The organism is Flavobacterium sp. 1 (assembly GCF_002797935.1).
Lineage (GTDB): Bacteria > Bacteroidota > Bacteroidia > Flavobacteriales > Flavobacteriaceae > Flavobacterium.
In genome coordinates, this window is the sequence record NZ_PGER01000001.1 from 2,422,196 (window position 1) to 2,537,538 (window position 115,343).

Annotated in this window: 108 protein-coding genes (1 of these 108 cut by a window edge); 80 read left to right on the forward strand and 28 right to left on the reverse strand. The window is 33.3% G+C overall.

The features are described 5' to 3' along the window. From can to CLU83_RS09620, 4 genes are all read right to left on the reverse strand, one after another. Window positions 1–151, reverse strand: partial view of a carbonate dehydratase gene (can, locus tag CLU83_RS09605; protein WP_100431401.1) — the beginning only. Its footprint begins 494 nt before the window's first position; only the first 151 of its 645 coding nucleotides appear in the window; its start codon is at window positions 149–151; the stop codon falls past the left edge of the window. A 66-nt stretch (window positions 152–217) separates the two neighbouring features. Further along, complete coding sequence (locus tag CLU83_RS09610; RefSeq protein WP_100431402.1) at window positions 218–1,873, reverse strand: SulP family inorganic anion transporter; 1,656 nt, start codon at window positions 1,871–1,873, stop codon at window positions 218–220. A gap of 311 nt (window positions 1,874–2,184) precedes the next feature. Further along, entirely contained in the window at window positions 2,185–2,475 is a 291-nt protein-coding gene (locus CLU83_RS09615) for a hypothetical protein (RefSeq protein WP_100431403.1), read from the reverse strand. 135 nt (window positions 2,476–2,610) lie between these two features. Next, the gene (locus tag CLU83_RS09620; RefSeq protein WP_100431404.1) at window positions 2,611–3,090 is read right to left on the reverse strand and encodes a Dps family protein; all 480 of its coding nucleotides are present in this window, start codon (window positions 3,088–3,090) and stop codon (window positions 2,611–2,613) included. A 156-nt stretch (window positions 3,091–3,246) separates the two neighbouring features. Here CLU83_RS09620 and CLU83_RS09625 point away from each other — a divergent pair, with 156 nt between their 5' ends. Beyond that, window positions 3,247–4,188 (forward strand): hydrogen peroxide-inducible genes activator, encoded by a 942-nt coding sequence (locus CLU83_RS09625; RefSeq protein ID WP_100431405.1) that lies wholly within the window; start codon window positions 3,247–3,249, stop codon window positions 4,186–4,188. Window positions 4,189–4,582: 394 nt separating this feature from the next. Here CLU83_RS09625 and CLU83_RS09630 read toward each other — a convergent pair whose 3' ends face one another. Then, on the reverse strand, window positions 4,583–4,780 hold the full coding sequence (locus CLU83_RS09630; protein ID WP_100431406.1) for a hypothetical protein: 198 nt from the start codon (window positions 4,778–4,780) through the stop codon (window positions 4,583–4,585). Between the two features lie 150 nt (window positions 4,781–4,930). Further along, the gene (mnmD, locus tag CLU83_RS09635; protein WP_100431407.1) at window positions 4,931–5,590 is read right to left on the reverse strand and encodes a tRNA (5-methylaminomethyl-2-thiouridine)(34)-methyltransferase MnmD; all 660 of its coding nucleotides are present in this window, start codon (window positions 5,588–5,590) and stop codon (window positions 4,931–4,933) included. 306 nt (window positions 5,591–5,896) lie between these two features. Between mnmD and CLU83_RS09640 the strand changes: the two genes are divergently transcribed. Continuing rightward, window positions 5,897–6,964 carry a branched-chain amino acid aminotransferase gene (locus tag CLU83_RS09640; protein WP_100431408.1) on the forward strand — a complete coding sequence of 356 codons (1,068 nt, stop codon included), beginning with the start codon at window positions 5,897–5,899 and terminating at the stop codon, window positions 6,962–6,964. Window positions 6,965–7,051: 87 nt separating this feature from the next. On the opposite strand, the gene CLU83_RS09645 is transcribed toward CLU83_RS09640, so the two are convergent. Both CLU83_RS09645 and CLU83_RS09655 read right to left on the reverse strand, forming a co-directional pair. Next, on the reverse strand, window positions 7,052–7,432 hold the full coding sequence (locus CLU83_RS09645) for a nucleoside triphosphate pyrophosphohydrolase family protein (protein ID WP_100431409.1): 381 nt from the start codon (window positions 7,430–7,432) through the stop codon (window positions 7,052–7,054). A 395-nt stretch (window positions 7,433–7,827) separates the two neighbouring features. Continuing rightward, a complete protein-coding gene (locus CLU83_RS09655) occupies window positions 7,828–9,864 on the reverse strand; it encodes a dihydrofolate reductase (protein ID WP_100431411.1) in 2,037 nt (678 codons plus the stop codon). Between the two features lie 301 nt (window positions 9,865–10,165). Here CLU83_RS09655 and CLU83_RS09660 point away from each other — a divergent pair, with 301 nt between their 5' ends. The 4 genes from CLU83_RS09660 to CLU83_RS09675 all read left to right on the forward strand — a co-directional run bounded on the left by CLU83_RS09660 (window position 10,166) and on the right by CLU83_RS09675 (window position 12,931). Then, complete coding sequence (locus CLU83_RS09660; protein ID WP_100431412.1) at window positions 10,166–11,278, forward strand: SRPBCC family protein; 1,113 nt, start codon at window positions 10,166–10,168, stop codon at window positions 11,276–11,278. 58 nt (window positions 11,279–11,336) lie between these two features. Continuing rightward, complete coding sequence (locus CLU83_RS09665) at window positions 11,337–11,879, forward strand: RNA polymerase sigma factor (RefSeq protein WP_100431413.1); 543 nt, start codon at window positions 11,337–11,339, stop codon at window positions 11,877–11,879. Window positions 11,880–11,999: 120 nt separating this feature from the next. Then, window positions 12,000–12,428 (forward strand): hypothetical protein, encoded by a 429-nt coding sequence (locus tag CLU83_RS09670; protein WP_100431414.1) that lies wholly within the window; start codon window positions 12,000–12,002, stop codon window positions 12,426–12,428. A gap of 44 nt (window positions 12,429–12,472) precedes the next feature. After that, on the forward strand, window positions 12,473–12,931 hold the full coding sequence (locus tag CLU83_RS09675) for a sensor of ECF-type sigma factor (protein ID WP_100431415.1): 459 nt from the start codon (window positions 12,473–12,475) through the stop codon (window positions 12,929–12,931). A gap of 56 nt (window positions 12,932–12,987) precedes the next feature. Here CLU83_RS09675 and CLU83_RS09680 read toward each other — a convergent pair whose 3' ends face one another. Beyond that, complete coding sequence (locus CLU83_RS09680; protein ID WP_100431416.1) at window positions 12,988–14,052, reverse strand: oxidoreductase; 1,065 nt, start codon at window positions 14,050–14,052, stop codon at window positions 12,988–12,990. A 115-nt stretch (window positions 14,053–14,167) separates the two neighbouring features. Here CLU83_RS09680 and CLU83_RS09685 point away from each other — a divergent pair, with 115 nt between their 5' ends. The 3 genes from CLU83_RS09685 to CLU83_RS09695 all read left to right on the forward strand — a co-directional run bounded on the left by CLU83_RS09685 (window position 14,168) and on the right by CLU83_RS09695 (window position 18,860). Then, window positions 14,168–15,439, forward strand: a complete 1,272-nt coding sequence (locus CLU83_RS09685; RefSeq protein ID WP_100431417.1) for a hypothetical protein — start codon at window positions 14,168–14,170, stop codon at window positions 15,437–15,439. Between the two features lie 127 nt (window positions 15,440–15,566). Then, entirely contained in the window at window positions 15,567–17,537 is a 1,971-nt protein-coding gene (locus CLU83_RS09690) for a KUP/HAK/KT family potassium transporter (protein WP_100431418.1), read from the forward strand. Window positions 17,538–17,642: 105 nt separating this feature from the next. Next, entirely contained in the window at window positions 17,643–18,860 is a 1,218-nt protein-coding gene (locus CLU83_RS09695) for an RsmB/NOP family class I SAM-dependent RNA methyltransferase (RefSeq protein ID WP_100431419.1), read from the forward strand. A 96-nt stretch (window positions 18,861–18,956) separates the two neighbouring features. On the opposite strand, the gene rho is transcribed toward CLU83_RS09695, so the two are convergent. Next, window positions 18,957–20,789, reverse strand: coding sequence for a transcription termination factor Rho (gene rho, locus CLU83_RS09700; protein WP_100431420.1), 1,833 nt, complete (start codon window positions 20,787–20,789; stop codon window positions 18,957–18,959). Between the two features lie 183 nt (window positions 20,790–20,972). Here rho and CLU83_RS09705 point away from each other — a divergent pair, with 183 nt between their 5' ends. The 3 genes from CLU83_RS09705 to CLU83_RS09715 all read left to right on the forward strand — a co-directional run bounded on the left by CLU83_RS09705 (window position 20,973) and on the right by CLU83_RS09715 (window position 23,940). After that, window positions 20,973–21,386 carry a DUF4293 domain-containing protein gene (locus CLU83_RS09705; RefSeq protein ID WP_100431421.1) on the forward strand — a complete coding sequence of 138 codons (414 nt, stop codon included), beginning with the start codon at window positions 20,973–20,975 and terminating at the stop codon, window positions 21,384–21,386. A gap of 145 nt (window positions 21,387–21,531) precedes the next feature. Further along, entirely contained in the window at window positions 21,532–22,194 is a 663-nt protein-coding gene (locus tag CLU83_RS09710) for a response regulator transcription factor (protein WP_100433690.1), read from the forward strand. 51 nt (window positions 22,195–22,245) lie between these two features. Continuing rightward, window positions 22,246–23,940, forward strand: a complete 1,695-nt coding sequence (locus CLU83_RS09715; RefSeq protein WP_100431422.1) for a tetratricopeptide repeat-containing sensor histidine kinase — start codon at window positions 22,246–22,248, stop codon at window positions 23,938–23,940. 5 nt (window positions 23,941–23,945) lie between these two features. Here the strand turns inward: CLU83_RS09715 and CLU83_RS09720 are convergent, their stop codons facing one another. After that, window positions 23,946–24,443 (reverse strand): metallophosphoesterase, encoded by a 498-nt coding sequence (locus tag CLU83_RS09720; protein ID WP_100431423.1) that lies wholly within the window; start codon window positions 24,441–24,443, stop codon window positions 23,946–23,948. A gap of 244 nt (window positions 24,444–24,687) precedes the next feature. Here CLU83_RS09720 and truA point away from each other — a divergent pair, with 244 nt between their 5' ends. From truA to CLU83_RS09755, 7 genes are all read left to right on the forward strand, one after another. Then, entirely contained in the window at window positions 24,688–25,440 is a 753-nt protein-coding gene (truA, locus tag CLU83_RS09725; protein ID WP_100431424.1) for a tRNA pseudouridine(38-40) synthase TruA, read from the forward strand. A 49-nt stretch (window positions 25,441–25,489) separates the two neighbouring features. After that, window positions 25,490–27,259, forward strand: a complete 1,770-nt coding sequence (locus CLU83_RS09730; RefSeq protein WP_100431425.1) for an ABC transporter ATP-binding protein — start codon at window positions 25,490–25,492, stop codon at window positions 27,257–27,259. Between the two features lie 463 nt (window positions 27,260–27,722). Further along, entirely contained in the window at window positions 27,723–29,111 is a 1,389-nt protein-coding gene (gene lpdA, locus CLU83_RS09735) for a dihydrolipoyl dehydrogenase (RefSeq protein WP_100431426.1), read from the forward strand. A 206-nt stretch (window positions 29,112–29,317) separates the two neighbouring features. Next, window positions 29,318–30,232 (forward strand): cysteine synthase A, encoded by a 915-nt coding sequence (gene cysK, locus CLU83_RS09740; protein ID WP_100431427.1) that lies wholly within the window; start codon window positions 29,318–29,320, stop codon window positions 30,230–30,232. 167 nt (window positions 30,233–30,399) lie between these two features. Beyond that, the gene (locus tag CLU83_RS09745; protein WP_100429927.1) at window positions 30,400–30,921 is read left to right on the forward strand and encodes a helix-turn-helix domain-containing protein; all 522 of its coding nucleotides are present in this window, start codon (window positions 30,400–30,402) and stop codon (window positions 30,919–30,921) included. Beyond that, the gene (locus CLU83_RS09750; RefSeq protein WP_100431428.1) at window positions 30,900–31,466 is read left to right on the forward strand and encodes an IS630 family transposase; all 567 of its coding nucleotides are present in this window, start codon (window positions 30,900–30,902) and stop codon (window positions 31,464–31,466) included. The genes CLU83_RS09745 and CLU83_RS09750 overlap by 22 nt, the downstream gene beginning before the upstream one ends. Before the next feature lie 385 nt (window positions 31,467–31,851). Continuing rightward, window positions 31,852–32,211: a cupin domain-containing protein gene (locus CLU83_RS09755; protein WP_157802056.1), complete on the forward strand. Its 360-nt coding sequence runs from the start codon at window positions 31,852–31,854 to the stop codon at window positions 32,209–32,211. A gap of 281 nt (window positions 32,212–32,492) precedes the next feature. Here CLU83_RS09755 and CLU83_RS09760 read toward each other — a convergent pair whose 3' ends face one another. Further along, window positions 32,493–32,945, reverse strand: coding sequence for an Lrp/AsnC family transcriptional regulator (locus CLU83_RS09760; protein WP_100431430.1), 453 nt, complete (start codon window positions 32,943–32,945; stop codon window positions 32,493–32,495). Window positions 32,946–33,098: 153 nt separating this feature from the next. Between CLU83_RS09760 and CLU83_RS09765 the strand changes: the two genes are divergently transcribed. The 6 genes from CLU83_RS09765 to CLU83_RS09790 all read left to right on the forward strand — a co-directional run bounded on the left by CLU83_RS09765 (window position 33,099) and on the right by CLU83_RS09790 (window position 38,438). After that, window positions 33,099–34,259 (forward strand): histidine decarboxylase, encoded by a 1,161-nt coding sequence (locus CLU83_RS09765; RefSeq protein WP_100431431.1) that lies wholly within the window; start codon window positions 33,099–33,101, stop codon window positions 34,257–34,259. A 154-nt stretch (window positions 34,260–34,413) separates the two neighbouring features. After that, the gene (locus tag CLU83_RS09770; protein WP_100431432.1) at window positions 34,414–35,055 is read left to right on the forward strand and encodes an SGNH/GDSL hydrolase family protein; all 642 of its coding nucleotides are present in this window, start codon (window positions 34,414–34,416) and stop codon (window positions 35,053–35,055) included. A 151-nt stretch (window positions 35,056–35,206) separates the two neighbouring features. After that, window positions 35,207–35,998, forward strand: a complete 792-nt coding sequence (gene epsC, locus CLU83_RS09775) for a serine O-acetyltransferase EpsC (RefSeq protein ID WP_100431433.1) — start codon at window positions 35,207–35,209, stop codon at window positions 35,996–35,998. A 1-nt stretch (window position 35,999) separates the two neighbouring features. Beyond that, on the forward strand, window positions 36,000–36,887 hold the full coding sequence (cysM, locus tag CLU83_RS09780; RefSeq protein ID WP_100431434.1) for a cysteine synthase CysM: 888 nt from the start codon (window positions 36,000–36,002) through the stop codon (window positions 36,885–36,887). A 107-nt stretch (window positions 36,888–36,994) separates the two neighbouring features. Beyond that, window positions 36,995–37,981, forward strand: a complete 987-nt coding sequence (locus tag CLU83_RS09785) for an aldo/keto reductase (protein ID WP_100431435.1) — start codon at window positions 36,995–36,997, stop codon at window positions 37,979–37,981. A gap of 13 nt (window positions 37,982–37,994) precedes the next feature. Beyond that, the gene (locus tag CLU83_RS09790; protein WP_100431436.1) at window positions 37,995–38,438 is read left to right on the forward strand and encodes a hypothetical protein; all 444 of its coding nucleotides are present in this window, start codon (window positions 37,995–37,997) and stop codon (window positions 38,436–38,438) included. Between the two features lie 82 nt (window positions 38,439–38,520). Here the strand turns inward: CLU83_RS09790 and CLU83_RS09795 are convergent, their stop codons facing one another. Next, window positions 38,521–38,931, reverse strand: coding sequence for an OsmC family peroxiredoxin (locus CLU83_RS09795; protein ID WP_100431437.1), 411 nt, complete (start codon window positions 38,929–38,931; stop codon window positions 38,521–38,523). Between the two features lie 401 nt (window positions 38,932–39,332). Here CLU83_RS09795 and CLU83_RS09800 point away from each other — a divergent pair, with 401 nt between their 5' ends. From CLU83_RS09800 to CLU83_RS09825, 6 genes are all read left to right on the forward strand, one after another. Further along, on the forward strand, window positions 39,333–39,911 hold the full coding sequence (locus CLU83_RS09800) for a hypothetical protein (protein ID WP_100431438.1): 579 nt from the start codon (window positions 39,333–39,335) through the stop codon (window positions 39,909–39,911). A gap of 270 nt (window positions 39,912–40,181) precedes the next feature. Continuing rightward, entirely contained in the window at window positions 40,182–40,646 is a 465-nt protein-coding gene (locus tag CLU83_RS09805) for a hypothetical protein (RefSeq protein WP_100431439.1), read from the forward strand. 164 nt (window positions 40,647–40,810) lie between these two features. Continuing rightward, window positions 40,811–42,223, forward strand: coding sequence for a 23S rRNA (uracil(1939)-C(5))-methyltransferase RlmD (rlmD, locus tag CLU83_RS09810; RefSeq protein WP_100431440.1), 1,413 nt, complete (start codon window positions 40,811–40,813; stop codon window positions 42,221–42,223). An 11-nt stretch (window positions 42,224–42,234) separates the two neighbouring features. Further along, on the forward strand, window positions 42,235–42,774 hold the full coding sequence (locus tag CLU83_RS09815; RefSeq protein ID WP_100431441.1) for a DUF6452 family protein: 540 nt from the start codon (window positions 42,235–42,237) through the stop codon (window positions 42,772–42,774). Continuing rightward, complete coding sequence (locus tag CLU83_RS09820) at window positions 42,746–43,570, forward strand: DUF6048 family protein (RefSeq protein WP_100431442.1); 825 nt, start codon at window positions 42,746–42,748, stop codon at window positions 43,568–43,570. The genes CLU83_RS09815 and CLU83_RS09820 overlap by 29 nt, the downstream gene beginning before the upstream one ends. Window positions 43,571–43,654: 84 nt before the next feature. After that, a complete protein-coding gene (locus CLU83_RS09825; protein ID WP_100431443.1) occupies window positions 43,655–44,416 on the forward strand; it encodes an IS5 family transposase in 762 nt (253 codons plus the stop codon). Between the two features lie 94 nt (window positions 44,417–44,510). On the opposite strand, the gene CLU83_RS09830 is transcribed toward CLU83_RS09825, so the two are convergent. Then, the gene (locus tag CLU83_RS09830) at window positions 44,511–44,747 is read right to left on the reverse strand and encodes a hypothetical protein (protein WP_100431444.1); all 237 of its coding nucleotides are present in this window, start codon (window positions 44,745–44,747) and stop codon (window positions 44,511–44,513) included. A gap of 320 nt (window positions 44,748–45,067) precedes the next feature. Between CLU83_RS09830 and CLU83_RS09835 the strand changes: the two genes are divergently transcribed. The 5 genes from CLU83_RS09835 to CLU83_RS09855 all read left to right on the forward strand — a co-directional run bounded on the left by CLU83_RS09835 (window position 45,068) and on the right by CLU83_RS09855 (window position 49,969). Continuing rightward, window positions 45,068–45,970: a hypothetical protein gene (locus CLU83_RS09835; RefSeq protein ID WP_100431445.1), complete on the forward strand. Its 903-nt coding sequence runs from the start codon at window positions 45,068–45,070 to the stop codon at window positions 45,968–45,970. A 99-nt stretch (window positions 45,971–46,069) separates the two neighbouring features. Then, complete coding sequence (locus tag CLU83_RS09840; protein ID WP_100431446.1) at window positions 46,070–46,390, forward strand: hypothetical protein; 321 nt, start codon at window positions 46,070–46,072, stop codon at window positions 46,388–46,390. A gap of 8 nt (window positions 46,391–46,398) precedes the next feature. Next, the gene (locus tag CLU83_RS09845; RefSeq protein WP_100431447.1) at window positions 46,399–47,343 is read left to right on the forward strand and encodes a hypothetical protein; all 945 of its coding nucleotides are present in this window, start codon (window positions 46,399–46,401) and stop codon (window positions 47,341–47,343) included. Between the two features lie 126 nt (window positions 47,344–47,469). Further along, window positions 47,470–48,705, forward strand: coding sequence for a hypothetical protein (locus CLU83_RS09850; RefSeq protein ID WP_100431448.1), 1,236 nt, complete (start codon window positions 47,470–47,472; stop codon window positions 48,703–48,705). Between the two features lie 58 nt (window positions 48,706–48,763). After that, window positions 48,764–49,969 carry an alpha/beta hydrolase gene (locus tag CLU83_RS09855; RefSeq protein WP_100431449.1) on the forward strand — a complete coding sequence of 402 codons (1,206 nt, stop codon included), beginning with the start codon at window positions 48,764–48,766 and terminating at the stop codon, window positions 49,967–49,969. A 71-nt stretch (window positions 49,970–50,040) separates the two neighbouring features. On the opposite strand, the gene CLU83_RS09860 is transcribed toward CLU83_RS09855, so the two are convergent. Then, the gene (locus tag CLU83_RS09860) at window positions 50,041–51,210 is read right to left on the reverse strand and encodes a class I SAM-dependent RNA methyltransferase (protein WP_100431450.1); all 1,170 of its coding nucleotides are present in this window, start codon (window positions 51,208–51,210) and stop codon (window positions 50,041–50,043) included. Window positions 51,211–51,322: 112 nt separating this feature from the next. Here CLU83_RS09860 and CLU83_RS09865 point away from each other — a divergent pair, with 112 nt between their 5' ends. The 3 genes from CLU83_RS09865 (at window position 51,323) to CLU83_RS09875 (ending at window position 53,608) form a co-directional block, all read left to right on the forward strand. After that, window positions 51,323–52,087: a bifunctional 2-polyprenyl-6-hydroxyphenol methylase/3-demethylubiquinol 3-O-methyltransferase UbiG gene (locus CLU83_RS09865; protein WP_100431451.1), complete on the forward strand. Its 765-nt coding sequence runs from the start codon at window positions 51,323–51,325 to the stop codon at window positions 52,085–52,087. 168 nt (window positions 52,088–52,255) lie between these two features. Beyond that, window positions 52,256–52,924 (forward strand): ZIP family metal transporter, encoded by a 669-nt coding sequence (locus tag CLU83_RS09870; RefSeq protein WP_100431452.1) that lies wholly within the window; start codon window positions 52,256–52,258, stop codon window positions 52,922–52,924. 213 nt (window positions 52,925–53,137) lie between these two features. Next, the gene (locus tag CLU83_RS09875; protein WP_100431453.1) at window positions 53,138–53,608 is read left to right on the forward strand and encodes an OsmC family protein; all 471 of its coding nucleotides are present in this window, start codon (window positions 53,138–53,140) and stop codon (window positions 53,606–53,608) included. Window positions 53,609–53,679: 71 nt separating this feature from the next. Here CLU83_RS09875 and CLU83_RS09880 read toward each other — a convergent pair whose 3' ends face one another. After that, window positions 53,680–54,552 (reverse strand): alpha/beta fold hydrolase, encoded by an 873-nt coding sequence (locus tag CLU83_RS09880; RefSeq protein WP_100433691.1) that lies wholly within the window; start codon window positions 54,550–54,552, stop codon window positions 53,680–53,682. Window positions 54,553–54,890: 338 nt separating this feature from the next. Here CLU83_RS09880 and murQ point away from each other — a divergent pair, with 338 nt between their 5' ends. From murQ to CLU83_RS09970, 19 genes are all read left to right on the forward strand, one after another. Beyond that, a complete protein-coding gene (gene murQ, locus CLU83_RS09885) occupies window positions 54,891–55,706 on the forward strand; it encodes an N-acetylmuramic acid 6-phosphate etherase (protein ID WP_100431454.1) in 816 nt (271 codons plus the stop codon). A 69-nt stretch (window positions 55,707–55,775) separates the two neighbouring features. Beyond that, complete coding sequence (locus tag CLU83_RS09890; protein ID WP_100431455.1) at window positions 55,776–55,994, forward strand: DUF6095 family protein; 219 nt, start codon at window positions 55,776–55,778, stop codon at window positions 55,992–55,994. Then, entirely contained in the window at window positions 55,994–56,566 is a 573-nt protein-coding gene (locus tag CLU83_RS09895; protein WP_100431456.1) for a pentapeptide repeat-containing protein, read from the forward strand. The genes CLU83_RS09890 and CLU83_RS09895 overlap by 1 nt, the downstream gene beginning before the upstream one ends. A 290-nt stretch (window positions 56,567–56,856) precedes the next feature. Next, the gene (tnpA, locus tag CLU83_RS09900; RefSeq protein WP_100431457.1) at window positions 56,857–57,321 is read left to right on the forward strand and encodes an IS200/IS605 family transposase; all 465 of its coding nucleotides are present in this window, start codon (window positions 56,857–56,859) and stop codon (window positions 57,319–57,321) included. Between the two features lie 28 nt (window positions 57,322–57,349). Continuing rightward, the gene (locus tag CLU83_RS09905) at window positions 57,350–57,925 is read left to right on the forward strand and encodes a DUF1572 family protein (protein WP_100431458.1); all 576 of its coding nucleotides are present in this window, start codon (window positions 57,350–57,352) and stop codon (window positions 57,923–57,925) included. 69 nt (window positions 57,926–57,994) lie between these two features. Further along, window positions 57,995–58,132, forward strand: a complete 138-nt coding sequence (locus tag CLU83_RS22085; RefSeq protein WP_157802058.1) for a hypothetical protein — start codon at window positions 57,995–57,997, stop codon at window positions 58,130–58,132. A gap of 21 nt (window positions 58,133–58,153) precedes the next feature. After that, window positions 58,154–58,528, forward strand: a complete 375-nt coding sequence (locus tag CLU83_RS09910; protein ID WP_100431459.1) for a DNA topoisomerase IV — start codon at window positions 58,154–58,156, stop codon at window positions 58,526–58,528. Between the two features lie 49 nt (window positions 58,529–58,577). Continuing rightward, window positions 58,578–59,348, forward strand: a complete 771-nt coding sequence (locus tag CLU83_RS09915; RefSeq protein WP_100431460.1) for a TerC family protein — start codon at window positions 58,578–58,580, stop codon at window positions 59,346–59,348. Window position 59,349: 1 nt separating this feature from the next. Beyond that, window positions 59,350–59,580: a nitrate/nitrite transporter NrtS gene (nrtS, locus tag CLU83_RS09920; protein ID WP_100431461.1), complete on the forward strand. Its 231-nt coding sequence runs from the start codon at window positions 59,350–59,352 to the stop codon at window positions 59,578–59,580. A 52-nt stretch (window positions 59,581–59,632) separates the two neighbouring features. Beyond that, complete coding sequence (locus CLU83_RS09925) at window positions 59,633–61,552, forward strand: DUF294 nucleotidyltransferase-like domain-containing protein (protein ID WP_100431462.1); 1,920 nt, start codon at window positions 59,633–59,635, stop codon at window positions 61,550–61,552. Then, on the forward strand, window positions 61,552–62,223 hold the full coding sequence (locus CLU83_RS09930) for a PolC-type DNA polymerase III (RefSeq protein WP_100431463.1): 672 nt from the start codon (window positions 61,552–61,554) through the stop codon (window positions 62,221–62,223). The genes CLU83_RS09925 and CLU83_RS09930 overlap by 1 nt, the downstream gene beginning before the upstream one ends. A gap of 388 nt (window positions 62,224–62,611) precedes the next feature. Continuing rightward, window positions 62,612–64,036 (forward strand): MFS transporter, encoded by a 1,425-nt coding sequence (locus tag CLU83_RS09935; RefSeq protein WP_100431464.1) that lies wholly within the window; start codon window positions 62,612–62,614, stop codon window positions 64,034–64,036. Window positions 64,037–64,306: 270 nt separating this feature from the next. Then, window positions 64,307–65,143: a 5-dehydro-4-deoxy-D-glucuronate isomerase gene (gene kduI, locus CLU83_RS09940; RefSeq protein WP_100431465.1), complete on the forward strand. Its 837-nt coding sequence runs from the start codon at window positions 64,307–64,309 to the stop codon at window positions 65,141–65,143. A 26-nt stretch (window positions 65,144–65,169) separates the two neighbouring features. Further along, window positions 65,170–65,964: a gluconate 5-dehydrogenase gene (locus CLU83_RS09945; protein ID WP_100431466.1), complete on the forward strand. Its 795-nt coding sequence runs from the start codon at window positions 65,170–65,172 to the stop codon at window positions 65,962–65,964. Between the two features lie 21 nt (window positions 65,965–65,985). After that, complete coding sequence (uxaC, locus tag CLU83_RS09950; protein ID WP_100431467.1) at window positions 65,986–67,386, forward strand: glucuronate isomerase; 1,401 nt, start codon at window positions 65,986–65,988, stop codon at window positions 67,384–67,386. A 4-nt stretch (window positions 67,387–67,390) separates the two neighbouring features. Then, window positions 67,391–68,413, forward strand: coding sequence for a sugar kinase (locus CLU83_RS09955; protein WP_100433692.1), 1,023 nt, complete (start codon window positions 67,391–67,393; stop codon window positions 68,411–68,413). Window positions 68,414–68,427: 14 nt separating this feature from the next. Then, window positions 68,428–69,099, forward strand: a complete 672-nt coding sequence (locus tag CLU83_RS09960) for a bifunctional 4-hydroxy-2-oxoglutarate aldolase/2-dehydro-3-deoxy-phosphogluconate aldolase (protein WP_100431468.1) — start codon at window positions 68,428–68,430, stop codon at window positions 69,097–69,099. Window positions 69,100–69,283: 184 nt separating this feature from the next. Beyond that, complete coding sequence (locus tag CLU83_RS09965) at window positions 69,284–70,726, forward strand: tagaturonate reductase (protein ID WP_100431469.1); 1,443 nt, start codon at window positions 69,284–69,286, stop codon at window positions 70,724–70,726. A 27-nt stretch (window positions 70,727–70,753) separates the two neighbouring features. Further along, window positions 70,754–72,370: a UxaA family hydrolase gene (locus CLU83_RS09970; RefSeq protein ID WP_100431470.1), complete on the forward strand. Its 1,617-nt coding sequence runs from the start codon at window positions 70,754–70,756 to the stop codon at window positions 72,368–72,370. A 114-nt stretch (window positions 72,371–72,484) separates the two neighbouring features. On the opposite strand, the gene CLU83_RS09975 is transcribed toward CLU83_RS09970, so the two are convergent. Beyond that, window positions 72,485–73,510, reverse strand: coding sequence for a LacI family DNA-binding transcriptional regulator (locus CLU83_RS09975; RefSeq protein ID WP_100431471.1), 1,026 nt, complete (start codon window positions 73,508–73,510; stop codon window positions 72,485–72,487). A 296-nt stretch (window positions 73,511–73,806) separates the two neighbouring features. Between CLU83_RS09975 and CLU83_RS09980 the strand changes: the two genes are divergently transcribed. From CLU83_RS09980 to fbp, 11 genes are all read left to right on the forward strand, one after another. Continuing rightward, complete coding sequence (locus tag CLU83_RS09980; RefSeq protein WP_232727042.1) at window positions 73,807–75,258, forward strand: glycoside hydrolase family 28 protein; 1,452 nt, start codon at window positions 73,807–73,809, stop codon at window positions 75,256–75,258. A 56-nt stretch (window positions 75,259–75,314) separates the two neighbouring features. After that, the gene (locus tag CLU83_RS09985) at window positions 75,315–78,524 is read left to right on the forward strand and encodes a TonB-dependent receptor (RefSeq protein ID WP_100431473.1); all 3,210 of its coding nucleotides are present in this window, start codon (window positions 75,315–75,317) and stop codon (window positions 78,522–78,524) included. 16 nt (window positions 78,525–78,540) lie between these two features. Further along, window positions 78,541–80,325 (forward strand): RagB/SusD family nutrient uptake outer membrane protein, encoded by a 1,785-nt coding sequence (locus tag CLU83_RS09990; protein ID WP_100431474.1) that lies wholly within the window; start codon window positions 78,541–78,543, stop codon window positions 80,323–80,325. Between the two features lie 46 nt (window positions 80,326–80,371). Then, a complete protein-coding gene (locus CLU83_RS09995; RefSeq protein ID WP_232727045.1) occupies window positions 80,372–81,949 on the forward strand; it encodes a DUF5123 domain-containing protein in 1,578 nt (525 codons plus the stop codon). A 245-nt stretch (window positions 81,950–82,194) separates the two neighbouring features. After that, on the forward strand, window positions 82,195–82,335 hold the full coding sequence (locus CLU83_RS22840; RefSeq protein ID WP_369828803.1) for a hypothetical protein: 141 nt from the start codon (window positions 82,195–82,197) through the stop codon (window positions 82,333–82,335). 140 nt (window positions 82,336–82,475) lie between these two features. Beyond that, window positions 82,476–83,711, forward strand: a complete 1,236-nt coding sequence (locus CLU83_RS10000; RefSeq protein WP_100431476.1) for a glycoside hydrolase family 105 protein — start codon at window positions 82,476–82,478, stop codon at window positions 83,709–83,711. 22 nt (window positions 83,712–83,733) lie between these two features. Beyond that, the gene (locus CLU83_RS10005) at window positions 83,734–85,365 is read left to right on the forward strand and encodes a glycoside hydrolase 43 family protein (RefSeq protein ID WP_100431477.1); all 1,632 of its coding nucleotides are present in this window, start codon (window positions 83,734–83,736) and stop codon (window positions 85,363–85,365) included. Between the two features lie 12 nt (window positions 85,366–85,377). Beyond that, complete coding sequence (gene pelA / locus CLU83_RS10010) at window positions 85,378–87,411, forward strand: pectate lyase (RefSeq protein WP_100431478.1); 2,034 nt, start codon at window positions 85,378–85,380, stop codon at window positions 87,409–87,411. Window positions 87,412–87,422: 11 nt separating this feature from the next. Beyond that, window positions 87,423–88,772: a glycoside hydrolase family 28 protein gene (locus tag CLU83_RS10015; protein WP_100431479.1), complete on the forward strand. Its 1,350-nt coding sequence runs from the start codon at window positions 87,423–87,425 to the stop codon at window positions 88,770–88,772. Window positions 88,773–88,791: 19 nt separating this feature from the next. Then, window positions 88,792–89,523, forward strand: coding sequence for a rhamnogalacturonan acetylesterase (locus CLU83_RS10020; RefSeq protein ID WP_100431480.1), 732 nt, complete (start codon window positions 88,792–88,794; stop codon window positions 89,521–89,523). Window positions 89,524–89,757: 234 nt separating this feature from the next. Further along, a complete protein-coding gene (gene fbp / locus CLU83_RS10025; protein ID WP_100431481.1) occupies window positions 89,758–90,777 on the forward strand; it encodes a class 1 fructose-bisphosphatase in 1,020 nt (339 codons plus the stop codon). 201 nt (window positions 90,778–90,978) lie between these two features. Here fbp and CLU83_RS10030 read toward each other — a convergent pair whose 3' ends face one another. The 8 genes from CLU83_RS10030 to ychF form a co-directional block, all read right to left on the reverse strand. Beyond that, complete coding sequence (locus CLU83_RS10030) at window positions 90,979–93,702, reverse strand: DNA gyrase/topoisomerase IV subunit A (RefSeq protein WP_100431482.1); 2,724 nt, start codon at window positions 93,700–93,702, stop codon at window positions 90,979–90,981. A 77-nt stretch (window positions 93,703–93,779) separates the two neighbouring features. Beyond that, window positions 93,780–95,441 (reverse strand): DUF262 domain-containing protein, encoded by a 1,662-nt coding sequence (locus CLU83_RS10035; RefSeq protein WP_100431483.1) that lies wholly within the window; start codon window positions 95,439–95,441, stop codon window positions 93,780–93,782. Then, window positions 95,438–96,457 (reverse strand): hypothetical protein, encoded by a 1,020-nt coding sequence (locus CLU83_RS10040; protein ID WP_100431484.1) that lies wholly within the window; start codon window positions 96,455–96,457, stop codon window positions 95,438–95,440. The genes CLU83_RS10035 and CLU83_RS10040 overlap by 4 nt, the downstream gene beginning before the upstream one ends. A 5-nt stretch (window positions 96,458–96,462) precedes the next feature. Then, window positions 96,463–97,686 carry a DUF3696 domain-containing protein gene (locus CLU83_RS10045; protein ID WP_100431485.1) on the reverse strand — a complete coding sequence of 408 codons (1,224 nt, stop codon included), beginning with the start codon at window positions 97,684–97,686 and terminating at the stop codon, window positions 96,463–96,465. Window positions 97,687–97,891: 205 nt separating this feature from the next. Next, window positions 97,892–99,763, reverse strand: coding sequence for a DNA topoisomerase IV subunit B (locus CLU83_RS10050; protein ID WP_100431486.1), 1,872 nt, complete (start codon window positions 99,761–99,763; stop codon window positions 97,892–97,894). A gap of 179 nt (window positions 99,764–99,942) precedes the next feature. Next, window positions 99,943–100,914 (reverse strand): transglutaminase domain-containing protein, encoded by a 972-nt coding sequence (locus CLU83_RS10055; RefSeq protein WP_100431487.1) that lies wholly within the window; start codon window positions 100,912–100,914, stop codon window positions 99,943–99,945. Continuing rightward, a complete protein-coding gene (locus tag CLU83_RS10060) occupies window positions 100,915–101,436 on the reverse strand; it encodes an NADPH-dependent FMN reductase (protein ID WP_100431488.1) in 522 nt (173 codons plus the stop codon). A 170-nt stretch (window positions 101,437–101,606) separates the two neighbouring features. Continuing rightward, complete coding sequence (ychF, locus tag CLU83_RS10065) at window positions 101,607–102,701, reverse strand: redox-regulated ATPase YchF (RefSeq protein WP_100433693.1); 1,095 nt, start codon at window positions 102,699–102,701, stop codon at window positions 101,607–101,609. A gap of 222 nt (window positions 102,702–102,923) precedes the next feature. Here ychF and CLU83_RS10070 point away from each other — a divergent pair, with 222 nt between their 5' ends. Further along, complete coding sequence (locus tag CLU83_RS10070; RefSeq protein WP_100431489.1) at window positions 102,924–105,626, forward strand: TonB-dependent receptor; 2,703 nt, start codon at window positions 102,924–102,926, stop codon at window positions 105,624–105,626. Between the two features lie 82 nt (window positions 105,627–105,708). Further along, window positions 105,709–106,455 carry a class I SAM-dependent methyltransferase gene (locus tag CLU83_RS10075; RefSeq protein WP_100431490.1) on the forward strand — a complete coding sequence of 249 codons (747 nt, stop codon included), beginning with the start codon at window positions 105,709–105,711 and terminating at the stop codon, window positions 106,453–106,455. A 1-nt stretch (window position 106,456) separates the two neighbouring features. Here CLU83_RS10075 and CLU83_RS10080 read toward each other — a convergent pair whose 3' ends face one another. Continuing rightward, window positions 106,457–107,620: a hypothetical protein gene (locus CLU83_RS10080; RefSeq protein ID WP_100431491.1), complete on the reverse strand. Its 1,164-nt coding sequence runs from the start codon at window positions 107,618–107,620 to the stop codon at window positions 106,457–106,459. Between the two features lie 169 nt (window positions 107,621–107,789). Next, window positions 107,790–108,140, reverse strand: a complete 351-nt coding sequence (locus tag CLU83_RS10085; RefSeq protein ID WP_100431492.1) for a 4Fe-4S dicluster domain-containing protein — start codon at window positions 108,138–108,140, stop codon at window positions 107,790–107,792. Between the two features lie 145 nt (window positions 108,141–108,285). On the opposite strand from CLU83_RS10085, the gene CLU83_RS10090 reads away from it, so the two are divergent. From CLU83_RS10090 to CLU83_RS10115, 7 genes are all read left to right on the forward strand, one after another. Then, window positions 108,286–109,344, forward strand: a complete 1,059-nt coding sequence (locus CLU83_RS10090) for an acyl-CoA reductase (protein ID WP_100431493.1) — start codon at window positions 108,286–108,288, stop codon at window positions 109,342–109,344. 193 nt (window positions 109,345–109,537) lie between these two features. Further along, complete coding sequence (serC, locus tag CLU83_RS10095) at window positions 109,538–110,608, forward strand: 3-phosphoserine/phosphohydroxythreonine transaminase (protein ID WP_100431494.1); 1,071 nt, start codon at window positions 109,538–109,540, stop codon at window positions 110,606–110,608. Between the two features lie 113 nt (window positions 110,609–110,721). Further along, a complete protein-coding gene (locus CLU83_RS10100) occupies window positions 110,722–111,672 on the forward strand; it encodes a D-2-hydroxyacid dehydrogenase (protein ID WP_100431495.1) in 951 nt (316 codons plus the stop codon). A gap of 106 nt (window positions 111,673–111,778) precedes the next feature. Further along, window positions 111,779–112,048 (forward strand): hypothetical protein, encoded by a 270-nt coding sequence (locus tag CLU83_RS22455; protein WP_232727047.1) that lies wholly within the window; start codon window positions 111,779–111,781, stop codon window positions 112,046–112,048. A gap of 32 nt (window positions 112,049–112,080) precedes the next feature. Continuing rightward, window positions 112,081–112,299: a hypothetical protein gene (locus CLU83_RS22460; RefSeq protein ID WP_232727048.1), complete on the forward strand. Its 219-nt coding sequence runs from the start codon at window positions 112,081–112,083 to the stop codon at window positions 112,297–112,299. 214 nt (window positions 112,300–112,513) lie between these two features. Then, complete coding sequence (locus CLU83_RS10110) at window positions 112,514–112,945, forward strand: DUF6146 family protein (protein ID WP_100431496.1); 432 nt, start codon at window positions 112,514–112,516, stop codon at window positions 112,943–112,945. A 132-nt stretch (window positions 112,946–113,077) separates the two neighbouring features. Beyond that, window positions 113,078–113,380: a DUF6787 family protein gene (locus CLU83_RS10115; protein WP_100431497.1), complete on the forward strand. Its 303-nt coding sequence runs from the start codon at window positions 113,078–113,080 to the stop codon at window positions 113,378–113,380. A gap of 17 nt (window positions 113,381–113,397) precedes the next feature. On the opposite strand, the gene CLU83_RS10120 is transcribed toward CLU83_RS10115, so the two are convergent. After that, window positions 113,398–113,709: a hypothetical protein gene (locus CLU83_RS10120; protein ID WP_100431498.1), complete on the reverse strand. Its 312-nt coding sequence runs from the start codon at window positions 113,707–113,709 to the stop codon at window positions 113,398–113,400. Window positions 113,710–113,845: 136 nt separating this feature from the next. Between CLU83_RS10120 and CLU83_RS10125 the strand changes: the two genes are divergently transcribed. Beyond that, window positions 113,846–114,538, forward strand: a complete 693-nt coding sequence (locus CLU83_RS10125; protein WP_100431499.1) for an ABC transporter ATP-binding protein — start codon at window positions 113,846–113,848, stop codon at window positions 114,536–114,538. 5 nt (window positions 114,539–114,543) lie between these two features. Further along, window positions 114,544–115,308 carry a TIGR02757 family protein gene (locus CLU83_RS10130; RefSeq protein ID WP_100431500.1) on the forward strand — a complete coding sequence of 255 codons (765 nt, stop codon included), beginning with the start codon at window positions 114,544–114,546 and terminating at the stop codon, window positions 115,306–115,308. Window positions 115,309–115,343: the final 35 nt, after the last annotated feature.

Genomic DNA, 115,343 nt, shown 5'->3' on the forward strand with positions numbered 1-115,343 from the left:
TTGCAGGAACACGGCTATCAGAACATCCGATCCACAACAATGGCGGTTTTTGCCCCATGGCTAAATCTTTAAAATATTCTGGATCTAAATTCAATTGTTCTTCAACCCATTTTTTATTATTGTCTAATATTTTTTTATAAAAATCACTCATTTTAGTTTTTTTTAAAAGTTTTATTTGGTTTAAATTGTCTATTCTATATTATTGTAAAATTACAAATTATTGCAAAAAATCTTCGTTTACGACCTTTTTTTCGACCATTTCTCTTTTTACAAAATCATAATGATGCTCGATCGATACATGATTTTGAGATTCATTACTATTCTCTAAATCATACTCCTTTTTAAATCCAATTAATTTTACATTAATGTTATCATCTATCGCTCTTATTGTCTTAAATTCATGAATCAGATCCAAAATATCGTGAGCAATGTATACAGTATCCTTAGCATCAATAACTACTGTGCTGTTCTTTGGTATTTTGGCCAAAGTCATTTTAATAGCCGCTTTATTCAAGAAAGATACTTCTTGAGCTAAATCGATATGAATAATATCACCGTCGACGTATTCATTCTTTCTAAAACTGTATGCTCTTTTAAGATTCCCTCTCAATATAAAGATAATACAGATTACGATTCCTAAAACTACGCCTTTTAACAAATCTGTAAATACAACTCCTAAAAAGGTAGCAATAAAAGGCAAAAATTGGTATTTCCCATAACTCCAAAAATGCTTGAATGTTGCTGGTTTTGCTAATTTATATCCAACTAAAATCAAAACCGCAGCAAGAGTAGCCAGAGGGATTTTATTCAGAATAAAAGGAATGGACAGCGCACATACTAATAATAAAACACCATGAATTATTGCTGATAATTTTGATTTGGCACCTGCTTCATTATTTGCAGATGTACGAACCACAACTGATGTCAATGGCAATCCGCCTATCAATGAACATACAATATTTCCAATTCCTTGTGCTCTTAATTCTACATTCGTATTAGTATATCGTTTGTGTACATCCATTCTGTCGGCTGCTTCAATACACAAAAGAGTTTCTATAGAAGCAACAACCGCAATTGTTACACCTACTACCCAAACTTGCGGATTTAAAAAACCAGAAAAATTTGGCGTTACAATGATTGCTTTAAATTCATCAAATGAAGTTGGTACAGGCAATGAAACTAAATGTTCCTTCTCAATAGCCAATGAACTTCCTGACGAAGTAAAAAATTCATTCAATACTATTCCAACAATTACAGCAACCAATGCACCAGGCACTAATTTCAATTTCTTTAAAGCCGGAACTTTATCCCATGCAATCAAAATGGCTATGGAAACTAATGTTATCAATATCGCTCCCAACTGCAGGTGATTCAAAACATTAAAGAAAGCAGAAAAAGTATTATCCCCGGTAGTTTGAACAAAGGATTGATCTCCCTCAAAATCGGCATCATAACCAAAAGCATGCGGTAATTGTTTCATAATGATTATAACTCCAATACCAGCTAACATTCCCTCAATAACATTAGTTGGAAAATAATTTGAAATACTTCCTGCTTTTAGCAAACCTAAAGTCAATTGAATGATTCCTGCAATAAAAACAGCGGTTAAAAAGACATCAAACCCTCCCAAAGTGGTTATCGCCGTAAGTATTATAGCAGTTAAACCCGCTGCCGGTCCTGAAACACTTATTTGGGACTGACTTAAAAATCCAACAACAATACCGCCAATTATTCCTGTAATAATTCCAGAAAATAATGGAGCACCTGAGGCCATTGCAATTCCCAAACAGAGTGGTAAGGCTACCAAAAAAACTACTAAACCAGAAGCAAAGTCTGATTTAAAATGAGCAAAAATATTTGTATTCTTTGACATATATAAAGTTATTACGAGATTGATTATTTAGGTTTTCACTACAATATAAATATTGCGATGGAAGACACTTATTCTGTAAAAAGAAGGTGTCTAAAAATGAGTCATCATTTTTATTTGCATTAACACGGCAGTAATAAAAGTCAATTAATCAGATCTGCAAATCCAGAATGGCATGCACTAATAACATTTGCACGCAAATGTTAGTTCCTATCAAAAAAATGGAAAACAATTACATAACCCTATAACCTGCAACTTATTTACAATTTGCAATACAATAGCAATCGGCTATAAATGATGATAAAAATGGAAAACTACAACCTGTTTGGAGGCGGAATAAATATGGAGGCATAGTTTAAATCATGCTTCGATAAATTTTCAAAAATGATAAGACCTGAACCTTTTTTTAAGATTAAAAAAGGAATTTCCAAAAAAGTATTGAATGTATAATACTTTATGTCATGTTTTAATTCTTCAAAAGAAGAGTTATTAGAATTTCCGCAAAGACTAGTATCCTCCTTGTCATTTTCCAGACACACCACAATTGTGGGAGCCACCAGAAAAAAAACAAAAAACAATAATACTATGCTTGCAAAAATCTTCATGTGGGCAAAAATAGGAGATAGAAGCTGAATTAAAAAATTAGTTTCATAAAATTAATTTATTTTTAACATGAAAAAAAGCCTGAAAAAATCACAAAAATTAATTAGGCTTTCTATTTCAAAAATATAAACTGGCTTTTATAAACTCTCTTCCAGCCAAGCGTTCATCATCCAGATGGTTTTTTCCTGTTCTACAATAAAATCACTCATCATAGAATTAGTTCCTTCATCATTTATTTCTGAAGCTTTATTTAGAATTTCCCTTTCGATTTTTAATAACATAGAAAGCGAAGTTACAATCAGCTCAATACCAACCACATCATTTGAAATATTTTTTCCAATTGGCAGCTGATTGAATTTTATATAATCTTCAAAAGTATGCAATGGTCTTCCTCCAAGAGTTAAAACTCTTTCAGCTATCAAATCAATTTTCAATTGTGAATCATTATATAATTCTTCAAATTTAAGATGCAGATCAAAGAAACGTCTTCCTCTAATATTCCAATGCAAACCTCTCAAACTTTGATAATAAATTTGATAATTAGCCAACAGCACATTCAATTCTACAATTATAACTTCTGACTCTTCTACTGGTAATCCTATAGTATTTAGTTTCATGTTCTTTATTTTAAATTCTGTTTTTATTTTGATAGTACCTTAAAATTCCGGAAACAAATCGTTTCTTTTATTTCTACCAAAATTATCTATTAAAACAAAAAAATAGCTATAAATTAAATTGATTGTTTTTATATTTGCATAAAAATATACTATTTTATGACTATCACACAACTTAAATATGTACTGGCTGTAGCCGAACACAAAAATTTTACACTTGCCGCCGAAAAATGTTTTGTAACGCAGCCCACATTGAGTATGCAGATTCAAAAAATTGAAGAAGAGTTAAATATTCAAATTTTCGACCGAACCAAAAAACCAATTCAGCTTACAGACATTGGCCAAAAAATTGTAAACCAAGCCAAAAACATTGTTAATGAAGCAGATAGAATACAAGATATCGTAGAACAGCAAAAAGGATTTATTGGAGGTGAATTCAGACTTGGAATTATCCCAACCATTATGCCTACTTTATTGCCTATGTTTTTGAATAATTTCATCAAAAAATATCCAAAAGTGAAATTAATTATTGAGGAGCTCAATACTGAGGAAATAATCACAAAACTGAAGAACGGCAATCTCGACGCAGCTATTGCGGCAACACCATTGGAAGACGAAAAAATAAAAGAAATCGTTCTTTACTTTGAACCATTTGTAGCTTACATACCTGAAAATAATGCAGTATTTCAAAAAGAAGAAATTGAAATAGACGATCTCAATATCAATGAAATTTTATTGCTGCAGGACGGACATTGTTTTAGAGACGGGATTTTAAATTTATGTAAAAACAGAAACGAAACAGGACTTAAGTCTTTCCAAATAGAAAGCGGCAGTTTTGAAACACTAATAAAACTGGCGGATGAAGGATTGGGAACTACATTACTTCCTTATCTCCACACATTGGATCTGAAAGAATCTGATAAATCAAAGCTTAGACAGTTTAAAGAACCGAAACCTGCTCGTGAGGTAAGTTTAATATACCCTAAAAGTGAATTAAAAATACAAATTATTGATGCCTTAAGAAGCACAATTGCCGGGGTTGTAAAAGGAGCAATTGTTTTTCAAAATGTCCAAATTGTGAGTCCACTCTTAAAAAAATAATATAAAAACAAAAAAAGGAACCAAATTGGTTCCTTTTTTATTACTCTACCTTAAAATGCGTCAAAACATATAAGGCAATAAGTGCTTTATTGCTTTTTTCAACTATTTTCAAAATGTATAGGATTAAAGCTCACTCTTTCGAGAACCTTTTGCATAATTATAATTAATTATAGATATAACAAAAAGGCTTAAATAAATTGAATTAGTAAACAGTTGCAAAATTATTGAAAAAATTCTTTAACTCAAATAAAAACAATCCGTAAAAAACAAAATAAACCGACGAATAGCATATTTTATAATTTTATTGTAAGTTATTTATTCTTTTAACTAAGAATTATCTAATAAAAAACAAATTCACAAAAAAAGAGAAACCATTTATCGGTTTCTCTTTTCTTTATGGATTTACAATTAGCAGACATTGTTTCAATTCTGGTTTCTCGATGGTGAAATCAAACAACCACTCTCTTAGTTGATCCAATTCAAAAGGCAACAGTGTTCGAATCGCTTTTTCTAATTCTTTACAGAAAAGTACTGGGTCAAAACTCACTCTTTCTAACACAGATTTTGTGTAATCAAACATTATTTTAGACATAATAAATTAAGATTTTGGGGTTATATCTTGATTTTAACGTGATGTAAAAATACATTTTTTTTCAAATACAATTACCTTTTTTAACACATAAATATGCAAATTATAACGATTTCGCCACAAACCCCAATAACCATAAGGCTTTAAGAAAAATCATTTTCTAGCCCTGAACATTTCTCTTTTCCCAGGAGGCCCAGCTAGCTTTTCGACAGTAAACCCAACTTCAATCATATTTCTTTTAATGATACCTCTTGCTGCATAAGTCACTAATACAGAGTTATTTTTTAGTGACTTAAACATTCTTTCAAATACTGATACGCTCCATAATTCAGGCTGAACACGATAACCGAAAGCATCAAAATAAATTAAATCAAACTTTTCAATATCATCAATATCCTCAAAAAACTGCTTTCTTTTGGTCAAAGAAAAATTTTCGGACAAATCATTTTTCTCTTCCCAATTTAGAGCATGCATTTTATCAAAAACCATTTTATGCTCTAATGCATCCAGTTCTTTTGGATAATTCATAGATTGCAGCTCTTCCTCTGAAATTGGATATGCCTCCACTCCTACATAATCAATTGTCTGCCCTAATTCTTCAGCTTCCAAATAAGTAATGAAAGCATTTAAGCCTGTTCCAAAACCAATTTCCAAAACAGAAACTTTTTGATTAGGAAATAAAGCCAGCCCATTTTTAATAAATACATGTTTCGCTTCCTGTATCGCTCCGTGCTTAGAATGGTAACATTCATCCCATTCTTTTATATGAATCGTTGTAGAACCATCGGATGTGTGGATAATTTCTCTTTCCAAAGTATTGTTTTTGAGTTATTATAGCATTTCAGCTTACTATATTGTTTTCAAAATTAAATAAAAGAATTTCTTATCGTTATCTAAAAACCATATTTTTTATATATTCCATAGAATTTAACACCAATTTTTAAATAAAATTATACAATAAATAAATCACAGATAAAGACCATAATTAATGATTTTTTGACAACTATTTATCTGATTTTTATTTAATTTTGCAATCAACAATAAAGGTTGCAGAAATTTTCTTTACTGTAGTCATTTTATTAAATAAACATTTTTTTTTTAATAATATAAGCAATAATTATGAGTACCACTCAAACCAACAAAATTGAAACAATAAAAGCTGCTACTACAAAAATAAATGATGTTGATTTTGATCATTTAAGTTTTGGAGCTGTATTTACAGATCATTTATTAGAATGCGATTACGTCAATGGAGAATGGCAGCAACCTGTCATTAAGCCCTATGCACCGCTTTTACTTGATCCGTCTGCAAAAGTGTTTCATTATGGTCAAGCCATTTTTGAAGGTATGAAAGCTTACAAAGATAACAACAATGACATTTGGCTTTTTAGACCAGATGAAAATTACAAACGTTTTAATTCATCAGCAGTACGCATGGCTATGCCAGAAGTTCCTGAATTTGTTTTTATTGAAGGCTTAAAACAATTATTAAAATTAGACGAAGCTTGGGTAAAAAATGGAAATGGAAGCACTATGTACATTAGACCTTTCATGATTGCTACTGGAGCTGGAGTTGTTGCTAATCCATCCGAAGATTATAAATTCATGATATTATTATCTCCTGCAAAAGCATATTATTCTGGAGAAGTAAAAGTATTAATAGCTGAGCATTACAGCAGAGCCGCAAATGGAGGTATTGGTGCTGCAAAAGCCGCCGGTAACTATGCTGCGCAATTCTATCCAACTACTTTGGCTAACAAAGAAGGTTTTCAACAAGTAATTTGGACTGATGATGCCACACACACCAAACTAGAAGAAGCTGGTACGATGAATGTGTTTTTTAGAATAAATGACACTTTATTGACTGCGCCTGTGAGCGAAAGAATTCTAGATGGTATCACTAGAAAAAGTCTTATCGATATGGCCAAAAAAGAAGGAATTAATGTAGAAGTTCGTCCTGTATTGGTTTCTGAATTGGTAGAAGCCTCTCAAAATGGAACTTTGAAAGAAATTTTTGGAGCTGGAACTGCTGCTGTAGTAAATCCTATTGCTGGCTATTCATACAAAGAGATTTATTATGAATTGCCAAAAATCGAAAACTCTTATGCTTCTTTGTTGAAAGAGAAACTAACAAGCCTTCAAAACAAACTAACCGAAGATACATTTGGTTGGACTGTTAAGGTATAAATTGCAGTTTGCAGGAATAAAAAAAGCGATTTTCATAAGAAATCGCTTTTTTTATTTACAGTCAATACTGTGACTGAAAACAGAAAACTAAATCAATTTTGAGAAATCTGGTTTAAAATAATTTGGTCCTTTCATTACTTTTCCATCTTCACGGTAAATAGGATTTCCGTCTTCGCCTAACTTACTCATATTGGAGCGTTGTATTTCGTCAAAAACAGCTTCAATTTTATCCTGCAGTCCATGTTCAATAATAGTGCCGCAAAGAATATACATCATATCGCCCAAAGCATCGGCAATTTCAACTAAGTCATTATTCTTGACAGCCTCAAGATATTCTTCGTTCTCTTCTTTCATTAAGTTATAGCGAAGTTCTTTTTTACTGTCACCCAAGTCTGCTATTGGAGTTTCGCTATGTCCTATTCTAAATGCTGTATGAAATTCCTTAACAGCGTTGATTTGTTTTTGCATCCTTTATAATTATTGATTTGAAATGGAAAATTAGCAACTATTTCTAAACTATTGTCTAAATTTGCATAAAATTTTTCAACATGTTCAGTCAAGGTCAACTACTATTTGCACTCTGTTTTTTTATCGCTTTTGTCATAACAATGATATTTGCTTATCGAAAAGATGCCAACTTACATAAAGTATTTTACAAAGGAAATTATAAAATCTTAATTGGTTTCTTGATGTTTATTGGACTTTTATTCGTCATCAAGATTTATTTTAAGCATTAATTTTGAAAAGATGCTAAGATTTCTTAGACACTAAGTTTCTAAGTTTTTAAAATGAAGTTTTATGCTTCGCGAAAAAAAACGCCCGACATCACTGTGGGCGTTTCTGGTTTTATAAAATCAATCTTTTTAATTTTCTAAAGGCAGAAAACCATATTTTTTAGAATACTGAAGCATTTGTTCTACAAATGTTTTTGGCTGTTCTATCGCTATCGAAATGATTTCTCCTTTAGCATTTAACTTAGGAACCAAAACAGGATTCACAAAACCGCTGTATGGAGCGTCTGGAAACTGTTTGTTACGTTCTAAAATTTCGGCATGCAGTTTTTGATCCACTTTTACACCATAGTTTTCTACCAATGCTTTTCCGGCTTCAAAATCACCTTCTGATTTAATTCGCTGCACTTCTTTCAATAATTGACCAAACAAATCATGCAGTTTATCATAATCGGTAATATTAAAATAAGTTTTTCCGTCGCGGGTAATCTTTTCGATAACATTATCTTGTTTGCCTTTTTCAAAAACCCAGGCACTTACCCATTGACGGTTTCTCATGTGAGCTTCCTCTATATTGGCACCTAATTCTAAACGAATTAATTGTGTCATTAATCCATTTCGAATGTAACTGTCATAGCTTTGCATTCCTAATTCTTTCCAATTGTCCACCAAACCAATTTCTTGAATTTTTGGGCTGTATAAATAGTACAATCCTACTAAGTCTGCTCTTCCTTCTTCCAATGTTGAAGCATAGTTTTTTAAAGTTTCTTTTGGAGTCCCAACACCTGGATTGATTTGTCCCGATGCGTGACCAACTACTTCATGCAAAGAAGTGTGCAGTTTACTTCCCAGTTCACCATACTTTTCTGCCAGTCTAATTTCCTCAGCATCATTAGCAAATTCCTGCAGTCTCCCTTTTCCGCCAGCTTTTGAGTAAGCATCAATAATATTTCCAAGAGAAACTGATTTAGAACCATGCTCTGCGCGAATCCAATCTGCATTTGGCAAATTCACACCAATTGGCGTACTCGGTGATGAATCACCTGATTCACCGGCAACAACAACCGTTTTATATGAAACACCAACTACTTTTTTCTTTTTATGTTCTGGCGCCAATGGAGAATTGTCCTCAAACCATTGTGCATTATTAGAAACTACTTCCATTTTTTTGGACATATCAAAATCCTTAATTTGAACGATACCTTCATAAGAACCTCTGTATCCTAATGGATCATTATACACTTCAATAAAACTGTTGATATAATCTATATTTCCTTCGGTAGCCTGCAACCAAGCAATGTTATAATCGTCCCAAGTTTTTAGATCTCCCGTTTTATAATATTTAATCAAAAGACCAATTGCATCACCTTGCTTCTTATTTTCGGCTACTTCTTGAGCTTTTTCTAACCAAAAAATAATTTTATCTATAGCTATTCCATACATACCGCCACTTTTCCAAACTTTTTCTTCCAATTGACCATTTGCATTCCGAACCAATTTAGAATTCAAGCCAAAGGAATACGGTTTTTTAGGGTCTGGACTCTTTTTATTGGCATAAAATACTTCAACTTCTTTTTGAGTGATTCCCTTATCATAAAAATTAATTGCTGAACCTTCGAGCAAACCTTTTGTGGCATCAAGATTTACTTTTTTAGAATCGGCATCATTAAATAAAAGGGCAACAATATCAGAAGACAATGCAGTTTTGGTATCTGCTAACAAAGTATTTAAATATGTCATCGAAAAATCGGGCTTAATTTTATCATTTGAATAATGATGATGAATGCCATTAGAGAACCAAACTCTTTTTAAATAAATTTCAAAGTTCTTCCAATCGGCATTATTTTTATCGCCTTTATAATTTTGATATATATTTTCTAATGCTTTTCTGATTTTTAAATTATATTTATAATGCTGATCCCACATTATATCTCGCCCTGAATTCCCTGCTTGAGTCAGATAATAGACCAGCTCCTGCTCTTTCAAACTAAGATTTTCCCAACCTGGAATTTGATACCGCAAAACTTTAATATCCGAGAACTGTTCTACGAAAAAATCGAAAGGAACATTTTCATCCAGTTTTGCTGTCGTTTTTTTATCATTTTGCGCATTACTAACAGCTGAAACCGCAAAAGCCATGAAAAGAACTATAATTTTAACTAATTTCATTTTTATTTTTTTTAGATGTTAAACAAATAAATACATAACAAATATACATATTCTTTAAACAAACGATAAAAACAAAGCCTGTAATAATTATTAATTTACACATTTCTCAACTTCCAACAACATAATTCTGAAATGCAGTCACAATATTGCAAACCCATTTGAGGTTTTAAATTATTACAATGGCATTTTTCCATACACTAAGCAACAATTCCACTGAATCACTTTAACATTTTATGAATTGATGTTGTAGTATAATTAATTTAATTTCTAACTTTACAGCAGTAAAAACATTGAATCCATTATGAGAATTATTAAATATCTTTTTCTTTTATTTCTATTAAGCCTTGTTGCGCTTACAATATATATTGCAACACAAAAAGGGAATTTTACAGTAGAAAGCAGTAAAGTAATTAATTCTCCAAAGGCTGCCGTTTTTAACTATGTCAATGATTATAAAAACTGGCCAAAATTTAGCTCTTGGATTTCCGAAGATGCATCTGTAAAACCCTCATTTTCTCCTTCAACTATAGGCCGGGGAAGTTCACTTACTTGGGAAGGAAGCAAAGATATCGGTACCATACAAACTTTATATACTAAGGGAAATGACAGCATTGTGCAGAAAATGGAATTCAACGAAACTTTCTCGAATGTATATTGGAGTTTCAAAGACACTGTAGGCGGAACAAAAGTAATCTGGAAATCAGTTGGCAAAATGAATTTTATGCTGAAAGTGAGTTCCTTTTTTAACGTAGGCACAAAAAATACTTTATCTAAAATCTATGATAAGTCTTTAGCTAATCTTGATAAAACTCTTGATTTTGAAAACTCTGCTTTTAGCGTAAAAATAAATGGAATCGTAAAAAAACTGGAAACCTACTACTTAAGACAATCATTCACTAGTAAAATATCTGATATTACTAAAAATGCAAATGCTGTTTTTCCAAAAATTATTACTTTTTGCAAACAAAATAATATTAGCCAAAATGGAAAGCCTTTTATCATTTACCATACTTACGATACTATCAACGATTTGACCAGAGTTTCTTTTTGTATCCCTATAAAAGAACAAATTTTCACTAGTGAAGGAAGCGAAATATTATCAGGAAAACTGGTTGCTTTTGAAGCATTAAAAACAAGCTTAACTGGAAATTATACTTATAAAAATAAAGCACTCGCCGAAACTGCAGCATATACAACGGCTAAAAACATACTGACTGGCAGTACATTTTCACATTTAGAAATTTTTACCAAAGGCAAAAATGAAAATCTTAGCCCTTCAAAATGGCTGACAGAAATATATTTCCCAATAACACCAAAAGTTATAGCACCGCCCAAGGTATATCAAAAAGAAGTAAAAGACAGTCTTACTCCTCAGCATAACACAAAAAAACAGGATAACGAATTTGATTTTTAATTAAATTCAGATTAAACCTTTTCTGTTTATTCGCATCAAAGTTTAAAAATAAAGCAAATTGCAGGACGAAAAGGAATTTATTTTTAGTCTATTGAATCTTCAAACGCAGAATCAAGCGTTTCAAAGACTCATGCAGGATTATCAAAAACCGTTATATAATCATGTTCGAAATATTGTTTTAAGTCATGATGATGCCGATGATGTTCTGCAAAACACTTTTGTAAAAGTATTTCAAAATTTAAAAAACTTTAAAGGTGAAAGCAAATTATTTACTTGGATGTATCGCATTGCAACTAATGAAGCTTTGACTTTTTTAAATCAAAAAGCTAAAAAAAGCGGTATATCATCTGTAGAATTACAAAATAAAGCAATTGATAATCTGAAAGCTGATGTTTATTTTGACGGAAATGAAATCCAAATCAAATTACAAAAAGCAATTGCCAAATTACCCGAAAAACAGCAGTTAGTTTTTAAAATGAAATATTTTGAAGATTTAAAATACGAAGAAATATCTGAAATATTAGGAACATCGGTAGGCGCATTAAAAGCATCATATCATCATGCCGTAAAAAAAATAGAAGCTTTTGTAACAACTAATTAAACCTTTGTTAAAATAACAAGTCAAATACACATTATGAAATGACAACAACAAATATTTGATAGCATCAAAAAAACAAAAACTGTTATCAATTATCAATTTCATTAAAAAAAATATTGCCACATGACACCATTTAAATTAGATAACACACCAAAAATAGAATCAGGATTTAAAACTCCTGACAGCTACTTTGAAAATTTCCAAGCAGTGCTAATTGAAAAATTGGCGAACGAACCAATAGTTAAGGAAACAAAAGTTATATCTATTTTTAGAAAAAGAAAAACAGTTCTTTTAGCTATAGCCGCGGTTTTTACAATTGCCTTAATGATTCCTATATTATATCAATCATACTCAAAGAGCAAAGATCTTGACGAAGCAACTATCGAAAATTATTTAACTGAAGAAGGACATATAAATCAGGACGAAATAATAAGTGAAATTGAACCTGAAAGCAATATTATTATTCTGGACACAAAAGAAATAGAAACTCAAACATTAGAAGACATGCTGGCTTCAAACCCTAACATTGAAAATCTTGTAATTGAAAATTAAACACAAAATTCTGTACAAATAAATATACTCAAAACATAAAAATCATGGACTTAAAAAAAATATTCCCTATACTTTTTCTGTTTTTATCCTTTAATTTTTATGCCCAAAGCGAAAATTTTAAAGATAAAAAAGAACAAATCAGAGCAATGAAAGTTGCCTTTTTTACTACTGAACTTGATCTAACTCCAAGCGAAGCTGAAAAATTCTGGCCTCTCTACAATACTTTTGATGACAAACAATTTGAGTTAAGACATCAAAAAATGAAAAATTATTTTAAAAGAATGCAAGGTGACAATCTTGCTAAATTATCAGAGAAAGATGCTAGTGCACTTTTAGATCAAATTCAAGATAATGAGGAAGATTTATACAACTTACGAAAAAAATTCATGACAAATCTGAAAGATGTACTTCCTTCTATTAAAATTTTAAAATTAAAAAAAGCAGAAGAAGATTTCAACAGAAAACTTTTGCAACAATATAAAGACAAAGGTCCTAACAAATAATTTAGTTATTAATTCAGACATTCCCGTTTTATAAATCTATTATAAAGCGGGAATTTTTATTTAAAATGAATACGGATCATTTTGTTTCGACCGGCAGCAATAGCAGTAGTATCATTCACAAACCTGATTGTATACAAACTTGGGTCTTTACTAAACTGTATCCAATTCAAACCACTATCCGAAGAATAATATAATCCAGATGCTCCAACAGCAACGATCCCCATACCTTTACTTTTAGGAACATACTGAACACAAGAAGCATAACCAAATCCTTTATTATTAGCTATAAGTTCCCAAGTCTTCCCTCCGTTATCTGTTACTGCCTTATTATCAAAATTCTGATTCGGGATTTCATAATTACCTCCCGCTACAAAACCATTTTTTTCATCATAAAAATCAGCTGTAAAGATTCCAGTCATTTGTTTACCTTGCACAATAGGAGTTTCATGACTGCTCCAGGAATTTCCTTTATCGGGGGAATAAAAAACTCTGGCTTTTTTCCCTCCCGAAACAATCCAAGTCTCTTTCCCTTTAATAACAATATTTGTATTACTAGCGGCAAAATGGGCTTCACCGTCAAAAGCTTCAGGAAGTTTGCTTTCTGAAATTTTATTCCAAGTAAAACCTCCGTTAATTGTTTTAAGAATACAAAGATGATTAGTAATTGGGTCACCAACTGCAATTCCTTCATTATTATTCCAAAACTGCATACTGTCATAAAAAACTTTTTCATTTCGTTCCTGATAAACTAATTTAATGCTTTTTCCATCTTTACCTACTTGATATAACAAAGCAGGATTAGCTATACTAAGTAAGTACACATATTTATCAGTTTTGGCAATACTTCTAAATTCTATTTTTAGAGTATCCTCGGTTACAGTATTTTCAAATTTTTCATTGATTTTTAAATCATAAAAACCAAACCGATTTTTGTCACCTGCATACCAAACTTTACCGTTATCCACTACAATTGCTCTAATACTGATTTTATCTTGGAAAAGAGTATCTATTTGAACCGCATGAAAATCTGTTGCATCAATTTTATTTTTATTTAAATCCTGAGCAGAAATAAAATACAATCCACTAATAAACAAGAAACTAACAAATATTTTAATCCTCATAACTTACTGTTTTTAATAAAATATATAAATTTATTTAAAATCCACTGTCAATGAAACATATTTCTGGCACAGTTGTTGTTTACATAATTACACAAATCAATTAATTTAAAAAGCCATGAAAACCAAAATACAATTAGCCGCAATTATTGCTACTTTTTTTACCTTTCAAATGAACGCACAAAATAGAACTACAATAAACGCCATGAACTCAGATATTAGTGACAATCTTGATTTAACAGCGGTATCTTCTATTTTTGGAGAATCTCAAAACTTAAATGACTTTGAGAGACGCTTAAATGATCCTAAACTTCAAATTTCAAATTTAGATTTAAATAACGATAATCAAGTAGACTATTTAAGAGTAATAGAATCTGTAGAGAACAATACTCATATAATCATAATCCAGTCAATACTTGGGCGTGATTTATACCAAGATGTTGCTACAATAGAAGTTGAAAGAGACCGAAGCAATAAAATTTCAATTCAAATTGTAGGAAACTCATTCATTTATGGACAAAACTATATTTACGAGCCTCAATATTGCTTAACTCCACAAATTTACGCATCATTTTGGACAAGTTATTACCGTCCATATTATTCATCTTGGACATGGAATTTTTACCCAAATTTCTATGTTGCGTGGAATCCGTATTCAGTTTTCAGATACAGAAAAAATGTTTATGGCTGTGTAAATTATCGTAACACTTATAATTATGTAAATTACAGAAGATGCTACCGTGCTCCGGCAATTTATACATCATATAGCTGTAACAGTTATGAAAGAAGACATCCTGATTATGCCTTTTCAAAAAGAAACAATAACTATTCAAACCATTATGAATTAAATCAAAGAAGATACAGCAATGGCAACAGAAATGAAGTTGCTTATTCAAGAAATAATCCTGGTTACAATAACTCTCAAAGAGAATATTCTCAAAACAGAGCAAGCTATTCAAGAGCTACAAATAAACCAATGATTGAATATCAAAAGGATTACTCACAAAACAGAACTAATTCTCCAGGAGCTGCAGGCATTCAAAGAACTGAACCTCAAAGAAATTATAGCCAAAACAGAGAGAATACTTCTAGAGAAAATTATAATCAAAAAGATTATTCTCAAAATACGGCCAGTTCAACAATAGAAAACAATACACAAATAACACAGCCCCAAAGAGACTATTCTTCTCAAAACAGAAACAATATTTCAAGAGAAAACAATTCTCAAAACACGAATAACTCTTCAAGAGAAAACAATACGCAAAGAGTACAGCCTCAAAGAGACTATTCCCAAAACAGAAACAGTACTCCTAGAGAAAATAACACCCAAAGATCTGAACCACAAAGAAGTAACGAAAACACTTCCAGAGGTGGCGGTAGAAGAATCTAAAATAAACAGAAAAACTGCAAAAGAGGCTTAATATTAACATATTAGGCCTCTTTTATTATTTTAATAGATAAGTCCTTTTTTTCTATTGAAAAATAGTAAATTTGACCAGTTTTTATAAAAATATTAGATGAGCGCAACGCACAAAGACCTCCATAGTAAATTAACTCTGGGAGGTTTATTAATTTCTTTAGGAATTATTTATGGAGATATTGGTACTTCTCCATTATATGTAATGAAAGCCATCCTTGGCGAATATATTATTAATGCCGATGTAGTTTTAGGAGGTGTATCCTGTGTGTTTTGGACACTAACACTGCAAACAACAATCAAGTACGTACTCATTACATTAAGTGCTGATAATCATGGAGAAGGCGGAATCTTTGCCTTATATGCTTTGGTTAAAAAAACAAAAATTAAATGGCTCATTGTCCCAGCAATTATAGGAGGAAGTGCCTTGCTTGCAGACGGAATCATTACCCCTCCCATCTCGGTTTCTTCAGCTGTAGAGGGTATGAGGAGTTATTTTCCACATATTAATACTGTACCAATAGTTATTGGAATTTTAGTCGTATTATTTACTATCCAACAATTTGGAACCAAATTAGTTGGAAAGTTTTTCGCTCCAATGATGCTAATTTGGTTTGGAATGCTTGCAATACTAGGCATCAGTCAAATCACATTGCACCCAGAGGTTTTTAAAGCTATAAATCCATACTATGCCTACCATTTATTATCAATTCACCCGGAAGGCTTTTTTGTATTAGGATTTGTTTTCCTATGTACCACTGGAGCCGAAGCGTTATATTCTGATATGGGGCATTGTGGGAGAAAAAATATTAGAATAAGCTGGATTTTTGTAAAATCGGCATTGGTTTTAAATTATTTTGGGCAAGCAGCATATCTGATACACCATGAAGGCGTAACTCTGCAGGCATTAGGCGGTGATTTTGCCAATCCATTTTATTTAATAATGCCATCGTGGTTCAAGCCTGTTGGAATCGTGATTGCAACTGTTGCCACTGTCATTGCTTCTCAAGCACTTATTTCTGGTTCTTTTACTTTAATCAATGAAGCAATGCGATTGAGTTTTTGGCCAAAAGTTAAAATCAAATATCCTACAGAATTGAAAGGTCAATTATATATTCCTTCTATAAACTGGCTGCTTCTTATTGGCTGTATTGGAATTGTACTCCATTTTGAAGAGTCCAGCAATATGGAACATGCTTATGGCTTAGCTATTATTTTATGCATGATAATGACTACCATATTATTGAACTATTATTTAATAATGAAACGAGTAAAATGGTACTTTTTTGTTCCATTAATTACCATTTACATGAGTATTGAGCTGAGTTTCCTTGCTGCAAATATTACAAAATTTGCAGAAGGCGGTTACGTAACTCTTTTTATAGCCACGATGCTCATTGGGGTAATGACAATTTGGTACAGAGCCAAACAAATTAATAAAAGCTATACTAAATTTGTAAAATTTGATGATTATAAAAAAGTGCTAAGCGAACTAAGTGCCGATTTATCAATCCCAAAATATGCTACTCATTTGGTTTATATGACTAATGCCAACCGCAGTGATGAAATAGAAGAAAAAGTAATGTATTCTATTCTGCAAAAAAGACCAAAAAGAGCAGATATATATTGGTTTGTTCACGTAAATATTTTATCTGAACCATATAAAACAGAATACAAAGTAAGAGAAATTCTTAAAGACGATTTATACAGAGTAGATTTTAACCTAGGATTTAGAGAGCCTACCAAAATAAACCTAATGTTTAGAGAAGTTATCAAAGACATGGTTAAAAATGGTGAAGTAGATATTACCAGCAGATATGAATCCCTAAACAAAAACAACATTATTGGAGATTTTAAATTCGTATTATCTGAGAAATTCTTATCCAACGACAGTGATTTATTGTGGCATGAAAAACTGATAATGAACTCCTATTTCTTCATCAAAAAATTAAGCTTATCAGAAGAAAGTGCTTTTGGTCTGGACAGCAGTTCAGTAAAAATAGAAAAATTCCCAATGGTGCTTCATCCGCCAGAAAAAATCGAACTAACGAGAATTTTCGTTAAAAACTAAAAACATTCTAAAAAACACTGTCTCAAAACAGTGTTTTTTTTTGATTACAATATAAAATATAGTTTTTGACCAATAAATAGTACCTTTGCGTTTCAATTATTTAAAATGAGATTACACAGAAATTTAGTTTACACCACTATTGACGCCCTTAATGCCATTTTTAACGAAGGGGAATATGCCGATAAAGTAGTAGCAAGATCCTTAAAAAAAGACAAACGCTGGGGAAGTTCCGACAGAAAATTTGTTGCCGAAACCATCTATGAAATAGTACGCTGGAAAAGATTATATGCTGAAATTGCCGAGGTAAAAGAGCCTTATGACAGAGACAATCTTTGGAGAATGTTTTCTGTTTGGGCAGTGTTGAGAGGTTATCCAATTCCAGATTGGAGACAATTAGAAGGAACCCCGGAAAGAAAGATAAAAGGACGTTTTGACGAACTGTCCAAAGTAAGAGCGCTTAAAGAATCCATCCCGGACTGGATGGATGAATTAGGAGTAAAAGAATTAGGCGAAAAAGTTTGGGCTACTGAAATTGCAGCTCAAAACCAGCCAGCTAAAGTAATTTTGAGAGTAAACACCCTTAAAACTACTAAAGAAAAATTAAGAGCCATTCTGATGGATCTTAACATCGAAACCGAATTCTTAAAAGATCAGCCTGATGCATTAGTCCTAAAAGAAAGAGCCAATGTTTTCTTAACAGACGCTTTCAAACAAGGATTCTTTGAAGTTCAGGATGCCAATTCACAGTTAGTCGCTCACTTTTTGGATGTAAAACCAGGTATGCGAGTAGTTGACACTTGTGCTGGTGCAGGAGGAAAAACATTGCATATCGCTTCTTTGATGGAAAACAAAGGACAATTAATTGCAATGGATTTATACGAAAGTAAATTAAAACAGCTGAAGCTTAGAGCAAAACGTGACGGTGCTTTCAACATTGAATACCGCATTATTGATTCAACTAAAGTAATCAAGAAGCTTCACGAAAGAGCTGACAGAGTATTAATTGATGCTCCCTGCAGCGGATTGGGCGTTCTTAAAAGAAATCCTGACTCTAAATGGAAATTAAAACCCGAATTCATCGATAACATCCGAAAAGTACAATCGGAAGTACTGGAAAGCTATTCAAAAATTGTAAAGCCAGGCGGAAAATTAGTATATGCCACCTGCTCCATTCTGCCTTCTGAAAATCAGGAACAGATCCAAAAATTTCTAGCAACTGATATTGGAAAACAATTTAATTTCATAAAAGACCAAAAAATATTAGCCTCAGAATCAGGTTTTGACGGTTTTTATATGGCATTAATGGAACGTAAGGAAAATTAGATCGCAGTTTTCAGGTTTGCAGATTACACAAAAAAGTCCTCGAAAATTAAATTCGAGGACTTTTTTTTATGTATGCTCTTTCTTCTCTTTAATCTCCTAATCATTCATCGATATTAAAAACTCATCGTTAGTTCTTGTTTGTTTGAAACGGTCATTTATCAAAGTCATCGCTTCAACAGGATTCATATCCGAAAGCATTTTTCGCATAATCCACATTCTTTGCAATGTTTTTGGATCTAATAATAAATCATCACGTCTAGTGCTTGAAGATGTTAAATCAATCGCAGGGAATATACGTTTATTGGCAATTTTTCTATCTAACTGAAGTTCCATATTACCGGTTCCTTTAAATTCTTCAAAAATAACCTCATCCATTTTAGAACCTGTTTCTGTCAAAGCTGTTGCAATAATACTCAACGATCCGCCATTTTCAACATTACGCGCGGCACCAAAGAAACGCTTTGGTTTTTGCAGAGCATTAGCATCAACCCCACCGCTCAACACTTTACCAGAAGCTGGCTGAACAGTATTATAAGCTCTGGCTAAACGAGTAATAGAATCCAATAGTATAACAACATCATGGCCGCATTCTACCAAACGTTTTGCTTTTTCAAGGACGATATTAGCGATTTTAACATGCTCTTGCGGTTCTCTGTCAAACGTAGATGCAATTACTTCTCCACGAACGCTTCTTTGCATATCCGTAACCTCTTCCGGGCGTTCGTCAATTAATAAAACTATTAAATAAATCTCAGGATGATTCGCTGCAATTGCATTGGCAATTTCTTTCAACAGCATTGTTTTACCAGTTTTTGGCTGTGCCACAATCATACCGCGCTGTCCTTTTCCTATTGGAGAAAACAAATCAATAATTCTGGTTGAAATAGTGCTTTGCTTTTCGGCCAACTTAAATTTTTCAGAAGGAAAAACCGGAGTCAAATGTTCAAAGGAAACCCTATCACGAACCACTTGCGGGTCATGACCATTAATTTTTAAAACACGTACAAGAGGAAAAAATTTCTCTCCTTCTTTTGGAGGACGGACTACGCCTTTTACGGTATCTCCAGTTTTCAAACCAAACAAACGAACTTGTGAAGTTGATAAATAAATATCATCTGGTGAGGCTAAATAATTATAATCCGAAGAACGTAAAAAGCCATAACCATCAGGCATCATTTCCAGAACGCCTTCACTCTCTATAATTCCGTCAAATTCAAAATCAGCATCTTTGAAATTGCTTTTTTTGTTTTTAAAATTAGGATTTTGGTTTTGATTGGAATTCTGATTTTGGTTTCCATTTGGATTGGAATTGCCGTTCTGATTTGGGTTAATCTTATTAGTTGGATTTAGCCCTTTTTTATTTAACTGATTCGGATTTACTTTTTTTTCCGAAACAGTATCATTATTTTCAGTTTTTTCGGCTACAGCTTCTGGATTAGAATCTGATGCTGTTTCTTCTACAGTAGCATTTTCTTCTACAGGAGCCAATTCTTTTAAAGCTTCTTTTTCTCTTTGCAAAGCCATCTTTTTCTCATAAGCTGACTTACTGAATTTTACAACTTTAACTTCTTTTACATTATTATCCGAAACTACTGTATCAGCAATAGCTACATCTTTTGCAATAGTTTTCCCTTTTTTCTCTGGTGCATCAACTATTTCAGGATTTTCCTTTACTTCTTCACTTTCAAATAAAACTGGAGCATCATTTTTTTCTATTGCTCCTTTTTTTTCAGCAACAATACGGACTCTTTTGGGCTTCTGTTCATCCGCTGATTTCTCTTGGGAAGATTCAGCAACAGCCTGATGTTCTAAGATAAGACTAATTAAAGTGTCTTTTTTTACACCGTTGAATTTTATGGTTTTAGCCGTTTTAGCTATCTCTTGAAGCTCTGCAAGCTTCAATTCTTTTAATACAGAAATATCAAACATGAATGTTCTATTTGTTTAATTAATTTGGAAAATAACACAAAAGATTTTTTAGGGTAGTATCTTGTTTTAATGAACCGCAGTATGAAGTGCTTACGGTAATGTTATGCAATAATACAAATAAAATTTATCATACAATAGTATTTATTAAAAAGAAAATATATTTTTGTACAACAATACAGAGACATGATACAACGAATTCAAACCGTATATTTAATAATCACCTTTTTGCTGATTGGTGTTTTGCCATTCCTATTTCCTCTTTGGAAATTAAGTGATGGTAAAGATTATTTTTTTATGCAAAATCAAATTTATGCCATATTACTTGGCTTAAGCACAGCAATAACTATTTACAGCATTATATCATTTAAAAAAAGACAAACTCAATTTGTTGCCAACAGATTGAATATCGTATTAAATTTGATTTTATTAGGATTGTTTGTATATCATTCACTAAATTTATCTGGAGAAACAGTTGCTGTTTCTGAGAAAGGTATTGGGATGTTTCTGCCTGTCTTGGCTGTCATTTTTTTAGTTTTAGCTAATAAAGCCATCAAGAAGGACGAAGATCTTGTAAAATCTGTGGATCGGTTGAGATAAACCTATAAAATTTAATTTATTAATGTGCGAAGAAATCCCGAATGTAACAGTTCGGGTTTTTTTATAAAAAAAACTGATTAAATTATAGCAATAAAGCATGATTGAGAGTGTTTTTTTTATAAATTTGGATACATCTATAATACGTATGACAAAGAATATTAGAATTCATCTTGCAGATGATCATCAAATAATTATTCACGGAATTCAGACCCTGCTCAATACAGTCCCAAATTTTGAGGTGGTTGGATTTTCACTGAACGGAACTACGGTTTTTGAAGATGTTACCAACAATCATGCGGATGTTCTTGTCCTTGACATCAGCATGCCTGAAAAAGACGGTATTGAAGTTGTTAAAGAATTTAAACTAAAAGGATTTCCATGCAAAGTAATAATCCTTTCCAGCTATGATGATTTAAAATTAATAAAAGAAATCATGGATATGGGAGTGACTGGCTACCTTACTAAACAATGTGCCGGTGACAGTATTATCGAAGCTGTGCAGGCTGTTGCCAATGGTGAAGAATATTTTTGTGAAACTATCAGAGAAAAAATATTTAGCCATGCTACCAAAAACAATCCAAAACTCAGTACCTACAAGCCAAATGTAAATCCATTATTAACAGAGCGTGAAATTGAAATCGTCATTTTGATTGCTCTTGAATATAGCGGTAAAGAAATAAGCGAACAGCTTTTTATCAGCACAAACACTGTAGAAACCCACCGCAAGAATATCATGAAAAAACTAAAAGCCAAAAATACTATTGGTATAGTAAAATACGCCATGAATAATCATTTGGTTATATCTTAATTCAGCCATTTAAGCATTATAAGCCTTAATTATTTATCGATACTGCAAAATATGTTTCAAGTTAGATTCCGGCTATTAATTCCAATTTTATTTCTAATCAATTTTAGTCTAACCTCACTTGCTCAAAACAAAACACTTTCCTGCACAGAAATAACTTCTCTATTAAAAGACGCCAAACTCAATAGAATAAATGGCTATTACGAAGAATCATTATTAAAGTCAAGAGTAGCATTAGAACAGTCAATCAAAATCAAAAAAAATGATTTAATTGCCAACTCTTATCTAATAATAGCCTCCAACTTTGATGAACTGACAGAACCCTTTAAAGCTTTGCATTATTACAATCTAGGGCTTCACTATGTTAACAAAACCAAAAATTACACCCTAAAGAATCAGTTTTACAATAATCTGGGAAACATTTATTGTTTTGACAAAAAACAATATGATAAAGGGATTTATTACTATCAAAAATCACTGCAACAAAGTCAAAAAATTTTAGATAAAAAACAAATTTTCTTTACAAAACTGAATATCACTTGGGCATATTTTGATATTGGAAAATTTAAGGAAGGGCTTCCCTATTTAAAATACATCAATAAATACCAATCTATTTTTAGCAGCGAATCCACCATCGTTGCTTTAAACATGCTCAATGGCATGTATTACAATTTTACAGACGAAAATGAAAAAGCGAATTCATATTTCCAAAAAGCTATAGAATTAGGCACAAAAGGAAATGAAAAATCAGATCTGTCTTTCTCACATTTAGAATATTCAAAATTTTTAAATAAGATTCATCAACCCCAAAAAGCCTATGAAAACCTTTGTTTATTTAATAAAATCACTGAAGAGCTTCATATCGAAGAAAAATTAAACAAAGCCAATATTGTAGGCATTAATCTCGAAATCGATCACTACAAAAGAGAAATTGATAAGATTGAAGCCTCTTATAAAAGCAAGCAGGACATTCTAATTGAAGAGCAGTCCAAAAATAAAAAAATCGTAATTATTGTTCTTCTTATTTTAATCTGCACTATCATATCTTTCTATTATTTTTTCCAAAATACCCATTTAAAACAAAAAAACAAGCTCATAGATATTCAGAGCAAAATACAGGGAAGGATAATCAACGCCTCAATTGACGGTCAGGAATTGGAACGAAAAAAGATTTCGACATTTTTACACGACAATATCAGTGCATTGCTTTCGTCAGCAGGTCTGCATCTGAATGTTTTTACTTCACAGCAAAAATCACAAGCCGAAGAAATTAACAAAACCAAAGAAATTCTTGAAGAAGCCCACAAACAAATCCGAAACTTATCCCACGAATTAATGCCTGCCCTATTAGTCCGGTTTGGGCTTTTATATGCATTGGAAGATTTATGTGAAAAAACATCCAATTCAAGAATTAAGATAGCCTTTAATTCATTGATTAAAATTAAAAAAAGATATAATGAAGATTTCGAAATGAAATTATATTTTATCATTGCCGAATTAATCAACAATATCATAAAACACAGTAACGCCACTCACGCCTCGATTAATGCTGAAGAAACTGCCTCTTCCTTAATCATTCATATCACCGATGACGGAACCGGCTTTAAAACAAATCAATTTGAAACTCTCGAAGGATTTGGAATTAACCAAATTCGGGCACGGGTAAACAATATGAAAGGTGAATTTGTCATTAATTCAGCACCCAATAAAGGCACGGCGATTTATCTAAAAGTTCCCCTTGACAGTTAAGAATATCATGCTTTCTTACCTATTTCTACAATTTCCAAATCTTTAATAGCATCACCGTCAATCACAAAACGAAGCATCGTTCGTACCTGATGGAATCCGCTCTTTCCAGCAGCTCCCGGATTCATGTGCAGCAGATTATTCTTCTTGTCAAAAATCACTTTTAGAATGTGCGAATGCCCGCAGATAAACAATTTTGGTGGATTCGATGTTATTTCTGCCTTCAGCGCTGGATTGTATTTCCCAGGATAACCGCCAATATGCGTTATCCAAACATCGACCCCCTCGCAAAAAAAACGGTTGTGCAGCGGAAATTCCAAACGCGCCTGAGCATCATCAATATTACCGTAAACACAGCGCAAAGGTTTCAGCTTTTTTATAGTATCTGTAACCGTCAAATCTCCAATATCACCCGCATGCCAAACCTCATCGGCCTGAACTACATATTTTAAAATAACATCGTCAATGTGGCTGTGCGTATCCGAAAGAAGGAGAATTTTTTTCATATTTATGGAAGCTGTTTCCCGCTATTCGTTGCAATCTTTTCTATTTTTAAAGGAAAAATAGAAAAGGATTTTCACTGCTATCGGGGCTAAGGCATTTCTGCAAAAGTAGGCATTCTAGTTTTAACTGAAATAAATTTTCAATCCAAAAACTTTGCTTCAAAGCCTATTCAACACAAAAAAATTAATAAGTATCTTTGCCTCTATAAATATTTAATTTCAATCCAATAGAATCTAAAATCTAACCTTGAGGTATTTTATAAAACTAGCTTACAACGGAACGAATTATCACGGTTGGCAATTCCAGCCGAACGCTTCCTCTGTACAGGAAACAATGAACAAAGCTTTTTCGGTTATTCTCAACTCGGAAATCAATCTTATGGGAGCAGGAAGAACCGATACTGGTGTACATGCCAAAGAAATGTATGCCCACTTTGATTTGGAAAAACCTTTTGACATTTCAAACACAATACATAAACTGAATTCTTTTTTACCAAAAGATATTGTCATATATGATATTTTTCCTGTTGACAATGAGGCGCACACCCGTTTTGATGCCACCAAAAGAACTTACGAATACCATATAAATACTTTTAAAGATGTGTTTCTTCAGGAGCAAAGCTGGTACTTTCATCAAAAACTGGATTTAGATTTAATGAATCAAGCATCAAAATTATTATTTAGCCATACCGATTTTCAATGTTTTTCTAAGGTAAATACCGATGTAAATACCTTTGACTGCACTATATTTGAGGCGTATTGGAAACAGGAAGGCGGAAAATTAATTTTTACCATTTCAGCCAATCGTTTTTTACGGAACATGGTTCGTTCCATAGTGGGTACTTTAATTAATATTGGCCTGCACAAAATCACTTTGAAGGATTTTGAATCGATTATAGAAAGTAAAAGAAGAGACAAAGCTGGTTTTTCGGTTCCGGCGCATGGATTATATTTAACAAAAATAGAATACGATTCTGAGAAAATAGAGAAGAGAAAATAGATTTTAGATTAATTCCAAATTGCATAACAACTAACGCACAACTTCAATTTTGAAAGCAAAAGCATTTGATACCCGATTATTCAAGAGAATATTAAAATACACCAAACCCTATCAATGGCGTTTTAACGGTGTGATTATTTTTGCCGTTTCACTATCAGTTTTTGCGGCGCTTCGACCGTATCTGCTGAAACAAACAGTTGACAGTTATATCCAGCCTAAAGATCAAACCGGTTTATTGATTTACATCTCCTTAATGGGCATTGTGCTTTTGTTTGAGGTTTTGGCGCAATTTTTCTTTGTTTACTGGGCGAACTGGCTTGGGCAGGACATTGTAAAAGATATTCGGGTAAAATTATTCAAACACATTTTGAGTTTTAGAATGAAATATTTTGATTTAGTACCTGTGGGTCAGCTCGTAACCCGTTCCGTATCTGACATCGAGGCGATTGCCCGTATTTTTAGTCAAGGCTTATTCATGATTATCAGTGACATGATGAAAATGCTGGTGGTTCTTATTTTTATGTTTTACATGAATTGGAAACTGACGTGGATTGTGATTGTTGCGATGCCTATTTTGGTTTTTATCACTAGAATTTTTCAAAAAAAAATGCAGGTTGCTTTTGAAGAAGTGCGAACACAAATTGCCAACATGAATTCTTTTGTCCAAGAAAGAGTTACAGGTATGAAAATTGTTCAGCTGTTTCACCGCGAAGATATTGAAGCCGAAAAATTCAGGGTTATCAATGACAAACACAACAGAGCTTGGATAAAAACGATTTTGTACAACTCGATTTTCTTCCCTATTGCCGATATTATTTCTTCATTAACACTTGGTTTTATTGTATTATATGGAGGTTTTCATATTTTAGATGGAGACAGTTCGACCACATTTGGGGATTTATTTTCGTACACTATGTTTATTGGGATGCTGTTTAATCCTTTGCGTCAAATTGCTGATAAATTCAATGAGATGCAATTGGGAATGATAGCCGCCAACCGTGTTTTTGACATATTGGACACCCAAGATCAAATTCAAGATACTGGAACAATTGAAGCTCCTTTATTTGACGGAGACATTCGTTTTGAAGAAGTCCGTTTTGGGTATATTCCAAACGAAGAAGTGATAAAAGGAATCAATCTGGAGGTAAAAGCAAGCCAGACTATTGCCATCGTGGGATCTACTGGAGCAGGAAAATCAACTATTATTAATTTGCTGAACCGTTTTTATGAAATCAACAGCGGTTCGATATTTATAGACAATCACAATATTGAAAACTACAGTTTAAATTCTTTGCGTAAACAAATTGCGGTAGTTTTACAGGACGTTTTTCTTTTTGCCGATACCATCTACAACAACATAACGCTCAATAATCCTGAAATCACTCGAGAGCAGGTTTTGGGTGCGGCCAAAAAAATCGGGGTTCACGATTTCATAATGAGCTTGCCGGACAATTATGATTTTGATGTAAAAGAACGTGGCGTAATGCTATCCTCCGGTCAACGTCAATTGATTGCATTTTTGCGTGCGTATGTCAGTAATCCGAGTATTCTCATTCTGGATGAAGCAACTTCGTCTATCGATACGTATTCTGAAGAATTAATACAGCGCGCTACCGAAACCATTACCAAAGGCAGAACATCGATTGTTATTGCGCACCGTTTGGCAACCATTATCAATGCCGATAAAATTATGGTTATGGATAAAGGCCTTATCGTAGAACAGGGAACGCATCAAGAATTAATAAACCAAGAAAAAGGGTATTACAAAAACTTATATGATTCTCAGTTTAGCACTTCGAATTTCGACAGCACTTTGTAAATATATAATTTAAAAAGCTGATTTTATTAAATATAGACCTAACAGGTTTTAAAAACCTGTTAGGTCTTACTTCAATTTTTCATTGGAAATAATTCCAAAAATGACCAATTTCTCCCGCTAGCCCTGATCGAAGTGGAAATCCTTGTTGCCAGGGGTTCGGGCAACAAGATTGTAATGTAGATCAGGAATCCTATTTCCGAAAATGCCTCATCTCTCTGCTCCAAAAAATCAATAATTAAACTTTAAGATTATAACAAAATAGCCCAAAACTTTGTAGCTTCTAAATTTCCCAATAATCAAATAAATCATTAAATTCGCAATCTCAATTAATTATTACACTAAACTTTAAAATGAAATGGGTTTTTACGAATTCATTTTTACATTAATTTAAATAAAAACTTTGAAATGACACGAGCGATAGCGACTGCATTTCACCATTAAAAAACAAATAAAAAAATTTGAAATGAAATACGATATTATAGTTTTAGGAAGTGGACCTGGAGGATATGTAACAGCAATTAGAGCCTCGCAATTAGGATTTAAAGTAGCTGTAGTAGAAAAAGAAAACCTTGGTGGTATATGTTTAAATTGGGGTTGTATTCCAACTAAAGCGTTACTAAAATCAGCACAGGTTTTTGATTATTTGAAACACGCTTCAGATTACGGACTGACTGTAAATGAATTCGATAAAGATTTTTCGGCTGTTGTACAACGCAGCCGCAGTGTTGCTGAAGGGATGAGCAAAGGAGTTCAGTTCCTGATGAAAAAAAATAAAATTGACGTTATTGATGGTTTTGGAAAGCTAAAAGCTGGTAAAAAATTAGACGTTACTGATAAAGACGGAAAAGTTACTGAATACAGTGCAGACCATATTATTATTGCTACTGGAGCTCGTTCTCGCGAGTTACCAAACTTACCACAAGATGGCGTAAAAGTAATTGGATACCGTCAGGCAATGACCTTGCCAACGCAGCCAAAATCTATGATTGTCGTGGGTTCTGGAGCAATTGGAGTTGAATTCGCACATTTTTACAACTCAATGGGAACTGATGTAACTATTGTTGAATTTATGCCAAACGTAGTTCCTGTAGAAGATGAAGATATCTCAAAACAATTTGAGCGTTCTTTGAAAAAAGCGGGTATCAAAATTATGACTAACTCTTCTGTAGAGCGCATTGATACTACTGGAGCCGGAGTTAAAGCATTTGTTAAAACTTCAAAAGGAGAAGAAGTTCTTGAAGCCGACATTTTATTGTCTGCTGTTGGAATTAAAACTAACATCGAAAATATCGGACTGGAAGAAGTTGGAATCGCTGTTGACAGAGACAAAATCTTGGTAAACGCTTACAACCAAACTAACATCCCAGGATACTACGCAATTGGAGACGTTACTCCAGGGCAAGCATTAGCTCACGTTGCTTCTGCTGAAGGAATTAACTGTGTGGAGAAAATTGCAGGTTTACACGTTGAACCAATCGATTACGGAAACGTTCCTGGATGTACGTATGCTACTCCAGAAATTGCATCTGTAGGTTTGACCGAAAAGCAAGCTAAAGAAAAAGGATACGAATTGAAAATTGGCAAATTCCCATTCTCTGCTTCAGGAAAAGCTAAAGCTGCCGGAACTCCTGATGGTTTTGTAAAAGTAATTTTTGATGCCAAATACGGCGAATGGTTAGGATGCCACATGATTGGTGCTGGTGTTACTGATATGATTGCTGAAGCAGTTGTAGCCCGTAAACTAGAAACTACTGGACATGAAATCCTTAAATCAATCCACCCTCACCCAACAATGAGCGAAGCGGTTATGGAAGCTGTTGCTGATGCGTATGGTGAAGTGATTCACTTGTAAAAAGTAGCCATTGTAGAGATGTACTGCAGTGCATCTCAACGATATAAATATCATTACAATCTATAAAACAAACCCCGATTTGAACATTTCAAATCGGGGTTTTTATATAAATCATACCTCTATAATTTTCATAGAATTAATAAATATATAATTTTGAAAATAGCATTTTCTATCTTATATTTACTCGAATAAAATCTACAACTACCATGATACACAATAACATATTAGAAACTATTGGCAATACGCCACACGTAAAAATCAATAAACTATTTGGCGCAGATGCCAATGTTTGGGTAAAACTTGAAAAAACAAACCCAGGCGCCAGCATCAAAGACAGAATTGCTTTGTCAATGATTGAAGATGCAGAGCAAAAAGGAATATTACAAAAAGGAAGCACCATAATCGAAGCAACTTCTGGAAACACAGGTATTGGACTTGCCATGGTTGCTGCCGTAAAAGGATATAAATTAATTTTAGTAATGCCGGATTCCATGTCTATTGAAAGACGCCGATTAATGAGTATCTATGGCGCAGAATTTGTTCTTACTCCTCGCGAAAAAGGAATGAAAGGTTCATTAGAAAAAGCTCAAGAATTGGTCGCAGAAATCCCAAACTCTTGGTCACCACTACAGTTTGAAAACCAATCTAATATTGACATTCACAAAACCACCACTGCGCAGGAAATCATCAAAGCTTTCCCAAATGGATTAGATTATCTAATTACTGGAGTTGGAACTGGAGGTCACATTACAGGCTGTGCTGAAGTATTGAAACAAAGTTTTCCAAACCTGAAAGTATTTGCTGTAGAACCTGAAGCCTCACCGGTTATTAGTGGCGGAGCACCTTCGCCCCACCCTATTCAAGGTATTGGAGCAGGATTTATTCCAACCAATTTGCATACCGAAATCCTTGATGGAACTATACAAATAAGTAAAGACGAAGCTTATGAATATACGCAGAGAGCAGCCAAAGAAGAAGGTATTCTTCTTGGAGTTTCATCAGGAGCTTCATTAGCAGCTGTTGCCAAAAAACTCAAAGAAATCCCAGCAGGCTCTAAAGTGCTTACTTTTTGCTATGACACAGGAGAACGCTATTTAAGCATCGAAGGCTTATTTGAATAAAAAATAAGCTTTAAAACATAACTAACCGATTTGTGAAAACAGATCGGTTTTTTTTGACCTACATTATTTAGCATTTGACGAAATAATACCAAACAAAAATATAATAAATACCAATTTTGATAATTGTTTTTTTTAGATTACATTTGGACTATATTATAACAGTGATCATGGCACATCCAAAAATTTTGGTAATTAAGGAAACTGAAAAAGAGATTAAAAATCTACTTAAGCAATCTATTCCATTTATTGGACAACGCTTGAGAGTACTTTTAATTTTGAAGCAAAATGAAGAAACAGGGATTTCTAGACGTGAAGTTGCTAAATTAGCAGGGGTTGCCCCAAACAGTGTTCAGAAATGGCGGACATTATACCTCAATTCTGGAATTGATGGTTTGATTAAACATGGAAAAACAGGCTTCAAGCCATCTGTTTTTAATGCTGCTGAACACACGATGTTGGAAACAAAACTCAATAACCCTCAAAATGGGCTTCAAGGTTATGTAGAATTAAAAGATTGGATTGAAAAAGAAACTGGAAAAAGCTTTAATTACAACACCTTGCTTTATTACTGCATCAGAAATTTTAAATCAAGTGTAAAAGTTGCCCGCAAAAGTCATGTCAAAAAAGATGAAGACCTAGGAAGCTCTTTTAAAAAGACTTCGGAAGAATCTGTCAAGAAACAGCACTAAATGCTGTAGGCGATTTTAGCTCTGTAAATTTATATTTTCAAGATGAGTCACGTTTTGGCTTATTTACTCGAAATGGAAAATCAGTTACTGCAATTAGGGTTAAACCAATTTGCACTTTCCAACAAGTTTTTAAATCAACATGGCTTTCTGGGGCTTTTTCGCCCATAACAGGGGATCATTTTCAATTAATACTTCCACATTGCAACACTGATAATTTTCAAATTTTTCTAAATAATTTTTCAAAAGAAAACCCCAAAGAACTCAAAATAATGGTATTGGATAATGGGCGATTCCATAAGGATAAAAGATTGATCGTTCCAGAAAATATTGTTTTGGTTTTCCTGCCACCATATAGCCCGGAACTTAATCCAGCCGAAAAAATGTGGGCAAAATACAAAAGAGAATTTTCTAATAAATTTTATAATTCAATCGAAGATGTAGAAGATTTCATTATTACTGCAGTTAAAAACACAAGTAAAAAAGAGGTAATGAGTATCTGTGGTTATGCCTACGTCTTTTTAGATCAAATTTGGTCTAAAAATTAAATGCGTTTGGTATAAAAACACCTCAACCAATTACAAAACAACATCTTAACCAATAAAAAACAGAGTAGTTTCTAAATCATGCAAGATATTTTTTGTAAATTAGCATACCCAAAAAAGAGATAAATTACTTCTCAAAAATACAATCCAATGAATTGCTGGCTAAAAGTATTTGTTGTTTTTAAATATGGACTAAGCATGTTTAAAAGACCTCGAACAAAAACGAACTGCTGGAACTGGTCCTAACCTAACTAGACTGTTCTTGTCAATGTCGACAGATAAAATATAAAAACCATCGTCTGCTCAAAAAACAATAAGAGTAGGCAAATTAGAATCAAAAAAATTCAACTTAAATTTTAATGAGATGAAAACAATTAAAATATTTTTAATGAATATCCTCTTCTTCGGGCTATTCCTGATCCAAAGTACAAGTTTGTATGCACAAGACCCCATGAAGGCGGCCCCAAATGTGTATAAAAAAATATTACTTAACAATGATAAAGTGAGAATTATGGAAGTTGTATTTGCTCCAGGTGCAACAGCCGCTTGGCACAGTCATCCTAACCATTCGGTCTATGCGCTGACCAGTGGCAAAATACAGATTACCGACAAAGGAAAACCTGCTGCAACTATAGATATAAAAATGGGTACTGCCATGTATATGCCTGCCGTGACCCACATGGCAAAAAACGTTGGAACCACAACTATAAAATTAATAGTAACGGAAATGAAGCCGGCAAAAAAATAAAAACAATTATTTTCAATCCAAACAATTTATTATTTTCTTTTTAAGAAGCAATTTAAACATCCTAAAATCTGATTCATTTTCTCGAATCAGATTTTTTTTATGGTGTGTCCTTGTTGCCAAATATTTTCTGCCAATGGGATAATTTGTATAGCAACAAGGTCAGGCTATCCACTGTATTCCCGATTAACAAAAACTACGGCAAAAAAGCCTTGTTTTTATAAATCGGGAGATGCCGTTCCTATCCTTCACACAAAAAACACAATATCCTTGAATCATCATTTTTACAAATTATAGGCAAAATCATTTTTAATTTCTTCCATTACAAAAGAACTCTGCACATTAGAAATCCCCTTAATAACCGACAATTTTTCAATAATAAACTTTTGATATTCATTCATATCATTAACAGCCACTTTCAACAAAAAATCATAATTCCCCGATACGTGAAAACAGCCTGTAACTTCTGGCAACACAAGAATATGCTGTTTAAAATCATCAATCAATTCTCTGGAATGCACCGCCAAAGTCACTTGACAATAGACACTGATTGATTTGCCTATTTTGGAAGCATCCAGCAAAGCCACATAATTTTTTATATATTTTTTTTGTTCCAGTTTTTTAATCCGTTCAAAAGTGGGAGAAACAGAAAGCCCAACTTTTTCAGCAATTTCTTTAGTATTTTGTTTTGCATCCTGCTGCAAAAGCATCAATATTTTTTTGTCTATAGCATCCATTTCAGAATAATTATATGGTTTTTAAAAAATCTAATATTAAAATCAATATTTAAAAACTGAATTTAATTTCAAAATTAGAATTATATTCTGAATACTATCACATATAAAGAATATTAAATCATTAAAAGTACATTTACAGTAAAACAAAACGCCATGGTAATCATCTCAAAATCATTATCCGAACAAGACAATCAAAGATTATTGGAATTGGAACAATACTTAGAAAATGCCAGAGATAATTTTTTGGGATATCCAGTATCCAAAGATTTTGACTATTCTGAAATCAATCATTTTTTAAAATATCCAATCAATAACCTCGGCGATCCTTTTGAGGACTGTACCTACAAAGTACAGACTCATGAACTCGAAAGAGAAGTAGTTGGCTTTTTTGCCAAATTATTCCGTGCAAATCCAAAAGACCATTGGGGCTATGTAACCAACGGCGGTTCCGAAAGCAATTTATATGGATTGTATCTAGCCCGTGAATTATATCCAAAAGCAATGGTCTATTACTCTGAATCGACTCATTACAGCGTACGCAAAAACATTCATTTGCTTAATATTCCAAGCATTGTTATCCGTTCACAGGAAAATGGCGAGATCGATTATGCCGATTTTGAAAATACAGTAAAAATGAACCGTCACAAACCTGCTATTGTACTGACCACTTTTGGTACAACCATGAAAGAAGCCAAAGACGATGTTTCAAAAATCAGGAATATTCTAAGAGGATTGGCTATACAAGACAGCTATATTCACTGCGATGCCGCTTTGTCAGGCAGCTACGGTGCTTTTATGGAACCAAGATTGCCATTCGATTTTAAAGATGGTGCAGATAGTATTTCAATCAGCGGACATAAATTTATTGGCTCACCTATTCCTTCGGGAGTCATTATTACCAAGCGCTCCAATAGAGATCGAATTTCAAAAGGCATTTCCTATATTGGGTCTTTAGACACTACAATTACAGGTTCCAGAAACGGTCATTGTCCTTTATTTTTATGGTATGCTATAAAAAAACTGGGCGTTGAAGGTTTAAAAAAACGCTATTTACACAGCTTGGAAGTAGCCGCATATTGTGAACAAAAACTAAAAAACATAGGAATAGCTGCTTGGAGAAATCCAAATTCCATTACAGTAGTTTTCCCAAAAACAGCTGAAGAAGTAAAATCCAAGTGGCAATTGGCCACAGAAGGTGACATCTCGCATATTATTTGCATGCCCAATGTAACGAAAGATCAGATTGATGCATTCATCAGCGATATAGAAAATTGTAATGAAAATCCAGAAGAAATAGCAGAATTTGGTTTCTAATTAAAAAATTTAAGCTGCCATAAATTAAATCCTTGAAATCATTTTAATCTGTGGCATTCTTTTTTAAAAACTGCAAAAACCAGCAACATAACTGCAAATAAGTTTTATTTTTGAAAAGACAAATCAAAAACACTATCTTTTTTTTGCACTAATTATGAATGGAAAAAACAAAGTTCCCGATTGGGCTTATCTAAATAAATACAAAGACGAAAACAAACAGATTTTAGCCCCAGCCATAGGAGAAAAGTGGATTGTGTTTTTTGGAGATTCCATTATAGCGGGTTGGAAAACTATTCACCCTGATTTTTTTATTGGCAAAACATACATCAATCGGGGAATTAACGGACAAACGACTTCACAAATGCTCATCCGTTTTAGACCCGATGTTATTGAACTGAAACCCAAAATTGTGATTATATTGGCTGGAACCAATGATATTGCAGGAAATACAGGCTCAATTGCACTCGAAACCATTCTGGGAAATCTTATATCGATGTGCGAATTGGCCAAAGCAAATAACATCGAAGTCATTTTATGTTCGATACTTCCTGCTTATGATTACCCATGGAGACGCGGAATACTGCCCGCTGAAAAGATTGAAGCATTGAACGTAATGATTCATAAATATGCTGCAGCAAATGATATTCCGTATGCAGATTACCATACGGCTATGAAAGACAACCAAAAAGGATTGAAATCAATTTATTCCGAAGATGGTGTTCATCCTAATAAAAAAGGGTATCACGTTATGGAGCCAATCCTTGTAACAATCCTTGAAAACCTACAATTTATGTGATATAATTTCAAAAAAAAAGTGATTATGTTATATCTTTTTGAAGCAATAACTTTCAACAGCAATTAACCTAATTCTTTGACCAAACCTTGTTATTTTCTCTAAAAAACGCCTTACTTTTACCTCTTCAAAAATAACATTCAATTTCATAATCATGACCAAGAATCTGATTGTTCAAAATATTAGTGCTTCAAAAAGTCATTTTTCTATAAATTATAGTATAAAAACCAAGACAGAAGCCTTTACCGAAAAACTGTTTTACACTTTATTTGATTCTAATGCCCCGCTCGACGAAAGTATTGATGAGCTGGAAAAACAATTTAAGGAAATAGCTTCTATTGCCTGTAAAAAGGGACATGCTTCCTGTGAGTCTGCTTGGGATAATTTTTTAGAAAAACTCCCTACAGTACTCGAAAACTTAAACAAAGATGCTTCATACATCTTAGAAAATGACCCTGCATCCAATGGAATCGAAGAAATTTATCTTGCTTATCCGGGATTTTACGCCATTGCTATTTACAGATTGAGCCACGAACTTTATTCATTAGATTTGATGCTTTTTTCAAGATTAATGAGCGAATATGCCCACCGCATTACAGGCACCGACATTCATGCAGGCGCTACTATCGCTTCGCCGTTCTTCATTGATCACGCTACCGGAATCGTAATTGGGGAAACTACTGTTATTGAAAAAAATGTAAAAATATACCAAGGTGTAACTTTGGGAGCCTTAAGCGTGAGCAAAGACATGAAAAACTCAAAAAGGCATCCTACAGTAGAAAAAAATGTATGTATTTATGCCAATGCAACCATTTTGGGAGGCAATACAATTATAGGCAAAAATAGTATCGTTGGAGGAAATTCATGGGTCACCAAATCGATTCCAGCCGATTCAATTGTATTAAACACCACCACAACCGAAGTCAAAGTAAAAGAAAAGAAATAAAATGAAGACCTATAAATTAGTAGAATTAATTGGGAACACTCCATTAGTAGAAACTACCCGTTTAGTTACAAACAAAAATGTAAAACTTTTATTAAAACTTGAAGGAGATAATCCAGGAGGAAGTGTAAAAGACCGTGCCGCTTATAACATGATTGCATCCGCCATTGAAAGAGGCGACATCAAAAAAGGAGATAAATTAATTGAAGCAACCAGTGGTAACACCGGAATTGCATTGGCTATGATTGCTCAATTATTCAATATAGAAATCGAATTAGTACTCCCCGAAGATTCCACTATTGAGCGTACCCAAACCATGCAGGCTTATGGAGCAACAGTTATTCAGACTCCTGCAAGTGAAGGAATAATTGGATCAAGAGATTATGCAGATAAAAAAGTAGCCGAAGGCGGTTATGTGATGCTCAACCAGTTTGCCAATGATGACAACTGGAAAGCACACTACAAAACAACAGGTCCCGAAATCTGGAATGATACTGACGGAACCGTAACACATTTTGTATCGGCTATGGGGACAACCGGAACTATTGTAGGAACATCAGCTTACCTGAAAGAGAAAAATCCAAATATCCAAATCATTGGAGCGCAGCCTAGCGAAGGGTCACAAATTCCAGGGATTAGAAAATGGCCTCAAGAATATCTTCCTAAAATTTTTGATGCCTCAAAAGTTGATGTAACCATTGATATTAGCGAGAAAGAAGCACGAGAAATGACTAAAAGATTAGCCAAAGAAGAAGGTATATTTGCCGGAATGAGCAGTGGAGGATCTGTGGCTGTGGCAGTAAAAATTGCTAACGAACTCGAATCGGGTGTCGTGGTTGCAATTATCTGCGATCGTGGTGACCGTTATTTGTCTTCGGATTTATTTGATTAATAAAAGATGTTAAAATTCTGAGATACTAAGTTTCTAAGATTTTGAAAACTTTAAAAAACTTTGCATCTTAGAGTCTTAGAAACTCAGAAACTTAAAAAATAAAAAAAATGAACTATCGTAAACTCGGAAAAACCAATTTTAATATTTCAGAAATAGCACTTGGGACTTGGCAAGTGGGCGGAAAATGGGGATCTCCCTTTAATGACAAAACCGCAGACGAATTAATCAATACTGCCATTGATAATGGCGTAAATTTTATTGACACTGCTGATGTCTACGAAAATGGATTGAGCGAAACTGCCGTGGGAAGAGTAGTTCGCTCCCGCAGCGAACGCATTTATGTAGCTACAAAATGTGGCAGACACATCAATCCGCATGTAAATGAAGGCTATCAGCCAAAGGTTTTACAGCAATATGTAGAAGACAGTTTAAAAAGAATGAAATTGGAAACAATCGATCTTATTCAGTTGCATTGTCCTCCAAACCAAGTATTTTACCGTCCGGAAATTTTTGAAATGTTTGACCGATTGAAAGACCAAGGGAAGATTTTGAACTTAGGTGTAAGTGTTGAAAAAGTTGAAGAAGCCTTAAAAGCTATTGAATATTCTAATGTAACTACAATCCAAATTATATTCAATCTTTTCCGTCAGCGTCCATCAGAATTATTCTTCCAAGAAGCGCAAAAAAAAGACATCGGAATTATTGCAAGAGTACCACTGGCCAGTGGGTTATTAACAGGTAAATTTGATGCTAATACTACTTTTGACACACAAGATCATAGAAACTTCAATCGTGATGGAGCTGCTTTTGACAAAGGAGAAACATTCTCTGGTATTAATTATGAATTGGGACTAAAAGCTGTTGAAGCCTTAAAAGCGCTTTTCCCAGAAGCTACAAATCTGGCTCCTATCGCTTTGCAATGGATTTTGAGTTTTAACGAAATTAGCTGTATTATTCCTGGAGCTTCAAAAGAAAGCCACGTTTTATCCAACCTGTCATTGTATGATTCACCAAAACTTTCTCCAGAAAAAATCACAGCCATGAACGCCATTTACGAGCAATACATTAAACCGCAAGTACATCAGCTTTGGTAAAATAAAAACATTAATGTTCAATAAAGCGAATTTAAAAGAGTGGTTTGACCGTTATAAATATTCGGAATTAGCAGCTACAAGCGCCGCTTTACTAGCTTCGCAATTCAGCAGAATTTTTAGCGGATTGACCACGGCTTATTTGATTACGATTGCCGAATATTTTGCTTTTTATAGTGTCATGTTTTTGAGGTCTTATAAAGCATTGTCAGCTGAGGAAAAACAGAAGAACCAAGCCATTACTTTTGGAATAATTGCAGTCTTAATTCGGAATTTAGTTATCGAATTTGGTTATCCCACAGTTTTGGATTTCTTTTTTATCCGTCCGTTTTGCATGTATTGGATGCCAATAGTAACAGGGAATTACTTCGTTGGGATTATTTTAGGAAAAATTACTGCCGATTGCTTTTTTTATTTTTTCTCTATTGTTAATTACGAATGGATTAAAAAGAAAGAATAATTTTTACTAAAATAAATTGAAAAAAATACAAAAGGTTCGGTGAATATTAAACCGAACCTTTTTGTATTTTTTCTCTGCATTATTAGGTCAGAGTAGCTGTTGTTGTGATCTCGGTATTGAATAATTTTGAAATCGGACAGTTTTTTTCGGCTTTAGTAACTAATTCCTGAAAAACCTCATTTGTAATTCCTTCAATTTTAGCATTGACCGTTAAATGAGAACTATTAATTGTGCCTTCTAATAAACTGATATCACATTTTGTTTCTATACTTTCAATTACAGCACTTGTTTCGCTAATAAAAGCCGTAAGCTGCATGGTAAAACATCCAGCATGCGCTGCAGCGGCAAGTTCTTCAGGATTGGTACCTACACCCTCATCAAATCGGGATTTGAATGAATATTGCGTATTTTCTAATGTCTTGCTTTGTGTTGTTAATTTTCCAGCTCCTTCTTTCAGGGAACCATTCCAAACTGCAGTTGCATTTCTTTTCATAGTAATAGTATTTATTGATTTTAATCAAATTTAAGTTTTTTAGTAAAAAAAAATGTAAGAAACCAATTTATTTAACTAAAATATAATACATCTTTAAAACATTTTAAGAATATTTTAAAAATAAATTGTACATTGTAACACAGTCGTTTACAAAATAAAAGCGATTTTATTTTTATAATAAAATAATATGATCGTTAAAAAAAGCTGATTATTACAATCTCTAATTCAAACTGTAACAATTATTCAACAATTTCTGCTCCAAAAATTTTGCGCACCAGTTTCATTCACATTTTTGTACTTTGAAAGAAAACTATTATTAGATAAATTTAAAAATAAGCAACTAAAATTTAAAAAATAAAGCGGTCTTTTATCAAAAAATCCTCTAATTAATAAAACTACGTATGAGAAAAAAATATCTGCTTACGATGATCTTTGGCATCATTTTGATGAGCTGCAGTTCTAATGATGATGAACCAAATCCAGAAACTGCTGAACCTTTTTCTAGAGCAAATCAATTGCAATTTTATTTTAGCAATCCAACAAATGCCGATTTACTAGACTTAAACAATAATATAGTTTTACCTATTGCTTATGAAGAAATATATACTCCTACAACTCTTCCTCCTAAAAATGATAATGATCCAAAGAAATACTTTTATAATGGAGGGAGTATAGAATATGATTCGGCTCTACAAAAATACTACTGGAATACTGTCATAACTGGCAAAAAGGGAATTAAACAAAATAAAATTTTTGTGAGAATTTCAGAGACTGATACAGATACTCTAGACGTAAAATTTAAATTTACAAAAGATGCTATTGGAACATCTGATGGTTTTTATGCTTATATGGAGAAGCTCTATTATAATGGCACCTTAATACATGAAGAAAATTCAAATAAAAAGTCATTAATAGATTCTGTCAAGAGAGTTTTCATTCAAAAGAACGGTAAAAAAACGGTAATATCTTTTATGAATTAACTGAATCGGATTACTTTATATTAACAAATCCCTGCCCCCGATTACTTCAATCGGAGTTCAGTGAACTTCGTTTAAAGCGAAAAACCCGGAGTTATGGAAGCAAATGAAACTTGCCAGTAAAGAGCGACCAGCGGAAGCTCCTTTACAGGTTTTGTGGAATTGTTTCCATAACGAGGATTTGCAGCGGAAAGCGGGATTTGGCCCTAACTACACTATTGCTTTTATACTTTAATTCTAAATATTTCGTTTCAATAAAAAACCCATCAGATTATGAAAAAAGCAATTATAATAATTTGTATCCTAGTATTATACAGCTGTAAAACTAAAAACATAAATGGTAAATTAATTGGACGAAGTGTTGCTGTTACAGAAATGAATGCTGAAGAAGCAAGTCAGAAAAACAAAGCTTACGAACTGGGAAAAAGAATTTTGATGACCTGTAATACCTCTGAATTCAAACCTTTTACGAAAAGTGAAGCTACAGACAAAGTTATTGCCAACTCCAGTGTAAAAAAAGTCAAAGAAATTGGAGCAAAATATAGTCTGAAGTATGGTGCATTCAAAGATCTTGAATTTGTGGAAATGGTTCCAAACAAGACAGACAATACTACCGTTTTCAGATTCAAAGCGCTTTTTAATTATGCCAAAGCCAATAAAGAACTTCGGGTGACGATGAACTCAGAAAATAAAGCTTCGGCGATTACCACCAAAGACTGGAAAGATGAATTTGAGTGATTTTTCAGTTTATAGGCTTTAAAATGAGTAAAAAAATTCACAAGCGCAGTTTGAAATATAAATTTATTTCCGAAAACTGAAAACTGCGACTGAAAACTTGACTTTATTTTTAAAAAAATTAAAATTAAAAACTATAAATAAATCCAAAGCCTTATTTTTGCGCTATGGCAAAGAAAAATACAGACAAAGTTGTCTTTCATCAAATAAAAGTCCTTGATGCAGGTGCAAAAGGCGTTTCGGTGGCAAAAGCTCCCGATGGAAAAGTGGTTTTTATCCCCAATGTAGTTCCCGGAGATGTAGTGGATGTACAGACTTTCAAGAAGCGTAAAGCTTACTATGAAGGTAAAGCAGTTCATTTTCATGAATTATCTGAGCATCGCGTAGAGCCAATCTGTGAGCACTTTGGTGTTTGCGGTGGATGCAAATGGCAAAATATGAATTATGGCCAACAGCTCTTCTTTAAACAAAATGAGGTGAAAAATCATTTGCAGCGCATTGGCAAAATTGAACTTCCTGAATTTGAATCAATTTTGGGTTCTGAAAAACAGTTTTTTTATAGAAATAAAATGGAATTTTCGTTTTCGAACAGCCGTTGGTTAACTGAAACTGAAATAGGAAGCGAAGAAGATTTAGGAAACAGAAATGCACTTGGTTTCCATATTCCAAAAATGTGGGACAAAATCCTAGACATCAACAAGTGCCATTTACAGGAAGATCCTTCGAATGCCATCCGTAATGAAGTCCGCGCTTTTGCCAATGAACATGGTTTGACATTCTTTAATCCAAGAGCACACGAAGGTTTGCTAAGAACTTTGATGCTGAGAACGTCTTCAACTGGTGAAATTATGGTTTTGATTCAGTTTTTTGAAAACGATAAAAAAAATCGAGAATTGATTCTGGATCACCTTTACGAGAAATTTCTTCAAATTACTTCTTTGCAATATGTCGTTAACAATAAAGCAAACGACACTTTATATGATACTGACATAAGATTATATAAAGGGAGAGACTATATTCTTGAAGAAATGGAAGGCTTAAAATTTAGCATTAACGCTAAATCTTTTTACCAGACCAATTCGGATCAGGCTTATGAATTATACAAAATAACCAGAGACTTTGCTGGACTTACCGGTAATGAAATCGTTTATGATTTATACACAGGAACAGGAACAATTGCTCAATTTGTGTCTAAAAAAGCGAAAAAAGTAATTGGTGTAGAAAGTGTTCCAGATGCTATAAAAGATGCAAAAGCTAATGCGGAACGCAATAACATTGATAACTGCGAATTTTTTGTTGGAGATATGAAAGTGGTTTTTAATGATGCTTTTATTGCACAGCACGGACACCCAGACGTCATTATCACTGACCCTCCCCGTGACGGAATGCACAAAGATGTTGTAGAGCAAATCATGAAAATAGGACCTCAAAAAGTGGTTTATGTGAGCTGTAACTCGGCTACACAAGCTAGAGATTTAGCTTTAATGGACGAAAAATACAAGGTAACCAGAGTACGTCCGGTGGATATGTTTCCGCAAACGCATCATGTTGAAAATGTTGTACTTTTAGAAAGACGATAAGCCCTTACTACATGAAAAAAATACTTGCTTTTTTGATGATTCTTGGTTTCGCATCTTCCAGTTGTGAACCAGATGATATTTGCGATCCAACTACTCCCACTACACCACGAATGTTAATTCAGTTTTTTGATTTTAACAATGCTAATGTAGCGAAAAGTGTCACTAGTTTAAAAGTAATTGGTGATGGCATGAATGAGGGCGTTGTATTGTCTCCATCAGCAACAGGCAATTTAAAATACGTAACAAACGAAAACAGTATACTACTTCCGTTGAATACCGAAGCTGATCTTGTGAAATACACATTTATCATCAATTACGACAACAAAAATCCGTTGCTTGTAAATAAAGATAATTTGGAGTTTAAATATACTCGACAAAATATATATGTTTCAAGAGCTTGTGGGTTTAAAACCATTTTCGATTTGGACGAACAAAATCCTTTCACATTAACAGATGCAGCGCCTGCAGATCAAATGTGGATTAAATATGTGATAGTAAAGAAAAAAAACATACAATTCGAAAATGAAACAATCATTCAAATATATTTTTAGTTTTTTCTTTTTGCTGTCATTGTTATTTGTTCAGGCACAAGAAAAAAAAACTGCCATAACAGATCGTGCTCCAAAAGTAATTGTTAAGGGAGCAAATGGAACAACAACAGAAAAGGCTCCAGAAAAAAAACTACAGGCGCAAACCGATACTATAAAACCAAAAACAGACCGATATGGTTTGATTCTTGGTGTCGATATATTTAAAGTGGCTAGATCTTTTTATGATTCCAATTATAAAGGGATAGCTTTTGTTGGCAACTACCGATTAACAAAAAAATATTACGCATATGGCGAGGTAGGCACTGAAGACGTTACTGTGGACGATCCCTTGTTGAACACTACAACGACTGGAGCTTATCTCAAGGTGGGATTCAATTACAATACTTATACTAATTGGCTGGATATGGAAAACCTAATCACTATAGGTGTCCGATACGGATTTAGTACTTTTAATGAAAAATTAAATACCTACTCTATCTATAATCCGCATCCTTATTATGGACAGACATCTGGAATTGAATCAGGAAAATCGTATGATGGCTTAACTGCCAGCTGGCTGGAAGTTTCACCAGGCATCAATGTTAAAGTTTTTAATAATGTATACATTGGATTTTCTTTCCAATTGAAAGTTTTGGTTACCAATACTGAGCCAAAAGGCTTTGAAAGTCTTTATATTCCAGGATTTAACAGAACATATGACGGTAATTTTGGAGCCGGTTTTAATTATACCGTTTCATATTTCATTCCAATTTACAAGAAAAAAGTAATCCCTGTAAAACCAGCACCTAAGAAATAGCCCTAAGAGTATGTTTTGGAATATTAAATAATTTGTAAAAAAGAAGAATCGGTTTATCTTGTAATTGCGAAAAAACACAGATAAATGAAAACCCACTTTAGTGAATTAACCGATTCTCAATGGCAATTTATAGCTAAAATAATTAACGACCAAAGGAAACGAAAACATAATTTACAAGTTATTGTAAATGCCTTTTTTTGGATAAATACCACAGGTTGTCAGTGGCGTAATTTAGATAGTAAATATCCACCTTGGCAAACTGTATTTTATCATTTTACGCAATTTAAACTACGTGGAATTTGGGAAGAATTACTAGATGCACTAGTAGTTTTTGAGAGAAAACGCCAAGATAGAGAAGCAACGCCTAGTTTGCTAGCAATTGATAGTCAATCTGTTAAAACTGTTCAATTCGTGAGCGAAGAAATAGGAATTGATGGTGGTAAAAAGATTAATGGCAGAAAGCGGACTATTTTGGTAGACAAGCTAGGATTACCTTTGGCAATCAAGGTTACAGGGGCAAATATTTCGGATAATCAAAGCGGAATTTTAGCTATTGATTTATTAAAAGGTAAAGTATCTAGGTTGAAAAAAATAGCAGCAGACAATGGGTATAAAAACACCTTTTGCCAATATGCAGAAGATACTTATAAATGGGAAGTTGAAATAGCACAAAGACCAGAATCAAGTGCAGGATTTATTCCTGAAAAGAATCGCTGGCAGGTAGAAAGAAGCTTTGGATGGCTCAATTTTAGACGAAGATTGTTCCGAGAAGTCGAAAAAACTATACTTTCAGCCGAAGCAATGTTGCAAATTGCTTTTATATCATTTATTATCAATAAAATATGATTCCAAAACATACTCTAAAATGAAATCCATAAAAAAGAGCAAAATTGAATATATAAATTCAATTTTGCTCTTTTTGTTTTTTAAACTAAATCAATTATCCTATCTCCTTAATCCCTTTTACAAATAACCAAGACATGAATAGTTTTTCACCGTCTTTGGTTTTGGCTGCTTGAAATTTTGGAGCTAAAAAAGTTCCTGCAATAAAGGCTGTCATTGGTATCCAAAAACCAGACAAATTGGTGTATTGTGCTACCAAATAACGAAATGCAATAAACAATATAGCAAAACAGCCTAGATTGTATAAAAATGCTCTTACTTGTAATTTTGACATTTTATTGTATTTTAATATGAATTCCACAAAATTAATTGAAAATCCACAAAATTATCAAAAAAAACTACTTTATATTTTTAATTATAGTTTTATCGCAAAAAATACGCTCAGTACTTAAATATTTAACAAAAATTAACTTAAGTCTTTTTCTTGTTATTTTTTGAGTTAAATTTATACTCCCAAAACGACAAAACACACAAATAACTAATTTACAATATAATACAAATTAGTTTTCCAGATTTACAATTACATTTAAATTCCCTCCTGCAGTAGATTAAAATTAGTAAAAAAACATAATAATAATTTTAAAACACAATATTATGACAATTGATTTTTCTATTACAAGTACTGTAACTCCAAATGGAAGGACAGTTTTTAATGCGCAACGCATTAATTCAGCTGAAGCAAAATTTAATATTGGCGGTAAAACCAGATATGAAGGGAATGTTGGATTATTCAACACCTCTGTCACAGATGGAATAACATACAAACCAGAAGATTATGCTGCAGAATATGGCTTTTGGGCTTATTTTATTTATCCTACAGCTTTGGCAGAAAGTTCAGGTTCTTTCAAATGTTTAAATACTTATGACAGAGCACAATTTACTTTTAGTTTTATGCAATATGCAGCACATGTCCCAAATGGTGATTTTGTGAATTTTTTCAAAAAACTTTTAAAATTGCCCAATGCATCCGAATATTTTCCAAAACTAGTTTTGTCCAATAACAGGATTTTATATAAAACTGCTAATGGATCTCTTTCCCCTTTAGAGGATGACTCAAGTTCACAAGCTTTGATGGATTATCTTAACCCTACACTAAATGATGTAGAAAATCAAGAATTAATATGCGCTTCACGATTTGTTCACTGGGCTACAAATGATGCCAGTCACAGAAAAACTCAAGTGGCAACAGCAATAGATATGTACAAAGAAAACATGAAATCTTATCATAAACGATATGGATTAAATAATGTCCCAGCAAATGTTTGCCAAATGATTTGTGATATTCGACACCAAGGAAGAGCCAAAAGTGATCGTATTGCTCTAGCAATTAACACCAATGGCAATTACGACAAAGCCTTTTCTAACTTGTGTACAATAGGCAATACCAATTATCAAACCAGAATAAATACGGTGCGAAGTACAATAAAAAAACTAACCGATCTAGGGAAGTTCTCTATGAAGTATGATGCTGATAGTGGTGAATTTGTAAAAATTTAAAATTAATAAACCCTCGGTAAGCCGAAAAGAGGATATAGAGTAGGCAACAAAAAATAAAAAAATGAAAATAAAAACAAAAAAGAAACCATCAACAGTTATGTGACAGACCAAGAAAAAGATATTTATCTAACTATTACAATTGGCAATGCGCAAATTGGTGGAAATGTAATTAAGTGGAAAGGTAGTACGGATATTATAGGGAAGGGTGAAATTTCGAACCTAAATTTAGGGAAAGGGATAACCATTAAAGAGAAAATTTTAGAAATAACCACTAATATCCTTGATGTCAATCAATCAAACAATGGGGTCGTTGCAACATACTACTTTCACAATGCTACAGCTCCATCAGTTACATTTGATGAAGCAGTTAATAGTCATGGAGACGTTTTTTCATTAGAACTAGATGTAAATTTTAAATAATAAAAAAGATGAAAAAATTCACTATACTATTAGTGCTGTCTTTAGTTGGTTACACTGCAACATGTCAGACTCAACCACCAAAATTAGATGAACTAAATATTCCGAGTTCTCCAGCTTTTGTTATGCTTGATGAATCTCCAGCAAATATTGAAAAACCAACAAACCCGAAAGCATTTGCTATAAGCTTACTTAATGTTGGAAAAAATGGAGGAGCCATTGAAACTACTCCATATTGGTTAATTAATCATGCTAATTACACTTTTGTTAATGATGTCGAAAATCATTTTCCAATTCTACAAACTTTTGCAATTTCATTAGCATCAGTAAAAAATGCTGATACTACAATAGTATCATTAGGTTTTAGAGTTCAATTATTTCGACAATATTTTAACGAAAAAGCAATTCTTATTTCCAAAAACAAAATAGTAGATCTTTTGTCAGTAAATCCGAAGGATATCGATACTACCGCACTTCAAGTAGAAAAAAACAAATTAGATGCTGATCGTGGACGCACAAAATATAATTTGGAACTCGCTGGTGCTTATTCTGGTCAAGGTACAAATTATGAAAATTTATCAGGAACTAAATTAGGTATTTGGGCAAACTTCAGATATACTCCAATGGTAAATTCATTCCTTGATATAGTTGCCTTAGCTAGATATAGTAAAGTAATTGGTGGTTTAGAAAACCAAATACCTGATTCTTCTTTTTTAGATTTTGGGGGAGGTCTTTCTAGACAAGGTTCAAACTATGATATTCAACTCGAATATATTTACAGGAGAGACACAACAATTGATATCAATTATGATAGATTAGCTTTCATTGTCAATTATCAAATAATTCCAGGCATGGTAGCAGTCGCTTCATTTGGGAAAAATTTCGACGATGAAAATAACATTTTTACAGCATTTGGCATAAAATTCGGAATATCCAACAGAAAAAATAATGAATAAATCTAAATAATATATTTCCAGAAAAAAATCAACTAACAAAAAGGAATCAGCCGAAATCCTGTTAAGGCTAGGTGAAATTAAAACTTCCAAAACCATTACAAGTATACATTTATAACTACAACTATTATGGCAGCTAAAATAGGAATATACATTACAGGACTCGGACAATCTATAGTTAATGAATCAGTAGAAAAATATACCGAAAGACTTAAAAACGAATTAAGTTTTAAGACAACTGGTTTTGAATATTTTACCAAGACAAAAAAAATATTATATCAGCCGGAAAAAGAAAGTACTGTAGTTAGTATCATTAAAAAAGATAAAAAGACAAACACAGAGGAAACCATTTATAAAATATTTGATTTTCAGTATCATAAAATACTAACAGATAAATTTAATCAATATAATATTCTTTTTAAAACTCTAATTCTTTCTGTATTGGTAATAAAAAAAATACCGCAGATTATACTAAGAATGGTTAATAGTAATGGATTTGACAGGCCTTATCAAACTTTTTATGCATTCTTTATTATTTTAACAATCTCGCTTTGTATTCTTTTTCTAATTCCTACATGTATTTCGCTAATGACAAGTGAAGAGATCATAAAGGCTATTAACCATTCACTTAAAAAAATTCCATTTATGCCCATACAGTATGAATTGGATAATGTTATAATAGAGAAGATACGAGAAAATGGAAAATTTCTACTTTCATTTACAGCATTAATATTACTTCTTCTACCTCAATCCAAAACTATAATTACTTCTTTATCAACTGAATTTGCTTGCGTTGATGGTTATATTAATAATGGGGAACAAAGTCAAATTTTATTAGGAAATCTCGATCTTTTAATAGAACATATTGCTGAAAACGAGCCTAATCCGGAAATTCATTTTCACACTTATAGTTTTGGAAGTATTCTGGCAATAGATGCTCTATTTCCGATAGCTGAAATACCTCCTTCTGATAATATCCAAAACTTAACTAAACTACTCATAACTACAGGAAATCCTTTTGAATTTATTAATGCTTATTATCCATCTTTTTATAATAGAAGATGTGAAATAATGAAAGACTCTCTAAAATGGATAAATATATATTCCGTATCCGATGTTTTTGCAACAAACTATAGATGTGATGATAACCGAGGTGAAGCAGAATTTGGTATCAAAAATGTTTATCTCTTGCCTGAAAACATCAATTATGAAATTACATCCGACAAAGCAATGAATCCCATTACTTTTTTATCGTTAAGTATCGTAAAAATGCACAAATGTTATTGGGATCCAACTACAATAGGACAAAGTTGTATGAAAGTATTACTACCTCCAATGATAAAAAACAAATATATATCTGTGTAATTATCCTTTTTAAGTTTAAAACAATAGCATTATCTTTTTTCAAAAAAATAACCATCCTATGAAACCAATAATTTTTATTCCCGGAATTCAAGCAACCAGTCTTGTCAATAGCAATACCTTTGATTTTAATTATATATGGAACGCCTATGATACTTTAGGCTCATCAATCAGTTCTTCCGTTTTTGGGACATACATTAATGAAAACCTACAGATCAATCCATTATATGATCAAGGAATTGAAACGATAATAGAGCGTAATCATATTGCTAGATTACCTTATGAAAGTGCAATATTAAAATTAAAAACCAAACTTAATTGTACAAAAGCTTATAAAGACACTCCTATTTATTTATTTGGTTACGACTGGCGTATGTCAAATATGGAAAGCGCAAAGCGTTTAAAAGCATATATTGAATATCTCAAACACAAACTGCAAGATAAAAATATTGAAGGATTTAGATTTATCACTCACAGTATGGGTGGTTTAGTACTAACTTGTTATTTAAATCTATTAAAAGACGACTTTTCAAGAATAGATAAAATCGTAATGACTGCACCTCCCTTTTTAGGATCCCCCTATTCTTTAATCCATATGGTCAAAGGTGATGGTGGTTTACGAAGTATCTTAAACTGGGCTATTGGAAGAAATGAGGATATGCGAAAAGTTATTCGAACTTATCCAGGAGTTTATGAATTATTACCTGTATATCCTGACGCATTAAAATATATCGACACTGATGAACCCTTAGATTTGTTAAAGAAAATCTATTGGCAAAAAAACATTTATGATGATATTAAAGATCTTTTTGATTCCAGATTAGCACTTTTAAACGAATTTCGCTCTCCATCTGGATTAAAGAACTTATCAGATTTACCTAAAGCGATAAAAAACAAAATCGTTATTGTAATTGGAGAAGGAGACGAAACATTTACAAAAATAAAAGTTAAGAAAAAAGGAGATACAAATAATATTACCAATCTTATTGATTTAAATTCACTTAACGATGGAAAAGAATCGGGTGACGGAACCGTTCCATTTAAAAGTTCATCAATATATGCTAATGAAATCAAAACATTGGCAGTTAAAAAACAGAATATATTTGATGAAATAAGCAATAATCTAGATTTTCATGGACTGTTTTTAAATGATAGTAGAGTTCGAAATATTATTGAGCGTTATCTAACGGTAGAAGAAACAAACCCTGTAATCAAAAAACTTGAAAATTGGTGGGATACACCAGATGGTAGCGTTAGGAAAGTATAATTTATAAAAAAATCCGATAATTTCTCTTTAATTGAGAAATCATCGGAATATATTTTTATCATTTAAACTACTTATTCACCATCAGGCACTGTCTGAAACTTCGTTCTCTTGCTTCCTTCATACATTTCGTATTTCACCAATCTAGCTTCAATACTCGCATTAAAAAGTTTAATTTTTCTGGAAGGTTTCAAACCTACAAATTTCAAGGCTTCGAGATTTCCTGTAATAAACCAAGCATTGGTACCTGGGTAATTTTTCTTCAAGGTATCTCCAATATTTTTATAGAATTCTTCCATGTGGATATCCAAACGCTCATCATAAGGCGGGTTGAAAACGATATGTAATTTCCCTTCCGATGTTTTCTCAGTATCGAAGAAATTCTTTTCTTCAATCTTAATATATTCATCCAGATTGGCATTCTTCACGTTATCTTTGGCTTTTTGAACCGCAGATGGCGCTTTATCATATCCTTTTATCGTGTAATGAAATTCACGAACACGCTTCAATAAACTATCCTGAATATTATCAAACAAATCATTATCCCAATCATTCCATTTTTCAAAAGCAAACTCTTTACGGTTAATATTCGCAGGAATATTACAGGCGATCATAGCCGCTTCTGCCAAGAAAGTTCCTGAACCGCACATTGGATCCAAGAAATCTGTTTGACCATCCCAACCTGAAAGCAACAAAATTCCCGCTGCCAAAACCTCATTTATAGGAGCAATATTCGTTGCCGTTCTGTATCCACGTTGGTGTAAAGAATTCCCCGAAGTATCTAATGCTACCGAAACTTGATCTTTGTCAATGTGAATATTAATTCTCAAATCCGGAAAAACTTTATCAATACTTGGGCGTTGTCCCGTTCTTTCACGAAATTGATCCACAATAGCATCTTTACATTTTTGAGATACAAACTCAGAGTGGTTAAAGTATTCCGAATGCACCGTTGCATCAATCACAAAAGTCTGATTGGCATTGATATATTTCGACCAATTTGTTCCGCGAATTCCTTTATATAAAGATTGTTCGTCTCTTGCTTTAAAAAAATAAATCGGCTTTAAAATTTTCAAAGCTGTACGCAAAGCCAAATTCGCTTTGTACATAAATCCTTTATCTCCCTTAAAACTCACCATTCTCACCCCCTGCTCCACATCCTGAGCTCCCAGCATTGTTAACTCTTTCGCCAATATTTCTTCAAAACCAAAAAAGGTTTTAGCAATCATCTTAAAATTCTCCATCTTCTATATAAATTCCATCATTTAAATTCCAAATTCCAAACGGTTTGAAATAGTATATTTTCTGCAAAAATACACTAAATTTGCGGGACTTAAATTAATTGAAAAAGAATAAATGTCCGATTCCACAAATAACAAAACACAAATTAACGATTCCAATCCCGAAAATTGGTTCGCTTCTTGGTTTGACAGTCCATATTATCATATCCTTTACAAAGAAAGAAATTATAGAGAAGCCCAATTGTTTATGGATAATCTAACCCATTACCTCAATCTTCCAGAAAAGGCCAAAGTGCTGGATTTGGCTTGTGGAAAGGGACGCCATTCTATTTATTTAAATCAATTAGGCTTTGATGTTATTGGTGCCGATTTATCAGAAAACAGCATAAAAGAAGCTCAAAGAAACAGCAACAAAACTTTGCATTTTCAGGTACATGACATGCGCGAAGTATTTGAAGACAAGTTTGATGCTATTTTCAATTTGTTTACGAGCTTTGGTTATTTCGAAAACGATGAGGATAACCTAACGACTTTAAAAGCCATTAAAGAAAGCTTAACTGAATATGGTTTTGCTGTAATAGATTTCATGAACGTAACCAATGTTCTCAATACTTTGGTCCCGGAAGAAGTAAAAACCGTAGATGCAATTGACTTTCACATAAAACGTTATTTAAAAGACGGACATATTTATAAAGAAATTGATTTTGATGACCAAGGCCAGCATTATCATTTCACCGAAAAAGTAAAAGCACTTACACTTAAGGATTTCGAACAAATGATGGAAGAATCCGGCATCTTTCTATTAGATATTTTTGGAGATTATAAATTAAAAAAATTCCACAAAACCGAAAGCGAAAGATTAATTATGATTTTTAAGTAAGTTTTTGGGTCGTTTAAAAAAAGTTTAAAATTGTTTAAGCGTTTAATACAGTTTTATTTTGGATAACCAATTGTTCAAATCAAGAATAGCTTTTTAAACATATTTAAATTTTTAAACAATTTTAAACCTTTAAACTTTTTCAAACAGTTAAACGATTAAACAAAAAACATGAATTACCTTTTACCCTTACTTTCTGTACTTCTTGGTTATTTCATAGCTTTATTTTTAAAGCCTAAAAGCAAAACCAATCTAAAACTATTGCTTGCTTTTAGCGGTTCATTCCTGCTATCCCTTACTGTGATGCATTTATTACCGGAAGTGTACGAAAGCCACAATCATAATATTGGAGTTTTTATAATGTTGGGTATTTTGTTCCAAATAATATTAGAATTTTTTTCCAAAGGAGCAGAACATGGTCATGTGCATGGTCACGATAAAATGTACCAAATCCCGTGGTTGCTATTCATCAGCCTTTGTATTCATGCCTTCTTAGAAGGATTTCCAGTAAGCCATCATCACGATTTAGCCATAGGAATAGCCATTCATCACTTTCCTATTGCTATTATTTTGACAACCTTTTTCATCAATGCAGCTCTCAACAGAAATGCAATCTTTTTCTTCATGATTACTTTTGCTGTCATGACACCGCTAGGCACTGTTGTCTCAGATTTCATACCTCAATTGAATGATTATTATACTGAGATAACAGCTGTAGTTATTGGTATTTTATTCCATATTTCATCTACCATCATTTTTGAAAGCAGTGAAGGACACAAATTCAATATCGCCAAAGTATCTATGATTGTAATCGGGATTGTTTTAGCTTGTTTTTTATAGTTATTTTACTGAATTACAAATAAATAGTTATTAATTTAGCTATCATTATTTGGGCGTGTCCCTCCGTAAAAACTACGGGTCGGGCTTTCCGTTCCCGCTTTTTTTCTTTTTCTTGCCTCGGGTTTAAACCCGAGGCAAGAAAAAGAAAAAGAGCTCCACTACAATCCCTCACGCAGAATAGTGCTTAAAAACAACTTTATATAACATCAAAAAATGGGATTTAAACATTTATTTAAAGCGAAATTGAATTGGAATTCTATCCCAAAAGAAGATATTTCTTCTTCAAAACAATACCATAAAACTCATCAAATTGCTATTGAAGGAAAAGAAATTTTAAATGTTTCGGCTGCCAAAGCATTCAAAGGTGATCCTAGTTTATACAATCCAGAAGATTTATTGTTGAGCAGTGTGGCTTCCTGCCACATGATGTCCTATTTGTATGTTTGTTCCCTAAAAGGAATTGATGTAATCTCCTATCAGGATGATGCAGAAGCGACTCTAGAAGTTTTGGAAAATGGCTCTGGACGTTTTATCGAAATACGATTATATCCAAAAATTGTAATCAAGCAACAAGAAAAAATAGCAGAAGCCTTAAGTCTGCACGCCAAAGCAAACGAACTTTGTTTTATCGCTAATTCCTGTAATTTCAAAATCGTTCATTTTCCTAGTTGCGAAAGTCACTAAAAACCACTAAATAAATTTTAAAAAAAAGCCTTACTATCTTTTCATAGCAAGGCTATTCTGCAAAATATATTTTATCTAAAACTTCTCTGGTTTTCCAGCCAGTTTTCCGTATGAAATTCACCCTGATTCATTAAAAACTCGTTAAGATATTCATTGAATTCTTTAGGCTGTTCCAGATTAGAAACGTGACCTGCATTATCAATAACTTTAAGAATTGAACCTTCTATATGGCTTTTCATATATTCAGATTGTGTCAATGGCGTTACAGCATCTTCTCTGCCGCAAATAATCAATGTTGGGATTTTTATTTTACTCAAAGTAGAACAAGTCTCTGTACGTACAGCTAACGCTAATAATCCTTGAGAAATAACATGTTTAGAATTAGCAAAGACGATGTCTTGTAAATTTTCTACCAATTCCTTTTTGTTCACAAAAGAATCTTCATGAAAAACTTTTTTTATAAATCTTTCATTAAAATTAGTCACCCCATCGTTATCAATCTCTACAATATCCCTAAGTCGTTGTTCTTTTACTTCAGCAGTATCAGCAATACATTGAGTGTCACATAAAATTAAGCCTTCAAAGCGTTCTGGAAATCTTTTAACAGCATTTAACGCTATAAAACCTCCCATAGATAATCCACAAATTATAGTTTTATCAATAGCTAATTTATCCATAAACAGAATCAAATCATCAGCAAACAAACTCATACTCAAAGGTGTTGTTTCATCGGTTGATTTTCCAAAACCCCTTATGTCACAAGCGATCAAGCGATAACTGTTTTTTAAGAATTCGCATTGTTCCTTCCACATTGATTTATCAAAAGGAAATCCATGCAAAAAAATAATAGGATAACGTCCTTCCCCAAGATCGTCATACGATAAATTAAAATCATTTACTTCCATTGTTAAATCATAACCCTTAGTTTTATTTTCTGTTTCCATAATAATATATTTTTTGTTTATAGCTATCCATTTGAGCGAACACAAAGATATTTTTTGAATTACCGAAAACGTTATAGAATTTGTGTTGAGAATTATAGAATTTACTGATTTGGATGTCGATATCATATTTCAAATTACAGCATAGGCTAGCCATTTAAACTTTTCAATTGAATGTCTGTTTTTTTAAATCAGAAGATTTCATTAGTATTTTATCAAAGAAAAAGATTAGATTCATTTCTTAAATTTTATACTTTACCAACTTTGCTACTATTAATTTTTTTAAGTTTGCAATAACAAATAAACCGTGTCTATTTTACACGTTTGAACCATAAAGAGCAATGACTTTCACCAAAACCACCGAACAATCTTCTAAATACGAACATCTCGAAAAAATGTCAGTTAAAGAACTGATAACTAATATAAATCAAGAAGATCAAACCGTGCCTCTTGCTGTAGAAAAAGCTTTACCACAAATAGAAATAGTAGTAACCGAGATTGTCTCCAAAATGAAATTGGGCGGACGATTATTCTACATTGGAGCTGGAACATCGGGACGTTTGGGAATCCTGGATGCTTCTGAATGTCCTCCTACTTTTGGAGTACCATTTGATTTGGTTGTTGGTATCATTGCCGGCGGGGACACTGCTATCCGCAAAGCTGTAGAAAATGCCGAAGATAATGCAACACAAGCTTGGCTAGATTTACAGGCTTTTAATGTAAACGAAAATGATGTTGTGGTGGGTATTGCAGCTTCGGGAACAACGCCTTATGTCATTGGAGGTTTACAAACCTGCAACGAAAATAATATTAGCACCGGAAGTATTTCCTGCAACGCTGGAAGTCCGCTTTCGCAGACAGCAAAATTCCCAATCGAAGTCATTGTAGGGCCAGAATTTGTAACTGGAAGCTCAAGAATGAAAGCCGGAACTGCCCAGAAATTAGTTCTAAATATGATTACCACTGCCACGATGATTCAGCTTGGAAAAGTGAAAGGAAACAAAATGGTGGATATGCAGTTAAGCAACAGCAAACTAGTCGACCGCGGTGTAAAAATGATCATGGGAGAAATTCCTGTAACTTATAAAGAAGGTGCTGAACTGCTGGCAAAATATGGCAGTGTTCGAAAAGCTGTTGATTATTATAATGCTCAGTAAGCAGAATACAGTTTTCAGATGGCAGACTGCAAAATTACTATTACACACATAATGATAAACTAGCAAAAAATGGCTAACAAAGAACACTTAGCAAAAGGAATTAAATATTTAACGGGTGCTTTACCGCTCATGTTTATTGGCCCAACCGTTATTTATAATGCTTTTATGAACCAGCATACCAATTGGCATTATTTGGTTTTAGCCATAGGAATCATTGCTTGTTTAGCTTCTATGTATTTAATGTTTGTGGGATTAAAAATAATAATGAAAGGCATATTTAACGACTAATGGAAGACCTAATACACATTCAAAAGACATTTGAAAAAATCACCTATATAGGAAAGAAGATTAACAATCGTGAATTTGAAGATTGCGTTTTTAAGAACTGTGATTTTTCGAATAGTGATTTTTCGAATAATAGTTTTATGGATTGTGAATTCATAGAATGTAATCTATCGATGACCCAATTGGGAGGCTCTAGCTTGAAGACTGTAAACTTCAAGAACTGTAAACTAATGGGGATTCAATTTCAATCGTGTCTGGATTTTTTGTTTAATGTACAATTTCAAGATTGCATGTTGGACTATAGTTCTTTTGCGAATAAAAAAATGCCCAAAACCAAATTTAATTCCTGTTCCTTGAAAGAAGTCACTTTTATCGGGACCAATTTAACCCAATCGATTTTTGGGAATTGTAATTTGGACAATGCCATTTTTAACGATACTATTTTGGCTGGCGCTGATTTTACCACAGCATATAATTATAAAATAGACCCCGAATTCAACCCAATGAAAAAAGCTAAATTTTCCAGTCAGGGAATTGCTGGTCTTTTGGATAAATACGATATAAAAATTGAGTAAAAACCAAGCGAGGAGCTTACATAGAAATCCAATAGATTTGCAGAAAACATGCGACCCCGCTGGGGTCGAGAACAAAAAATATAATTCGTTTTCTATAAACATATAACCGCTCTGCGGTTAAAAAAATTGACATAATTAAAATAAATTTTTAATCCACGAAAGTTTTTCAAACCGCAGAGCGGTTATATGTCTATAGAAATAACAAATCACGTTACAACAACTCCGGAGGGGTTGAATGTTTATCTATCAACAAAAAACATAAATTTGATTAATTCTAAGAATAAACAAATATGGCAAATACCTATTCCCAAATTTATATTCAAATTGTTTTTGCAGTTCAAAATCGAAAATCTCTTATTGGTCATTCATGGGAAGAAGAATTATATAAATACATAACGGGAATAATAACAAATAAAGACCAAAAATTATTAACAATAAATGGAATGCCTGATCATATTCATATCTTTATTGGAATGAGGCCAACGTGCTGTTTGTCGGATTTGGTTAGAGAAATCAAAAAAGCATCAAATAGTTTTATAAAAGACAATAATTTTTGTCCATTAGGTTTTAATTGGCAGGATGGTTTTGGAGCATTTTCATACAGTCATAGTCAATTGAGCAATGTTATCGAATATATCCAAAACCAGAAAACACATCATCAGAAGAAAACTTTCAAAGAAGAATATTTAGATTTTTTAGAAAAATTCAATATAGAATTTAAAAATGAATATTTATTCGAATGGTTTGAAAATTAAACAATAACAAACATAATAATCAGACATTATGAATGCAACAACTTCCTATCTTGAAAGCGTAAAAAAGCAATTTCTCTACTATAAAATGTTGGGAGAAAAAGCAATGGAGCAACTGGAACCAGAACAGCTTTTTGTATCTGTAAATGAAGATACAAATAGCATTGCCGTGATTATAAAACACCTTTCAGGAAATATGCTGTCGCGCTGGACAGATTTCTTGACCACCGATGGAGAAAAAGAAACGAGAAATCGGGATGGTGAATTTGAAAATGATTTGCAGACAAAAGGCCAAGTATTAACTACTTGGAATGCCGGCTGGGACTGCTTTTTAGGAACTTTGGAGAGTTTACAGCCAGAACAGCTTTCGGAAATTATTTATATTAGGAATGAGGGACATACTGTTATTGAAGCCATCAACAGACAATTGGCGCATTATCCGTATCATATTGGACAAATTGTTTTTTATGCCAAACAACTTAAAAATAGCGAATGGGAAAGTTTATCGATTCCTAAGAATAAATCGAACAGTTATAATGCTGATAAATTTGCACAAGAGAAATCAATTAAAAATTTTACAGAAGAAGAATTTAGAAGATTGAAATAAAAGCAAAATTCAATGGCATTTGCAATGACAAAAAGCAATGTCAATGTCAATGACTAATACTTGCCCCAGATGGAAGTGAAAACCCCGCAGAGCTATACCCTATTTTTTCCTGTTCCAAAAGAGCGACCAACGGAAGCTCCTTTTGGGACATTGGAAAAAAAGGGTATAGACCGAAGAGTTGTAACGGACAGCTGGATTAGGCTCTAATAAAAATATAAAACCCAAGAAATGAAAAAAATAATACTGCTCCTCCCATTACTGCTACTAATGTCCTGCTATGATATGGAGCGTAATTGTGCCGACTTTAAAACCGGAAAATTTAAATTTGAATATGAAATTAATGGTGTAAAAAAGACGACTGTATTTGAGCGCAATGATAGTATTGAAATTGAGACTTTTGAAGGCAAAACAGATACTTCAACAGTACGTTGGGTAAATGACTGCGAATACGTTTTACAGAAAAAACACCCGAAAAATAAGGCTGAAGAGAAAGCAATTGATATGAAAATCTTGACAACTACCAAAAATTCTTATACCTTTGAATTTGGAATGGTAGGTGTTGACCAAAAACAAAAAGGAACGGTTATCAAGATTGCAGATTAAAAAATTCAGATTGCAGAAACTCATAATTTTAAAACCATAAGTATATTAAATGGAAGTATTTTTGAACCCCGATGCTTGGATTGCCTTGCTGACATTGACTTTTCTCGAAATTGTTTTAGGTATTGACAACATCATTTTTATCTCAATTGCAACTGGAAAATTAGCCATAGAAGACCGCAAAAAAGCAACCAAAGTAGGTATGTTTTTGGCTATGTTTATGCGGATTGCGCTTTTGTTTGGAATTAATTTTTTAACCCAAATGAAAAAACCTTGGTTTAGCATTGACTGGAGCTGGCTGCATGCCGGAGTTACGGGTCAAAGTCTTATTTTATTATTTGGCGGTTTGTTCCTGATATATAAAAGCACTAATGAGATTCGTGAAAAAGTAGACGAAAAAGGTCATGAAGAAAAAGAACTGGGTAAAGCGGCCGCAAAATCTTTCCAGAGTGTGATTCTGCAGATTATAATGATTGACTTGGTTTTTTCTTTTGACAGTATTTTGACTGCTGTAGGAATGACTAACGGTGTTGAAGGCGCTTTGGTTATCATGATTACAGCTGTTGTTATTTCGGTTATGATTATGATGCAATTTGCGGTTCCTGTTGGGAATTTTGTAAATAAGCATCCATCGATACAAATATTAGGTTTATCCTTTTTGATTTTAATTGGGTTCATGTTATTGACCGAAAGTGCTCATTTATCTAATGCTCTTATTTTTGGGAGTCATGTAACTCCAGTGCCAAAAGGGTATTTGTATTTTGCCATTTCGTTCTCTTTATTTGTAGAAATAATAAATATGAGAGTGACTAAAAAGAAATAATATGCTTTCTAAAAACATAAAAAATGCTTTGATTATTGCCGTTGTAGTGGGTACTATATTGAACACGATTAACAGTTATGATGTGATTTGGCAAAGCAATTTCACGTTTAAAAATGTTTTAAGAATTGTATTAACATACATAACTCCTTTTTGTGTTTCCTTATATTCTTCTACATTAGCATCAAAATCATTCGAAAAAACAAATACTAAAAACACAGTTGCCGAAAAGTAGCTGTGTTTTTTTTTACAATTTATCTTAATCTTAAAAACATTATTCAAATTCCATGAAAAATACTATTTCGCAGAGAGTTGCCGATTTCCTAAAGAACTTCCCTCCTTTTACTTTTTTAAATCAAAATGATATTGAAGTTCTTTCGGAACAGATTTCAATTATTTATAAAGAAAAAGACAGCGTTATTTTTGCCGAAAACGACGAAACCCACGATTCCTTTTATGTTGTCCATAAAGGCGCAGTGGCACTTAGAAAAGGACTGACAAACGACACCATTGATATGTGTGATGAAGGAGATATCTTTGGACTAAGACCTCTCATTGCAAATGAAAACTACCAAATGGAAGCGAGAGCTTATGAAGAAACCATTCTTTATGCTATTCCAATAGACATTTTCAGACCCTATGCTTTAGTAAATAAAAATGTTGGGGATTTTTTAATTCAAAGTTTTGCTTCTAATACACATAACCCCTATTCTGAAAGCTACAGAGGAAAACTGTATGGCGAAACCTTAGCAGGAGATCTTTTGGATACTAATCACAAAATACTGGATATTCAGCCCGTAAAATATTCAAAAAGAATAGTAACCTGTTCGTCAATAACCACTGCCAAAGAGATTGCTCAAATAATGACCAAAAAAAATGTAGGCGCTATACTTGTCGTTGAAGATAAGCTTCCTATTGGCATTATTACAGATAAAGATTTAAGAAATAAAATTGTTACCGGCGAGTATCCCATTACATCGGCTGCCTCAATAATAATGACTAGTCCCGTTATTACATATCCTAAAAAACTGACCACTACACAAGCGCAAATGGCCATGATGAAAAGTAACATCAGCCATATATGCCTAACTAAAGATGGTACGCCAAATACTAAAGCCATTGGTATTCTTTCCAAACACGACGTGATGGTATCATTAGGAAATAATCCAGCTGTATTAATAAAAGCTGTGAAAAGAGCCAAAAAATACAAGGAAATAAAACCCATACGAGCTAGTATCATGCAATTGCTGCAAGGCTATTTAGATCAAAACATACCAATAACATTGACATCAAAAATCATCACCGAATTAAATGATGTTTGTATTCAGCAGGTTATTACTATAGCTTTAAAAAAAATGAGTACACCGCCGCCAGTAAAATTTGGATGGCTGGCCATGGGAAGCCAAGGGCGAAGTGAACAATTATTGCAAACCGATCAGGATAATGCCTTGGTCTATGAAGATGTTGCCGAAGAATTAAAAGAGAAAACTAAAAAATACTTTTTAGAATTGGCATCTCATGTCAACAAAGGATTATTTGAAATTGGATACGAATATTGTCCTGCCGAAATGATGGCATCTAACCCAAAATGGTGTTTAAGTCTAGAAGAATGGAAAAAACTAGTACACCATTGGATCACAAATACTGGAAAAGATGAAGTTCTCCTGTCCTTTATATTTTTTGATTACAGCCTCTCTTATGGTGATAGCGAACTTGTGAACAAACTCTCCGACTATATTTTAGAAGACATCAAAGCAAACCCCGTATTTTATCTTCATTTAGTAAGCGGCGCTTTGCAAAGTCCATCTCCTACTGGATTTTTTAGACAGTTTCTATTAGAACAAGATGGAGCTAACAAAGATTTCTTCGATATAAAAAGAAGAGCATTAATGCCGTTGAGTGATGCTGCGAGAGTATTGATTTTATCCCATGCGGTAAAGTCAATCAGCAATACTCCGGAACGTTTTGAGAAATTGGCAGAATTGGAACCACAAAACAGAGAATTATACTTATCCTGCGCCTATTCGTATAAAGCGCTTTTAAAATTCAGAACCAAACAAGGGCTTCTTCACAACGATTCCGGGCAATATATTGCCTTAGAACATCTTACCAAATTAGAAAAAATCAAACTGAAAAGCACCTTTAAAACCATTAAAGAACTGCAGGAAATTATCTCCATTCGTTTTAATCCATCAAATATATTGTAATGAAAAACATTTTTGAAGAATGGAAAACAGACCTGCTTGATTTTTTAAAAATATCAAAAAAACCAATTGATGAAGCACTCTTACACAGCGTTGAAAGTACACGCTTTGTAGTCTTAGACACTGAAACCACTGGTTTTGATTATGATAATGACCGAATGCTCTGCATAGGTGCGATTACTTTGCACAATGGAGTCATTGCTATTTCTGAAAGTTTTGAAAAGTACATACACCAAGATCATTATGATAAAAAGAGTGTTCAAATACATGGTATTTTGAAGGATCTTGTCATGGATAAACCCAGCGAATTAGAAGTATTGCAAGAGTTTTTGATTTTCTTGGGAGATTCAATTATTATTGCCCATCATACCATATTTGACATAACGATGATCAATCGTGCATTGGAACGAAATGGTATGCCGCTGCTAACGAACAAAACTTTGGATACGGCATTTCTCTACAAAAAAACACTTATCAAGTCAAATCTATTAGAATATAAAGACCATTACGCTCTTGATGACCTCGCTGATAAATTTGATATTTCCAAAAAAGACCGCCATACCGCAATGGGCGATGCTTATATTACTGCTATTGCCTTCTTGAAAATTGTAAAAAAATTAAAAGAAAAAAAAGGAAAAGGCGAATTTCTTCTTAATGATTTGTTCAAATACTAACAAAACAATACATATCAAATTCCAAATTTAAACCACACATATTAGACTTTAGACAACAAATTTTGATTAATGAATTGTTAAAAAACACAGAAACCCCTTAAAGCGAATATTATTTTAAAATAAAAAGTGTGAAAAACACAATTATCAGCTGTTTTTACGCAATTAACTTATTGTTAATATCATCAAAAATGGGCAATCATTACTTATTAAGTAATAATTTATAGCTAAAATTCCAGTAGTCAAAAAAAAAATAGTCAAAAAATAGGAATTTAAAAAAAATATATTATTTTTGTGTAATCGATTACATTGCTTATTTCAAGTTTGAAAGATATGTTCATCTTTCATTTATCTAAAAAAATAGTCAACATAAACATTTAAATACAAAATTATGAACAACCAAACCATTGGTAAATACAGGTGGACCATTTGTGCCTTACTTTTTTTTGCAACTACAATCAATTATATGGATCGTCAAGTAATTGGATATCTGAAACCCCTATTTTCAGAGCCAATAGAAAAAGGCGGACTAAATTGGAGTAATACAGATTATGCACTTGTACTTTCACTATTTACTGGATTTTATGCTTTGATGACATTTTTTGCAGGATTCGTTATTGATAAAATTGGCACAAAAAAAGGTCTTTCTTATTCATTAATTATTTGGTCCGTTTTTGGGATTTTAAATGCATTTGTGGGAAGTTTGGCAATAGTCCATGCAATTGTGCGATCATTATTTGGAATTGGCGAAGCGGGAAACTTCCCTGCTTCAAATAAAACTATTGCCGAATGGTTTCCTAAAAAAGAACGAGCATTAGCAATTGGTATTTTCAACTCAGGTTCCAATGTTGGCGCCATGATTGCATCCTTGGCCGTACCAGCTATTGCCTATGCAGTTTGGTTTGACGGAGCTATACAAGGTTGGCAAATGGCTTACATCATAACTGGAGCCGTTGGACTTATATGGTTGTTTTTTTGGTATATGCTTTACGATACTCCCTCAAGACAAGAACGTCTCTCAAAAGCCGAATATGATTACATCCACAGTGACGATGAAGTTGTTGCAATAACCGAAGATGATGAAATTCCCACTAAAGCCCCATGGCATCGTTTATTTGCTTACAAACAAACATGGGCTTTTGTATTAGGTAAATTTTTAACCGACGGTATCTGGTGGTTTTTATTATTCTGGCTACCTGACTTTATGAAACAACAATTTAATATGGAAGGCCACGAAATCATGGTTCCTCTGTTTGTAGTTTATGCTGTTGCTATTATAGGCAGTGTTTCAGGAGGTAGTTTACCAATGTTCTTAATGAATAAAGGTATGGAAGCATACAAAGCGCGTATGACTGCAATGCTAATAATTGCAGTTCTTCCTTTGGCGTTGATTCTTACTCCCTACTTTGGAAATGTGGCGCATTTTGAAGGTAGAGCCTATATCTACGCATTAATTGTAATTTGTATTGGTGCTGCCGCACACCAAGCATGGTCGGCAAACTTGTTTACAACAGTTTCTGATATGTTCCCTAAGAAAACGGTTGGGGCTGTAACTGGTATTGGAGGACTAGCTGGTGGCATTGGAGGTGTTTTAGTTCAACAATTTGCTGGACGTTTAACAGATCATTATAAAGCTATTGGCGAAACAGCAGCAACTGCACAAAACCTTGTTGGTGATGCCGCAGAGGCCTTGGTTCAGAGTCACGTTCAAACAGCTTATGCAATAATGTTTGCATTATGCGCTAGCGCTTATTTGATTGCATGGGTAGTAATGAAAATATTAGTGCCTAAACACAGTCCAATTACAGATTTATAATAATATTTTAAGTAATCAATAAAAAATGAAATCAACAACATAGATAACTATCACATTACAAGGTTTTTAGTTTTAAAATTCAAAAATGGAATTATCTTTTTTTATTGATTACTATTAATTATTTTAAACTCTATTAAATCATTTTAAATCAAATTTGGTTGCTCATTGAAATCGTAAGATTGTCTAGTTTTGAAAAAAATATCATATAATTATTGATATTTAAATTATAAAAATTACTTTTGTGCAATCGATTACATTAAACTTTATACCATGACAAAATATAGTTCAAGATACGCTTCTAGCCCTGATGCGGTAAAACAATATGATACAAAACAGTTAAGAGACGAATTCCTGATTGATGATTTAATGAAGGAAGATGAGATTACATTAACTTATTCTCATTATGACCGTTATATTGCGGGTTCGGCAGTACCAGTTAAAGATTTAACATTGGAAACAATAGATCCATTGAAAGCTGGTTACTTCTTAGAGCGCAGAGAAATGGGAATTATAAATGTTGGCGGGAATGGCTCTGTTGTTGTTGAAGGAACAACTTATGAATTAGGTTTTAAAGATGCCTTATATATTGGAAGCGGTAACAAAGAAGTAATTTTCAAAAGTGCCGATTCAAAAAATCCTGCTAAATTTTATATCAACTCTGCTCCTGCCCATACTAATTATCCAACTAAAAAAGTAAGCTTAGCTGAAGCTAAAAAACTGGAACTGGGCACAATGGAAACAGCCAATCACCGTACAGTAAATCAAATGATTATTGGTGGTGTAGTTACTACTTGTCAATTGCAGATGGGTATGACTGAATTAAGACCTGGAAGTGTTTGGAACACTATGCCTGCTCACGTTCATGATCGCAGAATGGAAGTTTATTTCTATTTGGACATTCCAGAAAACCAGGCAGTTTGCCACTTTATGGGACAACCGCAGGAAACAAGACATATTTGGATGAACAATCATCAGGCTGTTATTTCTCCGCCATGGTCAATTCACTCTGGTTCAGGCACAAGCAACTATACGTTTATTTGGGGAATGGCTGGCGAAAACTTAGACTATGGAGATATGGATGTCTGCAAAATAACAGAATTAAGATAAATTAGTAACTATTAAATAAAAAATTTATGTCAATCAACCTTTTTGATTTAACTGGAAAAACAGCACTCGTAACTGGGGCAGTTCATGGACTTGGAATGGCAATGGCAAAAGGACTTGGTCATGCTGGTGCAAAAATTGTAATAAATGACCGTTCTTCACAAGAAATAGTTGATAATGCTGTTGCTGAATACAAATCAGTAGGAATTGATGCTTACGGATATATATTTGATGTAACGGATGAAGTTGCCGTAATCGAAAATATAAAAAAAATAGAAGCTGAAGTTGGTCCAATCGATATTTTAATCAATAACGCAGGAATCATCAAAAGAACTCCAATTATTGAAATGGAAGTTAAAGATTTTTCAGAGGTAATCAATGTAGATTTAATTAGTCCTTTTATCATGTCAAAAGCAGTTGCTAAAGGAATGATTGCTCGTGGAACCGGAGGAAAAATCATCAACATCTGTTCAATGATGAGCGAATTAGGTAGAGATACTGTAAGTGCTTATGCTTCTGCAAAAGGCGGTTTAAAAATGCTGACTAAAAGTATGGCAACTGAGTGGGCTAAATTTAACATTCAAACTAATGGAATTGGACCTGGATACTTTGCAACTACCCAGACAGCACCAATTAGAGTAGACGGACACCCATTTAACGATTTCATTATTAGCAGAACACCAGCTAACCGTTGGGGAGATCCAGAAGATTTACAAGGTGCTGCTGTATTCTTGTCTTCAAAAGCAAGTGATTTTGTAAACGGTCATATCCTTTATGTTGATGGTGGAATACTAGCAACTATTGGAAAACCATCAAACGAGTAATAATATTTCAATAAAATTATAATGAGTACAACATTTATACACGATAATTTTTTACTAGAAAATAAATACGCTGAAGAATTATACCACAACTATTCTAAAAATCAGCCTATTATTGATTATCACAATCACTTAAGTCCACAGTTTATTGCCGAAGATAAAATTTTTGACAATATTACTAATGTATGGATAAACGGAGATCACTACAAGTGGCGCGCTATGCGCACTTTGGGAATCAATGAACAATTCATAACTGGAAATGGTTCTGACAAAGATAAATTTATCAATTGGGCAAAAACAGTTCCATATACAATGCGTAATCCTTTGTATCACTGGACGCATTTAGAATTAGCCCGCTATTTTGATATTACAGAATTATTAAATGAGAAATCAGCGGAATCAATTTACGAACAAGCTTCTGCAAAAATAAATTCTCCGGAATACAGCACACGTAACTTGCTTAAAAAAGTAAATGCAGAATTTGTATGTACTACTGAAGATCCAATTGACAACTTAGAATACCATCAACAATTGACAAAAAGCGACTTTACTACAAAAGTAAGCACTGCTTTTAGACCTGATAAAGCGATCTTAATTTCAAATGACGGCTACAACGATTATATTGACACATTAGGTCAAGTGGCTGGCGTTACTATAAATACTTATTCAGATTTATGTACGGCTTTAAGAAATAGAATTGACTATTTTGACAAAAACGGATGCAAATTATGTGACCATGGTTTAGATCAAGTTTACTTTGAAAACTATACTGAAAGCGAAGTAAATGCCATCTTCAAAAAGAAAAGAGAAAATGCAGCATTGAGTAACGAAGAAGCATTGAAATTTCAAAGCGCCATATTGTTCTTTTTATTTGAAACGTACCACGAATTTGGATGGGTACAGCAACTTCACTTAGGTGCATTGAGAAACAACAATGCCCGTATGCACCGTATCCTTGGACCTGATACGGGATGGGATTCTATCGGAGATTATCCGCAGGCTCAAAAACTATCTGGTTTCTTGAATGCTTTGGACAGTAAAGATAAATTGGCAAAAACAATCATTTACAACTTAAATCCTGCCGACAACGAAGTGATGGCTACCATGATTGGGAATTTTAATGATGGAAGCGTTAGAGGAAAAGTACAATTTGGTTCCGGCTGGTGGTTTTTAGACCAAAAAGATGGAATGACCAAACAATTGAATGCTCTTTCGAATATGGGACTTATCAGTTGTTTTATTGGAATGCTGACGGATTCCAGAAGCTTTTTATCATTTCCAAGACATGAATATTTTAGACGTATCCTTTGTAATCTTTTAGGTGATGAAATTAAAAGAGGAGAACTTCCAAATGACATTGAGTGGATAGGTAAAATGGTTTCAGACATTAGTTATAATAATGCCAAAGAATATTTCAAATTTTAATACCATGAATAAAGTAGTTTCATTCGGAGAAATCATGTTACGCCTTTCAACAGAAGGAAATTTACGTTTTGGCCAAGCCACAGCATTTGGGGCAACTTATGGCGGAGGCGAATTTAATGTTGCTGTTTCTTTGGCAAATTATGGTGTAAATACTGAGTTTGTAACACGATTACCTGAAAATGAGATTGGAACATGCGCATTAAGAGAAATGCGAAAAATGAACGTAGAATCCAAAAACATCATTTTTGGAGGAGAACGTTTAGGAATTTATTTTCTTGAAACAGGAGCTGGAACACGAGGAAGCAATGTAGTTTATGACCGTGCTCATAGCTCTATGGCAACTATTGAAAAAGGAAATATCGATTGGGAAAATGTACTAAAAGATGCTAACTGGTTTCACTGGAGCGGCATTACGGCCGCTATATCTGAGAGTTCAGCCGAGGCTTGTTTAGAAGCTATCAAAGTAGCTCATAAATTAGGATTAACCATATCATGTGATTTAAATTACAGATCAAAACTATGGCAATATGGAAAAACTCCAAGCGAAGTTATGCCAGAATTACTGCAATACTGCAACGTAATTTTAGGAGATATTGATACTGCATATTTTATGTTAGGAAAAGCTAAAGTAAATCCAAACTATCAAGACGAAAAATCACTTCCTGTTTTATATACAGCCTTATTTGATTTACTGCCTAATTTAAAAACAGTTGCCACGACATTACGTTATTCCGTAAGTGCTTCGCATCAAAGAATAGGCGGTGTACTATTTGACGGAAAAGCAATATATCAAGGAGCTGTAAAAGAAGTTACACCTGTTATTGATCGAGTTGGAAGCGGTGATGCCTTTATGGGAGGATTAATTTACGGTTTATTAGAATATCCAAATAATAGTCAAAAAGCATTAAACTTTGCAGTTGCAGCTTGCTGTTTAAAACATACCATTGCAGGAGATTACAACTTGGCAACCTTAAAAGAAGTACAAAACATGGCAGATGGTGATTCTGCCGGATTAGTATCTAGATAAAACATAAAATAGTTATGGCAAAATATACAAGAATTGAAGTTGCAGCAGTAATGAAAGAAACAGGATTAGTTCCTTTATTTTATCATACTGATGTATCATTAGCAAAAAAAGTGCTTAAAGCATGTTATGATGGCGGCGCCCGATTAATGGAATTTACCAGCAGAGGAGATTTTGCTTTTGAAATTTTTGGTGAACTTAATAAATATGCGATAGCAGAATTACCTGGAATGATTCTAGGAGTAGGATCTATTACAGATGCTGCCGCAGCTTCTCTTTATATGCAGTTAGGAGCAAATTTTATTGTTACTCCAGTTTTCAGAGAAGATATAGCTATTGCCTGCAACCGCAGAAAAGTATTGTGGTCACCCGGTTGTGCATCACTTACCGAAATTGCAAGAGCAGAAGAATTAGGTTGTGAGATTGTGAAACTTTTTCCTGGTGAAATTTATGGCCCTCAATTCATAAAAGGCGTAAAAGGACCTTGCCCTTGGACAAGCATCATGCCTACGGGAGGAGTTACAACTGCCAAAGATAATCTAACAAGTTGGTTTGATGCAGGTGCGGTATGTGTAGGTATGGGTTCACAACTAATTACTAACGAAATATTGAAAAACCAAGATGTGGTCTTATTGGAAGATATTGTTAGAAAAACGTTAGCTACAATTAAAGAAATTAGACAAAAATAAGGATTACTTATACACCTTTCATAAGGTTTAAAAAGCTAAATAAGCGATTGAATACTAGAGGAAAAGAATTTAATCCCCAATCCTCATTAAAGGATTAAAAACTGACATTTAGAGCATTAGTCGCTTATTATTATAAATAAATATAAGGCTTAAACAAGCCGATAAATAAATAGTAAAGGAAAAAATGAAAAATTTAAATAGAAAAAATTTAGGATTAGAAAAATTACAGCCTATTAAAGTAATTCAATTCGGAGAGGGGAATTTCCTAAGAGCATTCGTTGATTACGCTTTTCAAAGGCTTAATAAGGAAGTTGATTTAAATGCTGGAATTGCAATAGTTCAGCCATTGAAAGAGGGTATGATTAACATGATTAACAATCAAGATGGTCTTTACACTTTGTTTATGAATGGAATTAAAAAAGGTGAAAAGATTCAGGACATTGAGTTAATTTCAAATATTGTAAAATCTATAAATCCATATACTGATTTTGCAGATTATTTAGCGTTAGCAAGAGAAGAAGAACTTCAATTTATTGTTTCAAATACTACAGAAGCTGGAATTGAATTCATTGAAAGTGATACTCCAGACATGCAGCCACCAGTTTCATTTCCTGCAAAATTGACTGTTTTGCTATATGAAAGATTCAAACATTTCAATGGAAATGCTTCCAAAGGATTGACTATTATCCCTTGTGAATTGATTGATTATAACTCTGAGACTTTAAAAAAATATATTTTGCAATATTGTGATTTATGGAAGTTAGAGGACTCATTTAAAACTTGGGTATCAGAAGCTTGTACATATCACAGTACATTGGTTGACAGAATCGTCCCTGGATATCCAAGAGCTGAGATTGAAGAATACAATAGCAAATTAGATTATCAGGATAATTTAATTGTTGCCGCAGAACCATTCTTCCTTTGGGCTATTGAAGGCGGCGATGATTTGAAACAAAAATTACCTTTCCACAAAACGGATTTGAATGTGAAGATTGTTGACGATATACGTCCTTACAAAATGATTAAAGTTCGTATTTTGAATGGTGCACATACAGCAATGGTTCCTATTTCACTTTTGTACGGAAACAAATTAGTAATGGAAACCGTTAACGGAGATTTCACTGGAAAATTTGTAAACGGCGTTATTAATGAAATTAGCGGTACGCTTGATATGGACAAAAATGAAATCCTTGCCTATACTGAAGAAGTAATGGATCGATTTAAAAATCCATTTATCAAACATGCACTTGCTGATATTGCTTTAAATTCTATATCAAAATTCAAAGTAAGAGTTTTACCAAGTTTGTTAGGACATTATAATGCTAATAAAACGGTTCCTACTAATTTAACTTTCTCATTAGCCTGTTTAATCCAATTCTACAAAGGAACTTGGAATAATGAAGCATTACCTGTAAAAGATACTCCAGAATTAGTTGAAGCATTTAAAAATGCTTGGCAATTAGGATCTTTAGATTTAATTGTAAATACAATCTTAGCGAACACAGAGTTTTGGGGTGAAGATTTAACAAAAATTAACGGTTTATCAGAAGCTATAATAGTAGCTTTGAATGAAATAGAAGCCAACGGAATTGAAAAAGGATTCAATAATTTCAGTTCACAATTCTAATTTAGAATTTTCTAAAAAATCAGTATCATGCAAAAGAAATTAATAAAAGTAAATCCATCTGATAATGTTGCTGTAGCATTAGTTAATCTAGTTGCTGGAGAAGTTATCAATTTTGAAGGTGAAGACATCACCATCGAAACTGATGTGAAAATGAAACATAAAATTGCGATGTATCCTTTTGAAACAGGAGAACGCATTATTATGTATGGTGTTTTGGTAGGTAAAGCGAGTGCTCCAATTGCAAAAGGCGGACTGCTTTCTACTGAAAATGTAAAACACGAAAGTGCAAAGGTAACTGCTAAAACCGAATCTATAGGTTGGACAGTTCCTAATGTTGATAAATGGAAAGACAGAACCTTCAATGGATACCAAAGAACAGACGGGCAAGTAGGAACAGAAAATGTTTGGTTGTTTTTTCCATTGGTTTTTTGTGAAAACAGAAACATAGAAATCTTAAAAGGTATTTTTGAAAAAGAATTATCTAAACCTAAAGAAAACGATTACCAATTGTTGCTTCGTTCTTTGGTAAATACTGAAAAAGGTGCTGAAGATGTTGTTGCAAAATCAAACGAAGTAGATTTGTTTGAAAATATTGAAGTAAAATTCATCCAACATCAAGGTGGTTGTGGCGGCATTCGTCAGGATTCACACTCTTTGGCTAAGCTTTTGGCTGGATACGTAAACAATCCAAACGTGGCTGGTGCTACTGTTTTGAGTTTAGGCTGTCAAAACTTGCAAATATCTATTTTCCAAGACGCTATGAAGGCGATTAATCCAAACAGTGATAAACCTGTTTTGATTTACGACCAACAACAAATTGGAACTATCGAAGAAATGTTGAGTACCGTAGTAAAAGATTCTTTCGCCGCTATCAAAGAAGCCAATAAAATTAAAAGAACTCCTACTCCATTATCAAAATTAAGAATTGGTTTAGAGTGTGGTGGTTCTGATGGATTTTCAGGTATTTCTGCTAACCCAACATTAGGTGTTTTGTCTGATAAATTGGTTGCTTTAGGAGGAACTACAATTCTTTCTGAATTCCCAGAATTATGTGGTGTAGAACAGGAGTTGGTAAACCGTTGTGTGGATGATAAAGACGGTAAACGTTTCTTAGAATTAATGCAATGGTACGAAAAAACAGTTGTGGATGCAGGTTCTGGATTTGACATGAATCCATCTCCAGGTAACATTAAAGACGGTTTGATTACTGATGCCATGAAATCGGCAGGTGCTGCCAAAAAAGGAGGAACTTCACCAATCGTAGGCGTTTACGATTATGGAGAATATATCAATGAACCAGGTTTTACATTGTTATGTACTCCTGGAAATGACGTAGAATGCACAACAGCAATGGTAGGTTCTGGAGCGAATATGGTATTATTTACAACAGGTTTAGGAACTCCAACAGGAAATCCAATTGCTCCGGTTGTAAAAATATCTTCAAACACTCAATTGGCTACAAAAATGTCTGATATTATAGATATTGACACTGGTGGAATTATCACAGGTGAAAAATCAATCAATGAAATGGCGGACGAAATGCTGGAATTTATTATCAATGTAGCTAGTGGTGATATCAAAACTAAAGCGGCTATTTTAAATCAAAATGATTTTATTCCTTGGAAAAGAGGAGTATCATTATAATATCGAAGAAAGTTTTTTAGATTATTTTGTTCAAAAAAAAGCTGTTAGAATTCATTTTCTAACAGCTTTTTGATTTTTAAACGACCTTACTCAGGTTAAACAATGTCTTACTAATTATTTTATTCTAGTAGATGATTTTCGGATATGCAGTGTAGGAGTAAGCACCACTTTCTTTTCAATTTTTATATTATCCGTATTTTGTATTTGTTCCAAAAAAACTTTTGCAGCCATTTTTCCCATCTCCAGCGGTGATTGGTCAACGGATGAAATAGATAATTCCATAAAACGTGTAAAAGGCTCATTACCAAAACCAAAAACACAAAAATCTTCAGGGATCTTCACTCCTCTTTCTTTCAGTTCCTGAATAGCTCCTAACGCTGCAAAATCACTTGAAGAGAAAATTCCGTCTGGTGGAGGATTTAAGCTCAACAATCTTTCAACAGCCTGTCTTCCTGCATCAACATTACTTTTAGTCTGAAAAACATAGTTTTCATTACATGCTAAACCGCTGTCAAGTAATGCCTTTTTATATCCTTTATTTCTGTTTTCAAAAATTTCCAGTGATTGATCTCCTGTCAAATGAGCAATACGCTGACAACCTTGCTCAATAAGATTCTTTGTCGCCAGATAACCGCCTTCAAAGTCATTAATAGTTACAGAGCTAACGCCTTGCATTTCTTTCTTTCTGTCGAAAAAGATTAAAGGCACATTTTTATTCACTACATTTTTTATTACATAGTCATTTTCTTCTGAAACATTTGATATAGACATCAAAATTCCATCAACTTGTGCATTCAATAACGTAGTAATATTTTCAGACTGTCTTGTTTCGTCTTCATTAGTCTGACAAATAATAACATGGTAGCCTTCTGGGTTCAATTCCTCTTCAATCCCTCTAATTACAGAAGCAAAAAAATTACTGTCAATACGCGGCACAATAACACCTACATTATTGCTTTTGCCTGAGCGAAGAGATTGTGCCAGCCTGTTTTGTTTATAATTCATTTTAGCAGCAGTTTCTAATACCAGTTTTCTGGTAACTTCACTGATTTTCGGATTGTTATTCAAAGCCCTTGAAACAGTCGCAGCCGTTATGTCAAGAGCTTTTGCAATATCGTAGATTGTTGTTTTTTGATCCATTCTGGAATTAAGATATACAATTATTTCGGTAAAAATAAATAAAAAATTCAACAAAAAGCGATTAATGTTATCGATTGCATAAAAATTAATTTATTCCATAATTTTTGTTTTCAAAGCAGGGTACTAATCTTAAAAAAAACACAAAAGCATATATAAAACTAACAATATATTAAAAATATCACGATTTAATTTTATTTATACTTTTTTTTTAGACTTTTTTTTGTTTATATAAAAATTATATGTAGGTTTGTGTAATCGATTGCATAATTGCATTTACACATTCAAAATAAAGCACAATGAAGCTATTCTATACGTACACCATTTTGAAAAAAAACACAAGTAAAATGACTGCTATTAATTTTGCCTGTGCCTTATTAGTGGGGTTTTCCGTTTTTTCGCAAGGCAACAATCAATCAAAAGAGCAATGGAAAAAAATGCAGTCTATTATTAAGTCAGTTAAATACCCAAGCTTTCCAAATAAAACTTATAATATACTTCACTATGGCGCACAATCAAATATTACAGTTGATAACACTGAAGCAATAACAAAAGCGATTCAAGAATGCAGCAAAAATGGAGGTGGCATAGTATTGGTTCCAAAAGGAAAATACCTCTCTCATGCAATTCATTTAGAAAACAATGTAAATTTTCATTTAGATAAAGATGCCGAAATTCTTTTCAGTACAAATCCAAAAGATTATTATCCATTAGTTCATACTTCTTTTGAAGGAACCGAATTTATGAACTACTCCCCTTTAGTTTATGCCTATCAAAAAAATAATGTAGCCATAACTGGAGAAGGAACTTTAAACGGCCAGGCAAACAATGAAAACTGGTGGCCATGGTGTAACAGCGAACAATATGGATGGAAAAAGGGAACTCCTTCTCAAACAGATCCTCTCAATCGATTGCGTTTAGTAGAAATGGCTGAAAACAATATCCCTGTTTCTGAAAGAATATTTGGAGAAGGCCATTATTTGAGACCCAATTTTGTAGAATTTTTTGAATGCAAAAATATCCTTATACAGAATATCAATATCATTAACGCCCCTTTTTGGGTTATACATCCTATCAAATCAGAGAACTTAATCGTAGATGGCGTCAATATCAATAGCCATGGGCCAAACAATGACGGCTGCGACCCTGAGTATTCTAAAAATGTAATTATCAAAAACTGCACATTCAATACGGGAGACGATTGTATTGCGATAAAATCAGGACGTGATGCTGACGGAAGAAGAGTCGCTATGAAAAGTGAAAATATAATTGTCCAAAACTGCAACATGTTCGATGGTCATGGCGGCGTAACAATTGGAAGCGAAATTTCTGGTGGCGTAAGCAATGTATATGTAGAAAACTGCAAGATGGACAGTCCAAATTTAGATATCGCCATTCGTTTAAAAACTAATTCAAAAAGAGGAGGGTTAATAGAAAACTTTTATGTTAGAAACATAGAGGTGGGACAAGTTAAAGAAGCCGTATTAAAAATAGATATGTTTTATAATGTGCATGGCAATCAAAACGGAACCTTTATCCCTAGAATAGAAAACATCTATCTGGAAAATGTAAAAGTAAAAAACGGCGGAAAGTATAGCATATTGGCAAAAGGGTATAAAGAATCCCCTATCAAAAACATCACTTTTAAAGATGTAATTATCGAAAATGTAAAACAGCCTTACTCAGTCGAAAACGTAATTAATTTCAAATTTATTAACACTTATATCAATGGAAAATTAATGAAAGACTAAAAAACCAAAAAAATTAAAGCCAAAAAACCAATCAATTAATCATTAAAAAAAAATTTATGACCAATAAACGTTCAATTAAAAAAAGAGCAAAAAGCTATTTTGTTTTTACTCTTTTTCTGGTGTTTCTGATGAGCAATAAAACAATTGCACAGAATCTAACACTAGAAGGCACTGTCAAAGATGCTTCGGGCTTAACCTTGCCAGGTGTAAATATTATAGAAAAAGGCACAAAAAACAGTACTAGTACAGATTTTGATGGAAAATACACCATAAAACTCACAAAACAAGGAGCTGTTTTAAGTTTTTCGTTTGTAGGATTTAAAACTAAAGAAATTCCAACAGCAGGAAAAACTAGACTAGATGTTTCATTAGCTGACGATTCAAACACACTAAACGAAGTTGTAGTTGTTGGATATGGAACAGTAAAAAAATCTGATTTGACAGGTGCTGTTTCTACTCTTTCGGGTGCTGAACTTAGAAAAAATCCAGTTGCAAATATTGGAGAAGCTTTAACCGGGCGTATCGCAGGAGTTTCTGTAACCTCTTCAGAAGGTTCTCCGGATTCAGAAATTAAAATCAGAATCCGTGGAGGAGGCTCTTTGACTCAAGATGCATCACCATTAATAATTGTTGATGGATTTCCTGTAAACAGCATCAATGATATTTCTCCTTCTGATATTGAGTCTCAGACCGTTTTGAAAGACGCATCATCTACGGCAATCTATGGTTCGAGAGGAGCAAATGGAGTTGTTATTTATACTACCAAAAAAGGTAAAAACGGTAAAATGTCTGTTAATTTCAACATGTATTATGGGATGAAAAAAATGGCAAATGAGATTGATGTTCTCTCAACAGAAGATTTCGTTAAGTGGCAGTATGAGTATGCTTTATTAAAAAAAGATGTCAGCACTTATGAAAAATATTTCGGAGCATGGCAAGATCATGATTTATACAATGGTGTAAAAGGAGATAATTGGCAAAAACAAATTTACGGTCAGACTGGAGAAGTTCAAAGCCGTGATTTAGGTATCCGCGGAGGATCTGACAAAATCAATTACAATTTTAACTATGCACATTATGATGAGAAAGCAATTATGGTTGGTTCTGATTTTAACAGAAATAACATATCGTTAGCATTAAATAGTAAGGTTAGTGATAAAATTGATCTTTCATTTACTACACGCTATTCTGATACAGAAATAAATGGTGGTGGAACTAATGAAGTAAAAGAGGTATCATCAGCCGATGCCCGTTTGCGTCATGCTGTTGGTTATGCACCAATTCCACTACCAGGTTTAACTACAGACAATACAGATGAAGCTATTTCAAGTTATCTTGTGAATCCTTTTGTAGCTACTGCAGATAACGATCGTCAGCAATTAAGAAAAAACTTCAATATGCTTGGCAGTTTTTCTTGGAAATTAATTGATAATCTTGTATTTAAATCAGAATTTGGATTAGACAACCGCAATAATCAAGATTATCGTTTTTATGGCCGTTCTACCTATTATGTAGCTAACATTCCTGCTGCTGCAAATCAAGGTATGCCAGCCATGGTAATCACAGATCAAAAAAACACTACCTTCAGAAATGCGAACACATTGAATTATGATTTTAAAAAATTATTAGGTTCTGATCATCATTTAAGACTTCTTGCGGGACAAGAAATGATAAACACTACTTCAAACACAATGACATCTACCATTCATGCTTATCCTAAGGATTTTGGTTTTGATCAAGCTCAAAAACTTACTTCACAAGGTATAGCACAATCTATAGATAACTTTTATAGTCCGGATGATAAATTACTTTCATTTTTTGGACAAGCCAATTATGACTATAAAAACAAATATCTAGTTACTGCTACTTACCGCGGAGATGGCTCTAGTAAATTTACGACAGGCAACAAATGGGGATATTTCCCAGCTGGAGCAATTGCATGGAAAATTTCTGAAGAAAACTTTCTTAAAAATGTAGATTGGATAAGCTCACTTAAAATAAGAGCAAGTTATGGAGAGGCAGGAAATAATAATATTCCAACTGGACAAACTACTCAAAGTTTTCTCTCTGGAAATTCTACTTGGATAAATAATAGCACTAGCCAATGGGCACCATCTAAAACGTTAGCAAATCCAGACTTAAAATGGGAAACTACCATAACACAAAACTTAGGTTTAGATTTTGATTTTTTCAAAAGCCGTATCAACGGTTCTCTAGAAATGTATAAAAATAAAACGCAAGACCTGTTAATATTATTTCCAATTGCAGGAGTTGGTTACAACAATCAATACCGAAATATGGGAGAAACGCAAAACACAGGTTACGAAGCTACTTTGAACGTAGCCGCAATACAACGAGAAAAGTATGGCTTGAATTTTTCATTCAATATTGGAGTAAACAAGAACAACATCAATTCTCTTGGAGTTATGAGTGATTTTTATACTTCAACAAATTGGGCATCTTCTCAAATTACTAATGATTATGCAGTAAAAGTTGGTTCACCAATAGGCATAATGTATGGATATCAAAATGCTGGACGTTACGAAGTATCGGACTTTACTTATGATGGAACAAAATACACATTAAAAACTGGCGTTGCTGATGCTACAGGAATTGTAGGAGCTGTACAGCCTGGATACATGAAATTAAAAGATCTTGATGGGAATGGTATTATAGATTCAAAAGATCAAACTGTTATTGGAGATTCTAATCCAAAAAACACCGGAGGTATGGTGATTAACGCTAATGCTTATGGATTTGATCTTTCGGCTGCATTCAACTGGAGCTATGGCAATGATATTTATAACGCTAATAAAGTTGAATTTACTACCTCTAATCCAAATGGACAATATAGAAACTTAACTACTGAAATGGCAGATGGGCAAAGATGGACAAATCTTGATCCTGTATCAGGCCAATTAGTAACAGACCCAACTGCATTAACAGCATTAAATGCTAACACTACTATGTGGTCACCATATATGAAACAGTTTGTTTTTAATGACTGGGCTGTTGAAGATGGCTCATTTTTAAGGCTAAACACACTAACATTGGGTTACACCGCTCCAGAGTTCTTTAATTCTAAAATAGGAATTAGTAAATTGAGATTTTACGGTACTGTATCTAACGTTTTTGTTTGGACAAATTATTCAGGTCCAGATCCTGAGGTTAATACAAGAAGGGCTACACCTCTTACGCCTGGTGTTGATTATTCAGCATATCCGCGCAGCAGACAATTTGTTTTTGGTTTAAACCTTAATTTTTAATTAAACACTTCAAGAGATGAAACATACAATAATAATAGCGACAATACTTTTTGCTAGTCTTTTTACATCTTGTCAAGAGGATTACTTAGATGCTCCAGCGCAATCATCACTAGACGAATCAGTTATTTTTTCTTCTGCGACACTAGCCAAAGGTGCTGTAGATGGAATTAAAATACCATTTGGCGAAACCAATTCTTACAGAGGCCGATTCCTTCCTTATTATGGTCTAAATACAGATATTGAATGGAATAATAGCTCAACATCTGTAGGTGATGGGACTGATTTACAAAATTATGGCGTTACTAAAGAAAATACGGTTATGAATACAGCCGACAATGCTTGGTCACAGATGTATTCTGGAATTGAGCGTGCCAATCTTTGTGTACGCGGACTTCGCTTATATGGTAATCCAAAACCTGGAACTGACCTAGGATATCTTCTAGGGGAGGCTCTAACACTACGTGCCATTTATTATGCAGATTTAGTAAAAGCTTGGGGTGATGTACCTTTTCGTTTTGAACCAATCACTAATGCAACTTTATATATAGCGAAATCAAGTCGTGATGAAGTTTATAAACAACTGCTTAAAGATTTAGCAGAAGCAGCTACATTGGTGCCATGGCCTAATGAAACTGCCGCTACAAATAGTGTCGAAAGAATTAACAAGGCATTTGTAAAAGGTTTCCGTGCTCGTTTAGCAATGGCTGCAAGCGGATTTCAGCAATATCCTGACGGAATCCGTAGAAGTACTGATCCTGCACTTTCAGTTGCAAATATGTATCGTTTAGCATTAGACGAATGCCGTGCTGTAATTGCTAGTGGAAAAGCTCATTTAGAGCCATCATTTGAGACATTCTGGAAAAAATACAATCAGGAATATGTTGTAGCGGGAGGAGAATCTCTTTGGGAACTTCCTTTTGGTGATGGTAGAGGAAGAATGCTGTTCTCTTTTGCTGTTCGTCATACAAGCGTTGATCAATTTCAAGCTAATGGGGCGAATAGGGGTGGAATTGCAGGACCGCTTCCATTTGTATTTTATGATTATGACCAAAAAGATACTCGTAGAGATGTTACCTGCGTTCCTTATAAATGGGGTACAGCTGTAAGCACTATAGCTAAACAAGAATTAGGAGCATTAAATACATGGTACTTTGGTAAATACCGTTACGAATGGATGACTCGTCGCGTTACTTCAACCAATGACGATGGAGTTAATAAAATTTATATGCGTTACGCTGAAGTTCTTTTAATCGCTGCTGAAGCAGCTAATGAATTAGAAGGCGTTGGCGCTGCAAAACCTTACTTAAAAGAAATACGCGATAGAGCATTTGCTGCAGCTGACCGACCTATAAATGTAGATACTTATCTTTCCAAAATAATTTCTAAAGATGATATGTTTAAAGCAATTGTCGACGAAAACAAGTTTGAATTTACAGGAGAAATGGAACGTAAACAAGCACTTATCCGTTGGAATTTGCTTAAAACAAATTTAGACCTTGCTAAGGTTAAAATGAAGAATTTACAAACACGCACAGGAGAATATGCTGATGTACCAAGTACTCTATATTACAAATATAAAACAACAGACAACACAGTTCTTGATATTTACGGATTAAACCGTGGAGAAACTGTAAATCCAGGAGCAGGCTACTCTGCTATGACATGGATTGTTCTTGATGATGCCAAAATCAATTCTCTTTACAAAACTGGTATAGACCCAAATACCAGACAATTTTGGCCAATATGGAAAGTGTTTATTGACTCAAGTAATGGCCTATTGACAAATGACTATGGTTATTAGAAATCTTGAAAAAAAAATTAATTATAAATTATAAGTTATTATGTTTATGAAAATAAAATATATATTAAAAGGATTAATAGCCACATTGTTTTTGACTTTAGCTATGACAAGCTGTGAGAATTACAATGAGCCGCTATTAGATGGAATAGGAAATACCAGAGAGTTTTCTCCTACCAGCCTTACAGCAAAACTAAGAAACCAGACAACAGTTGAATTAAATTGGACTGTAAAAGAAGGAGAAAACAATTATGTTGTAGAATTCAGTGCAGATGATCCAACATTTAGTGCTATTTTCAAAACTGTTCAGGTTACAGCTTCGCAATTGCCAATACAGATTAAATTAGAAGGCGAAACTGTTTATTCAATCAGAGTAAAAGCAGTAACTCCTGGTTTAGATGATTCGAAATGGTCTATTACTACAGCAACAACATTGTCTGAACAACTTTTCTTACCGATAATTCCTGGCGATATAACTGGAAAGCAAGCGACTCTTAGATGGGTTGCGAATAGTAATGTTACCCAAATTGTTCTTACTCCAGGTAATATCACACATACAATTACAGCCGCTGAAAAAACAGCTGGTATTGCAACAATAACAGGGTTAGCAGGTGAAACAACTTACAATGCTATTTTACAAAATGGCTCCAAAAACAGAGGACAAACAAGCTTCACAACAGAAGTTGATCCTACAAATGCTATTGTAATATCAGCTACAGATGATTTAATGAGTGCAATTGCTACTGCAGCTTCTTCAGGTAAAGTTCTACTTTTACAACCTGGTGACTATACTTCGCAAAGTGGGCTTGTGACTTTAAGTCAAACATTAACTTTGAGAGCTCTTACAAGTTGGAATAAACCAAAATTAAAAATAAATATCTTACTTAATAACGGAGTTGGTAATCTTAATTTAATCGATTTAGATTTAACCGGAGTAGGTATGACAAATGCTAGTGTAATAACAATTTCCTCAGCTGGAACTTTTAATGATATTTTAATCAGAGGTTGTTATGTACACGACTATACTCGTTCATTATTTGCTAATACTGCTGGTGCAGCTAAAATAAATTCATTAACAGTAGACAACAGTATCGTTAAAAATGTCAATACTAATATTGGCGCTGAATTTATTGATGTCAGAACTGCTTACATCAAGAGTATTGTTCTTCAAAACAGTACATTTGATACTTGTTCAGACTCACGCGAATTTATTCGTCTAGATCAATCTGCTGGTTTAAACAATACAGGTTTAACATCTGATGTATTAATTAATAGCTGTACTTTATACAAAGTATGTACTACTGTAGCATCAAAAAGAATTTTGTATATTCGTTTTACATCAAATACATCTACTGTAAAAAACACGTTAATTACAGATACAGCTACGGCAATATATTCAAATCAGAATGGTACTGCAACGCCTACTACACCTCCTACATTTTCAAATAATAATTACTTCAATGCAAGTCTATTATATACAGTTGGTGCTGCTGCAATAACAGTTGATAAATCGACAACGTATGGCACATTAGATCCACAATTTACAAGCGCTGCAACAGGAGATTTTACAATTAAAAATCAAGCTTTGCTAGATAAAAAAATTGGAGATCCTCGTTGGATAAAATAAATTTTCAAAAAAGAGGTTTGCAATATAGCAAACCTCTTTAAATATAGATTAATAAGTTAATAAAAAATTAGGAGTTTGAGATATCATCAAACTCCTAATTTTAAATTTAAAAAAGCATTGCAACTGTAAAATAAAAGATTTACATATTGAGACTTTTAAACAAGAAATGACTTCAAATGAATTCACTAATTTTACAATAGAACAATGATTATCACAAAAACAGGATATCCAGCTAATCTTTTGATATTAAAAAAGGTATTCCATTTATCAAAACAAATGCTATTCAGTACAATGTAAAAACTACTAAAACTGCCAACTTGGGCTGCTCATCATGTGGACAAATGGCAGTTTTAATAGTATCTGCAAAAAACAATAGCCTTTTTTGAAAATGAATACATAAAACAGCATCAAATTATTCGGAAGCATCGATAAAATGACTAAAAATGAAACTGTTTAAAAAAGATGCTTTTCTTTTAACAACGATCAAATTAGATAAATAAAAATTAGTAAACATTAAAAAAAAATCATGGTAAACGGAAAAACAAATGCTTTTAAAGCAGTAACTCTTTGTATTTCATTAGCATTTCTTAGCTGTAAAACCACAGCTCAAGAACCTGCAAAAAATACCGCTGTACAGAGTCAAATAACAATTTCAAAAGACTTAAAATGGTCGGACAAAATGGCTTTGACACTAATGATGCGTCACCCTGAAAGTTACATGATTGACGATTCAAAAGCTCCAAAGTGGGACTATGTGCATGGATTAGTTTTGTATTCATTTCAAGAATTATATAAAAAAAATCCTGATCCTAGATATACAGTTTATATAAAAAGCTATGTCGATAATTTTGTCCAAAATGACGGTACAATCAAAACGTATGAATTAGAGAAATACAACATTGATATGATTGTTGCAGGACGACTGCTTTTTAATGTATATGCTACTACAAAGGAAGACAAATATTTAAAAGCAATGCAGTTGCTTCGCAAACAGCTTGAAGAACATCCAAGAACTCAAAGCGGCGGTTTTTGGCATAAAAAAATATATCCAAACCAAATGTGGCTAGACGGTTTGTACATGGGAGAACCTTTCTATGCTCAATATACTGCTACTTTCGAAAATGGAAAAAACCTGGATGATGTAGCTAAACAATTTGAGCAAATCCAAATGCACGCCACAGAACCAAAAACAGGATTATTGTATCACGCTTGGGACGAAAGCAAACAAATGCCTTGGGCTAATAAAGAAACAGGAAACTCTCCAAATTACTGGTCAAGAGCATTAGGATGGTACGTAATGGCACTTGTAGATGCATTGGATTATTTCCCTAAAGATCATTCTAAACAAAAAGAATTAGTGGGCTATTTGAATAGTGTTGCTGCCAGTTTAGCTAAATATCAAGATGAGAAATCTGGTTTATGGTATCAAGTTACAGACAAAGGCGGTGAAAAAGGAAACTATTTAGAAGCTTCAGGATCTTCAATGTTTGCTTATGCTTTTGCAAAAGGAGCAAACAAAGGATACCTGCCTGCAAAATATAAAAAACTTGCTAATAAAGCATTTGATGGTTTGATCAAACAATTAATAAAAACAGATGCTGATGGCGGAATTACTTTGACTCAAGCCTGCCAAGTGGCTGGTTTAGGAGGTACTCCTTACAGAGACGGTTCTTATGAATATTATATCAATGAAAGAAAAAAAGATAATGATCCTAAAGCTACTGGTCCATTCATTTTAGCCGCTTTAGAATTAAATAGATAAAAAATTATATCCCACAATTGAAATGAAGTTTACAAAAATCACAGCTGTTTTTTTATGTTGGATTGCTATTCAAACAGCAATAGGACAAGAAAAGAATGAAAAGCAATATTCGCAAGTTTGGGTAGCTGATAATGGAGATGGCACATATAAAAATCCAATTCTGTATGCCGATTATTCGGACCCGGATGCAATACGCGTTGGAGATGATTATTATATGACTGCTTCCTCTTTTAATTGTATTCCTGGTCTGCCTATACTTCATTCAAAAGATTTGGTAAACTGGAAATTAATTGGGTATGCTCTTTCAAAACAAAAACCATTAGAAGTATTTAATAAAGCCCAGCACGGAAATGGCGTTTGGGCTCCTTGTATTCGCTATCATAACAATGAATTTTATATTTATTACCCAGATCCTGATTATGGCATCTATCAAATAAAAGCAAAAAAAGCCGAAGGCCCTTGGAGTGAACCTGTGATGGTAAAAGAAGGCAAAGGACTTATTGATCCAACGCCGTTATGGGATGAGGATGGAAAAGTATATTTGGCTTATGCATTTGCAGGAAGCCGTGCGGGCATCAAAAGCCAACTGGCTGTCTGCACGATGAATTCCGAAGGAACATTCGCAAATAATGATGACGTTATGATTATTGACGGACATGCTGATGAGTCTACAATTGAAGGCCCTAAATTCTATAAACGCAATGGCTATTACTATATTTTTGCCCCTGCTGGCGGAGTGGCAACGGGCTGGCAAACTGCTTTAAGATCCAAAAGCGTTTTCGGTCCTTATGAAAAAAAGAAAGTGATGGATCAAGGAAAATCTAGTATAAACGGTCCGCATCAAGGTGCTTGGGTTCAAACCCAAACAGGAGAAGATTGGTTTATTCATTTTCAAGATCAATTTGCTTATGGCAGAGTGGTCCATTTACAGCCTATGAAATGGGAAAATGATTGGCCGGTAATTGGAATTGATGAAGACAAAAACGGTACTGGAGAACCTGTCATGAGTTATAAAAAACCAAATGTTGGAAAAAAATCTTTTCCAATTGAAACACCTCCAGAAAGTGACGAATTCAATCTTCCTAAACTAGGATTACAATGGCAATGGCATGCCAATCCTCAGATAACTTGGGGGCTTCCTACAGCTATGGGCTATTACAGCCTGAATTGCATTCCTGTACCAAAAGAAGCAGCAACTCTTTATGATATCCCAAATTTATTATTGCAAAAATTCCCGTCGAATGAATTTACTGCTACCGCAAAAATTAAATTCAATCCGCGTTTTGATGGCGAAAGTATGGGATTAGTCATTATGGGATTGGATTATAGCTATATCTGTTTCAAACAGGAAGCTGGCAAATTATACCTCTCTCAAAAAACGGCAAAAAACATTGATAAAAAAGGAATCGAAACCGAAAGCACTCCAATTCCTATCAGTAATCAGAATCTTTATTTACAAGTTAAAGTGAAATCAGGAGGAATCTGTACTTTCTATTACAGTGAAAATGGACAAAATTTCACTCCTATAGGCGAATCATTCACAGCTAGAGAAGGCCGATGGATTGGAGCCAAAATTGGTTTTACAGCACTAAGACAAGGAATTATAAATGATGCTGGAAATGTAGCAATCGACTGGTTCAGAATAACAAAATAATATATTTTTAAAATGAAAAGTATAAAAACAAGCATCATGGTTGCATTATTGTTATTATTCAATATCAACGTTCATGCGCAGAAAGAACAGAAATGGTCATCTATAATACGTGATAATGAAAGCAGCTGGTTTGCCACCAATGAAGCCAAAGCAATCGCAGAAAATGTATTATTGTACCAGCGCAATATTGGGGGTTGGCCAAAAAACATTCAAATGCAAAAACCGCTGACCGAAGCCGAAAAGAAAAATCTAATTATCCTTAAAACCGATACCCACGAAGTAACAACAGATAATGGAGCAACTTGTCAAGAGATGCTTTTTCTTTCTAAAATATATGCTCAAATTCCAGATGAAAGATATAAAAATGCATTTCTTTCCGGTTTAAATTATTTGCTGGAAGCACAATATGAAAATGGCGGATGGCCTCAATTTTTTCCATTAAAAAAAGGGTATTACACGCATATTACCTACAATGATGATTCGATGGTTAACATTCTAAACATCTTGAAGCAAATTATAGACAAAACAAATTATTACAGCATCACTCCTCCTGACGCTACAATCAAAAAAGCACAAATAGCTTTTAACAAAGGAATCAACTGCATCCTAAAAACACAGTACAAACAAAATGGTGTACTTACTTCTTGGTGTGCACAGCATGATGAAATCACACTGCTCCCAGCAAATGCAAGAGCATTTGAATTAGCCTCCTTAAGCGGTCAGGAATCAGCAAAAATTGTTTTGCTTTTAATGTCACTGAAAAATCCATCTCCAGAAGTCATTACAGCGGTTAACAGTGCTGTGGCTTGGTTCGAAAAAACTAAAATCACTGGCATCAAAATAAAAACTGAAACCGATGAAAACGGCAAACCAAACAGAGTGGTTGTACAAGACGAAAATGCAGAACCTTTGTGGGCACGCTTCATGGAGTTAGAAAACAATACTCCTTTCTTTTGTGACCGAGACGGAATAAAAAAAACAACATTAGCCGAGATTGGTTATGAAAGAAGAAATGGCTATTCTTGGTATACCAATGAGCCTGCAGCAATTTTAAAAAAATACGAAAACTGGAAAAAAAAAATTGAACCCGAACTCGTAGCTCCTGCAAAAAAGAGTGAAATAACCTTAAAGGACGAATTCAATATTGTGGTGGACCAAAAGGGAAATGGCGATTTTAAAACAATCCAAGAAGCTGTAAATGCTGCAAGATCATATCCTAGCAAAAGAATTACCATCTTTATAAAAGACGGAACTTACTATGAAAAAGTAAAAGTTCATGCCTGGAATACCACTATTTCATTTATTGGTGAAAGCCAAGAAAAAACAATCATAACCTATGATGATTATTTCAATAAAATAGGTCTTGGGCGAAACAGCACTTTTTATACCTACACCGTTTTGGTTGAAGGAAATGATTTCTTTTGCAAAAACATGACCATTAAAAACACTTCTGGACCAGTTGGTCAAGCGGTTGCATTGAATGTAAATGCTGATAGAGTAATGTTTACCAATTGTACTTTTTTAGGAAATCAGGATACACTTTATACTTCGGGAGAAGGAACCAAAAACTATTTTAAAGACTGCTACATCGAAGGTACAACTGATTTTATTTTTGGAGACGCTACAGTGCTATTCGAAAACTGCATTATTAACAGCAAAAGTGACTCTTATATTACAGCAGCATCAACGCCAAAAGACACTATGTATGGGTATGTTTTTAAAAACTGTAAACTTACTGCCGACAAAAATGCAAGCAAAGTATATTTGGGACGTCCTTGGAGACCTTATGCCAAAACCGTTTATATCAATTGTGAAATGGGCAAACATATTCTTCCAGAGGGCTGGCACAATTGGTCAAAACCAGAGGCTGAAATTTCCTCATTTTATGCCGAATACAATTGCACAGGAGAAGGTTTCCAACCCAAAACCAGAGTTGCTTGGTCACATCAATTAAAAAGTTCAGAAGCCAAAAAATACACTATTGAAAACATATTAGATTCGGGTTCTACTCCATCAACAAAACAATGGTATTTGAAAAACAATTAAAATAAAAAGCCATGAACTATAAATTTCTCATTGTATTCTTTTTATCATTATCCTGTTTTGCTCAAGAAAATGATTTCCCATCAGATAAAGTGGATGAGATTGTCAAACGCATTCAATTGCCAGTTATTCCATCCTTTAAAATTGAAGTAACAAAATTAGGTGCAAAAGGAGATTCCATCAGTAATGATAAACCTTCTTTTGATAAGGCAATGGCGCTTTGCAAAAAGAATAATGGAGGTACAATTATTGTTCCCAAAGGAGTTTACACTCTAAACGGTCCTATTCATTTTGTTAGCAATGTAAAATTACATCTTGAAGATGGCGCTAAAATTAGATTTGGCTCTAATCCAAAAGATTATCCGCTTGTTTTAACCAGTTGGGAAGGAACAATGCTCTACAATTATAGCCCGCTGATTTATGGAAATAACGTAGAAAACGTTGCCATTACCGGAAACGGAATTATAGATGGCGAGGCTAAAAACACTTGGATAAAATGGAAACCTCTTGAAAAGAATGACCAACTGTTAACAAGAGAAATGAATCATAAAAATACTCCCGTTAAGGAGCGTATTTTTGGAGAAGGCCATTATCTTAGACCTCAATTGATTCAGTTTATCGATTCTAAAAATATTCTTATCGAAAATGTTCAAATTGAAGATTCACCATTTTGGTGTGTGCATCTGCTAAAAAGCAAAAGCATAACAGTGCGCGGCGTAAAATACAATGCACACAATAACAATAATGACGGCATTGACCCTGAATATTCGAGTGATATTCTAATTGAAAACATTCTTTTTGACAATGCCGACGATAACGTTGCCATCAAAGCAGGTAGAGATGATGAAGGGCGCAGCAATTCCAATACTCCTTCTGAAAATATTGTCATTAGAAATTGTGAATTCAAAGGTCTCCACGCTATTGTAATTGGAAGCGAAATGTCAGCAGGAGTCCGAAATGTATATGTCGAAAACAGCAAATTTCGAGGCTATTTAAAAAGGGGCATTTTTATAAAAACAAATTCAGACCGCGGTGGCTACATCAAAGATATTTATTTCAATAATCTGGCGTTTGGAAAAGTAGAAGACTGTCTTTATATCACCGCCAATTATCACGGAGAAGGCAGCGGATTAAACCCTTCTAAAGTTTCCGACATTTCTTTTTCCAATATTAGCTGTGTTGAAGCTGCCAATACAGGAATTGTTATCGAAGGATTCCCTGATAAAAAAGTATCAAACATCAAATTAGACAACATCAATATACAATCCGCAAAAAACGGAATGACAGCTACAAACTCAGAAAATGTAACTATAAATGAAGTTGTAATCGGACTAAAAGCAACAACACCCACAGCTGTTAAATAAATTATTAAAACTAGAAATTATGAAATGGATTTCCTTATTTTTTATGCTAATATCCCTAAACTGTTTAGCACAAAAACCAACTATCTACGGCATTGGCGATTCTACTATGGCCAATAAAGTAAAACCCGAAGAAAACCCGGAACGAGGTTGGGGACAACTATTCCCTATGTTTCTTACTGACAATATAAAATTCGATAATAGAGCCGTAAATGGACGAAGCACACGAAGTTTCATCAATGAAAAACTTTGGGATGCCGTTTATAAAGAGTTAAAAAAAGGCGATTATGTTTTTATACAATTTGGGCATAATGATGAGAAAGAAAAGGATTCTTTGCGTTACACCAACCCACATACTGCGTATCGTCATAATTTGATTCGATTTGTAACCGAAACCAGAGAAAAAGGAGCTACACCAATTTTATTTTCTTCAATGACCAGAAGAAATTTTAATGAAAAAGGAGTCTTAATCAGTACACACGGAGACTATACTTTGGAAGCCCGTTTAGTAGCTCAGGAATACAATGTTCCGTTTATAGATATGGAATATTTTTCTGAATTAGTGGAGCAGTCCTATGGTCCGGAAAAATCAAAACAACTGCATCTGCATTTCAAAGCTGGAGAAATTCCATATTATAAAGAAGACAAAGCAGATGATACACACTTTTCTGTAAAAGGCGCTACTGAGATGGCCAAAATTGTAGCAGAAGAATTAAAAAAAACAAAACTGGATATCATAAAATATATCAAATAATAAATCTTAAATATAGTTTTCTGTCAATACTATAATAAGAAAACTGAAATCAGTAAAATTGGATTATATATTTTAAACACTGATTAATAAGTTTTTAGAATTATAATATTATAAAATTTGAGAATTTGAGAATTCTTGAGATAAATACATCAATATTTAAGACATAATACACTAAATTTCATAGCTTTAATACATTATTTAGATAATAAAACTACTACATCAAACCAAGGCAACATGCAGGAAAAAAATAAGACATTAGGAGAATTTATTATTGAGAACCAAAAAGATTTTCCCTATTCATCAGGTGAATTATCTCGAATTTTTAATTCTATAAAATTGGCGTCAAAAGTAGTTAGCTATAAAGTAAATAAAGCCGGATTGGTTGATATCATTGGAGGCGTAGGCGAAAAAAACATACAGGGAGAAGACCAGCAAAAACTGGATGTTTATGCTAATGAAGTTTTTATACAAACCTTGATAAACAGAGAAATTGTATGCGGTATTGCCTCCGAAGAGAATGATGATTTCCTTACCATACAAGGAAGCGACAATGGAAACAATAACAAATACGTCCTTCTAATGGATCCTTTGGATGGTTCATCCAATATAGATGTAAATGTATCTGTAGGAACTATTTTTTCGGTTTACCGTAGAATAACTCCCGTGGGAACTCCAGTTAAATTAGAAGACTTTTTACAGCCCGGAACAGCCCAAGTTGCCGCTGGTTATGTAATTTACGGAACCTCAACCATGCTGGTTTATACCACTGGTCAAGGCGTGAATGGCTTCACGCTGAATCCTGCAATTGGTACCTATTACTTATCCCATCCAAAAATGAAATGTTCTGTTGACGGCAGTATTTATTCTGTAAACGAAGGAAACTACATTCATTTTCCGCAGGGAGTAAAAGACTATATCAAATATTGCCAGCAAGAAGAAGATGACCGCCCCTACTCCTCTCGATATATTGGCAGTTTAGCTTCCGATATTCACAGAAATATGATTAAAGGCGGCGTCTACTTATACCCAACAAGCTCCAAAGCCATAAAAGGAAAACTAAGGCTTCTATACGAATGTAATCCAATGGCATTTATCGTTGAGCAAGCAGGAGGAAAAGCCTCCGACGGCGTAAACCGAGTAATGGAAATAGAACCAACCGAATTGCATGAACGGACCGCTTTCTTTTGCGGAAGCTACAACATGGTCGAAAAAATAGAAGAATGCATCCAAAAAGCTTCATTGAGTAAATACTAATTTTTTGAAGCAGAAATATAGAGCATTTTTGGAAATATGGATTCCCGCTTTCTGTTACAATCTTATAAGCCGAACCCCGGCTTATAAGGATTTTCACTGCAATCGGGGCTATAGGGAGAGATAGTGCTTCCTTGTTATGATTTACAATCGCAATCAATAATAAAAAAAACAGTTTAGAAATTTCTAAACTGTTTTTTTATACTAAAACAAAGCAACCTGTCCGTCGTCATCGAGCTGGATATCACCATCATCAGCAGTGATTTCTCCTTGTACTTCTATTTCTTCAGGAACAACTTCCTCTGGAACTTCATAAGGCAAAGACTCTAATAAATTAACCTGTTTCAGTTTATCAGTCGTCAATTGATTACCCAGCGCTTTAAAACCTTTTACAGCAATAAAAGACTCGATATCCACGGTCATATTATCTTTTTGAACTCCTTTTATCTTCGTGAAAACTAATTCGGCTACAGGACGATAATCCGTCGCTACAATTTCCAATCTCGAATTCGAGTGTTCTGTGATAAAACTATCTTCTTTATTTTCGGTTTCCACCAAGAAACGCTTGATATAATAACGCTCTTTTTCGCCATCATAATAAATCGCCGAAATTGGTTTCTTTGGAATCCATTTTTCCAAAACAATCATGTCTTCATCAAAATGCGTAGTCAATTCAGGTGTTATAACTTTCAGCTTCCCAGATTGCTGAATAATTAAGATTTTATCGCTCGGCCTAAATTCTCCCAGCAGTTCACCTCTCGCATCCACATTCAATCGCTGAACGGTATCGTCAAACCATATTTTTCTTGGAAGTAAGGTTGAAATACCTTTTTCCTTTAATTCAATTTTCTTGATCGGATACTTGGTTACCAAATTCCCTTTAGAAGCTCGACCTTTAATAGCTAAAGAAGCAAAATCAATATCGAATTTCAATTTCTTCACACTTCCAACCTGACGCAATAAAATAGTAATTACCTCTGCTTCACCATTTGGATTGCATGAAAAATATAAAGTTTGTGAACCTTTATTTTCATTGGTTAAATCATATAATTTATCGCGTGTAACCCCCGAAACATTAAAACGCTTTATATACGATGGCCCCGATTTTCCATCACGGTATATCATGTTATAGATCGTGCGCTTATCGCTCTTATCAAAAATGGCCACATGAATAATATCTTTACCAACAAAGGTTTTAGCATCAACTTTGGTAATCATCATTTTTCCATCGCGCATAAACAAAATTACATCATCAATATCTGAACAATCAGCAACATATTCGTCTTTTTTCAAACTGGTTCCAACAAAACCTTCCTCCCTGTTTACATATAATTTAGTATTTCTAAGAACTACTTTCGTTGCTTCAATATCATCAAAAATACGTAACTCTGTCTGGCGCTCCCTGCCTTTTCCGTATTTCTCTTTTAATTTGGTAAAATAAGCAATGGCAAAATCGGTAAGGTGTTCCAAATGATGCTCTACTTCTTTCATTTCGTCTTCCAGCTTAGCGATAAAATCATCAGCTTTATCAGAATCAAAGCGGGTAATACGAATCATTGGAATCTGAGTTAATCTATGCAGATCATCATCATGAATTTCTCTGACAAATGATTTCTTGAAAGGCTCAAAACGATCATATAAATAAACATAAAGCGATTCTCTGTCTCCATACAATTTGAAATCAATGTACATTTCTTCACGTATGAAAATCTTTTCCAAAGTAGAAAAATGCCATTTGTTTTTTAATTCTTCTAACTGAATTTCCAGCTCCTGTCGCAACAAATCAACCGTTCTTTCAGTCGAAATTTTCAACATTTGGGAAACCCCAATAAATAACGGTTTGTTGTCCTCAATCACACAACCCAATGGCGCTACCGAAGTTTCACAAGCCGTAAAAGCAAACAAAGCGTCAATTGTTTTATCTGGAGAAACCCCTGGAAAAAGATGAATTAATATTTCAACTTCAGCAGCGGTATTGTCTTCAATTTTCTTGATCTTGATTTTGCCCTTATCATTGGCTTTCAAAATACTGTCAATCAAAGTCGTTGTATTAGTCGAAAACGGAATCTGGGTAATAACCAATGTGTTTTTGTCAAGCTGGCCAATTTTGGCTCGCACCCGAACACGTCCGCCACGCAATCCATCATTATAATTCGACACATCGGCAATACCTTGTGTCAAGAAATCCGGATATAGCGTAAATGGTTTTCCTTTCAGTATTTTAATCGACGCATCAATAAGCTCATTAAAGTTATGAGGCAGTACTTTTGTCGAAAGACCAACCGCAATACCTTCAGCTCCTTGAGCCAAAAGCAGTGGAAACTTTACCGGAAGATTGTTAGGTTCAGCACGACGACCATCATAGGAAACGCCCCAATCGGTAATTTTTGGAGAATACAAAACCTCCAAAGCAAATTTTGACAAACGCGCCTCAATATAACGGGAAGCAGCGGCTCCGTCACCAGTTAATATATTTCCCCAGTTTCCCTGGCAGTCTATCAATAATTCTTTCTGGCCAATCTGCACCATCGCATCACCAATACTCTGATCACCGTGCGGATGATACTGCATCGTGTGCCCTACAACATTGGCAACTTTATTGTAACGGCCATCATCCAACTCTTTCAGGGAATGCATGATTCTACGCTGTACTGGTTTGAAACCATCCTCAATAGCAGGAACGGCACGCTCTAAAATTACGTACGATGCATAATCCAAAAACCAGTCTTTGTACATGCCTGTTACTTTCGTAATCACGCCCTCTCCTTCTTCCTCCTGATTTTCGTAAAAATGCTGTCCTTCAAAATGTTTAGCCTCTACGTCAATAATTTCATCGTCATTTCCATCCTGATTGTCATCAAGCTGATTTTCATCAGAATTATTCTCGTCGTCGTTTGGGATTATATTATCGTCTTCTTCGTCTTTCATTTGTATGCTGAATTTATTTCAGTATTTTTTTTTCTTGATTTTTTTCAAACATTCAATTACACTTTTAGCTCAATAAACTAAAAATCAATTGGAACATTATAAAAAATATCTAATTTTTCTACAAACTTTTTTTCTGCATCAACAATTACTTCCCTTCTTAGTCTGAGAATTAAATCATCTGAATTCAAATCATTATTATATTCATCAACCATTTTAGAAGTAATAAATAAGTTTTCATATTCTTTATTTAATAAAGATGAATAATTTTTCGGCCTTTTAAGTCTAGTCAATAATATAAACTGTCGTTTTCCATTTTCGATCTCTAAATTTTCGACCACTGGAATAAAATTCTCTGAAGGATTATCTTTTTGAGGCTTAGAAAATAAAGATCCACTTTCAAAATTCCCTACATTTTCAGCATTAATCTTCTGTAATGAAATTTCTTTTATTCCTTGTGAATAGTTAATCATAAATAAAGCTAACGATTTGGCCCTAACACTTCCCATACCAATTTTGTTTGGAAAATCTAATGTCATAAAAAAATTATTCTCATTATCATAAAAAACTGGATTAACATTTTCATCAATAATGAATTGATTAAATTTTTCAAATGCTTTTCTTTGATTACTTAATGAATATATTGTAAAATAATTTGAATATGATGTAATCCAGAACCATTTTTTTAATGAAATAATTTGATTATAAGATAATTCTTTATGATGCATTGAATTAAAAAAAACAGTCAAAAAAATTAACTGAGAATTATAAGGTATTAACTTACTATTTAAAACCAATAAATTCTCATATAAAAATTCAACAGCTTTTTTAACGCTCTTTAAAGTTTTCACTGTAACATCTTCAAAATCATCTCTTACAACTAACTCCTCTATTTTATAATCAAAATAAATTTTACCAAATGAACTTTGAATACATTGAAAAATAATATCTCTTTTAATATTTTCATAATTATATAATTTTAATTCATCAAGTAAATTATCAATCTCAGTTCCTAATCTGAAATTTCCTTTATTTGTTAATGCAGACACAATCCAATCTTTCGCTATAGGCAATCCCTTCTCATTAACTCTTTTAAAAATCTCTACTGCTTCATCTATTGAAGCATATTCGATATCAACAGAAGCTATTTGATAATTATTGAATATTTGTCCAATTTCATCAGCTCTATCATAATATTGTTCAATTTTATTTTCATCATCTATTTTTTCAAATTCTTTTCTTGCATATTGTCTAAAATCAATGGAGTTCATAAAAATATATACTGGAACTTGAAATGGCAAATTTCTAGATTTCTGTCTCAAGTAAATAAATTTTTGTTCTTCTAAATCATAATACAAATTAAATTTTCCTTCCCAAATTGAATTAATCAAATTAAGATTAGTCTTCTTTGGATTTATTAAACAACCAAATAACGAGGTTAGCCTTTGAAGACCGTCCAATATAAAAACTGGATCTTTTTTTTCTTTTAAAATATACTTGTATGGTCCAATTTTAGGATCATTATCATCAATAAAACTTTTTGCATTTTCTAACGGTTTCCAAAACAAAATAGACCCAATAGGGTAATTACTTTTTATACTATCAAAAAGTTGTTTAATATCATCTTGAGACCACAAAAAATCTCTCTGAAAAGATGGAATTTGAAATACTCCCTGCTCAAATTCTTCCAAATAGTTTTTTAATGATCTTACTCTAGTATCAATTTTTAATTTTGAGCTCATAATAATTTACTTATCTTTTTAAGAATTTCTTCCAACTCTTCTGAATTAGCTCTTTTTTTTAAGCTTACTCGATTTACTTTGTCTGAATTAAAATATTTTGGAAAATTCGATTTAAAAGATATTTTTTTATTTAATTTATCCTTTAGTATTAATTTGTCTTTTCTTAAAAAGTTTAAGGCAGGATTTTCCAAATTTTCATACAATAATTTTAATTCTTCTGGCTCGAACTGCGCAATATTTTTATCAGGCAAACCATTTTCTACATCAATATAATCTTTTTGAGTCGCATTAAGACTCAAATAACTTTTTATATATGAATCATTATCTTTTATATCTTCAAATACTTCATCAGGCATATAATTTTCCATCTCTCTCTTTTTCATTACATGATAAGAATCGACTAAAGCTTCTTTAATATCATTTAGCAATTTCATCTTATCTATTGCAACTTCTTCATTTGAAGGATATTTTTTATCACTATCTATAATTACAAAAGATCGCAAATAATTACAATTGTGTTTTGGAAAAGAAGCATTATTAAGTCTTTTTTGCATTTCATTAAGTACATTTGAAATGTTATTTCCATTTCCATTGATTGGCACCAACCAACCTTTTTCAATATGCATTTTTATTTTTTTACTTTCTTCTTTAAAATTTTTGATTAAAGAGTCAAAGAAAAAGTTATCGTATTCAATATTTTCTAATATTAAAGAAAAAGTTTTGCATAATATCTCATTTGCTTCAATTAGTGAGTAATGATTATTATCATTTGACATTATTACTTGGATATCACTTTTTTTAATATACGCACTTGATATTAAGCTTTCATCAATATAAGTTTGCCCACTTTTTCGTAATCCTTTGTACCAATTAGAATCTTTAATCGTTTCATAAAGTCTATTATCTCCAATATACAAATTATGCCTCTCTTTGGAATTTATCCAAATTTTATCTAGACTATCGATATCACTATCTGAAATATTAGATAATATATCTTCATTAAAAGAATATATCATTATGATTAACTATTTTGAGCTTGTCTAATACCTATTACCTCTTTTAAACTTTCATTAAAAACATCTTCTGGCCACCATTCAACTTCACCTTCATCATCAATTTTAATATTTTTTAAAATACTTTCATTATTTTCTTCATCAAAATCTATATAGTAAAGATTAATATCATCTTTTGTTAGTGAATGATTACTATCTACAATTAGTCTTCTTAAACGTAGAATAAAACTTTCAGAATGAGTTTCTATTAAATATTTTTTGTTTCTATCTTCTTTGATTGAGTCCGCAAATAATTGTGCTAATTGTGCATGAGCATAAGGATGTAAATGACTTTCAGGCTCCTCAATGATAATTAAAGTTTCTTCATTGCAAGGCTTATTTGCTCTAATAATTAATGGTAAAGATTGACCTATTCCCATACCTGTTTCGGTAATATTTACATATAATTTTTCTCTCCTTAATTCAATATGGTATGGTTCGCTATCAACATCAATATATAATTCCCATCCTTCAAATTTTTCTTTAATCCATTCAGAAATTTTTGCAAAATATTTTTTATCAGTTGTAAGATAATCTCTAATTAAAAAATCATATAAATATTTTCCATCAGGATGAGATTTGACGTTGATTGGATTTAACCTATAATCTTGTTTTGATTTTTCTCTTATAGAACCTATAAAATCAGTCCTTAAAAAAAAGGGTGTCTTATAAATAGTTCCTGAAGTTTCTACTTTTTCATTATTAAAATAATTTGCTAAATAAATCCCTAAAAATTCACATAAATATTCGGTATCATCTATCTCATTAAAATAAGTGGTCTTATTTATTCTTTGAAAGTCTAATAATTTAGTTTCAATTTTATCCTTAACCTCTTTTAATGACCATTCTTCTAAAATTGGCAAATCTGCATCAATATCAACAGATACACCAACATTTAAAACATTAACCTTATCATTAATATAATCCTCCTGAAACAGTTCTAATTCAATAGCTCTTCCAAACTTTCCATAAATTAAATCTTTATATTTGTCACCAGAAGAAACATCATCGTTTTTTAATTCAAAAACATTACTACTTTTAGCATTTAAGCTTCCTTCAATTAGCGTCATCAACTTTAAAACAGCACTTTTCCCAGTATTATTTTTTCCAATTAAAATTGTAATTGGCTTTAGTTCTATAGTTTGCTTTTCTTTAAAAAGCTTATAATTTTTAAACGATATTTTGTTTATCATTTTATTTTTATTGAATTAATCAATCACAAATTTAACTTATTTTAAATGCTATCTAAAAAATCGTCATCAATGATGACGATTTTGACTTTTCAGAATTACGAGACACTGTCTCGTAATTCATAATACAAGAAATTAACAATAATGTCTCAAATTTTGAAAGTTGAATATCGCAGACAATGTCAACGAAATTCAATATACTCTTAAATTATTTCACCTCTTCCAAAACATCCAACTCCACCTTCAAATTCTTAATGATAAACTCTTGTCGATCCGGAGTATTTTTACCCATATAGAAAGACAATAACTGTTCTATAGAAGTATTTTTGTCCATCATAATAGGATCAAGACGAATCGTTTCTCCGATGAAATTCTTGAACTCATCCGGTGAAATCTCTCCCAATCCCTTAAATCGGGTGATCTCTGGTTTTGGTTTTAACTTTTCAATAGCATCTTTACGTTCTTCTTCCGAATAGCAATAAATCGTTTCTTTTTTATTTCGAACCCTGAAAAGCGGTGTCTGCAAAATATACAAATGCCCTTCCTTGATTAATTCTGGAAAAAACTGAAGGAAAAAAGTAATCAACAGCAAACGGATGTGCATTCCATCGACATCGGCATCGGTTGCGATTACAATGTTGTTGTAACGCAATTTTTCCAATCCGTCTTCGATATCCAAAGCGGCTTGCAATAAATTGAATTCTTCATTTTCATACACAATTTTCTTGCTCATTCCGTATGAATTCAAAGGCTTACCGCGCAAACTGAAAACGGCTTGTGTATTTACATCACGCGATTTTGTAATCGACCCGGAAGCCGAATCTCCCTCAGTAATAAAAAGCGTGCTTTCTAAACTTCTTGGATTTTTGGTGTCTGGAAGATGCGCACGGCAATCTCTTAGTTTTTTATTATGCAGATTGGCTTTCTTGGCGCGGTCCGTAGCCAGTTTTCTAATTCCTGATAATTCTTTTCTTTCACGTTCTGCTTGAAGAATTTTACGAAGTAAAGCTTCAGCTGTCGGCGGATTTTTATGAAGGTAATTATCTAATTTGGTTTTAATAAAATCATTTATAAAAGTACGTACAGAAACTGGCGGTGTTCCGTCATCCGAACCCATATCCATAGAACCTAATTTGGTTTTCGTCTGCGATTCAAAAACAGGTTCCATTACTTTGATGCTAATGGCACTCACTATCGATTTACGAACATCAGATGCTTCGAAACTTTTGTTATAAAATTCACGAATGGTCTTTACGATTGCCTCTCTGTAAGCCGCTAAATGCGTTCCTCCCTGCGTGGTATTCTGACCGTTAACAAACGAGTGATATTCCTCGCTATACTGAGTTTTACTGTGTGTTAAAGCAATTTCAATATCATGATCTTTCAAATGAATAATCGGATATTCTAAATCTTCTTCGCTGATTGTTTCTTCTAATAAATCCCTAAGACCGTTCTCCGAAATGTATTTTTCACCGTTGAATATAATCGTCAGACCATTGTTCAGATAACAATAATTTTTGACCATTTTGATAACATATTCCAAACGGAATTTGTAGTTTTTAAAAATGGTTTCGTCAGGCGTAAAAGTAACTTTAGTACCTTTTCGTTTGGTTGTATCAATTATATCCTCTTCCAAAACTAAATTTCCTCCTGAGAATTCTGCCGCTTTTTGCTTCTCTTCACGAACAGATTCTACACGAAAAGCACTTGAAAGTGCATTTACTGCTTTTGTACCCACACCGTTCAAACCAACAGATTTCTGGAAAGCTTTGGAATCGTACTTTCCTCCCGTGTTCATTTTCGAAACCACATCAACCACTTTCCCTAAAGGAATCCCTCTCCCATAATCACGAACCGAAACCGTTTTATCTTTTATGGTCACTTCAATAGTTTTCCCAGAGCCCATCACGAACTCATCGATACAGTTGTCTAGAACCTCTTTTAATAAAATATAAATACCATCATCCGGCGAAGAACCATCACCAAGTTTTCCAATGTACATCCCAGGACGCATACGGATATGTTCTTTCCAGTCGAGAGAACGGATATTATCTTCGGTGTATTGATTTTGATCTGACATTTTGAATTTTGTGGATTTTAGGCTAAAGTAGTGTAATTTGATAAAATTAAAAAATGTGCAATATCAAACTTATCAAGAATGATATTGACAGCTTATTACAATAACAAAAATTGATTAATTAGGGGATTATTAAAAAACTTAGAAAAGGAAAAGCTTTAATTCTGTAATCAAATTAAATACTATCTTTTTAGTACAACCTTAAAAGCTGCAATTACAGAACCAGAGACATATATTTTTATAAATCTTCCGTCTCTTTTTGTATAATCGACCTCAAATTGTTCTAAATCATCATCTATTTTATTAGGATTAACACTTATTGTATCCTCTTTTGCTGCATATCCAATTTCTTGATTTTTTGAACGGTTTTTAATTTTAAAATTAATTTTTTGATTTCCTCTAACTTCTATTATTCCGTTTATTGGTTCAACAATTTCAACCTCTTTATTGAAATATTCATCAAAAAAAAGAGGGCCTTTCAAAAAAAAGCCTTCATCAAGACTTTTATTATCCCACACCTTTGAAACAGGCATATGCTTCGCAAAGAAAATTTTTGGATTTGAATCAAAATAAATTGGATTAAATTTTTTAACCCACAAATCATTTTCATTAATAATTGCGCCTGCTCCCCAAGTAACATCAACCAATCGCCAAGTTCCATCTATCATTACTGCATTCCAAGCATGATTGATTGCAGTTTTTTTTCTACCAACATCATCAAATTTAGTTTTCGAACCTCCTTCGATAATTTGCCCCTGCAGTCCAACCAATGTTGCTAAATGATAATACAATAAAGAATATCCGCTGCAGACAGCTTTTTGTTTTCTAAAAACAGTATTGATTTCCTTATTTCTAATTTCATGCCATTTAAAATCCCTCTCAAATTCATTATCATAAGAAATTGATTTTGCCGGTTTTGGATTCAAATAAGCGTCAATATCATAATTTATATGTAAAGCCATCCATGTAAAAACAGCTCTTGCTTTGTCACCTTCAGAGGTGAAATCTTGTTTGATTTTATTTGCTAATTCCAAAGGACTATTGAATGATGCTGGGTAATGCTCCACAACCTTATCAACCCGCTGATAGTCTTGAGAATATATTAAATTAAAAAAAAGAGAAACAAACAACAGTTGAAATATATTTCTTTTCATCTAAAAATTGGTTACAATTTCCTTAAGCTGATTGTCTAATTCGGCATTCGAAATAACATTTGCATCAACATTAAAATTATCATTAAAACTTGGCAACGAGAAAACCGCTTTAATATCGGCAGTAAAACGCGGAAAATTGTTTTTAGCAATTTCCAATACGCTTGCTCCGCCTCTTGCTCCTGGCGAGGTAGCCATCAATAACATTGGTTTATCCTGAAATATTTTTCCGTTTATTCTGGAACACCAATCTACTGTGTTTTTGAAAGCTGCACTGTAATTTCCATTATTTTCGGCAAGAGAAACCACCAAAACATCAGCAGAAGCAATTTTTTCCAAAAACGCTTTCGCTAAAGAATGCTGCCCAATCACAGCTTCTTTATCAACACTGAATAACGGCATTTCATAATCGTTTAAATCCAAAACCTCCACTTCGGCATTTTCGAATAAACTCGAGGCATAAGCAGCTAATTTTTTGTTGATGGATTTTTTACTGGGACTTCCTGCAAAGGCAATGATTTTCATAGTGGATTATTTTTTATTTAAAATAGTTGGTCAGATTTTTTATTTCTAAATGCGAATTTGGGTTAAAAGTAATTAAAATAGAAACATTAAAAAACTAAAAAAACCTACAAAATATTACTCTTGCAGGTTTCCTATCTATTTTCTTTGTTCTTTTCTCTATTTTCTAAAGACTATACATTGAATCTAAAGTGCATTACGTCACCGTCTTTCACAATATATTCTTTTCCTTCAACTTTGAATTTCCCTGCTTCTTTAGCTTTTGCTTCTGAACCATATTGAACATAATCTTCGTATGATATTACTTCGGCACGGATGAATCCTTTCTCGAAATCGGTATGGATAACTCCTGCAGCTTGTGGTGCAGTTGATCCAATATTGATAGTCCATGCACGAACTTCTTTGACACCTGCAGTGAAATACGTTTGCTGTTTCAATAATTTGTAAGCGGCACGAATTAAAACTGATGCTCCAGGCTCGGTCAATCCCATATCCTCTAGGAAAACCTGGCGTTCTTCGTAGCTTTCTAATTCGGTGATATCAGCTTCTGCTCCTACCGAAAGGATAATTACTTCGGCTTCTTCATCTTTAACTAATTCACGAACCTGATCTACATATTTATTCCCGTTTACAGCTGAATTTTCATCAACATTACAAACATACAATACCGGTTTTGCAGTAATCAATTGAAAACTTTCCATCAAAACTTCTTCGTCATTACTTTGAGGAATAATTGTTCTTGCCGATTTTGCCTGCAATAAATTTTCTCTGATGCGGTCCAAAAGTGCTTTTTCGGTCTGCGCTTCTTTATTTCCAGTTTTTGCAGCACGGTTTACTTTTTCTAAACGTTTTTCTACCGTTTCTAAATCTTTTAACTGCAATTCAATATCGATAGTTTCTTTGTCACGGATTGGGTTTACATTTCCGTCAACATGAACAATATTGTCATTGTCAAAACAGCGCAATACATGAATAATAGCATTACATTCTCTAATGTTTCCAAGAAATTGATTTCCTAAACCTTCACCTTTACTGGCTCCTTTTACTAAACCTGCAATATCAACGATATCTACAGTAGCCATTTGAACGCGCTCTGGCTTTACTAGTTCTTCCAATTTATTGATTCTTGGATCTGGAACGTTTACAACTCCAATATTAGGTTCGATAGTACAAAACGGAAAATTAGCACTTTGCGCTTTTGCGTTCGATAAACAATTGAATAATGTTGATTTTCCAACATTTGGTAACCCTACAATTCCTGCTTTCATGTTATGTTTGTTTACAAATAACAGAGAACTGTTATTTATTTTATGATATTCATTTTTAAAGTCTGCAAATATAAGATTTAAAAAATGCTTGGTAAACAATTTTTTAAGATTAATATTTTTTATCCACTTTCGAGTATTTTTTTTAACTTTTATCATCATTTATGTTAAAAATGGCTATATTTAAACCATAAACAACCAATAATTAAAACAATCCAACCAATTATGAAAAAAATTATTCAATTATTCTTTTTGCTAAACATCACGTTTATGCTCGCGCAAAAAGAAGTATCGGGAGTCGTAAAAGACAAAACAGGCAATCCGCTTACAGGAGTTAACGTTCTTGAAAAAGGGACTAAGAATGGCGTTCCTACAGACATTAATGGCGCATATAAACTAAATGTAAATGAAAGTGCAACTTTGACTTTTAGTTATATTGGTTATAAAACTGTTTCTAAGACAGCCAATACAGCAATAATCGATGTGATTTTATCGGAAGAAGGGGAACAAGAACTTCAAGAGGTCCAAATTGTAGGTTCGAGAAATGCCAAAAGAACCGTAGTCAATTCGGCAGTTCCTATTGATGTTATCAGTATGAAAGACGTTACGACACAAAGCGGAAAAATTGAAATCAATGAACTGCTGCAATATGTCGCTCCTTCCTTTAATGCCAACAAACAGTCAGGTTCGGATGGTGCAGATCACGTAGACCCTGCTTCATTAAGAGGTATGGGACCAGATCAAACCCTTGTCTTGATTAATGGAAAAAGAAGACATCAATCCTCTCTAATCAACCTTTTTGGAACTCGAGGCCGTGGAAATACTGGTACCGATTTGAATGCGATTCCAGCTTCATCCATCAAAAGAATTGAAATATTAAGAGATGGCGCAGCTGCTCAATATGGTTCTGATGCTATTGCGGGAGTAATCAATATTGTTACAAATGATAATGTTAATGAATTTACGGGTGCTGTAACTTATGGTGCTTTTAATACGGATGCAAAAGGTGATTTCCCTGTCGGAACTGCCAATACAAAAGACTACAGATTAGATCAAAATGGAAACGGAAATACTTTCGGAAAAAATAAGGCTTTCGATGGCGGATCTGTAAAAATAGGTGCTAATTATGGCACAACTATTGGAACTAAAGGAGGTTTTGTAAATGTTACGGGAGAATTTTTAAATAAAAACAAAACTTTACGACCTGGTTTCGATTTTAGAAAAGGTTTTGGAGAAGCTGAAATTCAAGGTGTTAATTTATTCGTGAATCTTGCTATTCCAATCTCGGAAAAAACACAGTTTTATGCTTTTGGAGGAAGTAATTTCAGAGATACTGATGCTTATGCTTTTACAAGAAACGATGGCGAACGTGTAGTTGAATCCATCTACCCAGGCGGATATACACCAAGAATTACATCAAAAATCAATGATAATTCGATTGCTGCTGGTATTAGAACTGAAACTACTGGCGGATGGAAATGGGACCTTAGTAATACTTTAGGAAAAAACAAATTTCATTATGATATAAAAGGAACTATCAATGCTTCACTTGAAGAGAATTCGCCAAGAGAATTTGATGCCGGCGGACATAGTTTACTTCAAAATACGACAAATTTAGATGTTTCAAAAAATTATGGCGATATTCTTAGCGGACTAAATGTAGCCTTTGGTACTGAATTTAGAGTTGAACAATTCGAAATTTTCGCAGGAGAAGAAGGCTCCTATGCTACTTATGACACTAACGGGAAACCAATTACAGACCCAACAACTCAAAGCGCTCCAATTGACCCTATTTCTGGAGAAGCTAGACCTGGAGGCTCGCAAGGTTTTCCTGGATACAGCCCACTAAATGAAGTAAATAAAAACCGCACCAATTTCTCTTTATATTCAGACGCCGAGCTAGATGTTACTGAAGCTTTTATGGTAAGCGGAGCAGTTCGTTTTGAAAACTACAGTGATTTTGGAAGCACTTTAAATGGCAAATTAGCTTCGAGACTTAAAATTAATAGTCATATTAATCTAAGAGGTTCAGTAAGTACAGGTTTCCGTGCACCGTCATTAGCCCAGATATATTACAATTTGCGTTTTACAAACTTTAGTTCAGCTGGGGCGACCGAAGTGTTATTAGCGCCAAATGACAGCGAGATAACGAAAGCTTTTGGAATTCAAAAATTAAATGAAGAAAAAGCTGTAAATGCATCTTTGGGTTTTACAGCTAATTATGGCGATTTTACAGCAACTGTAGACGGTTATTTAATTAATGTTAAAGATAGAATCGTATTGACTGGTTATTTTGATGCTTCACAATTAGGTATGAATGTAGATAAAGCTCAATTTTTCGTTAATGGCGTAGATACAAAAACAACAGGACTTGATGTCGTTTTATCTTGGAAAAAAATTATTAATAAAAATAGATTTAGCGCAGCTCTTGTTGGAAATATCAACGATATGAAAATTGACAAAGTAAAAAATGGAGATTTAGATGAAAAAACATTTTTTGGAGAACGTGATAAAGCCTTTTTACTAGCTTCTGCTCCACCTAGCAAATTTGGTCTAAACCTTAATTATGGAAGAAAATGGTTTGATGCAGGTTTAGCTTTTACAAGATTTAGCGAAGTAAAACTTTTAGATTATCAAATGGACGAAGACCCGGAAGATTACAGAACTTCTCCAAATGAAACTGAAGCACAAATATTCGCAAATCAAAAAACAGCTGCCACAGATACTTACGGCGCTAAAATTGTAACCGATTTGACTTTAGGATTTAAGCTGTCAAAATCTCTTAAGTTAAGCGTTGGTGCCAATAACTTGCTAAACATTTATCCTGATCAGCAAGATGACTGGGTTGAAGCTGGAGGATATTGGGATGCAGTACAAATGGGTTTCAATGGAGCCTATTATTATACTCGACTAGGTTTTACATTCTAAAAAACAACTCAAAAAATAAAGGACAATCGAAAGAGAGTCCTTTATTTTTTTTCATTAAATTTATTCTATACAAACTACTATTATGGCAAATTTATTTAATGGAAAAATGGCGGCTATTTTTGATGCCATGTACCAGAGCTTTATCGATTATGATGAAGAATATGAATTTTACAATAGATTAATCCAAGAAAAAAACTGCAGTTCAATACTAGAAATTGGAAGCGGCACTGGAAATCTGGCCAAACGTTTTCAAGCAAATAATCAGAATTACATTGGGCTTGATTACAGCCAAAGCATGATTGAAATTGCCCAAAATAGAAACAAAGACTGTACTTTTATACATGGAGACATGCGGAATTTTGAACTGGAAAAACCTGTAGATGTCATTATTATAACTGGTCGTTCAACAAGCTATTTAATCAACAATGAAGATATTATAGATACTTTTGAATGTGTTTACAAAAATTTAAATCCAAGCGGTGTTTTTATTTTTGATATTATTGATGCCAATCGTTTTATTCCTTTTATTAAAGAAAATGAGACCATTGTTCATGAAGCTTCTTATGAAGGAATTAATTATGTGCGGGAAAGCCACTGGGAAACCACTCCATTAGAAAATTTCATGCTGGACTGGAATGCTACATACTATCAAATTACAGACGATAAAAAAGAGGTTCTGTCTGAGGATTTCTCTACAGTTCGGGTTTTCACCTTAAATGAAATCGAACTTTTCCTATATCTTAATAATTTTGAAATACTGAAAGTCATTGACCGAAAAACATATGCTTATGACACTTATGTAATTATGAGCCAAAAAAGAAGACTCTAATCTAATTTTTGATTTTATTGATAATCTCCAATTCTTTAGCCGTAGGAGTTAAGCCGGAAATATTCCAATAATCCGTCAAGATAGAATTTTTTGCATTGAAGAGCGTCTTGTCTTTAAAAACTTGACTTTCCTTATAAGTAAAATTTTGAATATTAAAATTAGTGGTAATCAAATTATTTAATATTTCAATGTTTTTTATTTCATTCCCAACATTAACATTATAATTGATTTCCTCATTAGAACTGACTAAATAATAGTTTCCAAAATCAGCTCTATAGTTCGTTTTAAACATTGACCTAATTATATTTTTAGTGCCTTTTGCTGTATTCTCTTCAACATTAGCCAAAGATTCAGGAGAAACCATTGCAGTTATCTCTATTATTAGTTTTCTTTTAACATCATAAACAATTTTAAAATCATCTAAAAGTTCTGTTGTTTTTTCGACAGGAATTGGTGTGGCTAATATATTATTATAGTCTTGATTTAAAGGATTTACCTTTACAATAAAATTATACTTTTTCCTTATTTTGTCATCTGTTAATGGCCTCAAAACTGAGAAAACATAATATTTCTCCATCATAGAATTCAAATTATACCCTAATAGATCCGAAAAATTCAAATCATCAACTAAACCAAAAGAACGGTTCTGCTCTAATAATAAAATTGATTTTACCTTTTTTTGTTCTTTATATAATTGAAAATTAATGAGTCCGTCATTAAAATATGTATAATCCCCATTTAATTTAAAAAATTCTCTGGAATATACTTTCAATCTGGCTGGAACATTGAGGGTCTTAATAGAATTATCAACTAAATCCTTAATTATTTCATGAGGATTTCTGCTGGTTATTACAATATCGTCTAGTGTGTTGAGTTTACTTTTCAGATAGAAAATATTTTCCATTTGATTTAATGAAGCCCACTTTATTGTAATTGGCAAATAAGACGAATGCGTCACTTTTAAATTTGAACCTCCTTTGAGTTCAAACTCAACAGTACCCTCAGCATTAGTCATTAAAACCTGTTTTGTTTTTAAAACTAAAACAACCGCCGCTTCGATTGGCTGATTGGTATCAAAATCCAACAGTATTATCCTTTTTTCATTAGTTTGTGAAAAAAGAGTAAAACATAAAATAAACTGAAATAAAACAAAAATTCTTTTCATATTTAGAATATTGATAACTTATTCTCAAAAACATTGTTTAAAAATATAAAAAACAATTGAATTAACATTTTTTTAAAAGAAAAATAAGATAATAAGTGCAATAATACATTTTTTGCATAAAAAAACCTGCGAAAAAATGCAGGTTTAGATTTATATAGCTAGAAAACTATTATTCATTATGCAGGAAAGACTGTCTGTTTAACAAAGTCTCTTCAGTTTCAACATGGTTGTCATCTGGAATACAGCAGTCAACAGGACATACCGCAGCACATTGAGGCTCATCATGAAATCCTTTACATTCAGTACATTTTCCTGGAACGATATAATAGATTTCATCAGAGATTGGCGTTTGTGCCTCATCTGAATCTACTTCGGTACCATCAGGCAAAATTACTTTTCCTTTCAGTTTTGTACCATCTTTATACCTCCAGTCATCTGCTCCTTCATATATTGCTGTATTTGGACACTCTGGTTCACAAGCCCCGCAGTTGATGCATTCGTCAGTTATTATAATTGCCATTTTCTGTTTAGTTTTTAAGATTGTAAATTGAAAGCCAAAAGTAGATAATACGAAATACGAATACTCAACACAACTTTTGCCTAGAGCTTATAAAAAGCTTATTTTTGTGCAAAATTACAATCAAAACTTTTCATAAACAAACATTATGACATTAGATACAAAAAAAAGTGCATTTGTTAAACTAGGGGAATTCTTAAATCAATTTAAAGATGAAAATTGCATCAAGGATGAAACTGTATCGGGTAATGATCTGTTTTTTGAAAAATTTATCGATTTAATTCAGCTTTCCCAATCTCATAATGGCTGGTATACACCAGAACAAGTTCATTTTGCAATTGCCTCTTGGGCAGAAGCATTAACAGAAGATAATTTAACGAAATGGCTTTCCGAATATGATTTTAGTGCCGTAAAACCTAAAAACGCAGCACTAATATTAGCGGGAAATATTCCTCTGGTTGGCTTTCATGATTTCTTGTCTGTTTTGCTGACTGGACATAATGTCTTGATTAAAACATCATCAAACGACCAGCACTTATTGCCTTTCTTGGTCAATTATCTAATTGCTGCTGAACCCGATTTAAAGAACAAAATTACATTTGTTGAAGGAAAACTAGAAAATTTTGATGCCGTAATAGCTACTGGAAGCAACAACACCGCTCGTTATTTTGAATATTATTTCAAAGACAAGCCATCGATCATACGAAAAAACAGAAATTCTATTGCAGTATTAAATGGAGAAGAAACCAAAGAACAGCTAGTTGCATTAGGAGAAGATATTTTTAGATACTTTGGATTGGGATGCCGCAATGTTTCGAAACTGTTTGTTCCAAAAGACTATTCTTTTGAGCCTTTTTTTGAAGCTATTTTTGAATACCAAGATGTCATTCATTACGAGAAATATGCTAATAATTACGACTACAACAAAGCCGTTTTCCTGATGAGTAATTTCAAGTTATTAGACAATGGCTTTTTGACTCTTAAGGAAGATTCGAGCTACAGTTCCCCTATCTCAAGCGTGTTTTATGAACGTTATGAAAACCTGGAGGATTTACAAAAGCGTTTGGAAGACGAAAGCCAGCAGATTCAATGCATCGTAAGCAATAATCTTGTAAAGAACAGTATCCCGTTTGGAGTTGCTCAAAAACCAAATTTATGGGATTATGCAGATAACGTTGATACCGTATTGTTTTTATTAACGGTATAATTCAATCTTTTTATATTATTATGAATAATTTAATGGTTATTCGTGCCGTATTCCCGAAATTTGCATTTTAAAAAATTTAACCTTTAGCTATAACTTGAAATTGTCCTGTTTCAAAAGCCCAAAAGAGGGATAAAAATTGGTAATTTCTTTTGATAGTTAATTGAAACAAATAAAAACAAACAGTAACTACACTATGAAAAAACACAACTACAGCGCAGGACCATGTATTTTACCACAAGAAGTTTTTGAAAAATCAGCTCAAGCTATTTTAAATTTTAATGGCTCTGGTTTATCACTATTAGAAATTTCGCATCGTAGTAAAGATTTTGTTGCCGTAATGGAAGAAGCGAGAGCTTTAGTTTTAGAACTTTTGGATCTAAAAGGAAAAGGATATCAAGCCATATTTCTTGGAGGAGGTGCCAGTTTAGAATTCCTGATGGTTCCTTACAACATCCTGAAAGAAAATGGAAAAGCAGCATATTTGGATACTGGAACTTGGGCTTCGGCAGCAATAAAAGAAGCACAATACTTTGGCAATACAACCGTTGTTGCATCTTCAAAAGAACAAAATTACAATCATATTCCAAAAGGATACACCATACCTGCCGATGCAGATTATTTCCACTGCACCAGCAACAACACTATTTTTGGAACTCAAATGAAGGAATTTCCAGAAACAGACATACCGCTTGTCTGTGATATGAGTTCTGATATTTTTTCTAGAAAAATTGATTTTTCAAAATTTGATGTTATTTATGCTGGCGCACAAAAAAATATGGGCCCTGCTGGAACCACTTTGGTTGTTATCAAAGAAGAAATTCTTGGCAAAACCGGACGCACGATTCCAAGTATGCTGGATTATGCTAAACATATCAAAGCAGACAGTATGTACAATACACCACCAGTTTTTCCAGTTTATGCATCTTTGTTAACCTTGCAATGGTTGAAGAAAATTGGGGGAATTGAGGCCATCGAAAAAATAAACGATGCTAAAGCTGCTTTACTTTATGCTGAAATAGACAGAAACCCATTATTTAGAGGAACTGCTGCAGTTGAAGACCGTTCTAATATGAATGCAACGTTTTTATTGAACGACGAATCTCATGCCGCTAAATTTGACGAAATGTGCAAAGCGGCTGGAATTAATGGACTGCCGGGACACCGTTCTGTTGGCGGTTACAGAGCTTCTATGTACAATGCGCTTCCGCTGGAAAGCGTTCAGGTTCTTGTTGATGTAATGAAAGCTTTAGAAACAAAAATTTAATAATTTAAAGATTAAACGATTTAAACATTTTTAAATCATTTAATCTTTTATTAAACAACATAATTGAATCTTTCAATTTTCAAATGATTCAATCTTTAAATAAAAAAATTTAAATGAAGATATTAGCAAACGACGGAATTTCCAAAAGTGGTATTGATGCTTTGGAAAAATCTGGTTTTGAAGTTATTACTACAAAAGTAGCACAGGAACAAGTTGCTAATTTTATAAACAAAAATGACATAGGAGTTCTATTAGTCCGCAGCGCTACAAAGGTTCGCAGAGATATTATTGATGCTTGCCCAAGTCTTAAAATTATTGGCCGTGGTGGTGTTGGAATGGATAATATTGATGTTGAATATGCCAAAAACAAAGGAATTCATGTTATAAATACTCCGGCGTCTTCATCAGAATCTGTGGCCGAATTGGTTTTTGCGCATTTGTTTACAGGTGTAAGATTCCTTCATGATTCGAACAGAAACATGCCTCTTGAAGGCGATACCAACTTTGAAAATTTGAAAAAAGCGTATGCCAATGGTATTGAACTTAGAGGTAAAACACTTGGGATCATAGGCATGGGACGCATTGGCAAGGCTGTTGCTAGAATGGCTGTTGGACTAGGAATGAAAGTGATTTACAGCGACATGCACATACCGCATAAAGACCTTAAAATTCATTTTTTTGACGGACAAACAATTAGTATATCGCTTACTTCTCAGTCTTTGGAATCGCTGTTTAAAGAATCAGATTTTATTACTTTGCACGTTCCTGCTCAAGACGATTACGTGATTGGTGAGAAAGATTTTGAACTGATGAAAGACGGTGTTGGAATTATAAACTGCGCCCGTGGCGGTGCTATTGATGAAGTAGCATTAATAGAAGCACTGGACAGCGGAAAAGTGTTATTTGCAGGATTAGATGTTTATGAGAATGAGCCTAATCCCGAAATTACAATTTTAATGAACCCAAAAATTTCATTAACACCACATATTGGAGCTGCTACCGAAGAAGCCCAAGACCGAATTGGCATTGAACTGGCACATCAAATCATTCAACTGCTAAATTAACTAATTGATTTAAAGATTTATAGTTAGAAATTATTAACACCTTAATAATTTCTAACTTTTTTTTGATTATATTTTATATAAGACATTAACCTTTAATCAAAAAAATATGTTTGAACAATTAACCCAATTAGTACAGCAGTTTGGTCAAGATGATGTTGTAAAAAACAATGCAATTCCGAATGAACAAAATGAAGCTGTGATAGAAGAAGCTGGAAGTTCTATTTTTTCGAGTTTACAAAAAATGGCTTCCAAAGGAGGTGTCGAGAAACTTGCTGGATTACTCCAAGGAAATAATGCACAAGATTCTTCGAATCCAGCTGTGCAGCAGATTACCCAACAGCAGTCAGGAAGCTTGGGAGAAAAAAATTTGGCTTAGACAGCACTACAGTTGCAGGAGTTGCAGGAAGCATGATTCCAAAAATTCTTGGCGGGCTGGTAAACAAAGCAAATGATCCTAATGACATTTTTCAAATTACAGATTTAATTGGAGCAATTTTAGGAGGAAGCGGACAAACTTCAGGGATTATGGATGCCATTTCAAAATACGGAACTCAGTTTGGTTTAGACCAAAATGCCGATGGAAAACTAGATATGAATGAACGCTATTGCAGTAACAAAAAACAGTGACGGTATTGGCGGATTTCTAGGAAACCTTTTTGGAAAATAGGCTTTTTTCAGACTCTAAAGTTTTTGAAAAAGGCATTTACAAAACTGTAAATATCTTTTTGTATTAATAAAACTGACTGATAATCAATATAAAATTCGTAAATTTATATGATTAATTATCAATCATTGATTATTGTCCCAATACGTTTTATAATACACCTGAAAAATTATTATTATGAAAAATTCTATCTGCATATTACTTTTTCTCTGTGTAATTATTGCGTGCAGTACTTCCAAATCTAATATTTCTAATCCAGAAAAACCAAAAGCCACGAGTAATGATACCATAAAAATTGTAAATGAAGAATTACAGTATGAAGTCATTATTATAGAGCCGGGTTTTGATTTTTGGCTGCAGTCCACCGCTTATCCGAGAGGCTATTATTCACAGTCCTATTTAGAAAACAAAAATAATTTTTATGTTCTGGAATGGAACAGCCGCGTTCGCCAACCTCAACTTTATCCACCTAATTTATACGAAATGACCATCGATTATCAACCATCGATTAATTATGGTTATGAAGTAAACTATCTTATTTATAACTACATGATTTATTTTCAGAACAAATACAATCAAAGATTATATGGCCGTGTTCCTCCTAGATAGTAAGCTGCAGTGATTCTATTTAATTCAAGCAAAAAGATAATTTTATGACTAAAAATCTTCTTGTTTTTCATCTTTCATTAATGATTTAAATACCAAAACCTGTTATATTTGCAAAAAGGAAGTAAATTAATAATGAAAGGATTAAAACAGCGTTGGGGGCTAACATCCAATTGGCAATTGGCAATAATATTTGTAGTTTTTGCTATTACGGGATCAGCGTCTGCATGGTTGTCTAAACCATTTTGTGTTTGGTTAGGAATTGCAAAAGAAGGTTTAGGCCACTGGTACACTCCTATTCGCCTGTTGCTAATTTTCCCAATTTATCAAGTTTTATTAGTTGCGATAGGTTTCCTTTTTGGGCAATTTAAATTCTTTTGGGCTTTTGAAAAGAAAATGCTCAGAAGTATGGGGCTAGGGTTTATTTTTAAAAAATAATTAAGAATTCTTTCTTATTATTTGAGTTTTTTATCTCTGTTTCCTTGAATCCAATACATATATATCCAAGTCAACGTAAAAGATGGAATTACATCTGTAAACGGAAATATTTCTTCCACAAAAGTTAAAATACCAGCTACCTTACCTACCCGGCCTTTGTACATTTTGGTCATCAAAAAACCAGCCAATGGCGCCCAAACCACATCGGAAAACTCTCCAATTCCCGGAATTACAAATGATACCATTCCTATTGCATCAAAAAATAAACCTAATAAAAGTTTGATTATTTTTTGCTTATAAAAAACATCGTCTGCTTCTATATTATTCATTTGGATAAAAATTAATTCAAATATAAATCTACAAAATCCAAACCGCATTCCAATTAACAATATAAGTTAAAAATTACCGAAGCCATTATAATATCGGCAGAAACTTTTGTTTCTTTGTGAAAACAGTTTCAAAACGATGATACACGCAAAAAACTTACATAAATTTTATGATCAGCTTGAAGTATTAAAAGGAGTAGATTTACATATCAAAAAAGGCGAAATTGTTTCTATTGTTGGTGCTTCTGGTGCTGGAAAAACAACGCTGTTACAAATATTAGGCACATTGGATAAACCCAGCACAAAAAAGGAAAATGAAAATCAAAGTATCGAAAACCAAAGTTCATTAGTGATAAACAATGAGGATATTTTGAAGATGAACGACAAATCCTTATCCAAATTCAGAAATTTAAATTTGGGGTTTATTTTTCAGTTTCACCAATTGTTACCCGAATTTACGGCATTAGAAAATGTTTGTATTCCTGCTTATATTGCTGGGAAAAAAGTTTCTGAAACCGAAAAAGAGGCTAAAAAATTATTAGACTATTTAGGGCTGTCACACAGAATAAATCACAAACCAAACGAACTTTCGGGCGGTGAACAGCAGCGTGTTGCGGTTGCAAGAGCATTAATCAACAAACCTGATGTTATTTTTGCAGATGAGCCATCTGGGAATCTAGACACGCATTCGGCCGAAAATTTACATCAATTATTTTTTCAGCTTCGAGATGAATTCGGACAAACTTTTGTGATTGTAACCCATAATGAAGAATTGGCTAATATGGCTGATAGAAAATTAATAATGGTAGATGGCCAAATTAGCAATGAGTAACTAAAATGAATCAAACTGAGCTCAAAGATTTTCTTGACGAAAAAGTGCTTCAATACAATACCCTAGATTTTATTGAAAGTGACCCTGTCCAAATTCCGCATTTGTTTTCGAGAAAAGAAGATATAGAAATTGCTGGCTTTTTGAGTGCAACCATCGCTTGGGGCAACCGTAAAATGATTATCAAAAACTCTCATAAGATGATGAATTTGATGGGCAATGCACCTTATGATTTTGTACTTTCCCATAGCGAAGATAATTTAGAGCAATTAGAATACTTTGTCCACAGAACCTTTAATGGACAGGATTTTATCAGTTTTATAAAAGGACTGCAGCATATTTATAAAAATCACGGCGGACTTGAAACTGTTTTTACAAAACATCAGGAAACCGATTCGATGCAAAAAAGCATTTCTGAATTCAAAAAAACATTCTTCGAAATCCAGCATCAAAACAGAGCCCAAAAACACATCTCAGACCCAATGAATGGTTCGGCAGCAAAACGCATCAACATGTACCTAAGATGGATGTGCCGTCAGGACAATAAAGGTGTTGATTTAGGAATTTGGAAAAACATCTCACCTTCACTCCTGTCTTGTCCTCTTGATGTCCATTCTGGAAATGTTGCCAGAAAACTAGGCTTGCTCACAAGAAAACAAAACGATGGAAAAGCCTTGACAGAGCTAGACACAAAACTCCGTGAACTCGATCCCAATGACCCAGTAAAATATGATTTTGCTTTATTTGGATTGGGAGTATTTGAGGGGTTTTAAAATATATTTTTCGTTCAAATACTTTACTTCGTCCT

Excerpts from the sequence above, each read along its gene's own strand:
- CLU83_RS09610 (WP_100431402.1), bottom strand. The coding sequence starts at position 1,873 with ATGTCAAAGAATACAAATATTTTTGCTCATTTTAAATCAGACTTTGCT.
- CLU83_RS09615 (WP_100431403.1), bottom strand. The coding sequence starts at position 2,475 with ATGAAGATTTTTGCAAGCATAGTATTATTGTTTTTTGTTTTTTTTCTG.
- CLU83_RS09620 (WP_100431404.1), bottom strand. The coding sequence starts at position 3,090 with ATGAAACTAAATACTATAGGATTACCAGTAGAAGAGTCAGAAGTTATA.
- CLU83_RS09625 (WP_100431405.1), top strand. The coding sequence starts at position 3,247 with ATGACTATCACACAACTTAAATATGTACTGGCTGTAGCCGAACACAAA.
- CLU83_RS09630 (WP_100431406.1), bottom strand. The coding sequence starts at position 4,780 with ATGTCTAAAATAATGTTTGATTACACAAAATCTGTGTTAGAAAGAGTG.
- CLU83_RS09640 (WP_100431408.1), top strand. The coding sequence starts at position 5,897 with ATGAGTACCACTCAAACCAACAAAATTGAAACAATAAAAGCTGCTACT.
- CLU83_RS09645 (WP_100431409.1), bottom strand. The coding sequence starts at position 7,432 with ATGCAAAAACAAATCAACGCTGTTAAGGAATTTCATACAGCATTTAGA.
- CLU83_RS09655 (WP_100431411.1), bottom strand. The coding sequence starts at position 9,864 with ATGAAATTAGTTAAAATTATAGTTCTTTTCATGGCTTTTGCGGTTTCA.
- CLU83_RS09660 (WP_100431412.1), top strand. The coding sequence starts at position 10,166 with ATGAGAATTATTAAATATCTTTTTCTTTTATTTCTATTAAGCCTTGTT.
- CLU83_RS09670 (WP_100431414.1), top strand. The coding sequence starts at position 12,000 with ATGACACCATTTAAATTAGATAACACACCAAAAATAGAATCAGGATTT.
- CLU83_RS09675 (WP_100431415.1), top strand. The coding sequence starts at position 12,473 with ATGGACTTAAAAAAAATATTCCCTATACTTTTTCTGTTTTTATCCTTT.
- CLU83_RS09680 (WP_100431416.1), bottom strand. The coding sequence starts at position 14,052 with ATGAGGATTAAAATATTTGTTAGTTTCTTGTTTATTAGTGGATTGTAT.
- CLU83_RS09685 (WP_100431417.1), top strand. The coding sequence starts at position 14,168 with ATGAAAACCAAAATACAATTAGCCGCAATTATTGCTACTTTTTTTACC.
- CLU83_RS09690 (WP_100431418.1), top strand. The coding sequence starts at position 15,567 with ATGAGCGCAACGCACAAAGACCTCCATAGTAAATTAACTCTGGGAGGT.
- CLU83_RS09695 (WP_100431419.1), top strand. The coding sequence starts at position 17,643 with ATGAGATTACACAGAAATTTAGTTTACACCACTATTGACGCCCTTAAT.
- rho (WP_100431420.1), bottom strand. The coding sequence starts at position 20,789 with ATGTTTGATATTTCTGTATTAAAAGAATTGAAGCTTGCAGAGCTTCAA.
- CLU83_RS09705 (WP_100431421.1), top strand. The coding sequence starts at position 20,973 with ATGATACAACGAATTCAAACCGTATATTTAATAATCACCTTTTTGCTG.
- CLU83_RS09710 (WP_100433690.1), top strand. The coding sequence starts at position 21,532 with ATGACAAAGAATATTAGAATTCATCTTGCAGATGATCATCAAATAATT.
- CLU83_RS09715 (WP_100431422.1), top strand. The coding sequence starts at position 22,246 with ATGTTTCAAGTTAGATTCCGGCTATTAATTCCAATTTTATTTCTAATC.
- CLU83_RS09720 (WP_100431423.1), bottom strand. The coding sequence starts at position 24,443 with ATGAAAAAAATTCTCCTTCTTTCGGATACGCACAGCCACATTGACGAT.
- lpdA (WP_100431426.1), top strand. The coding sequence starts at position 27,723 with ATGAAATACGATATTATAGTTTTAGGAAGTGGACCTGGAGGATATGTA.
- cysK (WP_100431427.1), top strand. The coding sequence starts at position 29,318 with ATGATACACAATAACATATTAGAAACTATTGGCAATACGCCACACGTA.
- CLU83_RS09745 (WP_100429927.1), top strand. The coding sequence starts at position 30,400 with ATGGCACATCCAAAAATTTTGGTAATTAAGGAAACTGAAAAAGAGATT.
- CLU83_RS09755 (WP_157802056.1), top strand. The coding sequence starts at position 31,852 with ATGAATATCCTCTTCTTCGGGCTATTCCTGATCCAAAGTACAAGTTTG.
- CLU83_RS09760 (WP_100431430.1), bottom strand. The coding sequence starts at position 32,945 with ATGGATGCTATAGACAAAAAAATATTGATGCTTTTGCAGCAGGATGCA.
- CLU83_RS09765 (WP_100431431.1), top strand. The coding sequence starts at position 33,099 with ATGGTAATCATCTCAAAATCATTATCCGAACAAGACAATCAAAGATTA.
- CLU83_RS09770 (WP_100431432.1), top strand. The coding sequence starts at position 34,414 with ATGAATGGAAAAAACAAAGTTCCCGATTGGGCTTATCTAAATAAATAC.
- epsC (WP_100431433.1), top strand. The coding sequence starts at position 35,207 with ATGACCAAGAATCTGATTGTTCAAAATATTAGTGCTTCAAAAAGTCAT.
- cysM (WP_100431434.1), top strand. The coding sequence starts at position 36,000 with ATGAAGACCTATAAATTAGTAGAATTAATTGGGAACACTCCATTAGTA.
- CLU83_RS09785 (WP_100431435.1), top strand. The coding sequence starts at position 36,995 with ATGAACTATCGTAAACTCGGAAAAACCAATTTTAATATTTCAGAAATA.
- CLU83_RS09790 (WP_100431436.1), top strand. The coding sequence starts at position 37,995 with ATGTTCAATAAAGCGAATTTAAAAGAGTGGTTTGACCGTTATAAATAT.
- CLU83_RS09795 (WP_100431437.1), bottom strand. The coding sequence starts at position 38,931 with ATGAAAAGAAATGCAACTGCAGTTTGGAATGGTTCCCTGAAAGAAGGA.
- CLU83_RS09800 (WP_100431438.1), top strand. The coding sequence starts at position 39,333 with ATGAGAAAAAAATATCTGCTTACGATGATCTTTGGCATCATTTTGATG.
- CLU83_RS09805 (WP_100431439.1), top strand. The coding sequence starts at position 40,182 with ATGAAAAAAGCAATTATAATAATTTGTATCCTAGTATTATACAGCTGT.
- rlmD (WP_100431440.1), top strand. The coding sequence starts at position 40,811 with ATGGCAAAGAAAAATACAGACAAAGTTGTCTTTCATCAAATAAAAGTC.
- CLU83_RS09815 (WP_100431441.1), top strand. The coding sequence starts at position 42,235 with ATGAAAAAAATACTTGCTTTTTTGATGATTCTTGGTTTCGCATCTTCC.
- CLU83_RS09820 (WP_100431442.1), top strand. The coding sequence starts at position 42,746 with ATGAAACAATCATTCAAATATATTTTTAGTTTTTTCTTTTTGCTGTCA.
- CLU83_RS09825 (WP_100431443.1), top strand. The coding sequence starts at position 43,655 with ATGAAAACCCACTTTAGTGAATTAACCGATTCTCAATGGCAATTTATA.
- CLU83_RS09830 (WP_100431444.1), bottom strand. The coding sequence starts at position 44,747 with ATGTCAAAATTACAAGTAAGAGCATTTTTATACAATCTAGGCTGTTTT.
- CLU83_RS09835 (WP_100431445.1), top strand. The coding sequence starts at position 45,068 with ATGACAATTGATTTTTCTATTACAAGTACTGTAACTCCAAATGGAAGG.
- CLU83_RS09845 (WP_100431447.1), top strand. The coding sequence starts at position 46,399 with ATGAAAAAATTCACTATACTATTAGTGCTGTCTTTAGTTGGTTACACT.
- CLU83_RS09850 (WP_100431448.1), top strand. The coding sequence starts at position 47,470 with ATGGCAGCTAAAATAGGAATATACATTACAGGACTCGGACAATCTATA.
- CLU83_RS09855 (WP_100431449.1), top strand. The coding sequence starts at position 48,764 with ATGAAACCAATAATTTTTATTCCCGGAATTCAAGCAACCAGTCTTGTC.
- CLU83_RS09860 (WP_100431450.1), bottom strand. The coding sequence starts at position 51,210 with ATGGAGAATTTTAAGATGATTGCTAAAACCTTTTTTGGTTTTGAAGAA.
- CLU83_RS09865 (WP_100431451.1), top strand. The coding sequence starts at position 51,323 with ATGTCCGATTCCACAAATAACAAAACACAAATTAACGATTCCAATCCC.
- CLU83_RS09870 (WP_100431452.1), top strand. The coding sequence starts at position 52,256 with ATGAATTACCTTTTACCCTTACTTTCTGTACTTCTTGGTTATTTCATA.
- CLU83_RS09875 (WP_100431453.1), top strand. The coding sequence starts at position 53,138 with ATGGGATTTAAACATTTATTTAAAGCGAAATTGAATTGGAATTCTATC.
- CLU83_RS09880 (WP_100433691.1), bottom strand. The coding sequence starts at position 54,552 with ATGGAAACAGAAAATAAAACTAAGGGTTATGATTTAACAATGGAAGTA.
- murQ (WP_100431454.1), top strand. The coding sequence starts at position 54,891 with ATGACTTTCACCAAAACCACCGAACAATCTTCTAAATACGAACATCTC.
- CLU83_RS09890 (WP_100431455.1), top strand. The coding sequence starts at position 55,776 with ATGGCTAACAAAGAACACTTAGCAAAAGGAATTAAATATTTAACGGGT.
- CLU83_RS09895 (WP_100431456.1), top strand. The coding sequence starts at position 55,994 with ATGGAAGACCTAATACACATTCAAAAGACATTTGAAAAAATCACCTAT.
- tnpA (WP_100431457.1), top strand. The coding sequence starts at position 56,857 with ATGGCAAATACCTATTCCCAAATTTATATTCAAATTGTTTTTGCAGTT.
- CLU83_RS09905 (WP_100431458.1), top strand. The coding sequence starts at position 57,350 with ATGAATGCAACAACTTCCTATCTTGAAAGCGTAAAAAAGCAATTTCTC.
- CLU83_RS22085 (WP_157802058.1), top strand. The coding sequence starts at position 57,995 with ATGGAAGTGAAAACCCCGCAGAGCTATACCCTATTTTTTCCTGTTCCA.
- CLU83_RS09910 (WP_100431459.1), top strand. The coding sequence starts at position 58,154 with ATGAAAAAAATAATACTGCTCCTCCCATTACTGCTACTAATGTCCTGC.
- CLU83_RS09915 (WP_100431460.1), top strand. The coding sequence starts at position 58,578 with ATGGAAGTATTTTTGAACCCCGATGCTTGGATTGCCTTGCTGACATTG.
- nrtS (WP_100431461.1), top strand. The coding sequence starts at position 59,350 with ATGCTTTCTAAAAACATAAAAAATGCTTTGATTATTGCCGTTGTAGTG.
- CLU83_RS09925 (WP_100431462.1), top strand. The coding sequence starts at position 59,633 with ATGAAAAATACTATTTCGCAGAGAGTTGCCGATTTCCTAAAGAACTTC.
- CLU83_RS09930 (WP_100431463.1), top strand. The coding sequence starts at position 61,552 with ATGAAAAACATTTTTGAAGAATGGAAAACAGACCTGCTTGATTTTTTA.
- CLU83_RS09935 (WP_100431464.1), top strand. The coding sequence starts at position 62,612 with ATGAACAACCAAACCATTGGTAAATACAGGTGGACCATTTGTGCCTTA.
- kduI (WP_100431465.1), top strand. The coding sequence starts at position 64,307 with ATGACAAAATATAGTTCAAGATACGCTTCTAGCCCTGATGCGGTAAAA.
- CLU83_RS09945 (WP_100431466.1), top strand. The coding sequence starts at position 65,170 with ATGTCAATCAACCTTTTTGATTTAACTGGAAAAACAGCACTCGTAACT.
- uxaC (WP_100431467.1), top strand. The coding sequence starts at position 65,986 with ATGAGTACAACATTTATACACGATAATTTTTTACTAGAAAATAAATAC.
- CLU83_RS09955 (WP_100433692.1), top strand. The coding sequence starts at position 67,391 with ATGAATAAAGTAGTTTCATTCGGAGAAATCATGTTACGCCTTTCAACA.
- CLU83_RS09960 (WP_100431468.1), top strand. The coding sequence starts at position 68,428 with ATGGCAAAATATACAAGAATTGAAGTTGCAGCAGTAATGAAAGAAACA.
- CLU83_RS09965 (WP_100431469.1), top strand. The coding sequence starts at position 69,284 with ATGAAAAATTTAAATAGAAAAAATTTAGGATTAGAAAAATTACAGCCT.
- CLU83_RS09970 (WP_100431470.1), top strand. The coding sequence starts at position 70,754 with ATGCAAAAGAAATTAATAAAAGTAAATCCATCTGATAATGTTGCTGTA.
- CLU83_RS09975 (WP_100431471.1), bottom strand. The coding sequence starts at position 73,510 with ATGGATCAAAAAACAACAATCTACGATATTGCAAAAGCTCTTGACATA.
- CLU83_RS09980 (WP_232727042.1), top strand. The coding sequence starts at position 73,807 with ATGAAGCTATTCTATACGTACACCATTTTGAAAAAAAACACAAGTAAA.
- CLU83_RS09985 (WP_100431473.1), top strand. The coding sequence starts at position 75,315 with ATGACCAATAAACGTTCAATTAAAAAAAGAGCAAAAAGCTATTTTGTT.
- CLU83_RS09990 (WP_100431474.1), top strand. The coding sequence starts at position 78,541 with ATGAAACATACAATAATAATAGCGACAATACTTTTTGCTAGTCTTTTT.
- CLU83_RS09995 (WP_232727045.1), top strand. The coding sequence starts at position 80,372 with ATGAAAATAAAATATATATTAAAAGGATTAATAGCCACATTGTTTTTG.
- CLU83_RS10000 (WP_100431476.1), top strand. The coding sequence starts at position 82,476 with ATGGTAAACGGAAAAACAAATGCTTTTAAAGCAGTAACTCTTTGTATT.
- CLU83_RS10005 (WP_100431477.1), top strand. The coding sequence starts at position 83,734 with ATGAAGTTTACAAAAATCACAGCTGTTTTTTTATGTTGGATTGCTATT.
- pelA (WP_100431478.1), top strand. The coding sequence starts at position 85,378 with ATGAAAAGTATAAAAACAAGCATCATGGTTGCATTATTGTTATTATTC.
- CLU83_RS10015 (WP_100431479.1), top strand. The coding sequence starts at position 87,423 with ATGAACTATAAATTTCTCATTGTATTCTTTTTATCATTATCCTGTTTT.
- CLU83_RS10020 (WP_100431480.1), top strand. The coding sequence starts at position 88,792 with ATGAAATGGATTTCCTTATTTTTTATGCTAATATCCCTAAACTGTTTA.
- fbp (WP_100431481.1), top strand. The coding sequence starts at position 89,758 with ATGCAGGAAAAAAATAAGACATTAGGAGAATTTATTATTGAGAACCAA.
- CLU83_RS10030 (WP_100431482.1), bottom strand. The coding sequence starts at position 93,702 with ATGAAAGACGAAGAAGACGATAATATAATCCCAAACGACGACGAGAAT.
- CLU83_RS10035 (WP_100431483.1), bottom strand. The coding sequence starts at position 95,441 with ATGAGCTCAAAATTAAAAATTGATACTAGAGTAAGATCATTAAAAAAC.
- CLU83_RS10040 (WP_100431484.1), bottom strand. The coding sequence starts at position 96,457 with ATGATATATTCTTTTAATGAAGATATATTATCTAATATTTCAGATAGT.
- CLU83_RS10045 (WP_100431485.1), bottom strand. The coding sequence starts at position 97,686 with ATGATAAACAAAATATCGTTTAAAAATTATAAGCTTTTTAAAGAAAAG.
- CLU83_RS10050 (WP_100431486.1), bottom strand. The coding sequence starts at position 99,763 with ATGTCAGATCAAAATCAATACACCGAAGATAATATCCGTTCTCTCGAC.
- CLU83_RS10055 (WP_100431487.1), bottom strand. The coding sequence starts at position 100,914 with ATGAAAAGAAATATATTTCAACTGTTGTTTGTTTCTCTTTTTTTTAAT.
- CLU83_RS10060 (WP_100431488.1), bottom strand. The coding sequence starts at position 101,436 with ATGAAAATCATTGCCTTTGCAGGAAGTCCCAGTAAAAAATCCATCAAC.
- ychF (WP_100433693.1), bottom strand. The coding sequence starts at position 102,701 with ATGAAAGCAGGAATTGTAGGGTTACCAAATGTTGGAAAATCAACATTA.
- CLU83_RS10070 (WP_100431489.1), top strand. The coding sequence starts at position 102,924 with ATGAAAAAAATTATTCAATTATTCTTTTTGCTAAACATCACGTTTATG.
- CLU83_RS10075 (WP_100431490.1), top strand. The coding sequence starts at position 105,709 with ATGGCAAATTTATTTAATGGAAAAATGGCGGCTATTTTTGATGCCATG.
- CLU83_RS10080 (WP_100431491.1), bottom strand. The coding sequence starts at position 107,620 with ATGAAAAGAATTTTTGTTTTATTTCAGTTTATTTTATGTTTTACTCTT.
- CLU83_RS10085 (WP_100431492.1), bottom strand. The coding sequence starts at position 108,140 with ATGGCAATTATAATAACTGACGAATGCATCAACTGCGGGGCTTGTGAA.
- CLU83_RS10090 (WP_100431493.1), top strand. The coding sequence starts at position 108,286 with ATGACATTAGATACAAAAAAAAGTGCATTTGTTAAACTAGGGGAATTC.
- serC (WP_100431494.1), top strand. The coding sequence starts at position 109,538 with ATGAAAAAACACAACTACAGCGCAGGACCATGTATTTTACCACAAGAA.
- CLU83_RS10100 (WP_100431495.1), top strand. The coding sequence starts at position 110,722 with ATGAAGATATTAGCAAACGACGGAATTTCCAAAAGTGGTATTGATGCT.
- CLU83_RS22455 (WP_232727047.1), top strand. The coding sequence starts at position 111,779 with ATGTTTGAACAATTAACCCAATTAGTACAGCAGTTTGGTCAAGATGAT.
- CLU83_RS22460 (WP_232727048.1), top strand. The coding sequence starts at position 112,081 with ATGATTCCAAAAATTCTTGGCGGGCTGGTAAACAAAGCAAATGATCCT.
- CLU83_RS10110 (WP_100431496.1), top strand. The coding sequence starts at position 112,514 with ATGAAAAATTCTATCTGCATATTACTTTTTCTCTGTGTAATTATTGCG.
- CLU83_RS10115 (WP_100431497.1), top strand. The coding sequence starts at position 113,078 with ATGAAAGGATTAAAACAGCGTTGGGGGCTAACATCCAATTGGCAATTG.
- CLU83_RS10120 (WP_100431498.1), bottom strand. The coding sequence starts at position 113,709 with ATGAATAATATAGAAGCAGACGATGTTTTTTATAAGCAAAAAATAATC.
- CLU83_RS10125 (WP_100431499.1), top strand. The coding sequence starts at position 113,846 with ATGATACACGCAAAAAACTTACATAAATTTTATGATCAGCTTGAAGTA.
- CLU83_RS10130 (WP_100431500.1), top strand. The coding sequence starts at position 114,544 with ATGAATCAAACTGAGCTCAAAGATTTTCTTGACGAAAAAGTGCTTCAA.